The following is a 115343-nucleotide window of genomic DNA, read 5'->3' as shown; positions in this document are numbered from 1 at the left end:
ACAGGTGCGACGGGGATCAACGGGACCATCCGGAACGACGGGATCAACAGGATCAACAGGATCAACGGGAGCGACGGGATTAACAGGATCAACAGGACCAACAGGAGAAACCGGAGTGACGGGAGCAACTGGAGTGACGGGTCCAACAGGATCAACCGGAGAAACCGGACCAACAGGAGCCACCGGAGCAACGGGATCAACCGGATCAACGGGTGCAACAGGAGCAACGGGAGCGACAGGACCAACAGGACCAACGGGTGCGACCGGAGCGACGGGAGCAACCGGATCGACTGGAGCAACGGGAGAAACCGGATCGACTGGAGCAACGGGAGAAACAGGAGTGACCGGACCAACGGGAGCAACGGGAGAAACAGGAGTGACCGGACCAACGGGATCAACAGGGTCAACTGGAGTGACCGGACCAACGGGTCCAACAGGAGAAAGGGGAGCAACAGGAGAAACCGGACCAACGGGACCAACCGGAGCGACTGGAGAAACGGGATCAACGGGATCAACAGGAGTGACGGGATCAACAGGAGCAACGGGATCAACCGGAGCGACAGGATCAACAGGATCAACAGGAGCAACCGGATCAACAGGACCAACAGGACCAATAGGAGCAACTGGATCAACCGGATCAACAGGCCCAACCGGCCCAACCTCACAAGTTTTCTTTGACCAAACGGCAACACAGCTGCAATTATATCCTCCATTGAATTCGGAAGTAACAATACTCACATTTACTGTTCCTATAACAAGTGGTCAAAGAGTAAAGACTGACATATCAGCAGATGTTATTGCGAACACCACAGCGAATTATACGATTAGTGGTTCTACCAGACTAAGGAGAAATGGAACATTGCTAACAGAAGTTCCTTTCTTTAGATCGGGAACAGGCGCAGGGGCACAAAGTTTTGTAATTTCCACGACTTACGTTGATACTGCAACTAGTACGGGTAACAACGTATATACTATTAGTGTCATTATTACAGCACAGTCAAATGTAACAACAGTTTACGCAGATACTCGAGCAGCAAATGGTGTGAGGTATGTATAAACACAAAACGCATAAGGACTTAGGTCCTTATGCGTTTTCTAACTGTTAAGGTAAATATTCATCAATAAACCTTTCAAGATAATAAGAATACTGGTCAGAATCAAACTCATTGCCGCATGCATGTAAAACCCATGGCTCTTTCTGATGAGGGATGCCGACTGCATATCCTTTTTCTCTAAACTCAAAGCATTGAGAAGTATCGTATAAATGACACCCGTCAAAAATCTCTTTTCGCCATGGAACATCATACTGAGTCGCCAGCAATAAACCGTCTAATGCTTGAACTGTTTTCACAGTTTTATCAATTTCATCAAATGATAAATAGCTGTACGTACTGCGGTATTCAATGACTTTCCCGGCTTTTTTAGAAGCCTCCCACCAAATCCCGCTTTGCGGCACTTCTTCAGCTCCGATGACACCTATCATACCTAGGCCATCATTTTGCTGAAAGACATAAAGGAGATCATAAATAAAGGTTCGGTTGATGATAAATGTGTCCTGATGTAAATACACTTTATATTTTGAATCTGAGTCCTGCATGGCCTTCTGGTATCCTGAGGCCATACTGTCTGCGTTGCGTATATTGATCAATTCTACTTTCATATGCGGCGGTACAGAAAGAGATTGGATATGCCGCTGACAGAGATCATAAAGGGTGTCATCATTCACACATGTAATGAAGCTGATTGAGTGTTGATTTACATGCGGGTTCATCTTTTCTCTGCCTTTATGATATATTGATAGACTCTGGCTTCCTCCTCGAAATCTGTGTGATAAATCCCCATGCATGCTCTGACGTGAGCCAGTTTCCTGATCATTTTTTCATAATAGTGAGTCGTGAAGGGAATAGGCTCAATTAGGCTGATCTTGTAGCCTGTTTCATGAAACATCTTTTTCATTTCGTGCAGAGTGAAAAAACGGAAGTGAGTTTTATCAAGCAGCCCGGCCTGTGTATACGTCCATTTGCCGGACAGCAGACTTTCAAAAATCGAGATATGGCTGATATTTGGGATGCTTGCCAAAATGCTTCCTGTCTCTTTTACATAAGGCTTGAGGTTACGTAAAACTGCCCACGGGTCTTTTAAGTGTTCCAACACATCTCCGAATATGAGGTAATCAAATGTGTTTTTTTGAAAAGGCAGCTTCAGTGTTTCGATGTCTCCTGTTATCACTTCGTCAATGTGGCGCGCGGCTTTTTCGGCAGCGGGCGGATAGGATTCGATCCCGTAATAGGAGCAATTGATTTTTTCCTTAACAGCTGCGCCAAACAAACCTTCAGCGCACCCGACTTCAAGAATGGCTTTTGCATGCGGTTCTATTAAATTAAAAAGTCTCCAATTAATCCCTTTGTAATATTCGTTATCTTTTAGGTGATATTCTTTCATAGAATTAGCTTGTGGCTTTTTATTAATTTCCATGATCTTCACCCCCGGAGCCAGCCTGCATATTCAGGATATTTTCAAAGTATTTTTGATTTGCTAGCATTCTTGAATCGTGAGGACGGTATTGTAATGCAGATTCATTATGCTGATAGGCAAGCTGATGCTGGCCGAGTTTATCGTAGCAGACGGCTAATTGCAGGTGTGGAAGCCAGGTCGCACATGCGCGGTTTTGAAAAGCCAGACTTTCTGAGCCCCTATTTTCAATTGCCTTTTCATACCAGTAGACCGCGCTTTGAAAATCGTTTTTCTCAAAAAAAGAGTAGCCCAGCCTGCAGCATGTTTCCGCTCTGGGTGGTCCGTAGACGAGCGTGTGGAGCACCCAGCTTAGTTCTTTTTCCTTCAGTCCCAATGAATGATAGCAATCTGCTAATTTATTGCATGCTCTGATATTATCCTCGACCCATCCCTGCTTTGTTTGCAGGAACCGCAAATAGTATTCAATCGCTTTTTCTATTTTTCCGTGATCACATAATTCGTTTGCATAGTAAAATAAATCTCTTGGTGAAAAATCCTTTCCAGCAGAGACCATGTTCTCATAAATCCGGAGGTTACGGTCTGCGTCATGGCTAAGCGGCATGTGAGAAACGGCTGCTTCACTGTGGTGGAGATTGCCATATACCTCCAAGTACTCGTGGACCGCGCCGATCCACTTAAAGCCCTTTTCCCGTTTGACAAGCCGATACCTTCTTAAGCTGGATGTGACGTTATTTGCTTCGTCAAATGCCAGATGGTATTTCATTGAGACCGCGTCGATGTTCAGATCAAGCGTCCTTTTTAAATCCACTAACAGCTCTTGATCCTTCTTTGTAAATACGTCATCGGCGTCAAGCCATAAAATGTAGTCGGATGTCGCCTGCTGGAACGAAAAATTTCGGGCCGCCGCAAAATCGTCAATCCATTCAAAATCAAAAATTCGGTCTGTATAGCGGGCAACAATGTTTTTCGTCTGATCTGTTGAACCGGTATCCACAATGTTGATCTCATCCACAATCTCTTTGACAGAATCTAAGCAGCGGCTAATAACAGCTTCTTCATCCTTCACGATCATACACAGACTTATCGAAATCACATCGCGGCCTCCGTTTCATTTTGTTTTTTCTTGATGGCATGGACAAACATGCAGTCAATATGAGCATGTGTTGACAAGTGATCCACAGGCAGGCCAAACTGTCGGGCGAGAAATTTGAGTTCCTGTAAAAACAGCTGGATCTTCGGTTCAGGTACGGCGGAATGGGGAGTGATAAATTTTAGCTCATAAAGATGTTTTGGAAAAAGCGTGTTTACGTTTTGAGGTGTAATGAAGTGAGTGTGTAACGGTGTTCCGCATAATAATGAGTAAAGCGTGTCTGCATAAGCTGTGTTCGGGATGCTGCAAATCAACGAGCCAGAAGGCTTGAGGTAAACGGAAAGGGCCTCAATTGTTTGCCGGGGATGCGCCGAGCTGTTCAAAAGGTCTCCTATCAAAACTGCATCAAAAAAAGCCTTCGGATAAGGAAGTTCGCATGCTTTCGTATCAGCCGAAATGACTTGTTCATAATAGGCGCTTGCTATGCTCCGTAATATCGCATCCTCTTCAACGCCGTACAGTGTACAGGTTTGCCGATTCAGAAGCTCTGCACCAGCAGCTCCCGCCCCGCAGCCGATATGCAGGATGGAACGGGAAGCGGAGGGCACAAGCTCCTTTAGGTCTGGCTGAGGATCGATAAAAGCCGTTACATCCCGCTTCCATTTATCTATGAATGTTTGGCGGTTGACCTGATATAAATTGCTGATGCTTAAATCCGGATTGCCGGAAAATGTGGCATGCCCGTGATGATGCACAAACGAGTCAAGGGCGATTTTTAGCTGATATCCTGCTTGCAGGGCGCGCAGACATAAGTCATCGTCTTCAAATGAACCGCCTTCAAAACGTTCGTCAAAACCGCCGATTTTATCCAGGACTTCTTTTTTTGCTAGAAGGCAAAAACCGACCAGCCGTAAAGCGGCTTTTGATTCGCCTCGATGCTCGATTCCTTCTAAGCTGGTGTAATCAACCGGAATTTGCTGGGCGCCGCTGACATAATTGCTAACAGGCCCGACCATGCCGGTTTTTTCATCTTGATAAAGCAGCTTGATCATTGGCTCCAGCCACTGATTTGTTACGATAGTGTCATTGTTTAAAAAAAGAATATTGTCCCCTAAAGCATTTTCAAGACCCTGATTGCAGCCTTTCGCGAAACCTTCGTTTGCTTCGTTGAAAATTGTTTTAATCGAAGACATCTTTTTAAGATAGTCTCGTGTCCCGTCATGAGAGCCGTTATCTACAACAATGATCTCTATACTGTTATGATTCGTATGCTTCCATATGCTCTCCAAGCATTGTTTTGTCAAAGCCAATTGATTATAAGTCAGTACAATAATACTCGTTTTCACCCTAACCTCCGCCCTTCACCATATCATTCGGTTACTCTATGTATATCGAAATGTTGTGTTGGAATGATTTCTTCCTGAAAAAAGACAGAGGCGGCTTACTCATTGATTTTGAAAAATGAGAAAATTCCCTATAAAAATGGTATGATCTAGGTAGAAAGGACGGCTGGTGCTTGGTGAAAAAGCGGTTCCATTTTTCCCTGCAAACAAAAATAATGGGGCTGATTGCGGCTCTGCTGGTCTTTGTCATTGGTGTGTTGACCATTACGTTAGCCGTTCAGCATACACAGGAAGAACGGAGGCAGGCGGAGCAGCTGGCGGTTCAAACGGCGAGAACTATTTCCTATATGCCGCCGGCTAAAGAGCTCATTGAGAGAAAAGGCGGACATGCCGCTGAGACGCAAGACGTCATTGAACAAATGAAAGAACAGACTGGCGCGTATGCCATTTATATCTTGGACGAAAAAGGAGACATTCGCAGCGCCTCTGGAAAAAGCGGTCTAGAGAAGCTGGAGCGCAGCAGAGAGATTTTGTTTGGCGGCTCGCATGTTTCTGCAACAAAAGCGGATGGACGGAGAGTGATCAGAGGGAGCGCGCCGATTATGAAAGAGCAGAAGGGATACAGCCAAGTGATTGGCAGCGTGTCTGTTGATTTTCTGCAAACGGAGACAGAGCAAAGCATCAAAAAACATTTAAGAAATTTGAGCGTGATTGCCGTGCTTGTGCTGCTGCTCGGATTTGCTGGCGCCGCCGTGCTGGCCAAAAGCATCAGAAAGGATACGCTTGGGCTTGAACCGCATGAGATCGCGGCGCTATATCGTGAGAGGAACGCAATGCTTTTGGCGATTCGAGAAGGGATCATTGCCACCAATCGTGAAGGCGTCGTCACCATGATGAACGTGTCGGCGGCCGAGATGCTGAGGCTGCCCGAGCCTGTGATCCATCTTCCCATAGATGAGGTCATGCCGGGAGCCGGGCTGATGTCTGTGCTTGAACAAGGTGAAATACCGCCGAACCAAGAGGTAAGCGTCAACGATCAGGTGTTTATTATCAATACAAAAGTGATGAACCAAGGCGGGCAGGCGCATGGGATTGTTGTCAGCTTCAGGGAGAAAACAGAGCTGAAGAAGCTGATTGACACATTGACAGAGGTTCGTAAATATTCAGAGGATCTCAGAGCGCAGACTCATGAGTTTTCAAATAAGCTTTACGCGATTTTAGGGCTGCTTGAGCTTGGGGAATATGATGAAGCCATTGATTTGATTAAAGAGGAATACGCGATACAAAATGAGCAGCATGATCTTTTATTCCATAACATCCATTCGCAGCAGGTGCAGGCCATTTTGTTAGGGAAAATAAGCAAGGCATCGGAAAAGAAGGTCAAGCTGGTGATTGATGAAAACAGCTCACTCGCGCCTCTTCCTGCACATATCGGCTTGTCCCATCTTATTACGATTATCGGCAATTTAATTGATAACGCTTTCGAAGCTGTAGCGGAGCAACGCGTGAAGGAGGTTTTGTTTTTTATCACGGATATGGGCCGTGACATTGTCATCGAAGTATCAGACACAGGGACGGGTGTGCCGCCAGATAAGATGGAAGCTGTGTTTGAGAGAGGCTATTCTTCAAAGGGGATGAAGAGAGGCTACGGTCTGGCCAATGTGAAAGACTCAGTGCGTGAACTGGGCGGCTGGATCGAACTGGCGAATCAAAAAAACGGCGGGGCGGTTTTCACTGTGTTTATACCGAAGGAGAAACAAGGGGGGAATCCATTTGATTCACATCGCGATTGCGGAGGATGATTTTCGAGTTGCGCAAATCCATGAGAGATTGATTAAACAGCTTGATGGATTCAAGATTATCGGCAAAGCGGCCAACGCCAAAGAGACAATGGCGCTTTTGAAGGAACACAAGGCTGATTTGCTTCTGCTGGATATTTATATGCCGGACGAGCTTGGGACCGCATTGATTCCTGAAATACGAAGCCGATTTCCTGAAGTGGACATTATGATTATCACAGCGGCAACAGAAACCCGTCATTTGCAGGAAGCGCTAAGGGCGGGGATTGCCCACTATTTGATCAAACCCGTAACGGCTGACAAGTTCAGGCAGGTGCTGCTTCAGTATAAAGAAAAAAGGAAGCTGCTCATGTCTCAGCCGGAGGTCAGCCAATCCATGATCGACCATATTTTTGGGAACAGTGTGAAGACAGCTTTGCCGGCAGAGGATTTGCCGACTGGCATTAATTCGATTACACTGCGAAAAATTAAGGAAGCGCTTCAGGCTGCGTCAGAAGGATTGACAGCGGAGGAACTTGGGGAAAAAATGGGGGCGTCACGAACAACTGCCCGCCGTTATGCCGAGTACCTTGTGTCAAAGGAAGAAGCAAGAGCCGAGCTTGAATACGGGATTATCGGCAGGCCGGAGAGAAAATATTATTTGGCGGCGAAATAGATATGAAACAATCTATAATCCTGTTGATTTTTCTGTTGATCTTTATGCAGGGTGATATCAGGCAGGCGGCTGCGCCGCGCCTGCCGGACGGGCCGATAGAAATTGTCGTCCCCGCTGAGCCTTCCGGCGGCTGGGATGTCACAGCGCAGGCGATTCAATCGGTTTTGAGCAAGAAGCAGATTGTGAAGGGGGATGTTCAAATCGTCTATAAACCAGGCGGCGGGGGAGAGAAAGGCTGGAAATATGTCAACAATAGCAGCAAACAAACCATCAGCATGACGTCCAGCCTCATATTGAGCAATGATCTTCTCGGGCAAAGCAAATTAAAAATGGCCGATTTTACGCCGCTCGCCATTCTCTCCAAGGAATGGCAGACAGTTGCATTGCCAAAAGGATCAGCGTTAACAAACGGCAAGGATGTGCTAAATGAGATCAACATGCATCCCGGCAAGGTGAAAATCGGCTTTGCCCCGGGGTTTGGCAATGATGATCAGCTTTCGTTCGCCAGAGCGGCCGATATGTACGGCATTGACCCTTTTGACATTCAATTTTTACAGTATGACAGCAGTGAACAGCTCATTCAGGCGCTGATCAGACATGAGATAGAAGCAGCTTCCATGACCCTTTCTGAAGCGAAACCATATGAACGAAACGGCGATATTACGTTAGCCGCTGTAACATCTGATAAAAGACTTCCCGGTTTTCCAAAGGTACCGACGTGGAAGGAGCAGGGAATCCCGTTTGTTTTTTCTCATTGGAGAGGGATTTTGGGCCCGAAAAATATGTCTGAGGAAGAGATTTCTTACTGGGATCAAGCGCTCAAGAAGGTCACCTCCTCACCTGAATGGAGGCGGAAAATAAACGAACAGGACTGGGAAAGCTTTTATTTGAACAGCAGGGAAACGAAACGGTTTCTTGAACAGCAATCTGCTATTTATCAAAGCATAATGACAGGAAATTAAGATCCCGGCATCCCGGGATCTTTTTCATGCCGGAAAATGATCAAAAAGAACAAAACGGTTTTAAAAAATTAAAAATACAAAAAAACCAAATTATTTACTTGCGGTTGGTTTTCCCATACGATGGCAAAAAGGCAAGACAAAAGGGGAGTAAGGGATAAAAATGTAAGCGGATTCATTTAAGGGGGAATGGATGTGTTAGCAATCTTAGGCTTTCTCATGATGCTTGTGTTTATGGCATTGATCATGACAAAACGGCTTTCTGTTTTAACAGCATTGGTTTTAACGCCGATTGTGTTTGCGCTGATCGCCGGATTTGGATTTACTGAAGTTGGGGACATGATGATTTCGGGGATTCAGCAAGTCGCGCCGACAGCTGTCATGATTATGTTTGCGATCTTATATTTTGGAATTATGATTGATGCAGGACTGTTTGATCCGATGGTTGGCAAAATTTTAAGCATGGTCAAAGGGGACCCTTTAAAAATTGTTGTCGGGACAGCGGTTCTGACGATGCTCGTCGCATTGGACGGAGACGGTTCGACAACGTATATGATTACGACAAGCGCCATGCTTCCGCTCTATTTGCTGCTTGGTATTCGGCCAATTATCTTGGCGGGAATCGCGGGCGTCGGCATGGGAATCATGAACACGATTCCATGGGGTGGCGCGACGCCGCGGGCGGCTAGCGCGCTGGGGGTTGATCCGGCTGAGCTTACAGGGCCGATGATTCCTGTCATTGCAAGCGGGATGCTTTGCATGGTGGCGGTTGCGTATGTGCTTGGAAAAGCGGAACGAAAACGCCTTGGTGTGATTGAACTGAAACAGCCGGCAAATGCCAATGAACCGGCGGCTGCGGTTGAAGATGAGTGGAAACGGCCGAAGCTTTGGTGGTTCAATTTATTGTTGACGCTTTCTTTAATAGGATGTTTAGTATCGGGTAAAATCAGTTTAACCGTTCTGTTTGTCATTGCGTTCTGTATTGCACTGATTGTGAATTATCCCAATCTCGAGCATCAGAGACAGCGCATCGCGACGCATTCCAGCAACGTGCTGGCTATTGGTTCAATGATTTTTGCGGCCGGGGTGTTCACAGGGATTTTGACAGGCACGAAAATGGTTGATGAAATGGCGATCTCGCTCGTGTCCATGATACCGGAACAAATGGGTGGATTGATCCCGGCGATTGTGGCCTTAACAAGCGGCATTTTTACATTCTTGATGCCGAATGACGCGTATTTCTACGGGGTGCTGCCGATTTTATCAGAAACAGCAGTCGCATACGGCGTGGATAAAGTTGAAATTGCCAGAGCCTCTATTATCGGCCAGCCGATTCATATGCTGAGTCCGCTTGTGCCATCCACTCATTTGCTTGTCGGGCTTGTCGGGGTTTCTATTGACGACCACCAAAAATTCGCATTAAAATGGGCAGTTCTCGCAGTGATCGTCATGACGGCTTGCGCTCTATTGATCGGTGCGATCTCTATTTCCGTATGATAATTCAGGCGTAATGACACACACTAACGGCATACAACATTCCGGAGGTGTCATTATGAGTGATCCTTATATGCCGCTGACTTCGGTCAGAAGCGGAACGGGGTTCGAAGCGGCAAAAGGGGTGCACGGCTTGACTGTGCAAATTGCGAATGTCTATTTTATTCAGCTGCCTTCTGAACCTCACTCATTTGTTTTAATTGATGCCGGCATGCCCCAATCAGCCGGCATGATTGTCAATGAAGCCAAGCAAAGATTCGGTGAAGGTTTTCAGCTGAAGGCTGTTATCCTTACACACGGGCACTTTGACCATATTGGGGCAATCGAAGAGATCCTTGAGCATTGGGATGTACCTGTTTATGTCCATTCTCGGGAAATGCCCTATGTAACAGGTAAAGAGGATTATCCTCCGGCTCGTCCTGACAGCAAGAGCGGGCTGGTCGCCAAGCTGTCGCCGCTGTTTCCGCGGCATTCCATCGATATTTCCTCACAGGTACATGAACTGCCGGAAGACGGCTCAGTTCCATTTCTTGACGAGTGGATGTGGATCGCGACACCGGGACACACGCCGGGCCATATTTCGTTATTCCGCGATGACGGTCGCGTGCTTGTGGCAGGTGATGCTGTTATTACGGTGGAACAGGAGAAAATGGCTGACGTCTTGATTCAAAAACAGGAGCTTCACGGGCCGCCGGCTTATTTCACGCCTGACACAGAGACGGCCGCGGAGTCCATTCTAAAGCTGGCCGCTCTTGAACCGGAAGCGTTATTGACCGGGCACGGCATATCGATGACCGGCAAAAACTTTCGTCACGACTTAACTGAATTGGCAAACCGTTTATCGTCTATTTGACACCTGCACTACGCGGGTGTTTTTTATTGTTTTCCTAGAAGTTGCAGAAAAATCATTGTCTTGCCGCTTAAAAACGATACAATGAAAAGCATGAAGTGAAGTGAAGGGGAGAGTTTGTTGGAAGAAAAAGAAATACTCTGGAACGAAGCGAAAGCGTTTATTGCCGCATGCTATCAGGAATTGGGAAAGGAGGAGGAAGTGAAAGACCGTCTTGCTGACATTAAAAGTGAAATTGACCGGACCGGAAGCTATGTACATACGAAGGAAGAGCTGGAGCACGGAGCGAAAATGGCTTGGAGAAACAGCAACCGCTGCATCGGCAGGTTGTTCTGGAATTCGCTGAATGTCATCGACAGACGAGACGTCCGGACGAAGGAGGAAGTGCGTGACGCCCTCTTTCACCATATTGAAACCGCCACCAATAACGGGAAAATCAGGCCGACCATTACGATTTTTCCTCCGGAAGAGAAAGGTGAAAAGCAAGTCGAGATCTGGAATCATCAGCTGGTCCGGTATGCCGGATATGAGTCAGACGGAGAAAGAATCGGCGACCCGGCTTCCCGTTCCCTGACAGCAGCCTGCGAAGAGCTCGGCTGGCGCGGAGAGCGAACGGATTTTGACCTGCTGCCGATCATTTTTCGCATGAAAGGCGACGAGCAGCCGGTCTGGTATGAGCTGCCGCGCTCACTTGTGATCGAGGTTCCAATCACACATCCCGACATCGATGCGTTTTCTGACTTGGAGCTGAAGTGGTACGGCGTGCCTATCATTTCTGATATGAAGCTTGAGGTTGGCGGCATTCATTATAATGCCGCGCCGTTTAACGGCTGGTATATGGGCACGGAGATCGGAGCGAGAAACCTCGCAGATGAAAAGCGGTACGACAAGCTCAAAAAAGTAGCCTCCGTGATCGGCATCGCCGCTGATTACAATACGGATTTATGGAAGGATCAAGCGCTTGTTGAATTGAATAAGGCTGTGCTGCATTCGTATAAAAAGCAGGGGGTCAGCATCGTTGACCATCATACAGCCGCAAGCCAGTTTAAACGGTTTGAAGAACAGGAGGAAGAAGCGGGCAGAAAGCTGACGGGGGACTGGACGTGGCTGATTCCGCCGATTTCACCCGCCGCCACGCATATCTTCCACCGATCCTATGACAACTCAATCGTTAAGCCGAATTACTTTTATCAGGATAAGCCTTACGAGTAAACAATGGAAAATCGATGATGGCCTTCGAGTCTGCGGGATTCAGTGACAGAGATGTCGGTAACCTTTGAGAAAGGGCTTCCTTTCTTTACAGCCTCAAGAAACGATTGCAGGGCGTTTTCCGGCCCCTCTGCCAACATCTCAACACGCCCGTCATCACGGTTTTTGACCCAGCCGGCCAGTTTTCGCTTATCAGCTTCCATTTGAACAAAATAGCGAAAGCCCACACCCTGAACCCGGCCGTCTACAATGATTCGGTATTGAAGCATGTAAAAACCACCTTTTCTTTTTATGATAATCAATTATTTTACAGCCTGTAAAGGGGATGTGTTCGCATGAAACCAGAGCGCTATACAGTTCTTTCTCTTAATCTGGGAAAACCGCAGACGCTTGAATATGACGGAAAGAAGATCGAAACCGGCATCATGAAGCGGCCGGCTGATTCCGCCGTTATGCTGCACCGCGAGAATTTTGAAGGAGACGGACAGGCGGACATCGTCAACCATGGCGGACCTGATAAGGCTGTTTGCGTCTACCCGGCGGAGCATTATCCGTTTTGGGAAGAGTTCCTCTCAAGACCGCTGCCAAGCGCCGCATTTGGAGAAAATTTGACGGTCGCGGGCCTGACTGAGGAGACAGTTTGCATAGGGGATGTGTTCAAGCTTGATGAAGCTGTTGTTCAGGTCAGCCAGCCGCGCCAGCCGTGTGTAAAGCTGGCGAAAAAGTTTGGCGTAAAAGAAATGGTGCTGAAGGTTCAGCAAACAGGCTATACAGGGTATTATTTTCGCGTGCTGGAGGAGGGCAGGGTGTCACCAGGCGCCAAGCTTGAATTGCTATCCAGAGGAGAGAAAGGCATCTCCGTCCAGTTCGCCAACCGCATCAACTATCATGATGCAAAAAATCTCACCGCCATTGACCGGATTTTAAGTGAGGATGCCCTATCGAAAAGCTGGAGAGCGTCCTTTATGAAAAAAAAGGCCAGGCTGTTGTCGGTTGAATAGAAAAAAGCCGCGCATATCAACGTGCGCGGCTTTGCTATCTTTAAGATTGTTTTTTCTTTGTTTCAAGCAGGTTGGCAAGAAAATAGGTTTTATAGCTTTGAAGCTTTCTTCCCTCATGGTGCGTGATCCCCTGCTTTTTTAGTTCTGCCACATACCAGCCTTTACTGCCGTAATGCATGTTAGAAAACTCCTTTCCCTATCTGATTTCGAAACGATTGGCATTGTAACATCTATAAAAAGATGCTGAAAAGAGATGTGGGGAAAACTGAGCCTTTCGCACTAGATATGCGAATGTTCTTCTGTATGTATATGCGGAGTAAAAGCCGAATATGATTTAATGGCCGGTCAATTTGAGCATAACAACGCCAAATGTCATAATGGCGAAAACAATGCCGATATATGTGAGCATCCCGTTTTTTTTCTTTACACCGTAAACGGTTATTAAGATGCCTTCAATGAAAAAAATGATGCCGAAAATTATAAACCACATGCAGATAAAGGCTCCTTTCACAGACATAATAGTAGTGTAGCATATCTGGAAGAGCCGGGCTGTGACAATATCAAGAAAGCCGGGCGCATATATCGCCCGGCTCATGTTTTATTGTTTATCAACCAATTTGACCAGAAGCTGTGCCAAATGTGTTTTCTCATTTTCGTCCGCAATGCTCCAAAGCTCTTGCAGCAGCATTTCTTCACCGTTTTGCGGCTCTTCATGCTTTGCGAGGTAGTCTCCCAGGATGGCGGCGCTTTTCACCAGCTTGCCGTCATCCAATCCCAGCTTTTTGCCTCGATTGACTTGTTTTTTCAAGTAGTCTTTAAATTCCTCAAAGTCTTTTAAAATGTCTTCTTTTGTTGTGCCGTGCATCGCGTTCATTTCGTTTTCAATTTGGATTTTTTCTTGATCTCTGTTCATTGCAAGTCCTCCTCGTGCAGAATAATGTTGTTTTACCTGCAATTCGAGGAGGCTAAACCTGCCGGAAGTCCGGAATGTGTTTTACAGCTTCGTCAGGATAATCGGTTCGTCTTTTGTGATAACGATCGTGTGTTCAACTTGGGCAACCATGCTTTTATCCGGCGTCTTGAACGTCCAGCCGTCTCCAGCTTCAACAATCGTTTCCGCTTTCGTAGAAATAAACGGTTCAAGCGCGATCACTGTGCCGTTTTTGAAAAGCGCGTTATCAAACGGATCATAATAGTTCATGATGTGGTTCGGCGCTTCATGCAGGCTTCGGCCGATTCCGTGGCCGGTCAGTGTTTTGATAACGGTAAAGCCTTGAGAGCGTGCTTCATGATAAACGGCTCTTCCGATCTGGTTTTGGCGCTTGCCTGCTTTTGCCTGCTGAAGGCCCTTTTGAAAAGCGTCTTCCGCGCATTGGCAAAGCTTATGAAGGCGTTCTTCTCCATCACCGAGTACAAATGAGATGCCTGTGTCGGAATAGAACCCGCCAAATTCAGCAGAGATGTCGATGTTGACAAGGTCCCCTGCTTTTAAAATCTTGGAAGTGCTTGGTATGCCGTGAGCCACTTCATCATTTACGCTGATGCATGTCACACCTGGAAAATCGTATTCCTTCTCAGGAGCTGAAACGGCGCCATGCTCATCAAGCACAGCTTTTCCGATAAGGTCAAGGTCTTTTGTGCTCATGCCGGGCTCTGCTTTTCGCTTCATTTCTTCACGCGCAAGCGCGACGATTCTTCCGATTTTTTTCAGGCCTTCTAATTCTTGATCGTTTGTTACAATCATCTGTCATTCCCGCTTTCTTTTTAAATAATCTAGATTAAGCTTACCACAACTGTCTTAAAAATAGGAAACACACGGACCTGGGAAAAAAGAAATGCCTTGGGAAAATTGGTATAGATCACTAGATATCTTATATGGTATATTTGAAAAAAAAGGGTATGAGGGGGATGGGTATGCTTGCATTTTTACAAAAACTCGGGAAGTCATTTATGCTCCCGATTGCGGTTCTGCCTGCGGTTGGAATCATCCTTGCGCTTGGCAGAGAGGATGTATTTAATATCCCGTTTGTCTATCAAGCGGGGACGGCGGTTTTTGATCATCTGCCGCTTATTTTCGCGATTGGAATTGCCATCGGCATTTCGAAGGACAGCAATGGGGCCGCGGGTTTATCAGGAGCGATATCGTATCTGATGCTTGACGCGGCGACAAAGACAATTGACAAAACAAATAACATGGCGGTGTTTGGGGGAATTATTGCCGGTTTAATTGCCGGTTACACCTATAACCGCTTCAAGGATACAAAGCTGCCAGAATATCTTGGATTCTTCAGCGGAAGACGGCTTGTGCCGATTATAACTGCCATCATTACGATCATTTTAGCCGGCATATTCGGAGTCGTCTGGCCGCCGATTCAATCGTGTATAAACTCATTTGGAGAGTGGATGCTCGGGCTCGGTGGCATCGGGGCAGGCATATTTGGCCTTTTCAACAGGCTGTTAATTCCGCTTGGCCTTCACCATGTGCTGAACAATATTTTCTGGTTTCAATTCGGAGAATATAACGGAGTGACAGGGGATCTGGCGCGCTTTTTCGCGAAAGATCCGACAGCGGGCACATATATGACCGGATTCTTCCCAATCATGATGTTCGGTCTTCCGGCGGCATGTCTGGCTATGGTTGTGACTGCGAAGCCGTCAAAACGGAAAGCGACGGCTGGAATGATGATTGGGTTTGCTTTAACGGCGTTTATCACAGGGATTACGGAGCCGATTGAGTTTGCATTTATGTTTTTATCTCCGCTTTTATACGCTGTTCACGCGATCTTAACAGGGTTATCTTTATTTATCGTCAACTGGCTAGGCATCCGCTCAGGCTTCTCTTTTTCAGCCGGAGCTATCGATTATGTGCTCAGCTACGGAATCGCAGAAAAACCGCTGCTTCTGCTTTTTGTAGGTATATGCTATGCGGCAGTATACTTTATCGTGTTTTATGTACTGATTAAGGCTTTGAATTTAAAAACGCCGGGACGGGAAGATGATGATGTGGATGAAGTGCTGGATGAAAATACGGTTCAGGATGTAAATGAAAACATCATGCTGAAAGGGCTCGGCGGAAAAGAAAATCTTCAAACCATTGATCATTGCGCCACAAGGCTGCGACTGACTGTGAAGGATACCGCTTTGGTGGATGAAGCGCTTTTGAAGAAAGCAGGCGCAAAAGGGGTTGTCAAATCTGGCGGGCAATCGGTTCAAGTCATTATTGGGCCGAATGTGGAATTTGCAGCTGAGGAATTGAGAGCTGCTGTCAAATAAAAAAGCGGAGAGGGCAACCTCTCCGCTTTTTCTTATTTATCTTCGTTATCCTTTGACGTTTCGGAAGAATCTTCGTCATGTTTTGTGTAATCATAATCAGAAGGGTTTACCTTCTTAAAACCTTTCGGCTCGTAGAACCGCAGCAGGTCTCCGTTTATGATTTTATCGGACATTTCAAGTTCCTTCTTGACGAGTGAGTCTTCTGACTTGTCGACTTCGGATTCATCGAGTTCTTTGCCGGTTTTCGTATCGTAATACTTACCGGATATTTTCGTGTACTTCGGTGAAATAAAGTCTCCGTTTCGGAACGGAATCACTTCACGGTGTTCTTTCGATAAAATATCAGACCCGGACATCAGATAGTCTTTCGTATCCACTCCGAGCAGATGCAGAATGGTAGGAGCCACGTCGACGTCTCCGGCATATTTATGAACCTTCTCGCCCTTCACGCCGGCAGCGTGGATAAAGAGCGGCACCCGTTGAAGCTGGGCATTGTCGTAATCAGTGATTTCATCTTTGCCAAGCACTTTCGCCATCGCTTTATTGTGGTTTTCAGAGATGCCGTAGTGGTCTCCGTACATCACAATAACCGATTTATCATATAACCCGTCTTTTTTCAGATCATTGAAGAATTGTTCAATGGACTGATCAAGGTAATGGGCTGACTGGAAGTAGTTATCGACGACAGAGTCACCAAAGTCTCCAGCCGGGAAGTCTGTATCCCCCTCATCCATTCCGAATGGGAAGTGGTTGGACAGGGTAATGAACTTCGTATAGAACGGCTGCGGCAGGCTTTCCAGCAGCGGCATTGATTCTTTGAAGAACGGTTTGTCTTTCATGCCGTAGTTTTTCGTGTTTTCTTCGTTCATGTCATAGTAGGCAGAATCAAAGAATTTATCAATGCCTTCCGCTTTGTACATTTCGTTACGGTTCCAGAACGTCTGCGTGTTCCCGTGGAACGCGGCAGATGTGTAATTCTTAGACTTCAGAATCGCCGGAACGGATTGCAGCGTGTTTTGCGCTTTGTTTACGAAAACTGAACCTTGAGCCAGCGGGTACAGAGAGTTTTCCATCATAAATTCAGCATCAGATGTTTTACCTTGTCCCGTTTGGTGGAAAAAGTTATCAAAGTAGAACGTTTCGTTATCATGTGCCAGTTTATTTAAGAACGGTGTCACTTCTTTGCCGTCAATTTTGTAGTCGATGATAAATGACTGCAAAGATTCAAGTGAAACGTAAATGACGTTTTTTCCTTCCGCTTTGCCGAAATACACGTTATTCGGCACATCGTAATTGGCTTTCATATAGTTTTCTACGTCCGTCACGTCGCTGGAATCGGCAAGCGCGCGCTGGCTGTTGGACTTGATATTCTGTACAGCGTCATAAATTGTGAAATTGTATGTTCCCAAGTATTTCACAAGATAGTTCCGGTCGAATGATCTTGTCAGCAATTCAGGACGGTCTGATTCCGCAACTGCCAGGTTGATCAAGAACACAAGAATCGAAGACGCTAAAATAATTCGGAACGATTTTTTGCTTGACGTTTCGGCAGGCTTGTTCACTTTGATCGCCAAGATGATCAGGATGATCGTGTCGATAAAGTAAAAGGCGTCAGTCGGTCTCATCAGCGAAAATGCGCTGTCACCGAGTTGGCCGCCGTTTGTTTTAGCCTGCATAATGACCGGAATTGTAATAAAATCATTGAAAAATCTGTAGTACACAATGTTTGCGTACAGTAAAAAAGACATTAAAAAATGAATCACTATAATGGCTGTCCGCTGTAATTTTTTCTTGAACAAGAGTCCAAAGCCAAGAAAGAACAAGCTTGAGCTAAGAGGATTCACAAAAAGCAATATTTTTTGTATCGTGTTGTCTATTCCTAAGTTGAAGTTCAGGACATAACCGACATACGTTTTGATCCATAACAGGACGACCGCGATGAAGAAGAAGGCCAGTCCTCTTTCTTTTATAAATGTTTTCATTGTTACACTCCTTTTTTCCGATCCAGTTCGAGCGAAACGATAGAAAAAACGAACGTATCCAATATAACACGAATCAGCAGATTAGAAAAGTGAAAATCGTATGATGGAGAAAGTGGCGAAAAACGCCGTCGAATCAACGTTTCGCTTTGAAATGACCAAATGTAAAACAAGGTATCTTTCTAGAAATAAAGGAATAAAATGGTATAATGATCATTATATGATAAAATAAACGGAATAGATGAAAAGAGGTGGAAGGATGGATTTTTCCCATATTGTGTCTGAAGATAAAATTAAGCGCGCCATCAAAGACGGAGACTTTCAAAACCTCCCGGGAATGGGAAAGCCGCTGCCGAAAGATGACGCGGCGCATTTGCCGGAATCGTTGCGCATGGGCTACCGTATTATGAAAAATGCGGGAATGGCTGAGGACGAGGGCGCGCTCAAAAAAGAGCTTATGACCATCGACCATTTAATCGAAAAGTGCTATGACGAAAAAGAACGAGAGCAATTAATCAGAACAAAATCTGAAAAGCAATTGCTGCTTGATAAGCTTGTTGACAAAAAAGACATGTTTTCAAAGCCAGCATCCGCTTTTTATAAGAATAAAGTATATGACCGGCTTGGACGAAACAGACCTTCTTCCAGCTGATTTGTCTTGTCTGCAGGATGGCGATTGAGAGAAGCCATCCTTTTTATATTCCAAGTTCTATGTCTAAAGGTTTATGTTTTTCCATCTATGGGAAATGACCCATAAACGAAAAAAGGGTGATGGGATGGAACGACTATTAGAGTGGATAGAGCATATATCTGATTGGCTGTGGGGCCCGCCGCTAATCATCCTGCTGACGGGGACGGGGTTGTATTTCACTATTTTGCTGAAAGGTTTTCAATTTCGCTATCCTTTATACATTTTCAAACAGACAATCGGCAGTGTAGGAAAAAAGCCGAAGGGAGAGGGGACGGTCACACCGCTCCAGGCATTGACCTCGGCCCTCAGTTCAACGATCGGTGCGGCGAACATTGTCGGTGTGCCTGCCGCTATTATGTTTGGAGGGCCCGGAGCGGTTTTTTGGATGTGGCTTATTGCCTTATTTGCCATGGCGATTAAGTTTTCTGAGAGTGTTCTTGCTGTTCATTACAGGGAAAAAAATGAGCAGGGTGAATTCGTCGGGGGACCGATGTATTACATAACAAAAGGGCTGCGCATGAAATGGCTCGGCGTATTCTTCTCTGTTGCGCTGATTGTGGAGCTGATCCCGAGCATTATGGTTCAGGGAAATTCGGTTTCAGTCTCGCTTGCCGAGACGTTTTCTTTCAATAAAATATACGCAGGAATCGGAATTGCATTTTTGATTGGGTTAGTGGTGATAGGCGGGGTAAAGCGGATCGGAAAAGTAACAGAGTTTGTCGTGCCTCTTATGGCAGGGGCATACGCGGGAGCCGGTCTCCTGATTGTTCTCATGAATCTATCATCAGTGCCGGCGTTTTTCTCTCTCATCTTTTCAAACGCGTTTACCTCTTCTTCAGCAGTTGGAGGGTTCGCTGGTGCTGCTCTGGCTGAAACCGTTCGCTGGGGATTTGCCCGCGGGCTGTATTCTAATGAAGCCGGAATGGGCACAGCCCCGATTGCACACGCGGCAGCTATGACTGATCACCCTGTGCGGCAAGGGTTTTGGTCTGTGATCGGCATTGTCATTGACACCTTGATCATCTGTACGACTACCGCTTTTATCGTCCTTGCATCCGGTGTATGGACAGGGAAGAACGCCTCAAATGACCCGGCAGCACTGACAACGGCCGCATTTCAGCACTATTTCGGTTCTGGAGGAGGATACTTCGTTTCGGTTTCCCTGGTCTTCTTTGTCGTATCAACCATTATGGTTGTCATTTTTTACGGCGTAAAGCAAGCTGAATTTCTGTTCGGGCGGCTGGCAGGACATGTGATTAAATTCGTTTATTTAGCGGCTATTATCATAGGTGCCGCAGGCGGAGCAAAAGCCATTTGGGGCGTATTGGACTTAGCATTGGTTTTTATTGTTGTCCCGAATGTGATTGCGCTCTTGTTATTGAGCAGAAAGGTAAAAGCGCTGTACACCGAATTCTTTACATCTGAACAGTACTACCTGAAAGATATAAGAAAAACGAAACAAAAGCCTGTTTATCCAACAAAAGAAGCTAAAAATTCCTAGTTTTTTGCTTTTGCGCCGAACAATGCTTTGCTTTTTATGATCAAATAAATGAGTAAAGGCAGCAAAAGAGAAATCACTACATTAATGATTGGTTTGATTCTGTTAAAGTCGATTAGCTGATTTGTATTTAAAAAAAACCAAAAGCCGCATACGACTGAGAACATGCCGGTTGGTGTATACATGGCTTTCGGGTCGATTTTTGAGTGTAAAAACGAAAGGCCGTATACCACGATATATAGGGAACCTGCTATCTTCACCATAATGACCGGAATCCAAAAAGCCGCGATGATCAGGTCTGAGCGATCCAGAAAATCCGTAATGCGGATCTGCCTGATGACCATATAAGCAGGATCAAAGAAAGTAGATGTCAGGTTGGGACCAAAGACAGAAATTGAAGAAAATAACATCACGGCCAGCAATAAAGCGCCCAGCAGTATCGCGAAAATGGTGTATTTTAGCGGGACGCTCCGGTTTGAGAAGAGAAGCGGAAGGATAATCAATTCCCCCATTGTCCCAAACGCGTAATAGCCTGATTGAAGGTATGGGATTAGACCTTCAAAAACAGGTGTCAAGTTTTGAAGCTCAATTTGTGTGGCCAGCGTAAATGGAAGGAACAAGACCAGGATGCCGAATGGAAATAGGAATATCTGCGCCATTCTGGTCAATGTTTCTTTTCCCTCTCTGGCAATACAGATCGCCACAAAGATAATAACACCGCCAAGAACAGCCATTGGTGTTCTCGGGAGAAATAAAATGTTAATCAAATTGATGAAAAAACGTATATCATGAGCATTGATTAACAGGAAATACAAAGAAAACAGTAAAATGATAATCCGGCCTGCGATTGGTGAGGAATCGCTCAGCAGCTCATAGATATTTTTATCCTGATGCTTTTTCATCAGCCTATGCATGAGCCAGAGTGCCGGAATCACGATGACAACGCCGAGGATGTAGCTGTGCCAGGCATTTTGTTTTGCTGATTCGATCATGAGAATCGGAGCATGCTTTAATCCGACCGCTAACGTATAAAGAGCTCCGAAAAATAATCCTTGGTATGCAGAGGTCTTGTCCATAAAGCACATCCTTTCTGTCATGTTCAAAACGGAATATATTTAAACAGGTGCCCCAGCCGCGGAAGCAGGGGATTCACTCTCATATAAATCCATAGAAAAGCACTTCCTGCAATCAGCAGGCTGAAGGCCCATTTTGTTAGATTGTTAGCGGAACGAAAATTCTTCCACTCATATGCGTATATGGCAATGCACACAATCAATGTCTGTACGATATAGCTGATCATGCTGACGCACCTCCATTAATGGCTGATCGTTTTGTATAGGACACCGCCCTGCTCAATCGTCACAATTGGGACGACGTGAACCTCCATATCCTTATATACCTCTTCCCATTCCTTTTTCAGCAGATTCTTCGTGGTTGCCGTGCTTCTGATGGTTCTGTCTTGAAAGCCGGCCGGGTCCGCCTTTAGCTTTTGCAAACGATGAACGGTGCTGATCACGTCCTTCTTTATGGTTCTGTTTAATGCTTTTTGAATGATGTAATACTGGTCATTTTCTCTCGTCTCATAGGTTGATTGGTTTTCCATAATAATTCCTTTGGCTCTGATCTCGATTGTCATTGACAGCTTTCCGTTTTTTTCAGCGGCATGAAAGGATGCATTGGACTTTTGAAGCTGAATGGATGCTTGTCCCATTTGATTCGGCAGGTCTACTATGAATTCTGGCTGGCGGGCTTGATTCAGCAACATCAGGGCTGCTGTCATGTGTTCATCTTTGAAAATATCCATCAATCTGTCCTTTTTAAAGATCGCAAGCCCGTCAATTTTCAAATTAGATTTGCCTTTCCCTCCAGGTTTTGTTTTAGATGCAGAGATGACCGGTGCATACGGATCACTGCCTATTTCTACTAGATCAGACATGAATCTGCTTAAGAAAACGGGGCGGCTCGTTGCGATAATGGCCAGCTCACGAATCATTTCCGCCGGAAACTGTTCAAGCTGGACATCGGTATTTAAAATGTCCCGCGCTTCTCCCCGGCTGACTAAAATGAGCGCCGTTAATCTGTTCTGCGGATTTCGGGTTAAAATATCAAAGACTGGGGCAACGCCGTCTCTCGCCATATCCTCTCCAATAATGACTGTACGTCTGTGGGACGTATTGATTGTCCGTGACAAGGAGGTTTGCAGCTTGTTGTTCGCTTCTCTGATCGTAGTGCCGGAAGCTGAATCAACATACCATGTTTTTGAACCGGCAGTTCCGCCGCCGCCCCCTGTTTGTCCGCCTAATTGACCGACCAAGGGAATCTGCATGGCCACTCGATACTGATCTTTTTTCTTATCAATGGCTGAGCTGACAACAAATGCAATGTCATTGATTTCTGTCCGGTCCCAGCACCCCGCTAGAAGGATACAAATGAGAAGCGGCACAACACACTTATATATTGTTTTCTTCATCTTTTGGGTCCTCTCTTTTCGCTCCCTTCTGTCCGTTGCCGCGCGAATACGTGCCCGGCCTTCTGGTCATCGTCCACCAAGGCGCCCTGACAAAAATATCTTTTACTTCATCTCGTTTAAACGGAGAAATCCCGGATAAATAAGGAATGCCGAAAGATTGCAGCTTGCATAAATGGAGCACTAAGATAATCGTGCCAAGCATAATGCCGAAAATCCCGAAAATACTCGCCAAAAACATAAGCGGGAAACGAAGCATCCTGATGGAGATAGCTAAGTTAAACCGCGGAATTGTGAATGACGCGATCCCTGTTAACGATACGATGATCACCATGGGGGCAGACACAATTCCCGCTTCAACAGCTGCTGTCCCAATGACTAGGGCCCCGAGAATACTGACGGTCTGGCCGATGGTTTTCGGCAGGCGCACTCCCGCCTCACGGAGAGCCTCAAAAGAAATTTCCATAATCAATGCTTCTATGATGGCGGGGAAAGGAATCGGTTCACGCGCGGAGGCCACACTGAACATTAAGTTTGTCGGCATTAAGTCCTGGTGGTATGTAATAACGGCAACATAAATAGCCGGCAAATATAAAGCAACGAATAAAAACATATAGCGAAGCCAGCGGATTAAGTTAGACATCAAATAACGCTCATAGTAATCTTCACTGGCCTGCATAAGCTGCCAAAACGTAATCGGGCCTGTTAAGACAAAGGGCGTATTATCCGTGAAAATGGCAAATCGGCCTTCGAGAAGCTGGGCGGCGACGGTGTCCGGCCTTTCTGTGTATTGCAGCTGGGGGAATGGCGAGTACGTGTCGTCTTCGATAAACTCTTCAATATATCCGCTTTCTAAGACAGCATCAATCTTTATCTTTTTGATTCTTTTTTTTACTTTGTCAATGACCTTTGGATCGGCAAGCCCGTCAATATAGGCCAAGACAACATCTGTTTTGGTTTTCGTGCCGATTTTAAACGAGATCATTTTAAGCTGAAACGTTTTGACGCGAAAGCGCACAAGAGCGGTATTGACCCTGAGGCTTTCAGTGAAGCCCTCTCTTGACCCTCTGATGGTCGATTCTGTTATCGGCTCTTCAATGCTTCTTCTTTGTCCGCCTTTTATATTTAAGATCAGGCCTTTTGAGTGCCCGTCGGCAAATAAAACCGCGTTCCCCTCAATGATGGATGCAGCCACTTTGCTCATACTCGTTTCTATTGCAACACTTGAAATGGATAGAGTATTTTGCAGCGCCTCTTCATGTTCATCTATTTGATCCGTCAAATGCATTAAGAAAGGGCGGAGGGCGTGATCCTGAATATGTTCAGATTTTACAATTCCTTCGATATAAATAATAAATCCGCACAGCCCGTTTCCAAAGTCAAATTGTCTAAATACGATGTCTGAGCAGCCTTCTGTTAATAAGGTCAGATTATCGAGGTTTTCCTTCAAATTGGGAGAGATCGGTCTGTCCTGATTGTCTTCAAGCTCTTTGATGAGCTGAAGCGCTTTGTCGCGTTTATTCATAGAGGCTCACCCTGCTTTTTAATGTCATATTCAATAAGTGCTTGTGACTTTTAGGGTAACCTTGTCTGTTTCATATATTCCAGACTAGGATGAAAGCGCTATAAAAAAGTGTTGACTACCTGTATATACAGGATTACAATATGATTATAAGTTGTATATACAAGTTATAAAAACGGATACGGAGGGGTTGGCATGGGGGAACTGAACAAATCGGCACGTCAGATTGTCGAAGCAGTCGGCGGTGCTGAAAATATTGCAGCGGCAACTCATTGTGTTACACGTTTGCGTTTTGCTTTAATAGATGAAAGCAAGGTTGACCAAGAGATGCTTGATCATATTGATGTGGTAAAGGGATCATTCTCGACAAACGGACAGTTTCAGGTCGTAATCGGCCAGGGAACTGTCAACAAAGTATATGCTGAACTGGTCAAGGAAACGGGAATTGGCGAGTCAACAAAGGATGAAGTGAAGAAGGCCTCAGAAAAAAATATGAATCCTTTGCAGCGTGCTGTGAAAACGCTTGCAGATATTTTTATTCCAATATTGCCTGCGATTGTCACGGCGGGTCTTTTAATGGGGATCAATAACATTTTAACGGCGGAAGGCATTTTCTTCAGCACAAAATCGATTGTGCAGGTCTATCCGCAGTGGGCAGATCTTGCTAATATGATTAACCTGATTGCAGGCACGGCCTTTACGTTCCTGCCTGCGTTAATCGGATGGTCTGCCGTCAAACGGTTCGGCGGCAATCCGCTTCTTGGCATTGTGCTCGGGGTTATGCTCGTGCATCCTGATTTGCTGAATGCGTGGGGATATGGCGCCGCAGAACAAAGCGGAAAGATCCCGGTATGGAATTTATTCGGCCTAGAGGTGCAGAAAATTGGCTATCAGGGCCAGGTGCTCCCCATTTTGCTTGCTTCTTATATGCTGGCGAAAATTGAGATGTTTTTAACAAAACGCACACCTGAGGGCATACAGCTTCTCGTTGTCGCGCCGATTACGCTTCTCGTAACAGGATTTGCCTCTTTTATTTTGATCGGTCCGGTTACATTTGCGATCGGGAATGTGCTGACTTCAGGGCTTATCTCGGTGTTCGGTTCTTTTGCCGCACTTGGCGGTTTGTTATATGGCGGCTTCTACTCAGCGCTCGTGATTACCGGTATGCATCACACGTTTCTTGCCGTTGACCTGCAGCTCATCGGATCAAAGCTCGGCGGCACCTTTTTATGGCCGATGCTGGCGCTTTCTAATATCGCCCAAGGTTCGGCCGCGCTGGCCATGATGTTTATCGTGAAGGATGAGAAACAAAAAGGCCTCTCCCTCACGTCAGGGATTTCTGCTTATCTTGGCATTACAGAGCCTGCCATCTTCGGGGTGAATTTGCGATACAGATTCCCATTTATCATCGCAATGGTCAGCTCTGGGCTGGCCGGAATGTATATTTCTTCTCAAGGTGTGCTGGCCAGCTCCGTCGGTGTGGGCGGCGTGCCGGGGATTTTCTCAATCATGAGCCAGTACTGGGGCGCATTTGCAATCGGGATGGCCATTGTATTGATCGTACCGTTTGCCGGAACGTATGCGTATGCAAGATTTAAACATAAATAACCAATGGGGAGCGGGACGTGTTTAGCGTTCCCTTTTCCCGTTTATCATTTAAAAATCGGTGGTGGAAACAGATGAAAACAGAACTAACGCCATGGTGGAAAAAAGCTGTGGTCTATCAAATTTATCCGAAAAGCTTTAACGATACGACAGGAAACGGTGTAGGTGATCTGAACGGCATCATCGAAAAGCTCGATTACTTAAAAACACTCCAGGTGGATGTGCTTTGGCTGACGCCGGTTTATGATTCTCCGCAGCATGATAATGGATATGATATTCGTGATTATTACTCGATTTATCCTGAATACGGAACGATGGAGGATTTTGAAAGGTTACTATCCGAAGCACATAAAAGAGACTTGAAAGTCGTCATGGACCTTGTCGTCAATCATACGTCAACAGAGCACAAATGGTTCCGCGAGGCGATTTCTTCAATCGACAGCCCATACCGTGATTTTTATATATGGAAAAGCCCGCGGGAAAACGGTTCTCACCCGACGAACTGGGAATCGAAATTCGGCGGCCCGGCATGGGAGCTTGATGAAGCATCGGGCCAATACTATTTGCATCTGTTTGATGTGACGCAGGCTGATTTGAATTGGGAAAATGAAGAGGTCAGAAAGCATGTCTATGACATGATGCATTTTTGGTTTGAAAAGGGGATAGACGGCTTCAGGCTTGATGTCATCAACCTGATTTCTAAAGACCAGCGCTTTCCGGATGCGCAAGCCGGAGAAGACGGCCGTGCCTATTACACTGACGGGCCGCGGGTGCACGAATATCTGCATGAAATGAACGAAAAGGTGTTTGCACATTATGACAGCATGACGGTCGGTGAGATGTCTTCAACGACGGTAGACCATTGCATCCGATACACGAATCCTGCCAATAAGGAACTAGACATGACGTTCAGCTTCCATCATCTCAAGGTTGACTATCCAAACGGCGAAAAATGGGCCTTGGCGCCGTTTGACTTTTTAAAGCTGAAGGAGATCCTATCCGATTGGCAAACGGGGATGCACGCAGGAGGGGGATGGAACGCTCTGTTCTGGTGCAATCATGATCAGCCGCGCGTTGTATCAAGATATGGAGATGATGGCGCGTATAGAGTGAAATCGGCGAAAATGCTTGCTACGGCCATTCATATGATACAGGGCACGCCTTATATTTATCAGGGTGAGGAGCTAGGGATGACAAATCCGAAGTTTACTGACATCAGCTCCTATCGGGATGTCGAATCGCTGAACATGTATCACGCCTTGAAGGACAAAGGAATGGCTGATCAAGAGATCACAGCGATTTTACAGGCGAAATCCCGTGACAATTCCAGAACCCCCGTTCAGTGGGATGCTACGGAGAATGGCGGTTTTACAACGGGCACACCATGGATACCGGTTGCCGGCAATTATCGGGAAATCAATGCTGAAGCGGCGCTGAGGGATCAAAATTCGGTGTTTTACCATTATCAAAAATTGATTCGGATTCGCAAAATGTATGACATTGTGACAGAGGGAACGTATGAGTTAATCGCAAAGGATGATCCGAGCATTTTTGCGTATCTCAGACACGGCAGCAATGAAAAGCTGCTCGTGATCAATAATTTTTACGGGACAGAGGCAGCCTTTACACTGCCGGACTCTTTAGCGCCTGACGAATGGAAGGCAGAGGTGCTGCTGACGAACGATGATGTAAGGGAAGGGCTTCAGAACATGACGCTTCGCCCGTATGAGTCCATTGTTTATCGTTTAACGAAACCGTGTTAAACTAAGCTGGGTGGTCCATAATGAAGGTGAATAAATTCATCACAATTTATAAAGACATCGCACAGCAAATCGAAGGCGGCCGATGGAAAGCGGAGGAGATTCTTCCGTCTGAACATGAGTTGACCGCACAGTACGGTACATCAAGAGAAACGGTCCGAAAGGCGCTTCATATGCTCGCGCAAAACGGTTATATCCAGAAAATCAGGGGAAAAGGCTCCATCGTGCTCAACCGTGAAAAAATGCAGTTTCCCGTTTCGGGTCTTGTCAGCTTCAAGGAGCTCGCGCAAACGCTTGGCAAAGAAACGAAAACAACTGTACACAAATTCGGGCTGGAGCCTCCGTCAGAGCTGATCCAGAAGCAGCTCCGGGCCAATCCGGATGACGACATCTGGGAAGTCATCAGGTCTAGAAAGATTGACGGGGAACATGTGATTTTGGACAAGGATTACTTTTTCAGAAAGCATGTCCCTCACCTGACGAAAGAAATTTGTGAAAACTCCATATATGAATATATAGAAGGAGAACTCGGTCTTTCGATCAGTTACGCCCAAAAAGAAATTGTCGCCGAGCCGTGTACGGACGAGGATAGAGAGCTGCTCGATTTACGCGGCTATGACCATATGGTCGTGGTGAGAAACTACGTCTTTTTGGAGGATACCAGTTTGTTTCAATATACGGAAAGCAGACACCGTCTCGACAAATTCCGGTTTGTCGATTTTGCGCGGCGGGGAAAGTGAAAGAGGCGCCTGCCTGTGGCAGCGCGCTTTTTTGTTTGGTATCAAAATTGATACTATCCAACAAAAATGTGCGTACTTTTACTTTTTATCATAATGGCTACAATAGAGATGAGAGTAACCTAAAGGAGAGGTGTTTAACATGGCAGATCTAAAGAAACAAATTTTGGATGCATACCATTTCAGACATGCGACAAAGGAATTTGATCCGAATAAAAAAGTGTCAGACAGCGATTTTGAATTTATTTTAGAAACAGGAAGACTGTCTCCAAGCTCACTCGGTCTTGAGCCTTGGAAATTTGTCGTCGTCCAAAATCCGGAATTCCGCGAGAAGCTTCGCGAATACACATGGGGCGCGCAAAAGCAGCTGCCGACCGCAAGCCATTTCGTCCTGATTCTCGCACGTACAGCGAAGGATATGAAATATAATGCAGACTACATCAAACGTCATTTAAAAGAAGTAAAACAAATGCCTCAAGACGTGTACGAAGGCTATCTAAGCAAAACAGAAGAATTCCAGAAAAACGATTTGCATTTGCTTGAAAGTGACAGAACATTGTTTGACTGGGCATCAAAACAAACCTATATCGCGCTTGGCAACATGATGACTGCCGCTGCGCAAATTGGTGTTGATTCCTGCCCGATCGAAGGTTTCCAGTATGATCACATTCACCGCATTCTTGAAGAAGAAGGGCTTCTGGAAAACGGAAGCTTTGATATTTCTGTGATGGTGGCATTCGGCTACCGAGTGAGAGACCCTCGTCCGAAAACAAGATCTGCTGTTGAAGATGTTGTGAAGTGGGTTTAAATAAAGAAAGCTGCTCGCATAGCGAGCAGCTCTTTTTTTATGCCTGATTCGCTCTATTCTGTTTTCTTCTTTGATGTAAGTACAATGCCGTGCCGAGTGCACTGATCAGAAATCCGGCCAACAGGATCGAGTACATGGATGTGGCTGTGTCCGGAAGCAGGCCGCCAGCCGGACCGTCTGTTCCTGACCCGCCCGAACCGTTAGTCGGTTGAGTGCCAGGAGGCGTATCATTTCCGCCGTTCCCGTCAGTCGGCTGTTTTCCGCCTGGTTTGTCGGAGCCGCCGCCATGATTGCCGTCATCCCCGCCTGTCGGTTGATCTGACGGGAATGCCGGCGGTTTGTTGTTCGAACCGGAATTTAAGATCGTGTATTCGCTGAAGTGGTTTGTATATCCTGTCACCATATCATCGTCAACTGATCCGTGATCTGTCTTTGTGAAAGCTTTCTTTTTTCTGTCGACGTGATAAATGGCAGGATTATGGGCTTCTTCAATATCAAACATGCGAAGCGAAAGCTGAACGGGCTCCTTGAAGGATTTTATCTCTTTTCCTTTTTGCTTTACTGTAAAGTCATATACATCTGCCAATGACACATCCAACTCTCCCGTCGACTTGATTCCGATTGCAGTGTCTGCGGTTTTAAGGTTCGCCATCGGCATCTTCATGCTGTACCAGTAATTGAACACCGTCAATGAAGGATCTGACTCTCTTTCTTTCAAAAGTTTGACCTGATCTTTCTTCACTTTAAGATTGATAGGCTTCTCTTGTGATCCTTCATGTGTTCCATAATAGACAAACGGCGTGTTGGCATTTTTAGCGTAAATCGCAAATTTGTCTTCATCAAGTGTCCAGCTGCCGTCCTTCTGCTTTGTCGGCAGGAATACTTCTTTGATCCGTCCTTCAACTTTAGGAGAGACCTTGTTTCCTAGTTTTTTCAGCTGTTCAGTGAAAATCTCATAATCAACGTAGCCAAGGTCTTCACCATGGGAGGCTTCTGTAAAGACAGAATATCCGTCTCCGCCGGCGCCGACAAAATTATTTGTTGCCACGCGGTAGGTATCATCCGTATTTATAGCAACTTTGTCTCCGTTAGGCAATTCAATTTTCACGTCTAACACACGGTGTCCAGGTTCATTGTTTAATGTAAAGGTATATTCGATTCCGGCTACCTGAGGGAAAGCGCCGCCGCCATTTTCCACATTGCTTAGGCCTTGTTCAAGTGCTTCTTTAATTTGTTTTCCGGTTAAATCGGCCACGTAAAGCGTATTGCCGAACGGCATCACGTTGAGCACCTCGCCGAGTGTGATATCCCCTTTGTCAATGCCGGCTCTGATGCCGCCGCCATTTGTTATCGCTATTCTGGCGCCGGCTGCTTCTTTCGCTTTTGCCAGCATACCGTCCGCGATGAAGTTTCCGAGATTCGTTTCTTTCGTACGCACATGCTCACGCTGGCCGTCAAGCGCCACATCCGTATAGCCGACTTTTTCATTTTTTACGTCTTCTAATTCACTCTTGAACTGATCGAGCTCTTGTTTTGCTTCTGCGTTTTCTTCTGTATGTTCATCAATTGGCAGCACGCTCAGATTTGATTTGTCTGTTTGCACAACGCCATTTTTATCAAACGCGACATCAACGCGCCCTAAGAATTGGCCGTATTCTTTTGCCTGCGCCACGATCGTCGGTTCTTCGTTGTCCACGACCTCCATTTTGTCTACGAGGGTGTGAGTGTGTCCGCCGATGATCAAGTCAATGCCTTTTACTTTTTTGGCGAGCTCAAGGTCTCGGTTATGCCCGATATGGGTTAATGCAATAATTTTATTTACTTTTTCTTCTTCCTGAATCGCTTTGACAGTATTTTGTGCTGTTTCAAAGGCATCATTGAATACGATGCTTTTGCCCGGACTTGAGGTGGTGGCCGTATCTTCCGTTGTCAGTCCGAATACGGCGACTTTCTCCCCGTCAACGTCTAACAAAATGTAAGGGTGGATGCCGGCCTCTTTCTTTTCACCTGCCGTAAAGGTTTGCGGCTTTTTGACAAATGATTTCAGTTTGGGCTCATTTGACACATCTACGTTTGCGCTGACAATCGGAAATTCCGGCGCTTCAAAGTGATAGCGGTTCGCTGGATCAACGGTTGCGCTGTTTCCGCTTAGAAAATCAGAAAGCACTGTCGGGCCTTTGTCAAATTCATGGTTTCCGAAGGTCATGGCGTCATAGCCCATCATATTCATCATTTTCAAATCGGCCAAACCGTTCCATTTTGTGAAATACAGATCACCGGAAAACACATCTCCCGCATCAAGGAGAATGTTGTGGTTTGTTTCGCTGCGCACTTCGTTAATTTTCGTCATTCGTCTCGCTGCGTCATCGAGATGGGCGTGCGTGTCATTCGTGTGCATGACAGTCAGATCCCACAGTCCGTCTTTAGGTGGATCTGGATTTGAATCATCATCGAATTGCAGCTTATACACACCATAGCCTTCATTCGCAGACTTGCCTACATAAGCGACGTCGTCTGCTTTATCGGCAAATGGCTTGGCCAAAAGCGAGGATTCAAACGTCACATTCGCACCGGAAACAGGCGCGATTGACCAGTTGTTGTCTGCTTTTGGATTGACTGTTTTTTGTTCAATAATGTAATCCATCAGCACCTGCCTGTTTTCAACAGCAGAGCCGTGGACAATTTTATCGCTCGTCAGATGAGGGAACCCGCCGCCTCCGGACGCACGATAATTATTGGTGACCACGAGAAATTCCTGGCTTGGGCTGATCGGCTTGCCTTCATAGGAAAGGTTGATGATCCGTGATGAATCCGCATTGATCACTTTTCCGTTCTCATTGTATTTAGCCGGTTTTGTCACATCGACTTGATATGTGACGCCGTCAATCACATCAAAATTATATGAGCGGAAATTCTCGTTCAGCAAGGCCTGAACGCCGCCTTTAGACGGATCAATTTGATTGAATTGGCCTGCTGACATCTCCAGCCAGTCCTTCACTTCGCTGCCTGTCAGCTTGACGATTTGGACAGTATTATCATAAAGATACAAGTCACCGACATTTTTAATCGCAAGATCTCCGGCCGGAATGTTTGTGTAGTAATTGGCTCCGTTTCTGCCGCCTGCTTTAAACGGCGCTCCGGCGGATAAAATCGGCAGGTCCTTGTACTCGGTATCCTTCATTTCTTTTTCGGCGTACCATTTTTGCGCGTCAGTCACGATTTGAATGGAAGGATCATCTTTGACCTGGGCAAAGAAGCTGTTAATATCGGCTTCGGTTTTGCCGACTGGCTTTCGAACATACTCCAGTGTGTTTTGGTGTGTTTGCTGAATGGTGTTTGTAACGGTTTCGTTTCTGGATGTGACGGTGCCGGCAATAGATTCAATACTGCCTTTGGAATCTGCAACTTTCCATGAGCCGTCCGCCTTTTCAAGTTTGAGGTCAATCACGCCTAAGTATTTGCCCCAGCTGCTTGGCATGACGACAGGAATGCCGTTAATCGTTCCTTTTTCCACATCGAATTGAGCAGCACCTGCATACTCCGCGGAAGGAAAGAGCCCGTGCTGATGGCCCGAGATAATCGCGTCAATGCCTTTCGTTTTAGTGGCAAGGTCAAACACGGCGTTTTCTGCGCCTGATGATTGCGCCTGCTTTTCAATGCCGGTGTGGGCGAGGGCAATAATGACATCTGCGCCTTCCGCCTTCATTTTCGGGATTGTTTCATTGGCGGATTCTACGATATCCTGCACCTGAACCTGCCCCTCAAGATTCTTTTTGTCCCAAGTCATGATTTGCGGGGGGACAAAGCCTATGTAGCCGACTTTTACTTTCTGTTTATTGCCGTTTCCGTCAGTGACCGTTTTCTCTTTTATCACATACGGCGTATAACGGTTTTCGCCGCTAGATGTTTTGACGTTGGCATTGACAATCGGGAAATCGGCTCCTTTGATTGTGCCGTCGAGAAAGTCAAGTCCGTAGTTGAATTCGTGATTGCCAAGCGTCCCGGCGTCGTATTTCAGCGCATTCATGACGCTGATAATCGGATGGGTTTTCGCGCCGGAGATAATGTCGTCTTTTTGATATTTCACCGCGTATTCACCCAGCGGATTTCCTTGAATCAAGTCGCCGTTATCGACAAGCAGGGTGTTAGGGTTTTGCTCGCGGTGCTTTTGGATCATCTGCGCCGTTCTTGCCAGCCCGAAATCCGTCGTTTCTTTGTCGCTGTAGTAATCATAATCCATCATATTGGCATGAATATCAGTCGTGGCCAAAATACTCAGATGCACCTGAGGAGCCGCGCTTTCTTCTGCATGAATGGGTGGTGTTGGGAGGATTAGGCTAAGTATCATAATTGGGGGCAAAAGAATACGGAGAATGTTTCCGACGTGTGTTCGTCTTTTCTGTATTCTCACCAGTTCTCCACCTTTCAACGAAATTTGTGTTACAGCTCCTATTGTAAGAATATTTTGTAACTATTTGTAGGTGTTTCTTTATGATTATTGTAAAAGGGAGAAAAATGAGTACTATGTAGCAGCTTCAAACGACAAATGCTGGGTATTTATGCTTATCGTTTGTCCATATTCGCAAAATGTTTATTTTAGTGTGGCTGGGGTAGAGTGTTTTATGTAGACATCTAAAGCGGGAGGTTATGAACCATGGGGAAAAAAATTGCAGTTGTTTTGACAGATTACTTTGAGGATAGCGAGTACACTGAGCCTGCGAAAGCTTTTAAAGAAGCGGGACATGAACTGACTGTCATCGAAACTGAAAAAGGAAAAACAGTAAAAGGCAAGCAGGGGAAAGCGGAAGTGACAGTTGACGCTTCCATTGACGACGTAAACCCTTCAGACTTTGATGCGCTTTTGATTCCTGGAGGATTTTCGCCAGACCAGCTTCGCGCTGACGATCGTTTCGTCCAATTTACAAAAGCGTTTATGACTGACAAAAAATCGGTATTCGCCATTTGCCACGGCCCGCAGCTTTTAATCAATGCGAAAGCGCTCGACGGCCGAAAAGCAACAGGCTATACGTCCATTCGTGTTGACATGGAAAACGCCGGTGCCGACGTTGTGGACAAGGAAGTGGTTGTTTGCCAGGATCAACTGGTTACAAGCCGAACACCGGACGACATTCCGGCATTTAACCGCGAATCTTTGGCACTGCTTGAGAAATAAGAAAAACGGACGCCCGCGGGCGTCCGTTTTTTTGTTGCTTAGGCTTGACCGCCTGTCAGCTTCTTGTACCTGTAATACAAGAAAGCCGCTGCAGCCGTTCCGATGACCGCAATGCCGAAGTCGAACATGAAAATATGGGCGATGCCTCCCGCTTTTGCGATAAGGCCTGTTGCAATCGGAAGCAGAATCGATGCAAGGCTTGAAGCGGTCGCTACAATTCCGGTAACGGTTCCTTTTCGCTTCCAGAACAGCTCTGTCATTAACGTAATGGTCATTTGAAACACACCTGCAGTAGAAAAGCCTAAGAAAAAGGCCGTGATGTCCAGCACGACTCGGGTATGAACCGTCAGCATAACTGCGAGCGTACATAAAGTAATAATAGGATATAAGAGCGTTATGAAGACAGGTTTGACCCATCTGTTCAGCAAAACGGCTAATAATAAAACAGATGCCAGAGACCCTATACTATAATAGCTCAGCAATTGTACGGATGCTGATTCAGCTAACCCGGCTGCCTTTTGCGCGTAGCTCGGGAGCCAGATTTGAGAAACCGTAAATAAAGCCGTGGATGTAAAACCGATGATAATCAGTGCGGTGCCTTCTTTTTGAAAAACAGGTTCAGACAAGAAAACGGAAGATTCCTGTTGGCCGCTATCAGTTGGTTTCTTATGTTTTTTAGGAAACGAAAGCGTTGATAAATAAATAATATTCAGGAGGTAGACCGCTGCCGGCAGATAAAAAGCAAATCCGTAAAACATGCTGTGGTCTGCTAAAAATGTGATCAAAAGCGGCAAAAGGGCTGCCCCGACAGACATAAAGGCTTTGACCAAGACATTCGCCGAACCGGAAGCAGCCGGGAAGAGTTCGGTCAGGGCGGGATATGTTCCTGCGTCCATCGCTGAATTTGCAACTCCCGCTAATAAGGCGAACACAAACGCCAGCTCATAGCTCGGTGATAAAGGAATACCGACTAAAAAGACGGCCATAATTCCCGCAGAAGCGACAACAAGCGGCTTTCTGCCGATTCTATCAGATAAAACTCCGGAAATGCCGTATGTCAGCAGTTTGCCGAACCCGATAGCGGCAATGACATAACTGATGCCGGTCGGATCGGTATTCCATTGTTTTGTTAAAGAGGGCATATTGGATGCGAGAATGATATTGACCATCCCCAGAAAGAAGTAGTTGATATACATTCCGGATGCTGTTTTGATAGATGTCGTTTGCATGCTTGTACTCCTTCAGATCTTATTCGAACACTTTACTGTTTTGGTTTGAGGCAATGATAAAAAAGACTCGCCGAGTTTCCGGCCAGTCTCCATTATTTGCGAAGCGAGGCTAGTTCCTGAGCAATTGCCTGCATTTCACTTGGGCTGAATGATTCTTTTTTCATCACCATGCGGTGAAGGTACGTGAGGTCTTCGATCTTCTCATCACTGAAATCCTCCGCTTTGATCACGCCGACGTTCAGCATGTTCAGCTTTTGGGAAATCTCTTCAATCATTTGAGTTAATGTCTCTGTATTTGGGCTGGACAAATGATTCCATCCTTTCTTTACGCAATATAGGTATGTTTTATTCTAACAGAATTCCTTCAGAAAAAAACCCTATTCTAAAAGCAGGCTGTTTATTCCAAAAAAGTGAAGACATCAGTTGAAAAGGAAATGAACATCCTACTAAGATATTCATGAAGGTTTCTTTTTAGAGAAATAGGGGCAAAGAATAGGGAGGTTGCACAACATGATAAGTGTGTTATTTGTTTGTTTAGGAAACATTTGCCGGTCTCCGATGGCGGAAGCGATTTTTCGGGACTTGGCAGCCAAAAAAGGATTAGCGGGGAAAATCAAGACGGACTCAGCCGGTATTGGCGGCTGGCACATCGGCAACCCCCCGCATGAGGGAACGCAGGAGATATTGCGAAGAGAAGGAATCAGCTTTGATGGCATGCTGGCGCGTCAAGTCAGCGAACAGGATCTGGCCGATTTTGATTACATCATTGCAATGGATGCAGAAAATATCGGAAGTCTCAGAAGCATGGCGGGATTTAAAAACACCTCGCATATCAAAAGGCTTTTGGACTATGTTGAAGATTCAGATCTGGCCGACATTCCTGATCCTTACTACACGGGGAATTTTGAAGAGGTTTGCCAATTAATCAAATCGGGCTGTGAGCATCTGCTTGCGTCGATTCAACAAGAAAAACAATTGTGAGTGAAAGGAGAATTTGCATGAACAACGAACGTTTAATGCTGAAAGGGATATTTCTCGGAGCTGCGGCAGGCGCGGCGTTATCACTGCTCCATAAGCCGACAAGACAGGCGTGCGGCATGAGATGGCTGACATGCAAGCATAAACTTTCACTGTATAAAAGCAATCCGGAGCTGTTAAAAAACACTGTCATCACAAAAGTGGATGAGGCCAAAAAGCTCGCCCAAACGCTTTCAAAGGAAGTCGACTTTGTGAATCAGCAGGTGAAAGAGCTGAAGAAAACAACACCGCAAGTGATGGAACTTGTGCAAGAAACGAAAGAGCATTTTTCAAAAAAATGATCAAACATGCGAGGTGAGGCGACATGAGTTTTTTAAAAGAGCTTTTCAGCAGGTACACCCTTCACGAAGGACAAAGCAAATCAGCGGAGCTGGCGTATTTTTTTCTATTGTCACTGTTTCCGTTTTTGATTTTTATGCTGACGCTCACCGCGTATCTTCCGCTTTCTACCGATGATGTTTTAGGAGTCATAGAACAATATGCTCCCGCCAGTGCGATGTCTCTCGTTGAATCCATTACCCATCAAACCTTAAATAATCGAAATGGCGGTTTGCTGTCCTTCGGGATTATCGCCGCATTATGGTCAGCGTCTAATGGAATGAACGCGATCGTCCGGTCGTTAAACCACGCGTATGATGTGGAAGAAAACCGCTCTTTTATCATTGTTCGTCTAACCTCGATTTTTTTGACGATTGCCATGGTATTTACGATTTTAGTGGCTTTGCTTCTGCCGGTATTTGGCCGGGAGATTGGAAGGCTCGCTTCTGACTTTGTCGGGGCGTCGGATCTGTTTTTATCCGTCTGGGCCGCCATTCGCTGGGGTGTAAGCCCTCTTGTGCTTTTGATTGTTTTTTCCGCGCTGTATGTGATTGCACCGAACAAAAAGCTGTCTCTCCGGTTTGTCATGCCGGGTGCGGTCTTTGCGACCCTCGGCTGGATCATTGTCAGCACATTGTTTTCGTTTTACGTCAGCACGTTTGCGAACTATAGCGCCACTTACGGGAGCATCGGGGGAATCATCGTTCTGATGATTTGGTTTTACTTGAGCGGTATTTTAATTATCCTAGGCGGAGAAATCAACGCTCTTTTACATAAACGTAAAAAGCTTCCTGATGAAAATCCCTACCATTAGCGCATCCTATAAACGAACTTCGGTTCAAAAAGAAGTCGGGGGGATATCGTGATGACCAAGCATACGAAAAAAGGCGGAAGCCATAACAAACAAAATTCAAAAAGCAAATCGAGCCATAGAACAAGCGGAAGCGCCAACGGACAAAACGGCTACCATTAGCATCAAAGCCTCCTGACATCATGTCGGGAGGCTTTTTGATTAAGAAGATGAAGAATAGGTTTCAGCCGGTGACCAGCTTTTCGGTTTGCCCAGCACAAGGGCCAGCCACACAGCGCTAAGCGTGAGAGTAATGAAGTAGAACAAGTTTGCGCTTTCAAATGTCTGCATATACCAGCCGCCGGCAACCGGGCCGAGGATGCTGCCGAGACTGAATGTAATGCCGCAAAGCAGGTTTCCCGCCGGCAGGAGATGAGGCGGAAGAAGATCTGTCATATAGCTGATGCCAAGTGTAAAGGTTGATCCAACTGCCATTCCTGCAATAAAAAAGCAGCCGCCGATCACGTAAGGCGAAGGAAATACACCGGCGATGAAAAAGCAAAGAGCCCCAGTCAGTAAAATCACCAGCAGCACATTCCGTCTGCCGTATTTATCGCTGAGGATGCCGAGAGGAAACTGAAAGATAATGCTTCCAATCGCAAATGCGGGAAGGATGATCGCTACTGCGTCTACTGATATCCCCAAACGGAGCGCGTAAACGGGAAAGCTTCCGTTCAGCGCCGTCTCCAGAAACCCGTAGCCAAATGTAGGCATAAAGGCAACCCATCCAAACAGCATGGCCTGATAAAACCGCCTGAAACTATTGTCAGATTTGGTTTCATGAGGACTGGTTTGCGGGTATGCATTTTGTAGAAAGAAAACAAAAAGCCACGCAAACAGACTGATGCAGCCGGACACGATAAAAGGAAGCGACGGGCTCAGCTTGACAAGCGGCACCATGAACGGACCCGCGGCAAATCCAAGGCCAAAGGAAAGCCCGTAAATAGACAGTTTTTTTCCGCGATTTTGTTTTGATGACATGGAGGTTACCCACGTTTGCGTAGAAAAGTGAAGCATATGGTCGCCGATTCCAATAAACAGGCGAAGCAGGAACCAGACCCAAACTGACTGAAGCCAAATAAATCCGAATAAGCTTAAAATGACAATGCTTCCGCCCATGACGATCAGCGGCTTGAATCCGAGTTTTCTGAGCGGCGCTTCCATAAACGGCGAAGCCAAAAGCACGCCGATATACAGTCCGGTCGCATGCAGGCCGTTGACAGCAGCGGATTCTCCATTTGTTTCAAAAATGATTGAAATGACAGGCAGCAGCATGCCTTGTGAAAACCCGGAAATGGAAACGAGCAAGACAAGGATAAAGAAATGAAATCGTGACATCGTGTCAGTTCTCCTTATGTGGAATCTATGTTGATCGTACAATGTTTTCCAAAAGCAGGCAACCTGAAAAAAGCCTATATCACGCTATACATTTGCCCTCGTGTAATCATGAAGGTTTTTGTGAAGAATAAAAATAAAACAAGTCATAAAAAAGGAGCTATTTCACCATGAATCGTATCTTTTTTATTTTAGTGGCGGCCGGTGTTCCGCTTTCTGTGATTGGCAGTTTGATGCATTGGCCTTCCGCGGTTCTATTTGCCGTTTATTGCGTGACGATTATCGCGCTTGCAAGCTATATGGGGAGGGCGACAGAATCACTGTCCATCATTGCAGGACCGCGAATAGGCGGTTTGTTGAACGCCACCTTCGGAAATGCGGTTGAACTGATTATTTCCCTTTTTGCATTAAAGGAAGGCCTGACAGGAATCGTGCTTGCCTCATTAACCGGTTCAGTGCTGGGAAACCTGCTGCTGGTCGCGGGCCTATCGTTTTTTGTCGGCGGTTTAAAATATAAGCGCCAAGAGTTTAATATTCATGATGCGCGCCATAATTCGGGGCTTTTGATTTTTGCCGTCATTGTCGCCTTCGTGATTCCCGAAGTATTTTCTATTGGAATGGGAGACGCGAGCAAGCTCAATTTAAGCATCGGCATCAGCATTATCATGATTCTGTTATATGTCGCGGCGCTGTATTTTAAACTCGTCACGCACCGCGGAGTTTATCAGCCAAACAATGCCGCCCAGCATGAAGAGGAGGAACAGCCGGAATGGTCAGGGAAGGTTGCGACGATTGTGTTGTTTGCGGCAACGATTGTCGTGGCATACATATCCGAAAACCTTGTCCACACATTCCACTCGGTGGCTGAGCAGTTCGGCTGGAGCGAGCTGTTTATCGGGGTCATCATCGTGGCGATTGTAGGAAATGCGGCAGAGCACGCGTCAGCGATTATTATGGCCTTCAAAAATAAAATGGACGTAGCGGTTGAAATCGCAGTCGGCTCTACGCTGCAGATCGCTATGTTTGTCGCACCGGTTCTCGTCATCTGTTCTATCTTTTTCCCGACAAGCATGCCGCTTGTCTTTACATTGCCGGAGCTCGTCGCGATGGTATCAGCGGTTCTCTTGATGATCGCTATTTCGAACGACGGGGATTCCAACTGGTTTGAAGGGGCGACACTGCTTGCCGCATATGTCATTATGGCGATCGGCTTTTTCCTTCTTTAACCTGAAAAAATGTTGGATAACAACAAAGCGGGATGAAAAGACTAAGGGAAAATGCCATAGAAAGAGTGATATGATGAAAAAGCTATTTCATTCCACACTTATCGTGTTGTTATTCTTTAGTTTTTTCGGCGTTCAGCCCATCCACGCGAAAAAGCAATTTAAGGTTCCTAATTCTGTCGCAAGCATTTCAAAGGAAAACACGTATCCGAATGCTTCACAGGATCAGCCAATGCTTCAGCCGAGCAAGCTGGCAAAGGAATTGCTCGATCATTCTGAGGTGAAGATTGAAAATCCGCATCTCATCAAAATGCTGAATGAATCCAACATATCCGGCACACCGCTTGCAGTAGGGTACCGGGCGACAATATTTCTCGGGAAATGGGCGCTCGGCTATGAATCAAATGAAACAGTCGCAAACTGGGAATATAAAAAAATCAATACAAACCGTGCAGATAACCGCGGCGGGAAGGAAACGGCTGAAATGCATTATGCCCAGGAACAGCAGTACAAAGTGAAGGGCGGCCTGACAGCTAAAGTTCCGAATGCTGAAGATGTCAAAAGCATGATGATGCAAAAAGCGATGAAGAAAACGAACCTTCCGCTAGCATTTGAGACGGTCATCGGGGCTGGCACAAAACGGGATCAGATTTATAAAGTCGCTCCTAAAAAAATCGGTTATCTACATGCATATGCACCGGCTGTGAATGAAAAAGGAAAAGTGACTTATGGAGAAGTGTACTTAGTGCTGAAAGGAAATAAACGAAAACTCGTCGTGAAAAATGTCACGTCACAGGGAATCGGCGCATGGATTCCGGTTCAAGATCATGTCACGTTTGGCTTTCAGCTTTCCTCACTGCTCAGATAAATAAAAAACTGATTCCGACTCGGAATCAGTTTTTTTGTTTATTGGGTTCTCTCAATTCGGACCGCTTCCTCAAGCATTTGCACATTGTTTTGGTACAGCTGGCGAACGAGTATTCGTCTTGCTGCAAGGCTGGCGCTGAAATAATCATCATCCTTCACCATGCCTTTCACCGTAAATTCGACGCCGCGATTGATTTTATTCAAAGCGGTGATGCCGTGGACTTGAAACGGTTCTGCCGGATTGCCGAATTCATCTCGCTTCAATGAATCACGAAGCTCTTCATTCAGCATGTCACATGCCTCTTCCAACACGCTGTACACGCGGTCTGGATCTTCTTTAAAGCTGATGAGAAAGGATTCGATAATCCGCATAAAATGGATATTATAGTTCTCTATCTGCCTGACCTCGCCGTTGCTGATGGTGAGCAGTTTGCCGCTCCATTCCCGGATTTGCAGCGAGCGAAGGCCGATCTCCTCCACTGTCCCGTTAAACAAGTTGTTGACGGTGACATAATCGCCTTTGTGCAGCTGGCGTTCATATATTAAGAAGACGCCGGCCAGCACATCTTTGATCAGAGATTGGGCGCCAAAACCGATCACGATACCTGCAACGCCCGCTCCGGCTAATATCTTGCCGAAATCATGCACAAATAAAGAAATAACGTAAAAAATAAAACCAATCGTCGCCGTATATTGGGTGACAGAACGGACAAGGCTTTCAATCGTTTTTTCCTTTTTTTCTTCAATAAAGTCCGTCCGTTTAAAAAACAGCTGTACCAGCCGGTTGATGATAAAGACACCAATCCAAAGGATAACGGCAACGAGGAGAATATCGACGATTTTATTCTGGAAAATCTCTGTAAGTGTTTCTTCCATCCGCATCTAACTCCTGGCTTGACGTTTTGTGAAATCTGTATCCTGATAATAAGTGTTTTTGACAAGAACATTCGGTCCGAGGCACCGGACATTCGGGCAGTGGCAACTCAGTTCTTTCGCAAGCTTGGTCTCTCTCCATTTTTCATAGGCGGAAGGGAGGCTGTCCGTCTGAATATTGCCAAGCGGCGGAGTATCGCCGAAATCGGTCACGATAATGTTTCCGTCGAAAATGTTTACATTCAGGCGAGAACGGCCGTCAGGGTCATTTCGCACGGTAACGTTTTTCGCCGCGCGAAGCCGGCGAAGCAGCTTTTGGTCGTCTTTGTCCGGACTGCAGGCATAAAACGGCAGCGTTCCGAACAGCATCCACGTATTTTCATCACGAATATCCAGCAAGCGGTGAATGGCCTGTCTCATCTCTTTCAGGCTGAGGGATTCAAGAGCGCTTGCGAAATCGCTTGGATACATTGGGTGGACCTCATGACGCTGACATTTCATATCTTCTGTGATTTGGCGGTGAATATGCTCAATATGCGGAAGAGTTCGTTTGTTCAGCATCGTTTCCGCAGATACCATTACTCCGGCATCCACGAGCGTGCGGCTGTTTTCGATCATTTTTTCAAAATAGCGCGCGCGCTGTTCGAAGGTCGGTTTTCTGTCCATCATGGCGAAGCCGATTTCAGCAAAATCTTCAACTGTACCCCAGTTATGAGAAATATGTAGCACATCGAGATACGGAATGATCCATTCGTACCGCTCGATGTCGAGGGTCAGGTTTGAATTAATTTGCGTCCGCACACCCCGTTCATGGGCGTATTTCAATAAAGGAACGACATATTCCTTTACTGATTTCAACGAAAGCATCGGCTCTCCGCCTGTAATGCTGATGGAGCGCAGGCGAGGGATTTCCTCCAGCCGTTTTAACAGAAGATCTATTGGCAGAGCATTCGGGTCTTTAGGCTGCAATGTATAGCCTACAGCACAATGCTCGCATCTCATATTGCAAAGTGTCGTCGTTGTGAATTCAACGTTTGTCAGCTGCATGTCTCCGTATTGGTCAACATCCATATAGGCTTCCCAAGGATCAAACTCAGGCGTAATCGGACGCAGCTTCGTGTTTTGTGTCATGACTATCTAACTCCTTTATAAATGGGCATACTAACGCTGCCAACAGTTAATTTTAGACCTGATTTGCCAAGATCGCAAGTAGCGCGGCGATTGAAAAACCGCAAAAAATGAGCTACCATAATAAAAAATGAATGGAGGAACAGCATGGGGAACGCCGTAAACAATAAAGATCAGCAGATTGATTATTTAAAGAACAGACTTGACATGTTTATGAACGTCATCGATTCATTAGACCCTGAAGCAACCGACGTTGAAGATATAGATAGGCTCATCAGCATGCTTGATGACCTGGAAGCCAAATACGAACGTTTTAAAAAAGATTGGGAATAAAACCGCGCGCCGCGCGGTTTTTTCTATTGGCATAAAGCAACAGTATAAAACAAAGCCCCTATCTGTAAAATAAGAAAAAATGCAGAAGGAGCGCTGGCCATGAAGTGGATGTGTTCAATATGCTGCGCCGCCGTATTGCTTGCCGGAGGTGCAGCACAGGCGGAAGCGGTGCCGAATGAGCCGATTAATTGGGGCTTTAAACGAAGTGTCAATCATCAGCCGCCAGATGCCGGGAAGCAGCTGAACCGCTTAATTGAAAAATATGATGCGTTTTATTTAGGGAATACAAAGGAAAAAACGATTTACTTAACGTTTGATAACGGGTATGAAAATGGCTATACGCCAAAAGTGCTTGATGTCTTAAAAAAACATCGCGTAACAGGAACGTTTTTTGTCACCGGGCATTTCGTAAAGGACCAGCCTCAGCTGATTAAACGAATGTCAGATGAGGGCCATATTATCGGCAACCATTCCTTTCACCATCCGGATTTAACGACAAAAACAGCTGATCAGATTCAGGATGAGCTTGATTCAGTCAACGAAGAGGTTTATAAAATTACGGGAAAGCAGGACAACCTGTACTTGCGCCCGCCGCGCGGCGTGTTTAGTGAGTACGTACTGAAAGAAACGAAACGCCTCGGCTATCAAACCGTTTTCTGGTCGGTCGCTTTTGTTGATTGGAAAATCAATAACCAGAAGGGAAAGAAATATGCCTACGATCATATGATCAAGCAGGCGCACCCAGGAGCTATATACCTGCTTCACACTGTATCAAGGGACAATGCTGAAGCACTGGATGATGCGATCACAGACCTGAAAAAACAAGGCTACACTTTTAAAAGCATTGATGATCTGATGTTTGAGAAAGAAATGAAGATGCCGTCCTTGTAATGAAAAAAGCCTCTCCTGAAACGGAGAGGCTTTTCTTTATTTTAAACATTTAATCAATGCGGCCCAATCCAGATCTCCGAAACCTTGTTCAATCCCGCTTTCAAAATGGCTCTTGGCCAGCTCGGCAAGAGGAAGATTTGCAGAAACCTGTTTTGCGGCGGCGAGTGCCAGGTTGGTATCCTTCAGCCCTAATGACATTTTGAAACCGGCCGGCTCAAATTTCTGCTCGGCCATGATGGTTCCGTAATTTTGGTAGACAGGGGAGCCGAAAAGCGCGCTGGCAATTTCTAAAAATTGTTTTTGTTCTAAGCCGTACTTCTCCATCATTAAGAAAGATTCAGATAACGCCTCCAGCATAGACACGAGTAAGAAATTGATGCTGATTTTCGCTGCATTTGCTGTCTTGCTTTCTTCGCCGACGTCAAATACCTGCTGGCTGAGGCTGTCGAGCAGAGGCTTGGCGGTTTGCTTCGCTTCCGCCGGTCCTGCTGTTATGATGCGAAGCGCGGCTTTGGCTGCGGCATCCGGTCTGCCAAGGACGGGAGCGGCGAGAAAGGATTGTCCTTTCTCTGCATGAGCCGCTGCGAGCTTCTCTGAGAATTCAACACTGATCGTGCTCATCGAGATGTGAATGCCATCCTTTGCTAATCCTTCAAGCAGCCCGTCTTCTCCAAATGTCACGGCGCTGACAGAATCATCATCTGCAAGCATTGTCATGACAATATCAGCGGACTTCGCCGCCAGCCGCGGCGTATCAGCTGCCTGTGCGCCTGCTGTGACAAGTTCCTCCGTTTTTTGTTTCGTCCGGTTATATACAGTCAATTCGTAGCCTGCTTGAAGAACATTTTGGGCAATGGGCTGTCCCATATTGCCGAGTCCGATGACAGCAATTTTCAATCTGATCACTCCCTGAATATTTTTTCCATTATAAACAATATAAACAGAATATGCATAGCAATCGGCTTACAACAAAAAAGAACAGCTTCCCGCTGTCCTCATTTAAAAATATTGAACCATCCTTTATGTACAAACCAAATCAGCATCCCGATTACAAGCGCGGCCATCAGGCCAAGTACAGCAAAATATCCGTATTTCCAATGCAGCTCCGGCATGAAGTCGAAATTCATACCGTATACACCGGCAATAAAGGTGAGCGGGATGAAAATGGTCGACACGATCGTCAGTGTCATCATAATCGCATTCATCCGGTTTGAGTTTAGCGTCACGTAGCTGTCACGCAAGTCGGACGTCATGTCCCGGTTGGATTCCACAATTTCAGACAACTTTAACAAATGATCGTAAATGTCACTGAAATAGGCTTTCGTTTCCCGCTGCTCTTTCACATGGTCAAGGCTTAAAATCCGATAGAGCAAATCACGCATCGGGATAATTGTCCGTCTTAAATGCAATAGGTCTGTTCTGAGTTCAAACACCTCGTTCATCAGCGTTCCATACGTTTTGTGGGGGCGGCTTTCTTCAATTTCATTCAGCCGGTCCTCAATTTTATACACGAGGGGAAAATATTCATCGACAAGCTGATCCATGATCATATAAGAAATATGCCCAGGCCCTTTTTTCAATATGTCCGGTGAAGCATACAAACGCTCCCGGACTTTGGCGATACCGGGCGTTTCGTGTAAATGAAAGGTAACGATAAATTGTTCGCCCTGAAAAATATCGACTTCCTCCGTCTCTAGTGTTTCCTTATTCAGCGCATGAATCACGTAAAAACGATAGCCGTCATAATGGTCAAGCTTCGGCCGCTGCATGTGCTGGAAGCAATCCTCAATGGCAAGCGGATGAAAATGAAAAAAATCTCTCAATAACGCCGTTTCCGTATCTTCCGGGCCGTAAAAATCAACCCAGTACCATGCAATATCAGGCTGTTCCACTCGTTCAATCGGTATATTTTTCAGCAGCTGATGCTCTGTTGTGATTGCGGTAATGTTGATCATAAACAACCCTCCACCTGCCATTATATCATGCGGTCTTTATGAGAAAAGTATACGCTACTCTCTGCCTGTTTCCAGCGGCATGTTATACTGAACAAAAACGGAAAAAGGGTGGATCACATGTGGAAGGAAAAAGTATCTGTCACGCCGCCGTATCATTTTGACCGCGTATTGGACAGGCTGTCTTTAGACCCCCTCAATGCTGTCGATCGAGAGGCGAGAGAAGTCCGCGTGCCGATCAGAAATCATGCGGGAGACGTATGTATTGTAAAAGTACAGGCGTTAGGCTATGCTGACGAGCCTGAGTTTCACGTTAGCGGGGAAACGGATCAGGATGAGATGATGAAGGAAATCAAGCGGATTTTTCAATGGGAACATCATTTGCAGCACGTTCTGGATCATTTTTCAAAAACGAGTCTGTCCGCCATTTTTGAAGAGCATGCCGGGACACCGCTTGTTCTGGACTACAGTGTGTACAACTGCATGATGAAATGCATCATCCACCAGCAGCTCAATCTGTCCTTCGCTTACACGCTAACAGAACGGTTTGTTCATGCATTTGGCGAGCAGAAGGATGGCGTGTGGTGCTATCCAAAGCCGGAAACGATTGCAAAACTCGATTATCAGGATCTGCGTGATCTGCAATTCAGCATGAGAAAAGCGGAATACACCATTGATACATCAAGGATGATCGCAGAAGGCACACTCAGCTTGTCAGAACTGACGCATATGGCGGATGAAGACATTATGAAAAAACTGATCAAAATCAGGGGCATCGGCCCGTGGACCGTGCAAAACGTCCTCATGTTCGGACTTGGCCGTCCCAATTTATTCCCGCTTGCCGATATCGGCCTCCAGAATGCCATCAAACGCCATTTTCAGCTGGACGATAAGCCGGCAAAGGATGTCATGCTGGCGATGAGCAAGGAGTGGGAGCCTTATTTAAGCTATGCGTCTTTATATTTGTGGAGGAGTATTGAATAGAAAAACGGCTGCCTTTTCGGCAGCCGCTGAGATTAATCTAGCTTCACTGTCATACTTTGGCCTGATGAGCCGTTTTTAACAGGTGAAAACGTAATTTTTAATTGGTGAAGATCTTCCGCTTTTCCGCTGTATACAGCTCCTATCACACCTTCGTTTTCTGTGTGCGGTGAGAAAACATGATCATTGTCTTTTAGAATATTATTATCGGCAATATTCAGCTTTTGTCCGTCGTCTGTTTCTACAGATTCGATACCTTGCCAATCAATTTGTGCGTCCGGTATTCTCGGCTTTATATGTGATTTGAATATATCGAAGCAGCTCAGACATTTTTTGATGTGTCATTCTTTTTTCAGATGGAAAGGGCTGATATTTGTACGCGATAGTAATTTGACTTGATCGACAGTACTCATTAAGGGCTTCAGAGCTGCTTGTTTCTGGACCTCAGCAATTTTTTCTAGCGTGACCATTTCTCCATTGTCCTCGGTAGATGTTTCTCCGGGCTTAGAGAGGATTTTTTTCCGCTGTCTTGGCTTGAATCGTCTGGTTAATTGTCGGTATCCAGCGGCTGATCGCTTTCCTGAATTAGCTGGTTGTCCAAATCAATAAATCGAATGGTCGGTTCGCTGCCGTCATAATAAGACGAATGCTTATACAAATCGCGAAGAAACTGATCAAAGAAAATTGCAGAGAGACCGTTTTCCATCGATTTCCCGTCTGAGTTGTTAAAAGTGATGACAACTGTATTGTTTTTTATTTCCACTTTTTTAACCACTTTTTCTCCATTGGAATTGGTTTCAGTCATTTTTTCAAACGCGCCGTTCAGATCCTTTTTGGAAATGTGGATTTTTTTCCAATCTTCTTTGGTGATGCTGTTAAAGTCCTTTTTTAGCAAATCTAGATTTTTGCTTTCATCTTCTGATGCTTTTTCTGTTTTTGCAGAGCTTGCGCTGCTGCTGTTTCCGCATCCTGCCGCACTGAGTAATAATCCCAATGCGCAGACGGCGGTTAGAAATTTCTTCATTTTATCCCTCTTTTATGTAATAGTCATAAACTGTATCGGTTGACTTGCTAGATTATTGAGCATAAATGGAAATGTTTTTGAAAAATATGAAGGAATACTGGGAAGCGTGTTATACTAGTTAGATGTGAAAAAACATTTCACTTTCTGCCATCCGCAGAAAGCTTCATATAGAAACGGAGAGAAAAACGTGAACCAACAAAAGAAACAGGCGCCCGTCGAACTGAAGGTCGGACAAACCTTTCCGCTGACGATTAAGCGTCTCGGCATTAACGGAGAAGGTGTCGGCTATTTTAAGAAAAAAGTCGTTTTCGTGCCCGGCGCGCTTCCTGGTGAAGAGGTTGTGGTGCAGGCCACAAAGGTCCAGCCTAAGTTTTCGGAGGGCCGCATTAAGAAAATCCGCAAAGCGTCTGAGCACCGGGTGGCACCGCCTTGCCCAGTGTACGAACAATGCGGCGGCTGTCAGCTCCAGCACCTTGCATACAGTCAGCAGCTTCGGGAAAAACGCGACATCGTCATTCAGTCTCTTGAACGCCATACGAAGTTTAAAGTAGAGAACATGGAAATCAAAGAAACGATTGGCATGGACAATCCGTGGAATTACCGCAACAAAAGCCAATTCCAGATCGGGCGCTCGCAAAGCGGCAGCATCATCGCCGGCTTATACGGCCTTGATTCTCATGACATCGTTCCGATTAAAGATTGTATCGTTCAGCATCCGGCAACCAACAAAACAACAGGCATCGTCCGCCGCATTTTAGAGGACTTCAATGTGTCTGTTTATAATGAAAGAAAACGAAAAGGCGACGTTCGCACGATCGTGACGAGAGTCGGCTTTGAAACAGGCGAAGTACAGGTCGTGCTTGTAACCGCAAAAGAAACGCTTCCGCACAAGGAAGAAATCGTCAAAGCGATTCAAAAGCGATTGCCAGAGGTCAAATCCATTATTCAGAATGTAAACGGGGAGAAAACCTCAGTGATTTTCGGTGAGAAAACGAAACCGCTCGCAGGAAAAATAGTGATTCAAGAGGTGCTCGGCGATGTATCCTTTGAATTGAGCGCCCGCGCTTTCTTCCAGCTCAATCCCGAACAGACCGTCAAGCTGTATGACGAAGTGAAAAAAGCGGCGCAGCTGACCGGAAAAGAAAAAGTCGTAGATGCGTATTGCGGCGTCGGCACTATCGGCATGTGGGTGGCGGACGGAGCGAAGGAAGTCCGCGGCATGGATGTCATCAAGGAATCAATTGACGATGCCAAGAAAAATGCCAAAAAACACGGCATGGCAAATGCCACATACGTAACAGGAACAGCCGAGCACTGGCTCCCGAAATGGACGAAAGAAGGCTTCCGCCCGGACGTCGTCATCGTAGACCCGCCAAGAACCGGCTGTGACAGCACGTTCCTGGACACGATCAAAAAAGTCAAACCGAAACGCTTCGTCTACGTTTCCTGTAATCCATCCACGCTTGCGAAGGATTTGCAGGCGCTGTCGAAGGACTATCGCGTGGACTATATTCAGCCTGTCGATATGTTCCCGCAGACGGCTCATGTGGAAGCAGTGGCGAGGCTTGTATTAAAATCGTCTCATTAAGTCCTAATCAGATCTGGATTTCGGTAGTATGAACAATTCCGATTTCCGGGTCTTTTTCATGTGCAGCCCTAGTTCTGACTGTCTTTCTCAATTCACTAGTGACTTACTTAGCGATCTCTATCTTCTTTATCTTTTTTTTGATAAGAAAGTAGATAAACTTAAATGAATTACGTTCATATCAACGCCCATAAAAGTCTTGTGTATTATCTTCATCATAATTTGATTCTTCAGCGTGAGAGCTTATAGGCTGACTGGATACAATTACAAATATGAAAACCATCGAAATTCTTCATTTTTTATACTCTATTTCCTTTATGCATTTTATTAAATAATAAGATTGTATATAATTTGTCCCCCTTCTAAAAAATAAAATATAAGCAAAACATTAAATATATATTTTTCTAATTAGCAGTAATTATCCCGAAAAAATTAGCTTAAGTATGATTGAATTACATGAGTAGAATAATGTAAAACAAAAGATGTATTTTCATAATTTGTAAAATCATATATTGACTTGCAGTTAGTATGTGTGAAATATTGTTTATAGAAATGTAAGGAAAGGTATGGCGTTAAATGGATAAAGTATACAAAAAACGACCGTTATATAAAAGAAGTTGGTTTCAAACGTTGTTGGCATTTTTAGTTTTGCAGCTTTATTTTAATGTTGTAGAATTAACGGGATGGGGTCCTAATTATAGAGAAATGAATGGGTTCCCAGCAAACATAGTTGAACTGGATTTCTTTCAAACATATCTTTCATTCTATGATAATCCATGGTTTAATATTATTACTGTTTTCTTGGGAGTTTTCACTATTATACAAATAATCACAGGGATAACAAAGGATATTCGAAATTAAAGCAATAACTTCTGATGCCTTATTAATGATGAAAGAAATGAACACTTTCTTATTAATCTTATGAGTGAAGACTGCGACACTTAGTCAGCAGTCTATTTTATTGGTTCTGGATCAGGATTACCGTCCTCACCCTCAAGCGGTAAGTTAAAGCTTTTTCATTCTCTCGAGTACTCAGATATACCACCCCCAACTCAATTTACTTAATCAGGTTATCTCTTGAAATTAGTTTTTCCACAAATGATATTGAGATACGGATATGGTGTAGCGTTAAATATCTTATCTTCAATAACAGGACAATTATTTTGCTTTTGTAATAGGGAGAACTCATATGATATTCTATTTAGGTTGGAATACTTTTTATCCAAAAAGTTCAAAAGTAAGGCCACTAAGAAAGATGAAGGTCAGCGGTAATATTAATAAACCACAATATAGATATAAAAAATAGGTGTAGATAATCATCACACTTTTTTCTCTCTCGAACCGATTATAAGGTTCAGAAGTTGATGAACTATATGGGGATAAGTATAGCGATACTCCATTACGTTAACCCAATTAAGGTGTTCTATCTTATCTATTCTAGTTTCAGTTTGTTTCACTTTTTATCGATTAAAAGTGAAATGTTCAACATTTCCTATAGTTTGATAAGAAATGCTTTCGCATGCTATAAGTGTAAAAAGAAGCATGGTCAGTTTTTAATTTTGGGATAAAGGTTTGACTGTATCCCATCATGAAAGGATTTGAATGTATGATGACAGATAATTTCTGGCGTGAATTACCACGGCCATTTTTTGTATTGGCACCAATGGAAGATGTGACAGATGTTGTTTTCCGGCATGTAGTAAGTGAAGCAGGCAGACCGGATGTGTTTTTTACAGAGTTTACAAACTCAGAGAGCTATTGCCACCCGGATGGGAAGGATAGCGTACGCGGCCGTTTGACTTTTACAGAGGATGAACAGCCAATGGTAGCACATATATGGGGAGATAAGCCTGAAAACTTTCGTAAAATGAGTATTGGCATGGCAGAGTTAGGATTTAAAGGCCTAGATATCAATATGGGCTGTCCTGTGCCTAATGTGACACAGAACGGTAAGGGAAGCGGTCTTATCCGCCGGCCGGAAGTTGCAGCAGAGTTAATACAAGCAGCAAAAGCAGGGGGATTGCCTGTAAGCGTAAAGACAAGACTTGGTTTCACGGATGTAGACGAATGGCGCGAGTGGCTGACACACATTTTGAAACAGGATATTGCCAATCTTTCTATTCATTTGCGTACAAGAGCAGAAATGAGCAAAGTGGATGCGCATTGGGAGCTCATCCCAGAGATTAAGAAACTTCGTGACGAGGTGGCACCAGATACTCTTCTTACTATTAATGGAGATATTCCTGACCGTCAAACTGGCTTGAAACTTGCTGAACAATACGGCGTCGATGGCATTATGATAGGACGCGGTATTTTTACAAATCCTTTCGCTTTTGAAAAGGAGCCGAAAGAGCATAGCAGCAAGGAATTGCTTGATCTCTTAAGGCTGCATCTGGATCTCCATGATAAGTATTCAGCATTAGAAGCACGTCCGTACAAACCTCTTCCTCGCTTTTTCAAGATTTACCTTCGCGGGTTCCGAGGAGCAAGTGAATTAAGAAACCAATGTATGAACACAAAGTCAACAGATGAAGTGCGTGCATTGCTCGACGAATTTGAGAGAAAGTATCTTGATGGGATAGAGTAACAGCAGTGCTTGATTCAAAAAAGGCTAACAAAATAAAGGGATTTTCACACCATTCTTGACTAAAATAAACCTGGATGTTCGGTAAAATAAACAATTCCGATTTCCGGGTCTTTTTTGTACGCAGCTTTTACTCAGCCTGTCTTTTCTCGCATGTATTGTTTAGTCATGCAGGAATAAGAAAATAATGGTACATTTAGTGGAGATATCTCATAAAGGGGGAGAGAAAACATGAAACGGCTATGCATCATCCCCTGTGGCAAGAAAAAAATCTGGGATGTCCAGTCTGATGCCGGACCGGTAAGAGCGGCGGACGCTTATCTCAGCCCGTTTCATCAGGCGTGCGAGCGGTATGCGAAAGCATTTTTCGATGAGTGGGTGATTTTGTCGGCGAAGCACGGCTTTCTTCGCCCTGATGATATCGTATCGAAAAATTACGATGTCACTTTTGGCACCGGTCATCCGGAAATCATGACAGCGGAGGAGCTGGGCCGCCAATTTTACGAAAAGGGCTTTTCTGATATTGAAGAGCTAGTCATGCTTGGCGGGAAAAAATATCGAAACATTCTCAACGCCGTCATCGGAGAGCATCAGCATATCAGCTGGCCGCTGACATCATACAAAGGCATTGGCTATATGCTTCAAGCATTGAACCGGGCTGTTGAAGAAAAGCATGAACTGATTGATTTTCTTTCAAAAGCGGCTAATCAATCAAACGATGCAGAGGAACTAGGAAGTTAACATCATTTCCAAGGAAATAAATACGTCGATCATTGTCAAAGGCCGGGTGATGCCCGGTCTATTTTTGTATGCTGTAAAACGAGACAAATGGATCAGTTTGAGACAAAACGAGACACCCGTCTCAAACTGTCTCCAGTGTAAAAATGAAAAGGCTGATTTGACGGGCTTCAAATACTGGCACACTTCTTGCTTTTATAATCGTGAACCCTAAATAGAAGGAGGCGCACAAAATGGAATTGTTAAAACGTGAAGGCTTGTCATTAACTGAGGAAAAAGCGCTGTGGATGTACCAAAAGATGCTGGAGATCAGGGGCTTTGAAGACAAAGTGCATGACCTGTTCGCCCAGGGAGTGCTTCCCGGATTCGTTCATTTATATGCCGGTGAGGAAGCCGTGGCTGTTGGGGTGTGCGCTCATTTACATGATGGCGACAGCATTACAAGCACACACAGGGGACATGGACATTGTATCGCCAAAGGCTGTGATCTGGATGGCATGATGGCGGAAATTTTCGGGAAAGCGACCGGATTGTGCAAAGGCAAGGGCGGTTCTATGCACATTGCGGATCTTAATAAAGGCATGTTAGGGGCAAATGGAATCGTCGGAGGCGGATTTACGCTCGCGTGCGGATCAGCGCTCACGGCTAAATATAAACAGACTAAAAATGTAAGCGTTTGCTTTTTTGGAGACGGGGCAAATAACCAAGGCACCTTCCACGAAGGGCTGAATCTAGCGGCTGTATGGAACCTTCCTGTCGTGTTTGTTGCTGAAAACAACGGCTATGGGGAAGCTACCCCATTTGAGTACGCATCAGCCTGTGATTCAATCGCCGATCGGGCGGCTGCTTATAACATGCCGGGGGTGACAGTTGACGGGAAAGATATTTTAGCAGTTTATCAGGCAGCCGAGGAAGCGATAGAAAGAGCAAGAAACGGCGGAGGCCCGTCTTTGATTGAATGTATGACCTACAGAAACTACGGCCATTTCGAAGGGGATGCCCAGACCTATAAAACGAAGGATGAAAGAGTTGAGCACCTTGAAGAAAAAGATGCCATTCAAGGCTTTAAAAACTACCTTTTAAAAGAAACAGATGCTAATAAACTGTCAGACATTGAACAGCGTGTCAGCGAATCGATTGAAAAAGCCGTCTCGTTCAGCGAAGACAGCCCATATCCAAAAGATTCGGAGCTGCTGACAGATGTGTACGTGTCATATGAAAAAGGAGGAATGTAAGAGATGGCAAGAGTCATAAGCATGTCAGACGCGATCAATGAAGCAATGAAGCTTGCGATGAGAAGAGACGAAAATGTGCTTTTAATCGGTGAGGATGTTGCCGGGGGAGCGGCTGTCGATCATTTGCAGGATGATGAAGCATGGGGCGGTGTATTAGGGGTTACAAAAGGGCTCGTACAGGAATTCGGGCGCACAAGAGTGCTGGACACACCGATTTCTGAAGCGGGCTACATGGGTGCGGCTATGGCTGCGGCATCAACCGGGCTGAGACCGATTGCGGAATTAATGTTTAATGACTTTATCGGCACGTGCTTTGACCAGGTGATCAACCAAGGGGCGAAATTCCGCTATATGTTCGGCGGTAAAGCGCAAGTGCCGATTACCGTCCGCACCACATACGGAGCGGGATTTCGGGCCGCTGCCCAGCATTCACAAGCGCTGTATGGCCTTTTCACGAGCATCCCGGGACTGAAGACGGTTGTTCCATCCAGTCCGTATGATGCCAAAGGTCTGCTGCTTGCAGCAATAGAAGACAATGATCCGGTGTTCTTCTTTGAAGACAAGACGTCCTACAACATGAAGGGCGAGGTGCCGGAAGATTATTATACAATTCCGCTCGGAAAGGCCGACATCAAACGCGAAGGCAATGATGTCACGCTCTTTGCAGTCGGCAAGCAGGTCAATACCGCGCTTGAAGCAGCTGCACAGCTTTCAGAGAGAGGCATCGAAGCTGAGGTGCTTGATCCCCGCAGTCTGTCTCCTCTTGATGAGGATGCGATTTTCACATCGTTGGAAAAAACAAACCGGCTGATCATCATTGATGAAGCCAATCCGCGATGCAGCATTGCCACGGATATTGCAGCGATTGTCGCAGACAAAGGCTTTGATTTGCTTGATGCGCCGATTAAACGGATTACAGCACCGCATACACCAGTGCCGTTTTCACCGGTGCTTGAAGATCAATATTTGCCGACACCAGATAAAATTGTCAGCGTCACGCTTGAATTGCTTGGCGAGCCGGCAATGAACTAAAGGGGGGACACAAATGGCAGTAAAAGTAGTGATGCCAAAATTAGGAATGGCGATGAAACAAGGGGAAGTATCCATATGGAATAAAAAAGTAGGCGACCCGGTTGAAAAGGGAGAAAGCATTGCCAGCATTCAATCGGAGAAAATTGAAATGGAGATCGAGGCGCCTGAAAAAGGAACCCTGATCGACATCAAAGTGAAAGAGGGAGAAGAGGTTCCGCCCGGCACTGCAATCTGCTACATCGGGGATGCCAATGAGTCGGTGCAGGAAGAGGCAAGCAGGCCTGCTGCTGAAGACAGCGTGCCGCAAGCCGTCCAGCCCGTCAAACAAGAAAACAAACCCGCAGCCTCCAAAAAAGATCGATTGAAAATATCTCCAGTTGCGAGAAAAATAGCGGAAAAAGCGGGGTTAGACCTGAAACAGCTGAAAGGCACCGGACCAGGCGGAAGAATCGTGAAGGATGACGTGACAAAGGCGCTGGCTGAACAGAAAAAAGCTCAGGCAAAACCTGTTTCTGATCAGAAAGCGCAGGAAACCCCGGTGACAGGCATGAGAAAAGTCATCGCTGCCCGAATGCAGGAAAGCTTGGCAAACAGCGCGCAGCTGACGATTACGATGAAGGCTGATATCACTAAGCTTGCCACTCTTCAAAAACAGCTTTCACCAGCTGCGGAAGAACGGTACGGCACAAAACTGACAATCACTCATTTTGTTTCAAGAGCCGCCGTTCTCGCACTGCAAGCTCACCCAGTGCTGAACAGCTCTTATCAAAATGAGCGCATCATCACACATCCTCATGTGCACCTTGGTATGGCTGTAGCCTTGGAAAATGGCTTAGTGGTGCCTGTCATCCGTCATGCTGAAAAGCAATCGCTGATTGAACTGGCTCAATCCATCTCAGAAAATGCCAAAAAAGCACGCGAGGGACGTGCGGGAAGCGAAGAACTGCAAGGCTCAACCTTCTCCATTACAAACCTTGGCGCTTTTGGAGTTGAGCATTTCACACCGATATTAAATCCGCCTGAAGCAGGCATTCTCGGTATCGGAGCAAGCTATGACACACCGGTGTACCAAGGGGAGGAGATCGTCAGAAGCACGCTCCTGCCGCTCAGCCTGACATTTGATCACAGAGCGTGTGACGGCGCTCCAGCAGCTGCATTCCTGAAGGCGATTAAAACATATTTGGAAGAACCCGCGGCATTAATTTTATAGGAAAAGCAGGTGAAAACGACATGACACTAGCCATTATCGGCGGCGGACCTGCAGGCTATGCGGCTGCGGTCTCCGCGGCACAGCAGGGCAGAAACGTGCTGCTCATTGACAAAGGCAAGCTTGGGGGGACCTGCCTGAATGAAGGCTGCATCCCCACGAAGTCTTTGCTAGAAAGCGCAAATGTTCTTGATAAAATCAAGCATGCCGGCAGCTTTGGAATCGAACTCCCCGCAGGTGCAATATCAGTCGATTGGAGTAAAATGCAAAACCGCAAACAGCAGGTTGTCAGACAGCTTGTTCAAGGCGTTCAGTACCTAATGAAGAAAAATCAAATACAGGTTGTAAAGGGAACAGCCTCCTTTCTTTCTGAAAGAAAGCTTTTGATCGAAGGACAAAACGGAAAAGAAATCAGAGAGGCAGACCAAGTATTGATTGCCTCAGGATCAGAGCCAATCGAGCTGCCGTTCGCTCCTTTTGACGGCGAATGGATCATCGACAGCAAAGACGCGCTTTCTCTTTCCGAGATTCCGTCTTCACTTGTCATTGTCGGCGGCGGTGTCATCGGGTGTGAGTATGCAGGGCTGTTTGCCAGATTGGGATCGAAGGTGACCATCATTGAAACAGCGGGACAGCTGGTCCCTGCTGAAGATGAAGATATCGCCCGTCTCTTTCAAGAAAAGCTTGAGGAAGACGGTGTTGAAGTGCATATTTCATCCAAGTTAGAGCGGGTGGATCAAACAGCGAAAACGGCTATATGGAAAAGCGGCCAGCGTGAGTTTAAAACGAAGGCCGATTATATACTGGTGGCGATCGGCAGAAAACCCCGTCTTGACGGATTACAGCTGGAGCAGGCGGGAGTTGATTTTTCTCCAACAGGCATTCCTGTGAATGGACACATGCAGACGAACGTGCCTCATATTTACGCGTGCGGAGATGCAATAGGAGGCATCCAGCTGGCGCATGCCGCATTCCATGAGGGCATCATCGCTGCTTCTCATGCTTCTGGAAGGGATGTCAAAATCAATGAGAAACATGTGCCGCGCTGCATCTACACGTCCCCGGAAATCGCGTGTATCGGAATGACAGAACGACAGGCAAGAAGCGTATACGGGGATGTGAAGATTGGCGAATTTCCTTTTTCTGCAAACGGAAAGGCGCTCATTAAACAGCAAGCGGAAGGAAAGGTCAAAATCATAGCTGAACCGGAATTCGGCGAAATTGTAGGTGTTTCGATGATTGGTCCGGATGTAACCGAGCTCATCGGCCAGGCGGCAGCGATCATGAATGGTGAGATGACGGCAGATATGGCGGAGCATTTTATCGCCGCCCATCCCACTTTATCGGAAACATTGCACGAGGCGCTGCTAAGCACGATCGGGCTTGCAGTACATGCATAATAAGAGGAAAAGCAGGCGCATGGATATAAGGCGCCTGCTTTTTTATTGTTGAAAGCGCTTTATTTTTCCCCTACAATAGATGAAAACGGCGTGTAAGGGAGGAGCGATCAAGGAAATGAATTCGGTCCCAAACGATTTGCAAACCTGGAAACGTTTTGTGAAAGACGGTGTGCTTGACGAAGCGCGAATAAGAAAACGGATCGCCGAGTCATGGCATCGCTGCAAAAAAGCTGAGGTCAATCCTTATTTAGAAAAAGGCCCGAGGGTTTTACAGCAAACGGAGCTGGATCAGCAGTCAAAAAAGCATTCATTCTTCCTGACGACCGCAAAGCCTTACCTCGAAAAACTGCTGCCTGCCATAAAAGAAATGGAAATGATGGCGCTGTTAATTGATTCAGATGGTGTTGTACTGGCATTGGACGGCCATCCCCGCGCGCTCTATGAAGCCAAACGCATCAATTTCGTCGAAGGGGCATGCTGGACAGAAACGGCTGTCGGAACAAATGCGATTGGCACGGCGCTCCACATCAGCGAGCCGGTTGCAATACAAGGATCAGAGCATTACTCTATCGCTTCCCATCTTTGGAACTGTTCAGCCGCTCCGATTCACCATGAGGATGGCAGCCTTGCGGGTGTAATTGACATATCATGCCCGGCGGCAGGCGCGCATCCTCATATGCTTGGTATTGCCACGGCGATTGCCTATGCCGCTGAACGGGAACTCGCAGCTAAAAGCCGTGAGAAAGAGCTGGAGCTGATCAGCCGTTTTGGGGAGAGAGCTGCATCCAGTGTGCCGATGGTGCTCTGTAATACCAAGCAGCACATCATCAGTGCGAGCATGCCGATTCGAACCTCAATGCCGGATTGGCAGGGCCGGCATCTGTACGAGTTGAAGGAGCGGGGCTATTCAATCGAAAAAGCTGTCACCATAGGAGATGGCGGCACTTGTTTTTATCTTTCGGAACAAAAGAAAAAGAAGGCGTTTCGATTCAATGGAGTGATCGGGCAAAGCGGCCGATCGCAAGCGATGCTGATGCACCTTGAACGAGCAGCTGCGACGGATGCAACGGTCTGTTTGTCGGGTGAAACGGGTACGGGGAAGGAGGTCGCGGCTCGCGCGCTTCATGAGAACAGTGAGAGACGGCACGGTCCGTTTGTTGCTGTCAATTGCGGAGCGATTCCGTCTGATTTGATTGAAAGCGAACTGTTCGGCTATGCGGAAGGCGCTTTTACGGGAGCGAAGCGAAATGGCTATAAAGGCGCCTTTCAAAAAGCGAATCAAGGCACCTTATTTTTAGATGAGATCGGAGAAATCTCCCACTCGATGCAGGTTGCGCTTTTACGCGTGCTTCAGGAACGCAAGATTACGCCAATCGGCGGGGCAAAAGAAATTCCGGTTGATATCAGAGTCATTGCCGCCACACATTGTGATTTACGCGAGCTTGCCGAAAGCGGAAAAATCAGAGAGGACTTGTTTTACCGCCTTCATGTCTATCCAATTGAACTTCCTCCATTGCGCGATCGCCCCGAGGATATTCCGGACCTCTTCGAGTACTACAAACAGAAGAATCATTGGCCAGGCGAACTTCCTTCTGATTTTTGTGAGGTGCTGAAGCATTGGAAGTGGCCGGGAAATATCCGTGAGCTATTTAATGTGTTTGAACGTCTTTCCATCAGATTTCCGGACGGCCGGCTTGGGGATGAGCCGCTTTCCGCTTTACTGGAAGCCGCTGGACTGCCGGTCAGCACTGCAGAAAAACAGCCCGCTGCTGCCGGCGTGTTCAAACTTCGTGAGCAAATCCAAAAGGATATGATGATCAAAGCGCTTGAATCTGCAAAAGGAAACGTCTCTCAAGCCGCCAAAATCAGCGGGATCCCGCGAAGCACTTTCTACAAACGCCTGAAAAAATTCAATTTGTCCGCTGAATCATAAAGCATACTTCCTTCAGGAAATGGAAACATTATGTATTGAAGGAGGGTGTTACGATGAATATACAAAGGGCGAAAGAAATTGTAGAATCTCCCGATATGAAAAAAGTAACGTACAACGGTGTTCCTATTTACATTCAGCACGTGAATGAAGAAAACGGAACAGCAAGAATTTATCCGCTTGACGAACCGCAAGATGAGCATGAAGTGCAGCTGACAAGCTTAAAAGAGGATTAAACAAAAATGGCCCGCTTCATAAGCAGGCCATTTTGTTATCCGCGCGGCGCAAATAAGATGACGCAGACACCGATGAGACAAATGCATGCGCCGATCCAATCATACAGATCAGGTGTTTTCCGGTCAACAAGCCATCCCCACAGGACCGCAAGCACGATGAATACCCCGCCATAAGCGGCGTATACACGGCCGAAGGAAGGGAAGGACTGGAATGTCGGAAGAATGCCGTAGACAATCAAGATCAATGCTCCGGCGATCCCATAGCCGACTGGCTTTGCCTCTCTCAGCCATAGCCAAATCAGATATCCGCCGCCTATTTCGGCAAGCCCCGCCGTGAGAAATAAAAGAATGGTAATCGGCATCACGTGCACTCCTCAAGTTGCTTTTCTCTTTCATTATAAAGGAGGAGAGCTGTTAAAGCTTTGGATGATTTTCAAATTCCTTTAAATACGCACTGCGCTGAATCTCCGTAAATTGGCTGATCCAGTTGCTTTTCGCCTCTTCATTCAGATGAGGGAGGATATAGCGTTCCACCGCTTCAAAAAACAATGGATTCGCGATAATGTTCCAAGTAGGGATGCGAACGACTTTTCCGTCTGTTTTCTCGATGATAATATCTTCAAAAAAGATCCCTTTCAAGCTGTAATGATGCCGTCCCATATAAATCCGTTTTACCTCAGAAAACATCACGCTGCGCTTTCTAGAGAAAATCTCGCCATCAGGCCCTGTTTTTACGCTGAAAATGACATTTCCCCGGCTTGTGAACGCTGGAAAAGCCATAAAAAATGTGATCAATCCATAAACGATCGCCATTAATCCGCCGCCCAAATAAAGCAGGGCATACTTAGATTCAAATGTAAGAGCTTCAGACACCAGCCATACTCCTACAATAAAAGCGCCTCCTGTAGCGAGGAACAGCCATATTCTAAAAAACAGTCTGCTTTTGACCTTAATTACTTCATTGTTTTTCAATTGCTATTCTCCTTTATCGCTCTTTAGCAAAAAAGTATTCCTTTTATCACATCTTTATTTGCTGTTACGATAGAAAATTCATTTTGAGTAATGCCTGTTACCAGCCAAGTATGACGGCTGCCAGGCAGGACGAAAGCCATATCAGCCACTCCCGGCGAGTTGTCTTTGTCATAAACCAGCCGCATCAGCGTATCCATTTTTCCTTTTCGCAAAGCCAGATCATTTACAAAACGGGTCACGTCCTCTTGGTGATCATGCTTATCTAGAAATTCCTTCAGATATGCGGGAGTGTCTGAAGCGCCCTCCAGAAGCCATTCGAATTCAGTTGACGTCAGGGTGATCATTGATTCTTTATGATCTTCTGCATCTATTACATTTAAAAACTCGTATGTTTTAGAGAGTACTCCATTAGTTGAATCCATTTTTTTGATTCTATGTACCTGTTCATCAAACAGCAATTCATGAGAGTAAGTGCCAAACTTCGAAACATGGCAGGATATATTCTGTTCTTTGGCTTGTTCATCAAATTTGGATAGCTTCACTGTATAGTCCGCATCGTTTAACACATGGATAAACGGACAGTATTCGTCCTTTAACCGATATTGATGATTCCGATATTCCGCCGCCTCCTTGGCTAAGAGTGAGCGGCACGCAGCTTCAAATAAGGAGCCGAGCTGTTCATCTTCTATTTCGGGAAAATAAGCTTGTTTTAAGGCCATTCCCTGTTCAAAAAACCCTTCGCTGTAAAAACAAAACAAGAGTTCTTCTATGCTAATTGTAAACTGCTTCATTGTTTATTCTCCTATCCAAATGAAAATTTCCCTTTAAGGAAATGGGTTGCGCCGTGTATAAGCGAATCCGCTGTTTTCTTTGCTTTTTCTATTCCTTTTTTCGCGCTGTCTATCCCTTTATGTATCGATTTATTCGCCGCATCTATGCCATCATTCACTGATTTGACGACTTTGCCGGCTGATTCCAGCCCTTTTTTGGCTGTATCAACGACAGCATGGATCGGCTCTTTCAGCTTTATTGCTGCTTTTTCAGCATAGACTGATGTGAATTTTGCGATTTTTTCCCCAACAAATCCGCCTACCGCCGAACCGATTGTGCCTCCGACTACGGTGCCGACAGGACCTAACACACTTCCTACGGCACCGCCTACAACAGCACCAGCTGTCGCACCGCCCGCAATAAAAATAGTGTTATTCACAGCATTCCCGACGGCCTTGGCGTTTTCACGCTTGAGAACTTCCGGTTTGTCCTGGTATTTCGCGTAATTTTCAGCTATTTTCAAGCCCGCTCCGAACGTTTCGGTCGCACCGGTAATCAGTGTGGCGGTAATGGCATTTCCTTTCGCGAATTTCAATCCTGTTTTTCCGACATCCTTCAAAGTTGAGCGTACGCCGGCCTCATTAAGAAATCCTTTTGTGTAGCTTCTGACGCTGTTTGAAAAATCGACCGTGTCCTGAGGGAAGTATTTTGTAAACTTTTTATGTACCAAATCTGAAAATGGCCGGTTTGTCTTTTTTAACAAATATTTAGGGTTCAAAAGCACTCTTGCCGCTTTTTGATAACGGGAGCTGTCAACGGCCCTGGAAATATCCAATAGAAGTTTTGAGTGCTGGGCGGTATGCAAGCCGCTTGGCTGTTTCACAAATTTCGTAAGCCCTAATCCGTAATATTTTCCCTGTGTCAGCATAAGGGCGGTTAAGCTTGTCATCGTACCGTATTTGTCGTAGGCATTGTAGAGCTTTCGCAAAATATCATCTTGCTCCACAAATTTATCGCCCGTTTTTCTGATGAAAATCTCATTGTCACTCAGCTTGGTGACGAGCGCTTTTCCTGAGCTCCACGCATCGCCCACTCCGGAAAAACAGCTGCTGTAGCGGGGATCGCATTGCAAAATCATCTGCCCCAGCTCCACATGCAGATCCTTATATTTGTTTTCCATATCAGTCAATTCAGTGACTACATCATTTGCAAACTGTTCGAGCTTATCCGGATCAACTGCAATATTTCCTGACACACCGTTCACCTCCCGAGTTTAAGTCTTTCCTCTCTTGCTTTACGTTCCAGTTCTTCCATTCTGGCAATTTCAGCTTTTCGTTCTTCCATTCTGGCAATTTCAGCTTTTCGTTCTTCTATTTTGACAGCGGCTGCCTTCAGCTCCTGGCTTGTTTCAAGCAGCTCCTGTTCAAATTGGTCGTAGGCGGCTTTCGTTTCCTCGAAATCCTGGTCAAACGAATCTCTTGCTTTTCCCTGCCAAGCATCTCCCATTGCAGATAACCGGGATTCAAGCAGCATTTTGGAGCTTCTGACCTCTTCTGCGGCCGCACTGTACTTGTTTGCCAGCTCAATGACTTTATATGAGTCCAACTTTTGTCCCCTGCCTTTTCTAAATTCACGCACAATTGGATGTTTTATATAAATGATTATAAATAATTCGGCATGTATCCGAATCGTACAAAAGAACCTTTTCATAAGAACTGGAAGGGCGTATATTCACTTAAAATTCACAGTTGATGAGACTTTAAGATTACAAAAAAGGAAAAAAAACCAAATCTTACGGACGGAAGGTAAATGAGAAATTTCCCGCTCTATGGGAAAAAACACTAAAATTGATCAAATGACCTAAGTGCGCCAAACGTGTTACGGGACGGGCTCTCTCATGGTATAAATGAAATTGTAAACGTTATCAAGGAGGTCGTCATATGAAGAAAAAATCATTCTCAATTGTAATAGCGGGCGGAGGAAGCACCTTCACTCCAGGGATCGTACTCATGCTCTTGGACCATTTGGAGGAGTTTCCGATCAGAAAGCTGAAGCTGTATGATAATGATAAAGAGAGACAGGATCGCATTGCAGGCGCCTGTGACGTTTTTATCAGAGAAAAAGCGCCGGATATTGAATTTGCAGCGACGACTGACCCGGAAGAAGCTTTTACAGATGTCGATTTTGTTATGGCGCACATCCGGGTGGGGAAATACGCGATGCGCGCGCTGGATGAACAAATTCCGTTGAAGTACGGAGTTGTCGGCCAGGAGACATGCGGGCCGGGCGGGATCGCGTACGGGATGCGTTCGATCGGCGGTGTGCTTGAAATATTAGATTACATGGAAAAATACTCGCCTGATGCGTGGATGCTCAATTATTCCAACCCTGCGGCCATTGTAGCTGAAGCTACGAGACGCCTTAGACCGAATTCTAAAATTCTCAATATCTGTGATATGCCGGTTGGAATCGAAGACCGGATGGCGCAAATTCTTGGCTTGTCCTCAAGAAAAGAAATGAAGGTCCGCTATTACGGATTAAATCATTTCGGCTGGTGGACATCGATTCAGGATCAAGAGGGCAACGATTTAATGCCGAAGCTGAAGGAGCATGTATCTCAATACGGTTATATTCCGAAAACAGAAGCTGAAGCTGTGGAGGCAAGCTGGAATGACACGTTCGCCAAAGCGCGTGACGTGCAGGCTGCAGATCCTGACACACTGCCGAATACGTATTTGCAATATTATTTGTTCCCAGATGATATGGTGAAAAAATCAAATCCGAATCATACGCGGGCGAATGAAGTCATGGAAGGGCGCGAAGCTTTTATTTTCAGCCAATGTGACATGATCACACGTGAACAGTCCTCGGAAAACAGCGAAATTAAAATCGATGACCACGCATCGTATATCGTTGATCTTGCCCGGGCGATTGCCTACAACACAGGTGAAAGAATGCTGTTGATTGTTGAAAATAACGGTGCAATTGCGAACTTTGACCCGACTGCGATGGTTGAGGTGCCATGCATCGTCGGCTCAAATGGACCTGAACCGATTACCGTTGGCACCATTCCGCAATTCCAGAAAGGGCTCATGGAGCAGCAGGTATCCGTTGAGAAGCTGACTGTTGAAGCGTGGGCGGAGAAATCGTTCCAAAAGCTGTGGCAGGCGCTGATCCTGTCAAAAACAGTGCCGAACGCGCGTGTGGCAAGACTCATTCTTGAGGATTTAGTGGAGGCCAACAAAGACTTCTGGCCTGAGCTTGATCAAAGCCCAATCCGCATATCATAAATGAAATTCCCCCATTTTCGAATCTGTAATTGTATATAATAGAAAGAAAATGGGGGGATCTGATATGCAGCTCGAAGAACTGATCAATCAGCACTACAGCAAATTGAATGACAACGATTTTCATATTTTAAAATATATATTGAATCATAAGCACACATGCTATCACCTTGGAATCGACGCGCTGGCCAAAGCTTGCAGTGTATCGCGTTCCTCAATTTTGCGACTTGCCCAAAAGCTCGGTTTCAGCGGCTACAGTGAATTTCGCGTCTTTTTAAAGTGGGAAGATCAGCCGGAAGAAGGCGAGAGTATGAGTTTTGAAAAGCTGCTTGATGATATTGAAGCAAATTTGAAGTTCTTACGGACAAAGGACATGACGGACATGTGCCAGCTGATTGATGAAGCGGACCGCATTTTCGTCTATGGTTCTGGAAATGCGCAAAAGATATGCGCCCGCGACCTGCAAAGAATGTTTATTCCGCGCCATCGCTATCTTATTTTGATTGAAGACACGAATGAATTTAATCTGATGCGCGGGGATTTTAAAGTGAACGATATGTTTATCATCATTTCTCTTTCCGGAGAAACACCGGAGCTGATTCCTCAGGCAAGAATGCTTTCTGCAAAGGGCATTCCCTTTATTTCCATTACGAATTTAAAAAACAATGTCCTCGCCCAGCTGACTCCGCATAATCTTTATGCGACAAGCAAACCTGTGACATTAAGCGATAAAACGGAAATTGTCGCTTTTGCACCGTTTTTTCTCGTTGGCGAAGCATTGTTCCGCGCATATGTTGATTACAAAGAGGCAGAAAAAAATGACAATGAGTAGCAGGGGGTTTTGGTATGATGCAAAAAATTCAGCGCTTTGGAAGCGCGATGTTTGTGCCTGTTTTATTATTCGCGTTCGCCGGCATTATCGTCGGTATCAGCACGCTCTTTAAAAATAAAACCCTCATGGGATCGCTCGCCGATCCTGACGGTTTTTGGTATCAGTGCTGGTATATCATTGAGCAGGGCGGCTGGACTGTCTTTAACCAAATGCCGCTCTTATTCGCCATCGGCATCCCGGTTGCTTTGGCGAAGAAAGCTCAGGCACGCGCTTGTTTGGAAGCGCTTACTGTTTACCTAACCTTCAATTATTTTGTCAGCTCGATATTGACGGTATGGGGAGGAGCATTTGGCGTCGACATGAATCAAGAGGTCGGCGGAACGAGCGGATTAACGATGATTGCGGGCATAAAAACGCTCGATACCAACATTATCGGAGCCATCTTTATTTCTTCGATTGTCGTCTTTTTGCATAACCGCTATTTTGATAAAAAACTGCCCGATTTTCTCGGCATCTTTCAGGGTTCAACGTATATCGTGATGATTTCCTTCTTTATTATGATCCCGATTGCCCTGGCAGTGTCTTATATATGGCCGATGGTTCAATCTGGAATTGGCTCGCTTCAAAGCTTCCTGGTTGCTTCCGGGGCGGTGGGCGTTTGGATATACACGTTTTTGGAACGGATTTTAATACCGACCGGCCTTCATCACTTTATTTACACGCCGTTTATTTACGGCCCGGCTGTAGCGGAAGGCGGGATCGTCACGTATTGGGCGCAGCATCTCGGCGAATATTCGCAAAGCGCCAAACCGCTGAAGGAGCTTTTCCCGCAAGGCGGATTCGCGCTTCACGGAAACTCGAAAATCTTCGGTATTCCGGGTATCGCTCTTGCTTTTTATGTGACAGCCAAAAAGGAAAAGAAAAAACTCGTTGCAGGGCTGCTGATTCCTGTCACACTGACAGCGATTGTCGCCGGGATTACAGAGCCGATTGAATTTACTTTCTTATTCATTGCACCATTCTTATTTGCGGTACACGCCGTGCTTGCCGCCACAATGTCGACAGTTATGTATATGGCCGGCGTCGTCGGAAACATGGGGGGCGGACTGATCGAAGCGGTGACCTTGAACTGGATTCCGCTCTTTGGCAGCCACGGTATGACATATGTGTACCAAATTTTGATCGGGCTCTCGTTTACAGCTATTTATTTTTTCGTCTTCAGATTTTTAATCCTCAAATTCAATATTGCTACACCAGGACGGGAAAAGGATGAACAGCAGGAAACAAAGCTGTATTCGAAAAAGGAATACAGAGAACGAAAAAACAAGGATGAAACGGCGGCCTCCGCTGCAGAAACGGCGGATGACACTGCTTTTCTGTATATTGAAGCGCTGGGCGGAAAAGACAACGTCACTGAAGTCACAAACTGCGCAACCCGTCTCAGAGTCAGTGTTAAGGACGAAACAAAGGTTGAACCCGACAGCGTATTCCGCGCGCTTGGCGCACATGGCATCGTCAGGAATGGGAAGGCGTTTCAGGTGATTATCGGATTGAGCGTGCCGCAGATGCGGGAGCGTGTGGAAAAAATATTGAATCAATAAAGACAGCCCTCCTTTTCGGGAGGGTTTTCGTTTGCCGTCAAAAAGACCGCCATAGTAAAGTAAAGAAAGAGACAATCGAGTAAAAAGGGGTTTGGAGGCTTTTACATGCAAAAGGCTTTGTCGTTTTTAAAACCATATTCATTGCTTGCGGGAATTGCGCTGATTCTTATGCTGACGGAGCTTGCGGTTGAACTGATGCAGCCTTTATTGATTGCGAAAATCATCGACGATGGGATATTGAAGCAAGATCTGCGTCATGTATGGACATGGGGCGCGGTCATGATCGGACTGACCGTGTTATCCTTTGCGGCGGGGATGTTGAATTCCTTTTATGCCGCCCATGTCAGTCAAAGCTTTTCCTATGATACGAGAAAAGGGCTTTTTCAAAAAATCCAGTCCTTCTCCTATTCCACATTTGGACAGTTTTCATCCTCTTCTTATATTACAAGGCTGACAAACGACGTCACACAGGTTCAAAATATGATTTTTATGAGTTTGCGGTTTATGCTGCGGGCTCCTTTAATGATTGCAGGCGGCATTGTGCTGTCGCTTGCCGTTAATGCGAAGCTCGGCTTTTTTCTGCTTGTGGCCATTCCGATCCTGATCTTGTTTTTGCTATGGGTATTAAAGAAAGGCGGGGCGCTGTTCCGCTCAGTGCAAAAACGGCTGGATCAAGTGAACACCATCATGCAGGAAAACTTAACCGCAATCAAGCTGATCAAAGCGCTGCTTCGCGGCAGCCACGAGGTCAAAAAATTTATAAAAGCCAACACAAGACTGATGGAAAAAACGGTTTCTGCCTTTCAGCTTGTGGAATTCACGATGCCTGTATTGATGCTTTTGATGAATCTCTGCATCCTGTTGATTTTGTGGGCGGGGGCCTACAGTATCACGAGCGGAAGCACTCAGGTCGGCGATGTTGTTGCGATTATCAACTATGCCACACGAATTACGGGCGCGCTTTCGATGTTTCCGTTTTTGATTATGATTTTCACCCGGGCGAAGGCTTCAGGAGATAGAATCGGCGAGGTGCTTGAAACAGAAGGCGACGAGCGGGAGGAGGGCATCATATCTGATCGTTTGGCGGGACGGATTGAGTTTCAGCATGTATCCTTCCGCTATCCTGAAATGGACAGGGAAGCGCTCAGAAATGTCTCATTTTCCGCAAAACCAAGAGAAACAATCGCGATTCTCGGTGCGACGGGCTCGGGCAAGTCCACGCTTTTTCAGCTCATTCCGAGGCTTTATCAGCCGGATGCAGGCCGCATTTACATAGATGAAAAGCCGGTTCAAGATTTTCCGGCTGAAGGGCTGCGCAGGCAAATTGGATATGTACCGCAGGAGGTTCTCTTGTTTTCAGGCACAATCAAAGAAAATATCGCTTGGGGCAAAGATAATGCTTCACTAGATGAAATAATGGATGCGGCCAAACACGCGCAAATTCATGAAACGATTTTGAAGCTCCCAAATGGATATGACACAGTTTTGGGGCAAAGAGGCGTCAACCTGTCCGGCGGTCAGAAACAGCGGATTTCCATTGCTAGGGCGCTGATCCGAAAGCCGGCCATCCTTCTTTTGGATGACAGCACAAGCGCGCTTGACCTGCAAACAGAGGCGAAGCTGCTTGAGGCAATCAGCACATACGAGTGCACAACATTGATCATTACGCAAAAAATGACCACAGCAATGAAAGCTGATCAGGTTTTGCTGCTTGAGGACGGCGAACTGATTGAAAAAGGCACTCACAGTGAGCTGCTTTCTGAATCTCAGTTATACAAGCGCATTTACGAGTCACAATTCGGAAGGGAGGGGAGCGAGTTATGCTAAAAGACATCCGCAAGCCTTTCCAATATCCCAAACTGCCAATTGACAAAAAAGAAAGCGCGAAAAAGCGGGCGAAAGCAAAGGATACAAAGGGTACACTGAGACGAATCTGGTCTTACTTGGCTGAACGAAAAGGACTTCTCGTACTTGTCATGCTGATGGTTGTCATCAGCGCGATATTCGGGCTCCTTGGCCCCTTTGTGATCGGAAAGGCCATTGACCATTTTATCGTTGGGAAAACGGTCAATGGCTTGATTCCTGTTTTGCTTCTTCTGCTCGCTATCTATATCATTCAGTCCCTGTCGCTCTGGTTTCAAAACTACTGGATGATTACGATCTCGCAGGGCACGGTTTTCAGAATGAGAAGCGAATTGTTCACCCATCTGCATGAGCTGCCGATTCCGTTTTTTGATAAACAGCGGCACGGCGAGCTGATGAGCCGGGTGACGAATGACATCGAAAATGTCAGTTCTACCTTAAATACGTCAGTCATTCAAATTTTGTCAAGCGTGATCACCTTTGTCGGGACCGTTGCGGTGATGCTGTACATGAGCCCGCTCCTTACATTGATTACGCTGACCATTATTCCGGTGATGGCAGCGAGCCTGAAATGGATCACCAACCGAACGGGAAAGCTGTTTAAAGAACAGCAGAAAAATCTTGGTGATCTGAATGGGTATATTGAGGAATCTGTTTCCGGCGCAAAGGTCATTAAAGCCTATTCGCGTGAGAAGCAGATTACTGCTGAATTTCTCGAAAAAAACGCTGCCCTCAAGACGTCGGGTTTTTGGGCGCAGACGATTTCAGGGTTTATCCCGAAAGTCATGAATTCTTTGAATAACTTAAGCTTTACAATGATTGCGGCAATTGGCGGTCTGTTCGCGCTGAAAGGCTGGATCTCGATCGGCTCAATCGTCGTCTTTGCCGAGTATTCAAGACAATTTACACGTCCTTTAAACGATCTGGCCAACCAGTTTAATACGATGCTGTCCGCAATTGCCGGTGCTGAACGGGTATTTGACGTGCTTGATGAAAAAGAAGAGCGCGAGGATGAAAAGAACGCCGTGCATCAGCCTATCCAAACAGGAAGCATTGAATTCCGGGATGTGTCCTTCGGTTACGATAAAGGGCGACATACACTGAAGCATTTACAGTTTACCGTGCCTGCCGGGCAGTCCATCGCGTTTGTCGGGCCGACGGGGGCGGGAAAAACGACCGTCACCAACCTACTCGCCCGTTTTTACGAGCCTGACGAAGGAAGAATTTTAATCGACGGTACAGATATTAAAACCCTTACTAGAGCAAGCCTGAGAAAAAACATGGGATTTGTTCTTCAGGATTCGTTTTTGTTTCAAGGAACGATCAGAGAAAATATTCGATACGGCAGGCTTGATGCTTCTGATCAGGAAGTAGAAGCAGCTGCAAAAACAGCAAATGCCCATAGTTTTATTGAAAGGCTGCCAAAAGGGTACGACACCGTGCTGACGCAAAACGGCTCGGGCATCAGTCAAGGACAGAAACAGTTGATTTCTATAGCGCGGGCGGTGCTTGCCGATCCGGTTCTTCTCATTTTGGATGAAGCAACAAGCAACATTGATACCGTAACGGAAGTCAACATTCAAGAAGCGCTTGCCCGTTTAATGGAAGGAAGAACAAGCGTCATCATTGCCCACAGGCTGAACACCATTCAAAGAGCGGATCAGATTGTGGTGCTGAAAGACGGCGAAATGATTGAAAAGGGCAGCCATGATGATCTGATCCGGCAAAAAGGATTTTACAGCAACTTATATGAAAGCCAATTTGAGAAATAGACCTTTGTCCTGCACAGAGGTCTTTTTTGTTACAGTTTTATAGTACTTTTATGTCATTTTCGTAAAATGTAACAAAATTACTTGACGTAAACAAGTTATGTATATATACTAGCTTACATTAAGTAAGTGATAATATTTATCAAGGAGGATCAAATGAATAAATCATTTGAAATTGGCACATTACTTTTAAGGGTCATTACAGGTATTATCTTTTTTGTTCACGGTTTATCAAAGTTTCAGGGAATGGAGGGCACCATCCAATTTTTCGGCAGCATAGGCCTTCCAAGCTTTATGGCGTATGTCATCGCAGCGATTGAACTCATTGGCGGAGTGCTTGTCTTCTTCGGATTGGCTACACGTATTGTCGGTGTACTGTTCACGCTTACACTGATCGGCGCCATCATCACAGTTAAGCTGAAAGCGCCATTCATGGGCAATGCAGAATTTGATTACCTTCTGCTTTTGACATCCACCCACCTGGCGCTTACGGGAAGCCGATTCCTGGCGCTGGACCCATTAGTGTTTAAAGGAAAAAAGAACACAAACGTATCAGCATAAGAAAAGAGGCATACAGCATGACCAGCATTCATGCGGATACACACATTGGCTATGCCAAACTCACAATCCGCAGTTTGGAGCGTTCCCTTCAGTTCTACTGTAACGTCATCGGTTTTCAAGTCTTAAAAAAGACGGATCACCGAGCTGAATTAACGGCTGACGGGAAACGCATCCTGCTTATTCTTGAAGAAAATCCAAGCGCCGTCGTCTTGCCTGAACGGTCTGTAACAGGCCTTTATCACTTTGCGATTCTTCTTCCGGACAGGAAGGAACTTGGGATCGCGCTCGCCCGCCTGATTGAACACGGTATTGCGATCGGGCATGGGGATCATGCTGTGAGTGAAGCGCTCTATCTGTCTGATCCTGATGGCAACGGGATTGAAATGTATGCTGACCGCCCCCGCAGCACGTGGCAGCGTGACCGGGAAGGGAACTACGTCATGACGACAACCGCTGTTGACATTGGGGGCCTATTGGAAGAGGCAGGAGATGAACGGAAAACAGCGCTTCCCAACGATACAATCATCGGACACATTCATCTGCATGTCAGTGATTTGAACGAAGCAAAAGCGTTTTATACAGATGTACTGGGCTTTGACATTGTCGGAAACTATGCGGGCATGTCCGCTCTTTTTGTTTCAGCCGGAGGCTACCACCATCATATCGGCTTAAACATTTGGGCGGGAAGAAACGCGCCGCCCAAACCGACAAATGCCAGCGGACTAGACTATTACACGGTTGTTCTGCCTCATCAAGAGGAACTGGATCAAGTGGCTGACCGAGTCAAACGCGCCGGATATTCGATCGAAGAAATGGAAAACTGCTTCCGCGTGAAAGATCCTGTTTCCGGGGCCCATATTCTATTTGTGATTTGACTGCAATCCCCTTGCCGAAAAAACGGCAGGGGGATTTTTTATTTTCCAGAAACTCCTGTCAAAAATGCCCTGAGGCAGGTATGATAAGAAGGGAATTGGGTACCGGGAGTGATGAGCGTGAAGGCTCTTTTTTTTACGAGAATGTTCACCTTGATGGTGAGTTGTTTAATGTATTTGTCCATTGTCAAAGAGGATAACTGGTTTGGATATGTATTTATCGCAGCAGGTGCTGCCATGTATGCAGCCAATCATGTTTTGCTGACAAAAGAGACAAATGCCATCTGGTTCTGCCTGATTGATATTGCAATCGGCTTTTCGTTCGGATTTATCTTTCCAGGCACAGGTTTGTTCATTATTATGCTTTGTCCGGTTGCGGTCGCCTTTTTTCTGCGGGGGTTTCCTAAAAGAACAGCATGGTCTGTCTTATGTCTTTGTTCTATTTTGTTTTTGATCGTCCTCATCCGTACATATGCGATGTTCGGCAATGAATTTGTCATTGATCATTTGACCAGCATGACATTCGTTGTCTTCTGCGGTGTTGTGGGTAAATTAATCCGCAAGCTGTTGGATGCGCAGGAAACGGCAAAACAGCAGTACCGGGAACTGACAGAATCCCACTTGGCGCTGTCTGCTGCCCACGAGGAGCTGCATTTATATGCGAAGCAGGTTGAAGAGCTGACCGCCATTTATGAGCGGAACAGAATGGCAAGGGAAATTCATGATACAGTCGGACACAAAATGACGGCGCTCCTCGTTCAGCTTCAGCTTTTGCGTGAATGGCAAAAAAGAGACAGCCAAAAAGCGGATGAGACAGTCGGTGTCTGTGAAACGCTCGCTCGTGAAGCGCTTGATGATGTCCGCTTATCAGTACGCACCCTGCAAACGGAAAACGATCCTTCGCTAATCGAATCGCTGAAACAGCTGACAGAAGACTTTTACAAAAATGCAGGAGTCACAACCGAATTTGCGGTTAGCGGTGATCCTGCAATCATCCCGCTGTCTCTTCATCCGACCCTGATCAGAACGGTGCAGGAAGCACTGACCAATGCCAAACGGCACGGCGGCGCCACAGCCTGTTCGATAAAGCTTGCCTGCACAACGGACAGCGTAAGTCTTGTCATTAAGGATGACGGCAAAGGAAATCCAGAAGCGGCACTTGGCTTTGGTCTCTTGAATATGAAAAAGCGGGCAGCGGAGCATGGCGGAATGATCTGCTTTGAGAGCGAACGGGATCAAGGGTTTACTGTAATCGCCGAATTTTCACTGGCTAATAAAAAATGGAGCTTCGGGCCCGCGCAGCAAAAGGAGAATTTATCATGATTAAGATCATCATTACCGACGATCAGGATATCGTCAGAGAAGGGCTGGCATCCCTGCTTCAGCTCCGAGAAGAGCTCGATGTGATCGCAACGGCGCGAAACGGACAGGAAGCCTTCGAAAAGGCGAAAGAGCTGGAGCCGGATATCGTGTTAATGGACATCCGCATGCCAATCTCCAATGGTGTCGAAGGAACAAAATTGATTACAAGCTCTTTGCCTGGCGTAAAGGTTTTGATGCTGACAACCTTCAAGGACTCAGAGCTGATTGCTGAAGCGCTTGAAGAAGGAGCGAGCGGATACCTGCTGAAGGACATGTCGGCAGATACGATTGTAAAAGCGGTCATGACTGTTCATTCTGGCGGAATGGTGCTTCCTCCGGAACTGACTGCTCAAATGCTGAATGAATGGAAGCGTGAAAAACAGCTGAAAGGAATAAGCGAGATAGAAAAACCTAAGGAGCTGCTCGACTTGACCGAGCGCGAGATCGAGGTTCTGGCTCAGCTGGGGTACGGGCTGAATAACAAAGAAATTGCCGAAAAGCTTTACATTACAGAAGGCACAGTCAAAAATCATGTTTCAAATATCATCAGCAAGCTGGCTGTCAGGGACAGAACCCAAGCCGCCATTTACTCGGTCAGATATGGTGTATCTGTCTTTTGACATATGACGTTTTGCATATGCATTTCTCTAAAAAGGCCTTTTACAGGCCTTTTTTTCATGCCTTACATTCTATCCGGCGCTACATGCCGCACGCCTTTCTTTTTTCTACAATGGCAATGGGAGTAAAAAAGGAGTGAAACAACGTGCTGCAAGCAGAAAACATCAAAAAGGCATATGGAAAAAAAACAATTGTGAAAGGCATTTCATTTTCCCTCCAAAAGGGGGAGTCATTCGGACTGCTCGGGCCAAACGGTGCGGGAAAATCCACAACCATCTCGATGATTTCCGGCCTTGTGCCGCATGACAGCGGAAACATCACAGTCGGCGGCTGTGTCATCGGAAAAGAAACAGCCAAAGCGAAACAAAAAATCGGTGTTGTCCCGCAGGAAATTGCTTTATATCCGACGCTCACGGCTCATGAGAATCTTATGTTTTGGGGGAAAATGTACGGACTTACGCACGGTGAGGCTAAAAAAAGATCGGCAGAGGTCCTCGAATACGTCGGCCTGACTGAGCGTGCCAAAGATAAAATTGAAACATTCTCCGGAGGGATGAAGCGAAGAATCAACATCGGTGCGGCTTTAATGCATAAGCCCGAGCTGCTGATTATGGATGAACCGACTGTCGGTATTGACCCTCAGTCAAGAAATCATATTTTAGAAACGGTGAAACAGCTCAACGAATCGGGCATGACGGTGATCTATACGAGTCATTACATGGAAGAGGTTGAGTTTTTATGCGATCGGATCGGAATTATTGATCAGGGCGAAATGATTGCGATCGGTACAAAAAATGATTTGTGCAGCCGTCTTGGAGGCGATACCATCATTCAGCTCACAGTCAGCGGGATCGATGAAGCGTTTCTTTTTGCAATCCGTTCTTTGGCCCATGTGAATGATGTGACAGTACATGATTCAGAGCTCAAAATTGACATTGCTGCGGCCCATCATGAGAAAGTCGTCACAAGCCTGCTTGCTGAAGCCGCTGCCCATCATATAAACCTGCTGTCTCTTCAGGTGCAGGAACCAAATCTGGAGCGCCTGTTTCTGAATTTGACCGGCCGCACGTTGCGGGATTAAGGGGGAACGGCTATGAAAAAAAGCATATGGATCGCATGGAAAGATGTCAAAATCAGAATCACGGACAGAAAAGGGTTTATGATGCTTATCCTAATGCCGCTGATCCTAACCTGTATTTTAGGAGCGGCGCTCAGATCAGTTGTTGACGGAGGCAGCGGTATTGATGAGATCAAAGTCGGCTACGTTCAACCAGATCAGTCAGATGCAGCGAACATGTTTACAAAAGATGTGCTCAAAAAAATGAAATCGATAAAGGCCACACAAGCAAACAGCGAAGATAAGATGAAGAAACTGCTTGATGAAAAGAAAATCGATGTAGGTATTGTCATTCCGAAACATTGGGAATCCGGCAAAACCTCAGCTGTAGTTTATGCCGCTCCTGATCAAACATTAAAAAGTTCCATCATCGAAACAGCTGCCAGCTCTTTTATAGACCAATATAAAGCGGTAAAAGAAGCCGCATCAGCTTCAATGGATTACGTCAGCAAAACGGCAGCTGTACAGCAAGGAAAACTTGACCCTGCACAGTTTGCAGAAAAGCTGACAAAGACGCTTGAAAGAGAAACGGGCGACAAGCTTACTATTGCGGAAAAATCTGTCGGCAGCAAGGCAGTTACCAGTTTTCAATACTATTCGGCTGCAATGTTTTGCATGTTTATGCTGTTTCATATGACAGTCGGGGCGAAATCATTTTTACAGGAAAAGGATACTGAGACGCTTGCCAGAATGCTGATGACGCCCGCGCAAAAATCTGTCATTCTCTTCGGAAAGTGGCTTGGGACATATCTGTTTGCCATCATACAATTTTTCATATTTCTGATCGTCACAATCAATGTTTTTGGTGTGGACTGGGGCGGCAATCTGCTGTGTGTGAGTGTTCTCGGGCTTTCTTACGCCGCTGCTGTATCCGGCATTTCAATGCTGCTTGCGTCCTTCCTCAGCGATATGAAATCTGCGGATGCGATCGGCGGCTTCGGTATTCAATTGCTTGCAGTTCTCGGCGGGTCCATGCTGCCGCTGTACCAATTTCCGGACGTCTTGCAGACTGTATCTAAAGCTGTGCCAAATCGCTGGGCGCTTGACGGCTTTCTTTCTTTAATGGAAGGGGGAGGCTGGGCTGACCTTCAAAAGCCTGTGCTTCTTTTTGCGGGGATTGGGCTTTGCTCACTTGTAATTGGTATCAGACGGCTTCATACAAGATAAGGAGGTACACCAGGGTGAAAAAAATCATAGCCATTTGCGGCATTGAGCTTTCTCTCATTTTTAAGAAGCCGCAGAACTATTTAATCATGTTTGCTGCCCCGCTTTTGCTTACCTTTGTATTTGGGAGTATGCTCAGCGGAAATGATGATAAAGTGCGGCTTGCAATCGTTGATCAGGACGACACGATTCTCTCACAGCATTATACTCGGCAGCTGAAGGCGCACGATAATATGTATACATTCGAAAGCATGTCTGAAAACAAAGCGTCAGAAAAGCTGAAACAAAAGAAAATTGTCGGGATCATCGTCATTTCCCGCTCGTTCCAGACACAGCTGGAAAAAGGCAAACATCCTGAGCTGATTTTCCGTCACGGCCCCGAGCTGTCGGAAGCGCCGATGGTCAAACAATATGCAGAAAGCACATTGGCAACGCTCAATATTCAGGTTACCGCGGCGAAAACGGCAGCTCAGACAGCGGGAGAGAGCTGGAAGGCGGCGTATAAAACAGTTTTCGCCAAAAAACATGAAGATTCAGCTCCGGCTGTAAAACGACAGACGCTCAGCGATAAAAAAGAGGGTGCGGAAGCGAGTGACACAGCCTCCAGAGCAGCAGGCTTTTCCATCCTATTTGTCATGCTGACCATGATGGGAGCGGCTGGAACCATTTTAGAAGCAAGAAAAAACGGCGTCTGGTCCAGATTGCTTACAGCCTCAGTCAGCCGAGTGGAAATCGGTGCTGGATATGTGCTGTCCTTCTTTGTCATTGGCTGGATTCAATTTGGCATATTGCTTCTCGCAACCCATTGGCTGTTTGGCATCAACTGGGGGAATCCGGCTGCGGTTATGGTGTTGGTCTCGCTTTTTCTGCTGACCGTTGTCGGCATTGGATTGATGATTGCGGCCAATGTCAGAACGCCAGAACAGCAGCTCGCGTTTGGCAACTTGTTCGTCATTGCAACGTGTATGGTGAGCGGAATGTATTGGCCGATCGACATTGAACCGAAATTCATGCAATCCATCGCTGAATTTCTTCCTCAAAAGTGGGCAATGAGCGGGCTGACTGAGATTATCGCTAACGGTGCCCGCGTCACAGATATTCTCGGGATCTGCGGCATTTTGCTTGCATTTGCGGCAATCACTTTCGCAGCGGGGCTGAAAGCGCTCCGAGCTTAAAAAAATCATCTGTCCGAGGGACAGATGATTTTTGCAATTATTTTGTTTCTTTTTCTGGCAGTTGCAGTCTCCGTTCTAAATGCAGTTTCACGGATGGCCAGTCCCTGTCGATAATGCTGTAAAATACTGAATTGCGGAATGTTCTGTCTTTTCTGATCATTTGATTTCGCAATATGCCTTCTTTCACTGCTCCCAACCGCTCTATTGCTTTTTGCGATCTAATATTCCGCTCATCCGTTTTGAATTGCACCCGAATCGTGTTCAACCGTTCAAAGCAATACTGTAACAGCAAATATTTGCATTCGGTGTTGACCGAGGTGCCCCACACTGAAGGGTGAAACCACGTCCAGCCAATCTCAAGGCTCCTTGAAGCGGATGACATATACAAAAATCGCGTCGTGCCGACGATTTTCCCACTTTCACGATGAATAATCACAAAGGGAAATTCTGTTCCGTATTCTTTCGTTTGCAGGGCTTCCTCGACAAAAGCTTCCATATCATGCAGCGTTGTAATGGTTTTCGGTAAATAGGCCCAAATGTTTTCATCTTTTGCAGCCTCATATAAACCTTGAATATGGCTCTTATCCATCGGTACCACTCGGATCAGTTCCCCTGTTAATTCACGCAATGTCACATTCATTGTCCGTCCCCCGCATTAAGTATTGGAGCGGCCTGAGGCCGCTCCCGGTTAATCCTTATCGATCATAGCTAAAATCGATTCCAGCCAAGAAACGTAATTTTTCTCCCGCTCCAGCGCTTTCGTCAGCACGAGGTAGTGGCCGAAGTCCGGTGAAGAAAACGACATCGGCTCTGCTGAAGCCATAAGCTTTTCATAGCTTTCCTGCAGGTCAGACAGCTTGGCCTTGCGTTTTAGAAGCTGGTCTGTAAACAATTCTGAAGCCTCCTGCCGCGATAGAGAAGAAATAAAGTATGCCTTCAGCATAAATTCATCCTTCACCGTCTCCGGTATCGGCTGATGGCGGATCAGCCAGTCATGCAGTTCCTGCTTTCCGCTGTCTGTCAGGGTGTACATCTTTTTCTCCAGCTTTGTGCCCTGAATCGTTGTCCGGAACGTGATAAATCCTTCATCCGTCAGCTTTTTGAGCTCAGGATAAATCTGGCTATGCTTGGCGCTCCAAAATTGTCCAAGCTCCTCTTTAAAATAACTCGTAATGTCGTATCCACTCAATTCGCCTTTTCGCAAAAGCCCTAATATGGCGTATTTTAATACTCTCATGCTATCCTCCGTGTCTATGGCTGTTTCGCAAAACAGATGAGCCGGTGCTCAACTGTGATTCTAACTGCCTATTCCCCTTATTATAGAAAAGGGAGGAAGGGAACACAACCGGGCCACTTGGGAAATGAAAATAAAAGGTATGTCAGACGTATCCGATTCATCTCCATCGATGATATAAAAGAGATTTACATTTAATTTTAGAAAAATATAAACGATATTGTTTTTTTATGTATAATGGGGAATCCTCTCATAATATGAGCCGCAATATCTATATCTCCATAAAACAACCTGCTGTCTCCGTTACAGCGGGTTTTTTCGTCTGAGAAAGCCATAGGGTTCTTATGACCTTAGTCTATCATGCATACGTCATTATATGACATCAGGCACTTTTTCAAATAGAACAGACATGTTAAGGTACAACCATCGATTTCTGTCAAATTGAAATAAAAGGAGCGCTGTCATGCAAATTAAAGAAATTTTTATGATCCGCTGCATTTCGTGCTTAAGTGTCGTCCTGCTCCATATCATTTCAATGGTCCTGATGCTTCAGGCAGAAGCTCTTGCAGATATTTCTCACATTGTTGATTCTTTCCGTACCCTCCTGATGTTCAGCACGCCCGCTTTTATTTTCATCTCTGAATTTTTACTGGCGCGTTCTTATCCTGACGGGGTGCCGGGCGGTTTTTTAAAGAAGCGGGGAAAAGTGATTTTTGTTCCTTTTTTATTTATCGCGGCCATTGATGCCCTGCTGATGACCAGTGCGATGGGGGGAGAGATAACCTTTCTCGCGTTTGTGCAAAAGTATCTGGCGAATGTATTCCTAGGAAACTTTATCGGGTACTTCATTCTCGTCATCTTTCAGTTTTACATTCTGCATATGATGTTTCATGAGTATTTGAAAAAAGCATCTCCGAAATGGGTGTTGTCTATCTCATTTGTGGTGACAGCCGCTTATTTAAGCTATTTCTCCGCAGTCAGCCCGGCTCCTGCTTCTGAAGAGGGCGGGTCATTTCCGTTTTTCTGGGTTCCGTTCGCAGGCTGGCTTTTCTACTTTTGTCTAGCCTACTATTGCGGAAAAGAGTACAAGCGTTTCTTAGCGCTGCTGAACCAATACCGCTGGGTCGTATACGGTTGCGCAATTGCTTCTGGTGCGCTGGTTGTCACTGTTTCTTATGTCGGCGAAATCGGCATGATCAGCTCGAAGCGGCCTGATATCATGCTGTATTCAACAAGCATGATTTTCCTGTGCTTTCACTTGTTTTCTAAAATGAAGCATGTGCCGAAAATCATGATGTTTATCAGTAACTATTCCTTTTCGATTTATCTGCTTCATGCCTATTTTATGATGATAGGCTACGTGTTGCTTTTGAATATGCCCGAAATTCCCGCCGTACCGGCTGTTTTCCTGCTGTTTGCCGTGTGTACAGCCGGGCCGATTCTGACCTCGTGGGCGCTGAATAAGTTCAAATACGGGTATTTATTTGTGGGGAAGGTTTATCAGCCAAAACAGAAGAAGGTAATAGTCGAAGTGCGTGATCACGCAGGGTAAAAAATAAGCGGCAGGGGGCTCCTGCCGCTTGTTGTATATTTTTTTACTGTAAGACTGTTCTAAATCATACAGCATACACAATCTTTTTCTTGTAAAATAAAGGAGAAGAGTGAAAAGAAGGGGGAACATGCATGACAACAGACAACCTAAGCTACCCAATAGGAGAATACAAGCCGAGGGAATCCATATCGAAGGAGCAAAAAGATGAATGGATACAAGCCCTTGAAAAAGTGCCTGCCCAACTGAAGCAAGCCGTAGAAGGCATGACGGACAGCCAGCTTGACACACCGTACCGGGACGGTGGATGGACCGTTCGGCAAGTTGTTCATCATCTGGCTGACAGTCATATGAACAGCTATATTCGTTTTAAATTAAGCTTGACGGAAGAGACGCCGGCTATCCGTCCGTATGATGAAAAAGCATGGTCGGAGTTAAAAGACTCGAAAACGGCAGATCCGAGCGGTTCACTCGCCCTTTTGCAGGAGCTTCACGGAAGATGGACGGCTCTGCTCCGCACTCTGACGGATCAGCAATTTCAGCGCGGGTTTTATCACCCTGATACAAAGGAGGTTATTACTCTGGAGAACGCGCTCGGCCTGTATGTCTGGCACTCACATCACCATATCGCTCATATTACAGAGCTTTCCAAACGGATGGGGTGGTCTTAACGCTTTTGCCGGCGGAAAGCTGGAATACTGATAGCAGCAATCACTAGCAGTGAGATCACAGCAGCCGCTGCATATAAATGGTCATAGCCGCTGGCGACACTCGCATGAATGGCATCGCTTATCGCGGCTTTGACTTCAGGAACGGGAATGCGTTCAACTTGTTCTTGTAAAGTAGAAACATCAGAACTGTCGATCTCCGGAATCATCTGCCTCGCCTTTTCTGAATGCCCGCTGTCCGATAAGCGGCTCTTGATTTCATCACCGATTTGGTCAAACCCGGCCGTGATAAAACCTGCGTAAAGAGTAGGCGCCAAGGTCAGTCCAATTTGCCTTACTAATGAAAGCGTGCCAAGTGCTGTGCCTTTATTTGTTTTAGCCGCTTCTGATACAAGGACGTTCAGCGGAGCGCCTAACAGAAAGCCAAAGCCGATCCCAGCCACCACACTTGCGATCACAAACTCCCATTTTTCCGTCACCCAGAGCGGAAATAAAGCAAACCCCGCACATGAAATGATTCCCGAAAGAATAACGGTTTTTACAGGACCTTTTTTGTCGGTAAGCGCTCCGCCAAGCCAAGCGCCGATTCCGGAAGCCAACGCTAGAGGTGTCATCCAATAGCCTGCTTTTGCGGCAGGGACTCCTAAATACTGCTCGACATATGCCGGGATAAAAATGACTGCCGCCAAGAGTCCCCCGGATAACAAACCGATGATAAGCGTGCGCTGAAACATGTTGTTTCGCAGCAGAGAATACGCCAAAATCGGATCGCCCCCGCGCATTTCAACTCTCTTTTCATACGTGATAAGCGCTGCAAAACAAAGAATGCCAAAAATAATACATCCATAAACCCCCGGATGTCCCAAGCTGTTTAAGAGATTTGCCCCGTCAAGGTTCGTCATGCCGTACATCACGGCTAAAATCGACAGGGACAGAAGAAAGATGCCAGCCGTATCGAGGCGTTTAGCCTCAGGCGCTTTTGTTTCCGCAATAAAACATGCGCCGAAAACAATCAATAGCACGGCAATCGGCAAATTAATCAAAAACAGCCAATGCCAAGACCCGGTCCAATCAAGCAGAAAGCTCCCGATATTGGGCCCGAGCACAGCGGCCATGCCGTTCATTGCGCCAAGCAGCCCAAGCGCCTTTCCTTGTTTTTCCTTTGGAAGCGTAGCGAGAATGTGCGAGCTGCCGATGATGAAAATCCCGCCGCCGCCAAGCGCCTGAATCAGCCGCGATATCAGAAAGAGCGGGAAGCTTTGGCTCAAAGCAACAAGCAAAGAACCAAGTCCGAACAGGCAAACCTCAATGAGAAAGAGTTTTTTTCTGCCGTAGCGGTCGGAAAGCTTTCCGACGATTGGCACACTGACGCTAAGACCAAGCGTATAAAGGGTGATGCCCCATGATCCCCAGGAAGGAGAAACGGCAAACGACTCGTTTATCGTTGTTAAAGCAGCCGAAATAATTCCGTTATCTAAAGCAGCCATAAACACGCCAATCGTAAACAGGCTGATTGCCCACTTTTGGCTTTTCTGCTTTGTTAATGCTTCAGACATATTCATCAACTCCTCTTTAGTTCACTCTAAATATATTATTAATTTTAAATGAACTAAATGTCAAATAAAAAAAGCCTGTTTCCGCAGTTTGCGGATGACAGACTTGCAGATCTATTCTTTTTTCGCTTTCTCTAATGCTCTTGAAAGGATAGACAACCCTTCGGAAACAGCCTGCTTTTCTTCAGGGGACAGCAGCTCCAATGAACGCTTCAATTTCAGGTGGCCTTTTTCATACAAACCCCGAAAAATATTTTTCGCATTCTCTGTCAACTGAACAACCACTGAGCGGCGGTCCTCTTCAGAATGTGAGCGTTTGACAAATCCTGATTTTTCAAGCCGGTCAAGCAGCCCTGTTGTATTAGACAGGGAAGCCCCCATTTTTTCAGCGATGTCACTCACTTTCAGTGTTCCATGGTTGTTTAATAGCATCAGCACTTTCATTTGCGGCATGCTCATATCCAGCTTCATCCATTCGGACACATCACCGAGCCCGGCAGAAGTTAAGACTTTCATATAGAGCACCCATATTTCCCGCTCCTCCGATGAAAGAATGTTTTCGTTTAGTACCGTTGTATCGTGTAAATTATATTCCATTTCATCACTTCCTCATCATTCATTCCTCTTATCATATTACTCGATTTCTACTCCTGAAAGAAAGTGAGCAGAAACTGCATGCGGGACTTTGTCCGAGAAATAACGGTAGTGTATAATGAGTTGGAGATTATTGGGGGAGAGATTCGAACTAGAATATGATTGGAGAGACCATTGCTGATTAAAAAGAATGCTTTATCAATATTAAAAATCGTTTTTCCTATTGCTGTTTTGCTATTTGTTATTTATCAATCGAAAAAAGAACTGACAAATCTGTCTTTCAAACGTACGCTCATGGTCATCAACGGGCTGGAACGAACAGACTTATTCATACTTGTGTTTGTCGGCTTGCTGGCTGTAGCGGCCATGTCTCTGTATGATTACGTCCTGAAATACTCACTGCGCCTATCGATCACAAACGGAAAAGTATTCAGGGTTTCCTGGATCGCCAATTCATTTAATAATGTGCTGGGATTCGGCGGTTTAGCCGGAGTCGGGTTAAGAATGATGTTTTATAAGGAGCATACGAAAGACCATAAGGCTCTCGTGAAAGGAATCGCCTGGCTCACATCATCTATGCTGCTCGGATTATCTGTTTTCAGCATTTTCGTCGTTGCACGAGTGCTGCCAGTGGATGAAGTCATTCATGAAAAGCCTTGGCTGTGGGCGGTCGTTATCGGTTTTGCGCTGATATTGCCGCTATCCTTGGCAGTGTCCAAAATAAAAGACCGCAAAGCTGGGGACGAAGAAAATGCGGATAAAGTGAAAAATCCGATTTTCGCATATATTGGAGCTTCCGTTGTTGAATGGCTCATGGCCGGGATCGTCATCTATTTTGCTTTGTTCGCTATGGGCGTTCATGCTGATATCAGGTATGTGTTCGGAGTGTTCGTCATTGCGGCGATCGGCGGGATGATCAGCCTCGTGCCGGGCGGCTTTGGTTCGTTTGACCTTTTGTTTTTGCTGGGGATGGAGCAGCTTGGCTATCATCAGGAGGCCATCGTTACTTCTATTGTGTTGTACAGGCTCGCCTATTCATTTATCCCATTCATTTTGGGACTATTCTTTGCCGCAGGCGACCTGACGGAAAATACAATGAAACGGCTCGAAACGAACCCGCGCATCGCACCGGCAATTGAGACGACAAACGTTCTGCTTGTTGTTCAGCGTGCGGTATTAGTGAGAATTCTGCAAGGCTCGCTTTCGCTTATTGTGTTCGTAGCAGGCCTGATTATCCTGGCCTCAGTTTCCTTGCCGATTGACAGGCTGACGGTTATACCGCACATTCCGCGCCCGGCTCTTTTGCTGTTTAACGGTCTGTCTTTAAGCTCAGCGCTCATTCTGCTGATATTGCCGATCGAGCTTTATAAACGGACAAAACGCTCCTATACGATGGCCATTACAGCGCTTGTCGGCGGGTTTGTGTTCAGCTTTTTAAAAGGACTTAACATCAGTGCGATATTCATACTGCCGATGATTATCGTATTGCTTGTGCTATTGAAAAAACAATTTGTCCGCGAACAGGCATCTTATACACTGGGACAATTGATTTTCGCTGTAGCGCTGTTTACTGTGGCACTCTTTAACTACAATCTGATTGCGGGCTTTATTTGGGACCGGATGAAGAAGGTGCTGCGTCATGAATATTTCGTACACAGCACCTCGCATATTACACATGCAACCATCATGGCGATCATCATTGTGCCGCTGTTCTTCTTTATATTTACAGTGGTCTATCATAAGAGAACGCGACCGATCGGAGAGAAAGCTGACCCTGAGCGTCTTGCTGCGTTTCTCAATGAAAAAGGCGGCAACGCGCTAAGCCATCTCGGCTTTCTTGGAGATAAGCGGTTTTATTTTTCAAGTGACGGGAATGCGTTGCTTCTGTTTGGGAAAATCGCCAGAAGGCTGGTCGTGCTCGGCGACCCGTCTGGCCAAAGAGAATCATTCCCGCTCGTGCTGGAAGAGTTTCTGAACGAAGCGCATCAGAAGGGATTCAGTGTTTTGTTCTATCAAATTGAACGAGAGGACATGGCGCTGTATCACGATTTTGGCTACAACTTCTTTAAATTGGGCGAGGAAGCATATGTAGATTTACATACATTTACCTTGACTGGGAAGAAAAAAGCCGGCCTTCGGGCAATCAATAACCGCTTTGAGCGGGAGGAGTATACTTTCCATGTGGATCATCCCCCATTTTCTGATGCGTTTCTGGAGGAGCTGAAACAAATCTCAGACGAATGGCTAGGTTCGAAAAAAGAGAAGGGATTCTCGCTCGGATTTTTTGATCCTGCCTATTTACAGAAAGCGCCGATCGCCTATATGAAAAATGCAGAAGGAGAGATCGTTGCATTCGCAAATGTCATGCCGATGTACCAGGAAGGAGAGATATCGGTTGATCTGATGCGCTATCGCGGCGACGCTCCAAATGGCATTATGGACGCATTGTTCATCCGCATGTTTTTATGGGCAAAGGAAGAGGGCTGCACGTCATTTAATATGGGGATGGCACCCTTGTCCAATGTCGGCACTGCCTTTACATCCTTCTGGTCAGAAAGGTTTGCTGCTGTCATTTTTAACAATGTCAGATACATGTACAGCTTCAGCGGCCTAAGGGCCTTTAAAGAAAAGTACAAACCGGAGTGGCGCGGGAAATACCTGGCGTATCGGAAAAACAGATCTCTTTCTGTCACCATGTTCCTCGTTACACGTCTGATTGGCAAAAGCAAAAGAGACTCCGTCTAACAAGACGGAGTCTCAGCGTGTCGGCAAACCCTCGCATTCGTTGTCAGGACTCCGCTTCGGTGCTCCAATGTGAAGTGGATCAACGGCTAAATTCTCAGGCGTCCTGCCTAAAACGCCGTCGTCATCACATCCTGTGAATGCCCGCTCCTATGCTTGTCCTTCCTAGACTTCAAGGGTTTTCAATCACGCTGAAAAGATGACAAAATCCTAAAATGAAAACCATTTTAGGATTTTGTCAACAATCTGAGACTCCGTCTAACAAGACGGAGTCTTTTTTTATTTCGTTTTTAAGAAATAGGTTTCAATATCATCAAGCAGGTAGTTTGCGGCTTTAATTCCGCCTGCGGTTGTCCATACGACGTCATCGACTTCATGTGCGTTACCTGACTTCACGGCCTTTAGGTTTTTCCATAATGAACTGCTTGTCCACTGATTGGCCCATTTTTCATTTTCCTTTGCATTATCGGCTTTATATGTGAAATAAAACAGCACATCGGCATCCATATCAGGAATGGACTCTTTACTGTCTGTTGAGAACGTAAATTGGTCCTTTTGTTTTTTGAACAATTCTACTTGTTTTTCAGGGCGTTTGAAGCCAAGTTGGTCTAAAATAATTCCTGAGAATGAATCAGTATAATAGATTCTTGATTCACCGGATAAAAAGCGTACGACAGAAACTGTTTTGTTGATCTGGTCGCCAAGCTTTTCTTTTAAATCGGCAGCGCGTTTATCAAAATCGGCAATGGCTTTCTTGCCTTTATCCGCCTTGTTCACCGCGTTGGCATATAAAGTCAGGTTATCCTTCCAATTCCCGGCCAAGGATTCAGCAAAAACAGTCGGTGCAATCGCATTTAGCTGATCATAAATTTTTTCCTGGCGCACTTTGTTTCCAATAATCAAATCAGGCTTTAATTCTGCGATGGCTTCCACATTCGGTTCTGTTTCAAGGCCGACGTTTTGAACACCTTTCATGTCATCCTTCAGATAGTCATACCACGGGTCGCCCTTCCATGACTTCACGGCGCCAACCGGCTTGATGCCAAGCGCTAAGAGCGCCTCTGTGCCTTCGTTTGTTAAAACAACAATCCGTTTTGGATTTGCGGGAATGTTGTCTGATGTTCCCATTGCATGTTTAACCGTTCTGGTTTTGCTGTTTGACTCCTCGCTGTTGCTTGAACTTTCTGAACTATTACAGGCAGAAAGTACGACAAGGGTCATTAAAAATACGAATAGCATGCTGATATGCTTTTTCATCTTTTTCCTCCCGATATTGAAATTCATTATCATTTAGATCATAATAAGCAGTGGTGAGAGTGTCAATCCCTAATTGAGGATTATTCTCAAAAACAAACAATACATAGTAAATCTGGGAGAATGAGATCATGATCTGCAAAAAGGCATCTTCAAAATGGATTACGTTATTATGTCTGATTTTCATTTTACTGGCAGCTGTCTGCGCAAGTGTTGTGTACGGTTATACAGGTACGTCATGGGGACAGGTCTATCAAGCGTTTCATTCCTTCAACGGTACAAATGAGCATGTCATCATCAAGGACGTCAGGCTTCCGCGTGCTTTGGTTGCCACAGTCGTCGGCGCCTCGCTTGCAGCCGCGGGAGCACTCATGCAGGCGCTCACAAAAAATCCGCTTGCGTCACCGGGAATTTTCGGAATAAACGCCGGTGCCGGCTTTTTTATTGTGGCCGGATCGTTTTTTCTGCATATTCAATCACCTCAGGCACTAGTATGGAGCTCGTTTCTCGGGGCAGCATTTACCGCTGCGATCGTCTACGCAGCAGGCTCGCTTGGGAGAGAAGGGCTGACACCAATCAAATTGACGCTGGCGGGCGCTGCCATGGCAGCCATGTTTTCTTCTCTGACGCAAGGCTTGCTGTCAGTCAACGAACTTGAGCTTGCCCAGGTGCTATTTTGGCTGACTGGCTCTGTGCAGGGCAGGAGTCTGGATCTGCTGATGACGATGTTTCCATATGCAGCGGCAGCGCTGGTAATCTGCTTTTTTCTTGGCCAAAAAATAAATCTCCTTGTGATGGGAGAAGATGTGGCAAAAGGACTCGGCCAAAAAACGGGCCTGCTGAAATTCGTGATGGCGCTTTGTGTTGTCTTGCTAGCAGGATCTGCTGTCGCCATTGCCGGGCCGATTTCCTTTATCGGCATCATTATTCCGCATTTTTCTAGGTTCGTCGTCGGTAATGATTATCGCTGGGTTCTGCCGTTTTCCGCTGTTTTGGGTGCCATTTTGCTTGTTTCTGCGGACATCGGTGCGCGATATATCATTATGCCTCAGGAAGTTCCTGTCGGGGTCATGACCGCCATCATCGGAATGCCTGTGTTTGTGTACATCGCAAGAAGGGGGGCAAAGCTATGAAACTTCGTTTTGGCGTTACTGCGGCTGAAAAGAAAGCGTGGATCGTCTTTTTAGTTTTACTGGGATTAACAGCTGCTGTCCTCATCATAAGCGCCGGTCTTGGACAAAGGTTTATTCCTCCCTGGGATGTAGCAAAAACATTCTTTGGCGCAGGTTCCAAGCTGGATGAACTGATGATCATGTCGTTCCGCATGCCAAGAATTTTGACGGCTTTATGCGCCGGCGTTTGTTTGGCAGCGGCAGGCGCGATATTGCAGGGACTCGTCAGAAACCCTCTCGCATCTCCGGATATTATCGGAATAACGGGAGGAGCGGCGGTAGCTGTCGTGCTTTTAATGATGTTCTTCTCAGACCGCAGCAGTTCACTGACGATCAGCCTGTCATGGCTTCCAGCGGCCGCATTTATCGGCGCCTCAGCTGTCGGTCTCATCGTCTATTTACTTGCATATAAAAATGGCGCCTCCACATTTCGGCTGGTGCTTATCGGAATCGGATTTTCTATGTCGGCGCAGGCGATGACGACTCTGCTGATGATCAAAGGTCCGATTTACCGGGCATCACAAGCCAATGTATATATCACTGGGTCAGTTTATGGGTCAAACTGGGAGCATGTAAAAATAGCTCTTATCTTATCTGTCATTCTCCTATTCATTTGTTGGATCGCGCTGAAAAATATGAATATACAGGTGCTGGGTGAAGATATTGCGGCGGGTGCGGGAAGCGCTGTGCAGCGAAATCGTTTTTTCTTGCTCCTTTTGAGTACGGCTCTTACGGGTTGTGCAGTTTCAGTTGCCGGCACAATCGGTTTTGTCGGGCTGATGGCGCCCCATATTGCAAGACGGCTTGTCGGCTCATCTTATGGGGCGCTGCTTCCGGCGTCGGCACTTATTGGGGCTCTGCTCGTCTTAACAGCTGATATTGTCGGCAGAACCTTATTTGCTCCGGTGGAAGTGCCAGCCGGCGTCTTTACAGCGGCTATCGGCGCCCCTTATTTTATTTATTTGCTCTATAAAACAAGAAACTCTTGATCGTTACGCCCATTTTCTTGAAGAAGAAAATGGTTTTTTTTATTAATAACTGAAGATTCGTAATTATTTTTGCTATACTGACAGAGACATTGATAAAGAAAGGGCGGCAGATGAATGAAAGAAGCAGAGGTATTAAAATATGAAGCATTTACAAGCAGTCCCGGAAAAGGAAACCCCGCAGGCGTCGTATTGCAGGGAGACGATTTTACTGAAAACGAGATGCAGATCATAGCCGAGCGTGCCGGGTATTCAGAAACCTCCTTTATCCGAAAAAGCGAGTCGGCCGATCTTGAACTCCGTTACTTTACCCCTGGACACGAAATGAATTTGTGCGGTCATGCTACAGTTGCTTCTCTCTACGCATTATGTGAGAAAGGAATGCTGGAGAGCGGTAAAACGTACAGCATCCAAACGAAAGCCGGAATCCTGCCTGTGAACATTTCTGAAAAAGATGGCCGCATTCACATTACGCTTGAACAGGCCTCCCCGCAATTCAAACCATTTACAGGCGATCGGGAAAAACTTGCGCACGCACTGGGAATCACCGAAGAAGATTTTCATGAAGATCTTCCGATTGTATTTGGCAGCACTGGCATATGGACAGCCATCGTACCGCTTAAATCATTAGAGGCTTCTAAAAAGATGGTGCCAGATAACAAACAATTTCCGGAAGTGTTAGTTGATCTGCCAAAAGCTTCAGTCCATCCGTTTACCTTTGAAACCGTTCATCCTGACAGCGACCTGCACGGACGCCACTTTTCATCCCCGTATTCGGGAACGATTGAAGACCCAGTGACCGGCACTGCGTCAGGCGTGATGGGGGCTTATATGAAACATTATGGCAATGCCGAGCAGCATAAATTTATCATTGAACAAGGGCAGGAAATCGGAAAGGACGGAAAAGTCGAAATCGAAATGAACGAAGCGGACGGCCATGTGAAAGTGAAGATGACAGGAACGGCCGTTTACTCAGAAACGCGTGTTTTTAACATCTAATACGGATGATGGTTTACAACAAGATGCACTTTCCGTTATCATTATGAAATGATAATCATTTTCAATTGGATAGGAAGGTGAAACGGTATGCCTCAAACCGAACAAATACATCAGCACACAGAACTGCGAGACATCATACGCAGCAGAAGATCGATTCGAAAGTTTAAACAAGGGCCAGTACCTGCAGAAGTCATTCTTGACATGCTTGAAACGGCAAAATATGCGCCAAATCACAGAGTAACAGAGCCATGGAGATTTATTTACGTTTCCAGTGAGACAGGTAAAGCGAACCTCATCAATACATTTGCAGCGTTCTCTAAGAAATCCAAGCCGGATATGACAGAGGAAAAGCTTCAAAATTTCAAAAACACACTTGGGCGCGTTCCGGGTTTTCTGCTCGTCGTATTTCAGGAAGATGAAAACGAAAGAGCGCGAGACGATGATTTTGCGGCAACAAGCTCATTGATTCAAAACCTTCAGCTTCTTGCTTGGGAAAAAGGAATCGGCATGGTTTGGAAAAGCGGAAAAATCCTATACGACAAAGAAGTCCATCAGGCCTTTGGTTTACAGGATAATGAACGATTCGCCGCCATCATACAAACCGGTTATCCTGACGAGTCGCCGGAAGTGAAAAAACGCACACCGATCCGCGACCGGTTCACTGAAATGTAAAAAACCCCTTGTCTCAAACGGAGACAAGGGTTTTTTATTAACGAGATTTCTTTTTCGCTCTGTTGTCGGCTGCTTTCGCACGCTCTTGCGCTTCGCGGTCATTTGCATCAGCAAGCTCGCTTGAATATTCTTCGTAAACGCCGTCAGTTTCCCTTTTTAATGCATCGGGAACTTGTGGAAGCTTTTGTTTGTTTTTATCACGGTTTTTGTGGATATGATTTCTGCCCATATCAAATTCCCCCTAAAAAGTGATATCAAACAAAGATAGTATTTGGTTTTAAGGGGCTATGTATTCCTACTTCCGCTTAGCAGCTTTTTCCGCTTTTTTAAATTCGCCTGAATAAAGAACTTCCTGCATTTTCTTCAGGTTGGCGCCTTGCTGGTGCTTCTCCCTCTTTTTTTCCATAAAAAGGACCTCCTTCAACCATGTTATTCTTAAGGTTGACGCTTCCTGCTGTTTTTATACAGTCTTTCGGTCCGTTATCAGCTGTAAGAGTGCGAAGGCAAGATCCGAATATGTAAAACGAAATCCAGAGGTGATCGCTTTTTTAGGAAGAGCGCGCTGACCTTTCACAATCAAAAGGCTCATCTCACCCAACGCTTTTGATAAAAAGAATTCCGGGACGGGGAGCCAGTGCGGGCGGTGCTTCACCTGTGCAATCGTTTTGCCGAATTGTTTCATTTCCACAGGATTGGGCGCGGTGACATTCATTGGGCCAGAGATGCCGGCGTTTTCCACCGCATATCGGATCATCTGGGCTGCGTCTTCGACATGAATCCATGACAGCCACTGTCTGCCTGTTCCGATCGTTCCGCCGGCCAGAAACTTATAGGGGAGAACCATAAGCGGTAGAGCGCCTTTTTCTCCAAGCATCACGCCAAATCTCGCATAAACCGTCCTGATGCCCATCGCCTCAATATTCTGTCCTTCCTTTTCCCACAGGTGCGCAGTATGGCTGAGAAAATCCTCATCTGACGTTGCAGAATCCTCTGTAAAGGTTTTCTCAAGGCTTGTGCCGTAAATACCCACAGCACTGGCTTGGATCAATGTCTTCGGCTTCTCCTTCTGTTTACGAATAAGCCGCTGCACTTCACGCGTCGCATTGATACGGCTGGAGAGAATGTCCTGCTTCGTTTTTTCTGTCCAGCGGCCAAAAATCGATTTTCCCGCAAGGTTTATCCAGACATCAATATGAGGAAGTTCCTGCTCCGGGGCGGCTCCTTCCGTCAGCCATTGGACATATGTCATATTTTTTTGTTCAGTTTCCCGTGCGTTTCTTGATAAAATATAAACATGGTGTCCCTGGCGGGTAAGAACGCCTGTCAGATGCCGACCGAGAAAACCGGTTCCGCCCGTCATTGCGATATTCATCAACATCTCTCCTCATCGTTCTAATAAATATACTTTACCTCATTTTAATAAAAGGAAACACGTTTCAGGCCTGAGAAGGGAGATTAAGATGCCGTTTATTACAAAAATATCAGCGCAAAAAAAGAATACGGAACGCTTCAATATTTTTCTGGATGATAAATACGCCTTCAGCGTGGACGCGGATGTGCTTGTGAAATATGAGCTCAAGAAGGGAAAAGAACTTGATGATCTTGACATCATTGAGATTCAATACGGCGATGAAGTGAAGAAAGGCTTCAACCGCGCGCTTGAATTTTTATCCTATCGAATGCGGTCAACGAAAGAGGTCGAGGACCACTTGAAGAAAAAAGAAACCTCGCCACCCGTCATTGCGGAGGTCATCCATAAGCTCAACGATTACAAGTACTTAAACGACCAGGAATTTGCCGCAGCCTATGTCAGCACCCACAAAAAAACAAACGGAAAAGGACCTGATGTTTTGTTCAGAGAGCTGAGAGCGAAGGGAATTGATGACGATACAATTAAGGAGGCGCTAAGTTCTTTTTCCTTTGAAGATCAGACAAGAGAAGCGGTCAAGCATGTTGAAAAGCTTCTCAAAAAAGATAAAAAGCTTTCGACAAAAGAACTCAAACAGCGCGCCCAGATGCAGCTTCAGCGCAAAGGCTTCTCATTTGATGTCATCAATGCGGCGCTAGAGCAGATTGAATATGAAAATGATGAAGACACAGAGAAAGAAGCGCTGCGCATTCAAGCAGAAAAAGCGCTTAGAAAATACCGCTATGACGGCTCCTATGAAAGCGCCATGAAGGTCAAACAATTTTTATTCCGCAAAGGATTCTCACTCGATTTAATCGAACAATTTCTGCACGAAGAGGAGTAGCTGAAAAAATGGAGAAACGATACAGTCAAATGACACCGCACGAACTCAATACTGAAATCGCATTACTTTCTGAAAAAGCAAGAAAAGCCGAACAGCATGGAATTATAAACGAACTGGCAGTGCTCGAACGGAAAATTACGATGGCAAAAGCATATTTGCTGAACCCGGAAGATTACTCACCGGGAGAAACGTACCGTGTTGAAGACACTGAGGACGAGTTTACCATCAGTTATTTAAATGGCGTTTTCGCATGGGGATACAGAACCTCTTCTCCTCAGCAAGAGGAAGCGCTGCCAATCTCAGTTTTGAAAGAAAAAGAATAAAGCGTAACAGGGAGGCTGATCATCAGCCTCTTTTTTTTGTGCAGCACATTTACACGAGGTCTTAAAGAAAAAATCATTGAATTCACTTTAAAAATCTTTTAGTATGGAACTCGTTGTTTTTTAATATCAAAGGAGGCGATGACGTTGAGTATCAAAAGCCCATCTGTAAAATTTATTATATTTGTTCTTATGATTTGTACATTTTCAATCGGCTATACAGAATACGCGGTGATGGGTATTTTGACGTCGATTGCCAATGACTTTCATATACAGGTTTCATCTGCAGGGCTTCTTGTCACGGCTTACGCGGCAAGCGTCTGTTTGACAGGACCGCTCGTCACCATCATTTCTGTCAAGCTCCCGAGAAAGCCTGTGCTTCTTGGGCTGATGGCGATTTTTATCCTTTCAAACCTGATGAGCGCACTGGCACCGAATTTTGCGGTACTGGCCGTCTCAAGAATTTTATCTGCGTCCATTCACGGCGCATTCTTCGCGATTGCCATGGTCTTCGCCAGTGAAATGGTTCCGCCTGAAAAGCGCGCTGCAGCCGCTGCTTCAATGAACGGCGGACTGACAGTAGCTCTAATGCTTGGTGTTCCATTCGGTTCTTATCTCGGAGATGTCCTGAATTGGAGAGCGGTGTTTTCCATCATTACGGCACTTGGAGTCATCGGATTTTTAGGCCTTATGGCTGCCGTGCCAAACAGAAAACCAAAAGTGATCCCCATGCTTATGAATGAGTGGGGGGTTTTTAAGCACAAACAAGTGCTGTTTTCCTTCGCGATTACCATTTTAGGCTATTCCGGTGTCTTTATCGCCTACACCTTTATCGAACCGATCTTGAGACATTCAGCCGGATTCAGCACGGTTGGCATTACAGGCGCTCTCTTTGCGTATGGTTTGGGAGGCGTTGCAGGGAATTTCTTTGCGGGAAAAGTGCCACTGCCTCTGTTGACTCGGACGATGATCGGCGTAATGATCGGTTTAATTGGTGTTCTGGCTGTATTTCCGTACATCGCCATTTACCCGGCTGCAGCCATTGTGGCCACGTTCCTATTCGGGGCATGCGCATTCGGCACGCCGCCTCTGCTGCAAACAAAGGTCATTTCATCATCTGAGGGCGGCACAACCATTGCCGCAGCTGTCAGCGTATCAGCATTTAACCTTGCCAATGCCCTTGGTGCATGGATCGGCGGAATGATTTTAAGCGGAACTGGCTCTTATTCCTGGCTGTTTGCAGGCGGCGCGCTTATGACCGCATGCGGACTTGTGCTTTCTACCTTCGCACACTTATCAGAAAAGAAGAGCGTCTACGAATATCAAGTCAATAAAGGGTAAAAACAGCTGCAGTGTATGCAGCTGTTCTTCTTTACCGTTTGCCAGAGGCTCTCATTCTTTCTTGAGGATGCTGATTGATCGATCCATCAGCACGCTTTGAAGCATAGTCGTCCTTTGCTCTCGGTTCACCCTGAAATTTGTTTTCGTTTTCGTAAGGAAATCCTTTTTCTTTATTCCGGACCATGTCATATCCCCCTAGGTTCGAGATCAAAAAGTTGCGTCTTTCCAGATGAAGACGTAAGGTTAGTATATGGAGAACACCACGTAATAAAGCGTTATTTTTTTCCTGAAGAAAGGAGACTGCACATATGAATATGTACATTGAGAAACTGACGAATCTGCTTCTGGAAAAGAACGATATGATCAGCTATATACAGGCGAAGACATGGGTGGAATTGCTATGGAGCGATTTCGAAGCAACCTATGCAAAAGCCGGACACGCCTATCAGGGTGAAAAAATGACTGAAAAAATCGTCACACAATGGATCGAAAACTACGGAGGCCAGCTCCACCTTTTTCAAAGCTCCCGTAACGACGTGAATGATTACTTACATCAAAGCAGAGGCCTTTTGCATTAAAAACCTGCCGTTAGCGACCGGCAGGTTTTTTCATTTTTTTTTACATAAAACATGTTTCGCCAGCCTGTCAATCAGGGAATACCACTTATATCTTGTCAAATGCGAGGAGGAGCTTTAAATGAAAAAGAAACAAGTAATGCTCGCTTTAACAGCTGCCATAGGAATGGGCTTGACAGCACTTCACTCCGCTCCCGCAGCAAAAGCTGCGCCCCTTCACGACATATCTGTCAGCATGCCATCATCCGATACTTACATCATAAAAGCAGGAAAACTGAATGTCCGGACTGCGCCAAATCATGAAGGTGATATTCTCGGCACTGTATCATCAGAACAAAAGGTAACAGTCGATGGGTTCGTAAATGCCGATTGGGCTCAAATTCATTTCAAAGGGAAGAAAGCATATATTTCAACTCACTTTTTAATGAAAACCGCAAGCCAAGCGAAAACAACGAAACAGACAGCCTTCTATACACCGACACCCGAAAACGGAAAAGCTAAGCAGCTCTCATCTGGAACAGAGGTGACAATACTCGGGTGGGGATTCAGTGAAAACGGAGGATTTGACTTCACTTGGGCGTTCGTGGATTATGGCGGTGTTATAGGCTATATTCACACAAAGGATTTACAAATGCGATAAAAGGCAGGCCGAGGCTTGTCTTTTTGTCTATGCGTGAAACATTTCTTCTTTCTGCACGTAACAATGAGAAAGGAGATGATAATATGGCTGGTTTAGTCAGCGGAGGGCTTATGATCATTGCGGGCATACTGATCAAACAGTTTCCTCCCAAATCCATCAACAGTGTGTACGGATACAGAACAAGACGCTCAATGTCAGATCAAAGATTATGGAATGAAGCGAACCGTTACAGTGCATCATTAATGATCCTGTCAGGCTTGGTGATTGCGGGAATGGGATTTTTGCTGGGATCAAGCTTGATCATTCTTCAGCTAATCCTGCTGATTGCCGCTTGTGTCATCATATTTATGCTAACGGAAAAAAGACTGAAAACCATGATGCACAGTCAAGGAGGAGATAGAAGTGGACGGAGTTAAATGCCAGTTTGTCAATACAAACGGAATCACGCTCCATGTGGCAAGCGCAGGACCGGAAGACGGCCCGTTACTTGTCCTGCTTCATGGATTTCCTGAGTTTTGGTACGGCTGGAAAAATCAAATCAAACCGCTTGCTGATGCGGGTTACCGGGTCATTGCTCCTGATCAGCGGGGCTACAATCTCAGTGACAAACCGGAAGGAATTGATTCGTACCGGATTGATACATTAAGAGATGATATCATCGGACTTATTACGCAATTCACTGATGAAAAAGCAATTGTCATCGGGCATGACTGGGGAGGGGCTGTCGCATGGCATTTGGCTTCCACACGCCCGGAATATCTTGAAAAACTGATCGCGATCAACATCCCGCACCCGCACGTCATGAAAACCGTAACGCCGCTTTATCCGCCGCAGTGGCTGAAAAGCTCGTATATCGCATTCTTTCAACTGCCAGACATACCGGAGGCATCACTAAGGGAAAATGATTATGAAACATTAGACAAAGCGATTGGATTATCGGCCCGTCCGGAGATTTTTTCGTCCGATGATGTCAGCAGGTACAAAGAAGCGTGGAAACAGCCGGGTGCACTGACAGCTATGCTGAACTGGTACAGAGCCCTCAGAAAAGGAAGCCTTGCAGAGAAACCGCCTTACGAAACAGCACCTTACCGGATGATCTGGGGAATGGAAGACCGCTTTTTGAGCAGAAAGCTTGCGAAAGAGACGGAAAAGCAATGCCCGAATGGACATCTCATCTTTGTAGATGAAGCATCCCATTGGATTAACCACGAAAAACCAGCCATCGTCAATCAGCTGATTTTGGAATATCTTAAGAACCAATAAGAAAAATTTTCTCTCCATCCGTCTGTCATAATGGCAGACTTTTTCTGTGCGATTTTTTCATAGTCTGTTTTAAACATGACAAAATAACATTAAAAATCATGAATGTCACCATAAAATTGTAACAAAAAATAGGTTTAAACGACTTTAAAAAAAGGAATAGCCTTACTGAAGATTTGTGTAAAACTCCCCTAAGGCAATACTTAAAAAGAATAATAAAAAGAAGGTGCCTTAATGAAGCAAGGATTAATCTCGATTATTATCCCGTCTTACAATGAAGGGTATAATGTCAAACTCATTCATGAATCTTTAAAAAAGGAATTTAAAAACATTCATTATGACTATGAAATATTCTTCATAAATGACGGAAGCGTTGATGACACACTTCAGCAGATCAAAGACTTGGCAGTGACGTGCAGCCGGGTGAAATATATATCTTTTTCTAGGAATTTTGGAAAAGAAGCCGCGATTTTGGCGGGCTTTGAGCATGTTCAGGGCGAGGCGGTAATTGTAATGGATGCCGATCTGCAGCATCCGACATATTTGCTGAAGGAATTTATCAAAGGCTACGAAGAAGGGTATGACCAGGTGATTGCCCAAAGGAACAGAAAAGGGGACGGGTTTGTCCGCTCACTCTTATCATCAATGTATTACAAGTTCATTAATAAAGCGGTGGAAGTCGATTTGCGTGATGGTGTGGGTGACTTCAGATTGTTAAGCCGCCAAGCTGTAAATGCTCTTTTGAAGCTGAGCGAAGGAAACCGCTTCTCAAAAGGCCTTTTTTGCTGGATCGGCTTTGATCAGAAAATTGTGTTTTATGAAAATGTCGAACGGAAAAACGGCACATCCAAATGGTCGTTCAGCAGTCTGTTTAATTACGGCATGGACGGCGTCGTTTCATTTAATCATAAGCCGCTGAGATTATGTTTTTACACCGGCATTTTCATCTTGCTGCTTTCCATCATTTATATCATTGCCACATTCGTTAAAATTCTGACTAACGGTATTTCTGTGCCTGGGTATTTTACAATTATCTCAGCTGTGTTATTTCTTGGCGGAGTACAGCTGTTAAGCCTCGGGATTATAGGCGAATATATCGGCCGAATTTATTATGAAACAAAAAAACGCCCGCATTATTTGATCAAAGAAGCGAATATCCCAAACAAAGACCTGCCTGAAACGAACGAATTAAAAAGCGTGCGGCGTCTGACAAAAATGCACTGAAATCACCAAGCGTCATTGGCAGTGCTTTTTTTGCGTGTCTATCATCTTAAAAGCAAGACTGGAGAATGTATATGAAAAGAAAACATGTCATGATCTATGCGGCCAGTCTGCTGGTGTCCGTTCTGGCACACGCTTTTTTTGTGAAAGAATGGGCGGAAGGCAGATATATGACAGGTCCGGGTGACGGGCTTGCGCAAATGATCGTATTTAAAAAATTATTATTTGACCAATATACACACGGGAATTTTTTCTACAATTATTCATTCGGACTTGGCGGCGGCACATTCAGTCAGCTCGGCTATTATTTTTCTGCTTCTTTTCTATTTCTAGCTGTGTCCGCCGTTGTCTGGCTGCTTCAAGCCCTCCAGTTTATCGGAGAAGCGGGTACGCTTTTTTGGGCAGAGTCAGCTGTTTTTATCAGTATTTTCAAATTGAGCTTGATCATCTTTACGTCCGCTTCTGTTTTTCACTATCTTCTCAAGCATAGAGCGGCATCGTTTACGGGAGCCGTGTTATACGGCGTCTCGATTATTTATTTCCGTCACGAAGCGTATTGGGAATTTTTTACTGATACAATGGTTTGGCTTCCGCTGCTTGTGCTTGGCGCAGAAAAAATCATTAGAGAGCGGCGTCCGGCGTGGTTTATTGTTGCGTGTTCGCTGACGTTCATCAACAATTTTTACTTTGCATACATAAACCTTATATTCATCGGAATCTACGTGCTGTTCAGATGGCTGATCAGACTGGAACAGGATGAAGTGAAAAGATGGGTTCAATGCAGATTGTTTCTGGTTTCGGGCCTTATTTCTTTTGGCATCAGTGCGGCGGTGTTTGTGCCGGTGGTATACGGTTATTTAAACAACCTGCGCCCTCCATACAGCCAGAAAATAGAGTGGCTCAATTTCGATGATAATATCTTATTTTCGAGCCGGATCATCATTGTGCCGGCCGCTTTTCTGCTGTTTTTGTTTATGATGTCTTTTTACAAAAACCGTGTGTTTCGCCTGTTTGCCGGATTGAGCCTGCTGTTTATTCTTTTTCATTTCAGTCCGTATGCGGCAAGCGTCTTTAACGGCTTTTCCGCCCCGCAAAACCGGTTTGAATATGTTTTGGCCTTTACCATTGCGGGAGCAGCGGCGGCTGGTTTGTCACAGCTGTCTGAACTGAAACGGAAAGAACTGCTCCCGGCCATAGCTATCGTCCTGCTTCTTTACTTGTATCATATCCAAAGGTATAAGCTCGATATATGGAAGCCTGCGAATGAAAGCATTCTATTGCTCTTACTCATGACAATCGCAGCCTTGTTTGCTGCAGCTTTTGCGAAAAAACAGGCAAAAGTGGCTGTGTACGGTATCATCATTCTTTCTTCGCTGTTTGTCGCCAACTCCTATCAAAAATACGCACTCTCAGAAGGCGGCGATCTGGATAGTGTGACAAGAGAATATCTTACAAGTGAGGAATACAGAGGGCAAGAATCATCTGAGCTCATCAGACGTTTACAAAAGGAAGACAATGACCCGCTCATGAGAATCGACTGGATGAACGGTGTCCGCAATAATACGCCAATCATTTACGGATTTAATGGCTTCAGCGCCTATTCCAGCATTTTAAATAAAGATCTGCTGGCCTTCTATTGGAATGATTTAAGCATCGATATGGGCAGGGAAAGCGTCAGCCGTTATGCGTCATTGGGAGACAGGACGAATTTATACAGCCTGCTTTATGGCAAATATTATATGACGGAAAAAACAAACGCAGCCAGCGTCCCGTACGGCTTCAAAAAGCATTTAGAAACAGAGCATTATGCGGTTTATGAGAATGAGTACATGCTTCCATTCGTCAAAACAGCGGATGCCATATACAGTGAAAGTGAGCTGGACCAATTGCCCGCTCTTGCGAAAGAACAGGCGATGCTGAAAGGAATCATATTAAAAGATCCATCTGGAAAAACCGAGCAGACACCAAAACCGGCCAATTTGATCACCAAGTCGGACATTACCGCAAAACAAGCTCATTATCAAAACGGACTGCTCACCGTAACTGGAGAAAACGGAGGAGAGCTGCTCATCACTCCGAAACAGCCATCATCCGCTCCGGGAGACTACTATGTCAGCTTTTATTTGAAAAGCAAAGCAAAAGACAAAGGATTTACATTAAAGGTAAATGATTATGTCACAACAAGGAAATCGAACAAATCGATCTATAAAACCGGTGTAAATGATATTACGGTCAGAGTGCCTAAATCAGGCCATATCTCAATCCATCTTCCGAAAGGAACCTATGAGCTGAGAAATATAGCGCTCTATGAAGAGAATTATGAAACGCTGAAAAACGCTGTATTGCAACATAAAACAGAGAAAGCAGAGAAACTGAATTGGAACAAAAATCAACTGACCTTTACATATCATCTGTCAAAAGACCAGTACATCATGCTCCCGATCCCATATGAAAAAGGCTGGGAGCTGAAGATCAACGGACACACACAGAAGATCGAAAAAGCGGATTATGCTTTTATAGGCTTCAAGGCGCAAAAGGGAGACAATCACATTGAGCTGACTTACTATCCGCCATACTTCAACATATCGGCGATCATATCTCTCGTCAGTCTGCTGCTTGCTGTTTTATATATAAGACGTAAAAAGCCCGGCTCTATATAGAGCCGAGCTTTAATTTTTTCTGAAGTTTTTCTTCGCTGAATATCCATCCCGTATAGGACGAACGAATCGTAAGATCATGGCCGATATGAACAATTGCCACAAAAGGATAATGGCCTTTACTCCGATAACGCAGGTCGATAAATCTCACCTCATAATGATCTTTAAACGTATCCACTTCCCACCGGTAAACCGGAGAAAAGGACAGAAACGCCGCGATGTTATCATCCTGCTTTGCCGCATGCATTACATCGGTTTCAGGAACAGGCACTCGATTAAATGTATCCAGAATCACGACGTGTCCTTCCATGCTTCTTCCTACATAGAAAGCATGTGCTGTTGTCACTGCGATTCGCCATTGCCTGAATTTCATCGTTGGAGAAATAATAATGCTTTCAATCTCATCATGAATCATCTCATGAAGCTTTCGTTTAATTCTCAGCTGCATGATCAGGCGCACCAAATAATAGCCTGCCAATATGATATATAAGCTGAGAAACGTGATGCCGGGACTGCCGCCTACATACCAAATCGCAATAGCTGCCAGATGGCTGATAAAAATAAACGGATCAAACGTATTAATCAGCCCAAGCGCAACCCATTTTTTCGAAAACGGACGAATGGCTTGTGTCCCATAGGCGTTGAATATATCGACGAAGACATGCAAAACAACGGCCAGCAGCGTCCACAGCCACAGGTGCAGAAAATTGGCCTGAGGATAAAATAAATACAGAATCGCCGGGATGATGACAGACCAAAACAAAACGGCGGGAATTGAATGGGTAAATCCTCTGTGATTCCTTATATAAACAGCATTGTTTTTAAGCTTTAACACAGTATCAATATCCGGAGCCTGAGAGCCCGCAAGCGTTGCGATCATAACAGCGTGAGCCATTGCCGGATCTGATGCGACAACAGGATCAAGCGTCGCAATACCGCCCAGTGCGATGCCCATAACGACATGTGTGCCCGTATCCATAGGTGACCTCCTTGCAGGATGACCTGCACATTCACTTTGTAAGAAATTCCCCATTTTCATATACCCAATTTTTAAACTGATTCAATCGTTCTCATATGTTTCCGCTTTTTCTTTACTACTATTTAATGTAACATATTATCGTACTGTGCCCTTAGTGTACAACAAAAAACAGTCTAAAGAAAAGCGGGGCGCGAAAGACTGGGGAGAAACACATATGAACGTACTTGAAGACAAATTAAAACAAAAAGACATACAGCAATTTCGCGATGATTTAATCACATGGTTTGAAAGAGAGCAGCGCGTTCTGCCGTGGAGAGAGGACCAAGATCCGTATAAAGTGTGGGTGTCTGAAGTCATGCTGCAGCAAACGAGAGTAGAGACTGTGATTCCTTACTTTCTGCGATTTGTGGAACAATTCCCGACAGTGGAAGCGCTCGCTGATGCGGATGAAGAAAAGGTGCTGAAAGCATGGGAAGGACTCGGCTATTATTCGCGAGTCAGAAACCTGCAAAGCGCAGTAAAAGAAGTAAAACAGGAATACGGCGGCATTGTCCCTTCAAACGAGAAAGAATTTGGCGGGTTAAAAGGCGTCGGCCCTTATACAAAGGGAGCGGTGCTCAGTATAGCCTACAATAAACCCATTCCCGCGGTTGACGGAAATGTGATGCGTGTCATGTCCAGAATTCTTTCTATTTGGGATGATATTGCCAAACCAAAAACAAGAACGATCTTTGAAGACGCTATACGAGCTTTTATTTCCAAAGAAAAACCTTCTGAATTTAATCAGGGCTTGATGGAGCTTGGAGCCTTGATCTGTACGCCAAAATCACCTTCATGCCTGCTATGCCCGGTTCAGCAGCATTGCTCAGCATTTGAAGAAGGCACTGAACGGGAGCTTCCGGTCAAAAGCAAAAAGAAAAAGCCCGGGATCAAAACAATGGCCGCGATCGTACTGACCGACGAAGACGGACAAGTGTATATCCACAAACGGCCGTCTAAAGGTTTGCTCGCCAACTTATGGGAATTCCCTAATCTTGAAACCCAAAAAGGGATCAAAACTGAGCGTGAACAGCTCATAGCATTTCTAGAAAACGAATATGGGATACAAGCTGATATCAGTGATCTGCAAGGTGTAGTCGAGCACGTTTTCACCCACCTGGTATGGAATATTTCTGTGTTTTTCGGTAAAGTAAAACAAGTGTCGGATACCGCCGAGCTGAAAAAAGTAACGAAAGAAGAGCTCGAACAATTTGCGTTCCCGGTGTCACATCAAAAAATCTGGAAAATGGCAGGGGAAGCAGCCTCATACTCGGCTGCTCCGTAAACCATTCTTAATCGTAAGAAACGCGCGTGCCGTGGCTGTAGTCCGCTTCATTGCGCTTCATTCCGCCGCGCGCTTCAATTTCTTGCGTTAATTCCCGGTATTTTGATTGGCCTTCTTCGTTCAAGTAAGGCATAATTTGCTGAAAGGCATGATGAAAATAAGCGAGTTCACTGTTCTTCCAATCTTTTTTGGAAACCATGCTCAATTCGCTCATATCACGTCCGACATACATAACAGAAGTCCCCCTTTAAAGTTCTTGCCATTATTGTTTGTGGAAATAAAAGAACTATACGCTACAAGGAGATGAGGAAAAATGGAACAAAATAAATGTGCACTCGTAACAGGAAGCAGCCGCGGTGTCGGAAAAGCGGCCGCGATCAGACTTGCTGAGAACGGCTATAACATCGTCATTAACTATGCCCGCAGCAAAAAAGCAGCACTAGAAACAGCGGAAGAAATCGAAAAGCTTGGTGTTAAAGTGCTTGTCGTAAAAGCAAACGTAGGACAGCCTGCAAAAATCAAAGAAATGTTTCAGCAAATTGATGAAACGTTCGGCAGACTTGATGTTTTTGTCAATAATGCCGCTTCAGGCGTTCTGAGACCTGTCATGGAACTAGAAGAAACGCACTGGGACTGGACGATGAACATTAATGCGAAAGCATTGCTTTTCTGCGCTCAGGAAGCTGCCAAGCTAATGGAGAAGAACGGAGGCGGGCACATTGTCAGCATCAGTTCATTAGGCTCAATCCGCTACCTTGAAAACTACACCACGGTTGGTGTATCAAAAGCAGCGTTAGAGGCTTTAACACGTTATCTTGCGGTTGAGCTTTCACCAAAACAAATTATCGTCAATGCTGTTTCAGGCGGAGCGATCGACACAGATGCGCTGAAACACTTCCCGAATAGAGAAGATTTGCTTGAGGATGCGCGCCAAAACACACCGGCGGGCCGCATGGTCGAAATTAAAGACATGGTTGATACCGTTGAGTTTCTAGTGTCTTCCAAGGCTGACATGATCCGCGGACAGACTATTATCGTTGACGGCGGACGCTCACTGCTCGTTTAAAAATTTTTAAAAAAGAGGAATAGCTATACGATCACCTGCACATTCTAATGACCGTGGAGGTGATAACAATGGCTAACTCAAATAATTTCAGCAAAACAAACGCTCAACAAGTTAGAAAACAAAACCAACAATCAGCTGCTGGTCAAGGTCAATTCGGCACTGAATTTGCTAGCGAAACAAACGCTCAGCAAGTTAGAAAACAAAACCAGCAATCAGCTGGCCAACAAGGTCAATTCGGCACTGAATTCGCTAGTGAAACTGACACACAGCAGGTAAGACAACAAAACCAATCTGCTGAACAAAACAAACAACAAAACAGCTAATCACTGAAACAGAAAAAAGCACTTCATCTTCGGGTGGAAGTGCTTTTTTCTGTTTAAAAAACGACAAAACTTGTGGAAGGTCTACAGAATGAGTCAAAGGGTTTGCTTTATGGAGATCGAAATGATTAAAGGAGGAAACGTTTATACTTTCACCAGGCTGAAGGAGGAACCGATGACGGAATTTGAAAAGCTGGTAAGTGAACAGATGAAAACGATGGATAAGCTTCTCGATCTCCAATCAGAGCTCGACCGCTGCAAACAAATTGAAGCGGAACTCAGGCATTTGGAAAGGGATGCAAGGCTGCGGGGGATTCAGGCTGAAATTGCGGTAAAACGGAAACACCTTGCCGATATACAAGATATGTTTCAAAAGCAGACAGAGCAGGTCATTCGTTCTTATCGCAGCTCAGAAAAGCCGTCTTCCTTTGTGTAGTGCAGGAATGTGCCATTCCCCGGCCGGAATGGCTCTTTTATTTTCATTTTTCAAATTGTAACGTTATAATAGGTAAAAGACGTTGTCGGTAAGCAAATTTGGACATACTAACTGTAGGGCTTTATAGAAAGTAGGGGAGAAATATGGGCTATCCCAAGGAAGGAGAAACCATTCAAATTCACAGCTATAAGCACAACGGGCTGATTCATAGAATTTGGAATGAGACAACAATCTTAAAAAGTACAGAAATGTGTGTCATCGGGGCCAATGACCGGACGATGGTAACCGAATCAGACGGCCGGACATGGATAACCAGAGAGCCCGCAATCTGTTATTTTCACGCAAGACAATGGTTTAATGTCATCGGGATGCTGAGGGAAGACGGGGTTCATTATTATTGCAACATCAGTTCTCCGTTTGCCTATGATGGCGAAGCAATTAAATATATCGATTATGACTTAGATGTTAAGGTTTTCCCTGACATGACCTACAATATTCTCGATGAAGACGAATATGATGATCACCGGAAAGCCATGAATTATCCAAAAGAAATCGACAGTATATTAAGAGACTACTTAAACACGCTGCTCCATTGGATTCACCAGCGTCAGGGACCGTTTGCGCCCGAGTTTGTTGATATGTGGTATGAACGGTATTTGCGCTATACAAAATAATGGTTACGTAAAAACCTGTTGCGGGGTACAACAGGTTTTTCACATGGGCTCACACACATCATGATCAAGAGAGAGGGGGAATCAACGTGGGGGTTATGAAACGCTACATGCAATTCGTCAAACCTTATAAGAAGCAAATTTTCGTTACAGTGTTAATCGGGATCGTAAAATTCTCCATTCCGCTTGCTCTCCCATTGCTTCTGAAGTACGTAGTTGACGACATTATTCAAGGAGGCGGCACGGCTAGTGACAAAACAACGTCATTGTTCACGATTATGGCGATCATGTTCGCCTTATTTTTAATTTTGCGCCCGCCTGTTGAATATTATCGGCAATATTTTGCCCAGTGGACGGCCAGCAAGGTGCTTTATGACATAAGAGCCAAGCTGTTTGACCATATACAGAAACTCAGCCTTCGTTTTTATGCGAATACAAGAACAGGGGAAGTCATTTCCCGAGTGATCAATGATGTGGAACAAACAAAGGATTTTGTCATCACAGGCCTGATGAATATATGGCTAGATATGCTGACGATTTTGATCGTGATCTCTATCATGCTGACGCTGGACATAAAATTAACACTGATCTCTATCGTTTTATTCCCATTATACGGCATATCAGTGAAGTATTTTTACGGCCGTTTACGAAAGCTGACAAGGGAGCGCTCACAGGCGCTAGCTCAAGTACAGGGGCATTTGCACGAGCGCATTCAAGGCATGCCGGTCATCAGGAGCTTTGCAATAGAAGACCATGAACAGGCTCAATTTAATGAGAAAAATGGTCATTTCTTAGATAAGGCCATCAGCCACACGAATTGGAATGCCAAAACCTTTGCGGTCGTTAATACCATTACAGATTTGGCGCCGCTCATCGTCATTGCGTGCGCCGGCTATTTTGTCATTAATGGACCGCTGACAGTCGGAACAATGGTCGCGTTTGTCGGATATATTGACAGAATGTACAACCCAGTTAGAAGACTGATCAATTCCTCTACAACCTTGACACAGTCAATCGCATCAATGGACAGGGTGTTTGAATTTATCGACGAGCCCTATGAACTCACTGATAAACCAAATGCGATAAAGGCCGATCAGATTCGCGGAGGAGTGGAGTTTCAAAACGTTTCGTTTCAATATGAAAAGGAAAAAGAAAACATTCTCCATGATGTCTCTTTAAAAGTAAATAGAGGGGAAACTGTAGCTCTCGTCGGCATGAGCGGAGGAGGAAAATCAACGCTCGTCAGCCTGATCCCGAGGTTTTATGATGTTTCAAGCGGCAGACTGCTGATTGATGGGACGGATATTCGCGATTATGAAGCAAGAAGCCTTCGCAACCAGGTTGGCATGGTGCTGCAGGATACCTTTTTATTCAGTGAAACGATTCGGGAGAATATCGCAATCGGCAAACCTGATGCCACTCTTGAAGAAATTATTGAAGCCGCCAAAGCTGCAAATGCCCATGAATTTATCATGGGTTTTCCAGAAGGATATGAGACCCGGGTGGGGGAACGAGGCGTTAAGCTTTCAGGCGGACAAAAGCAGCGGATCTCAATTGCGCGCGTATTTCTAAAAAATCCGCCGCTCCTTATTTTAGATGAAGCGACATCCGCTCTTGATCTGGAAAGTGAGCATTATATTCAAGAAGCGATGGACAAACTGGCGAAGGACAGAACAACTTTTGTTGTCGCCCACCGTTTATCGACGATCACACATGCGGATAAGATTGTCGTCATGGAAAACGGCACAATCATTGAAACCGGAACCCATGATGAACTCATGGACTATGACAGCCAGTACAAGCACTTATTTACCATTCAAAATTTGAACTAAAACATCAATCTTATATCCTTTTAACGAAGGATATAAGATTTTTTTTTATAAAAAAACCCGGCTGTTTAACCGGGTTACTCTTCTGTTTCTATTTCGCAGTCTTTCGGATGATACGTTTGAAAACTTGTGATGAGTGTTTCTAAATGTTCGAGCTGCTCGCGGTACTCTACGGCGCTTGCCATAATATTGAGCATGTTGTAATCAATAAGCTCCTCATCCGTATTTTGCTGATTTTTTAAAAAGGACTTTGTTAAAAGCTGCTTATATCGAATGCCTTCTTCATCCGCGTCATCATGCGGCTTGATTTTGCCGACAAACCTCATTAAAATCAGTTCATGCCAGTAAAGCAGGTAATCAAGCTCTTCAGTCAGTGTTTCCTGAAACTCTTCCGGCATATGATAGATCTCGTTTTCCAGACGATGCAGCTTCTTCAATGTATCAAGCGCCCGGTTTGCAGTAATAATGGCCTGTCTGAACAGGACAAGCTTTCTTGATTTCACATAAGTCGTTTTCTTAAAGTAACTTCTTTCTTCTTTATATAGAAGATATGTCTGATCAAGCTTGATCATTTTTTCTTTCAGTTTTTCAATATCCTCTTTCAAAATCGAATGCTCTGTCGACTGCCGCATGGACAATCTGATCCACTTCATAATTTCTTCGGTGTTTTCGACGGTATTATGAATCAGCTTTGTTTCGTACTTAGGAGGCAAAAACACAAGGTTGACGATAAAGGAAGAAAGCACCCCTAAGATGACTGTGCTTGTTCTGATCAGCGCGAACATTAAAAAGTCGTCACCGGCAGATTCTAATATCGCAATGACTGTTACAAGAGCAATTGAAATTGTATGTTCAATTTTAAGTTTCAGCATGATTGTAATGACAATAACTGCTGTTAACCCGATCATAATCGGGCTGGGTCCGAAAATTAGGCCGAACACTGTGGCAATCACAGCTCCGATGATATTTGCCTGAACCTGGTCAATAATAATGAGAAAAGAGCGGTAAATCGACGGCTGAATCGCAAATATCGCTGCAATTCCAGCGAAAATCGGCGCGGGAAGCCCGATCCACGAAGCCAAATAAAGGGCAAGTGTAATCGCAATCCCGGTTTTGAAAATGCGGGCACCAAGTTTCATTGGTTTGTGCGTGCATTCCTTTCTATAGTAAATTGTGTGACATAGCAAATGGGCTAATCCTTAAAATTCCCGGTTAGTTTATTTGCTAAACAATTAAGTAATATACAGGGATCGATACAAATATTCAAGCTATTTTTCTAGAAAAAGACCAAAATCTTACACGTTATTTGAATCCATAAAAAAACAGGAGCTCAATGCTCCTGTCCAAGGTGTCAATTTCTAGTTTTTAAGATGTTTAAAAGCATCCTCGACCGCCTCAAGCGTGTCTTTAATATCCTGCTCTGTATGTGCTGTCGTGATAAACCAGGCTTCATACTTAGAAGGTGCTAAATTAACTCCGCGTTCCAGCATCAGTTTGAAAAACGCAGCGAATGTTTCTCCGTCACTACGTTCAGCCTGCTCATAATTTTCGACTTTCTCATCAGAGAAATAAACCGTGAGTGCGCCTTTTAAGCGATTGACAGTAATTGTGATGCCGTGTGTTTCTGCGTGCTGTAAAATGCCTTCCTCCAGCATTGCGCCAAGGTGATCAAGCTTTTCATACACGCCTTCCTCTTTGAGCACTTCCAGACAAGCAATGCCTGATAGGATGGAAGCGGGGTTCCCTGCCATTGTTCCTGCCTGATAAGCAGGCCCTAGCGGAGCTACCTGCTCCATGATTTCTTTTTTGCCGCCATAGGCGCCAATCGGAAGTCCGCCGCCGATAATTTTTCCGAGCGCTGTTAAATCCGGTTTCACCTGTAAGAGATCCTGCGCGCCGCCATACATAAAGCGGAAAGCCGTAATGACTTCATCGTAAATAACGAGAGCGCCTGCATTGTGCGTCAATTCATTTACTTTTTCTAAGAAACCTTCTTTTGGCTCAACGATACCGAAGTTGCCGACAATCGGTTCAACGAGAACTGCCGCGATTTCACTGCCCCATTTATCAAGAGCCTCTTTATAGCTGTCGATATCATTAAATGGAACAGTGATCACTTCGTTTGCAATGCTTTTTGGTACACCGGCTGAGTCCGGAGTGCCGAGAGTGGACGGGCCGGAGCCTGCAGCGACAAGCACAAGGTCCGAATGCCCGTGATAGCAGCCTGCAAATTTAATGATTTTTGTCCGGCCTGTATATGCGCGGGCCACGCGAATGGTCGTCATAACGGCTTCTGTTCCCGAATTGACGAATCTTACTTTGTCCATAGCGGGAATAGCTTCTTTGAGCATCTTTGCAAATGTAACTTCATGTTTCGTCGGTGTTCCATACAATACACCGTTCTCTGCCGCTTTTTTAATCGCTTCTGTAATATGCGGGTGGGCATGTCCTGTAATAATCGGACCATACGCCGCTAAATAATCGATGTATTTGTTGCCGTCCACATCCCAAAAATAAGCGCCGCTTGCTTTCTCCATTGCAACGGGAGAACCGCCGCCGACTGCTTTATATGATCTAGACGGGCTGTTTACACCGCCGACAATGTGCTCTAATGCCTCATTGTGAAGTTCAATTGATTTTGTATGCAAGAATAAAAACCTCCTATATCTCCATGCGTCCTTTCTATTGTAGCATGCTTCCGAACAAGAACAATGGCTTTGGGCTTCAGATGCAGCTGAGATGGTTGTAATCTGGACAAGAATTGGATACGCTTAATAAAAAAACATCCGGAGGTAACGTAATGACTATAGAAATCGGACAAAAAGCGCCTGAGCTTGAGTTAAAAGGCGATCATGGGGAAACAGTAAAATTATCGGATTATAAAGGAAAGTATATTGTGCTTTATTTTTATCCAAAGGACATGACACCGGGGTGTACAACGGAAGCCTGTGATTTTCGGGACAATCACGAAAGCTTCAGTGAACTGGATGCCGTCATTATCGGTGTCAGCCCGGACAGCCAGGAAAAACACGGAAAATTTAAAGAGAAGCATGATCTTCCATTTCTGCTTCTTGTTGATGATGAGCATAAGCTGGCGGAAGCGTTTGATGTGTGGAAGCTGAAGAAAAACTTCGGAAAAGAATATATGGGAATCGAGCGCTCCACTTTTTTAATTGATAAAGAAGGCCGTCTCGTTAAAGAATGGAGAAAGGTAAAAGTGAAAGACCATGTAGCCGAAGCGCTTCAAACCCTCAAGGATATGTCGGAAAAGTAAATTCGTCTTTCAGCCTCAAATGATATGCTTACTTTTACCCTGATATCAATTGACAAATTATCGTAGAAAGAGTTACACTAATTATAAACATTACAATGTAAGAATTTTTTTTAGAAGAGAGGTGCATGACGGATGGCTGCACATGAACTAAAAGAAGCCTTAGAAACGTTGAAGGAAACCGGAGTTCGCATTACTCCTCAACGTCATGCGATTCTGGAATATCTCGTTAACTCTATGGCTCATCCAACAGCGGACGATATATATAAAGCTCTGGAAGGGAAATTTCCTAACATGAGCGTAGCGACGGTATATAACAATTTGCGTGTGTTCCGAGAATCAGGTTTGGTAAAAGAGCTCACATACGGTGATGCTTCCAGCAGATTCGATTTTGTCACATCCGATCACTATCACGCGATTTGTGAAAACTGCGGGAAAATTGTGGACTTCCATTACCCGGGCCTTGACGAAGTTGAGCAGCTTGCTGCCCACGTCACGGGCTTCAAGGTAAGCCACCACCGTTTAGAAATTTACGGCGTCTGCCAAGAGTGTTCGAAAAAAGAAAATCATTAAAAATAAGCTGACCGCACGAAACGGTCAGCTTATTTTATTTCGACATTTTCTTTTTATTATAAGACTCATCAAATTCTTTTCCTTCTAATCCCTTATCTAAAGTCAGCGGCTCTCGGCAATGCATGCACATATCGACTCTTCCTAAAACCTTTGTCTCTTTATCACAGCCTGGACAAATGACGCGAACCGCTTTAGTCGAAAGCATTCCAATCCAAAAGTAAACAACCGTGCTGAGACCGATCGATAAAAGCCCAAGTATCATAAACAAACTAGAAAGCAAAACTGACTCTTTGAAAAAGATCCCGATGTACATAATGATAAACCCAACGAAAACCAAACTTAACGCGAATGTTCTGATTTTATTAATTTTGCTGGAGTATTTCGCCATGTCCATCCCCCTCTGATTTAACTATAGCACAAACCCGATGGGATTTTCTTCATGTTTTCGGTTGAACTGGAATTTACTTATGGAGACTTGCTGTGAAATTGTTTATAATAGTTCAATGTGTTTAGAAAAAAGGAATTTCGTTTTAACCATAGAATTGAATCAAATAGAGAATAAAAAAATTTGAACAATTGCATTGGAGGAATAGTGATGGAAAATCTTCTCCGCCCAATTTACCAAGAAAGAGCAAGTCACCCCAATACATTAGCTGTCATTATGATTGAGAGAAGAAACAAAACATCTTCCTTAACAGATAACTTTGACGCAGCTTTGCTGGTGATTGTAAAGGATGCTGATGAGCCAGTTTTTATAAAGCACTATGAATTCGATCATCAAACAGCTTCTTTGCATGTGGTAACAGATTCTCAGATTCAAGAATGGATTTTGCTTGGAACAAATAGAAGAATCATAGATTGGATTGTAAATGGCAGAATCTTGTTTGACCGTAATGAATACGTTGCTGAACTGATTGACAGGCTGAATACATTTCCGTTTGCCGAACGTAAACTGAAGATCGGACTTGAATACGGCAAATTAATCAGAAGGTATGTTGAAGGAAAAGCTTTTTTTGAAGCCAATCAATTTTTAGATGCCTACAACGCAGTTGTTCATGCGTTGCATCATTTAGCACGTATTGAAGTAATCGACAGAGGATTTCATCCCGAAACCACGGTGTGGAGCCAAGTGCGCCAGATGGAGCCCCAAGTGTACAAATTATATTCCGAGCTGATTGAAAGTCACGAGAGCTTGGAAAAAAGACTAGAATTATTATTCTTAGCAAATGATTTTCTTATCCATTCTAAAGCAGAGATCGGTTCGGCGCATCTTTTCGAAGTCATGAAAGAAAAAGACATTTGGCAATTCGGTGAGCTTCTTCAACATCATGACCTAAAGCACTTTACACAGGATCTTGGCGTTATGCTTGATTACTTGACAGAAAAGGGACTTATCAACGTCAGCCAAATAGAAACGAAAGGACAGGCTGTCTATCACCGAGGATATTCTTTTAAAAAAGGTGTTGACTCTGTTTCTTGACCGTGTTATATTATTAAACGTCGCTGATGCGCTTCTGAGAAAATAAGCTCACAGCGGCGGGGAAATAAATCAAAAAAACATTTGACAATAGAAAGTCAAAATGTTATATTGATAAAGTCGCTTCACCAAGAAGTGAAAATGATCTTTGAAAACTAAACAAGACAAAACGTACCTGTTAATTCATTTTTATAAATCGCACAGCGATGTGCGTAGTCAGTCAAACTAGGGCCTGCATGACGCAGGTCACACAGGTGTCGCCGCAGGATGCGGTGAACTTAACCTGTGATCCATTTATCGGAGAGTTTGATCCTGGCTCAGGACGAACGCTGGCGGCGTGCCTAATACATGCAAGTCGAGCGGACAGATGGGAGCTTGCTCCCTGATGTTAGCGGCGGACGGGTGAGTAACACGTGGGTAACCTGCCTGTAAGACTGGGATAACTCCGGGAAACCGGGGCTAATACCGGATGCTTGTTTGAACCGCATGGTTCAAACATAAAAGGTGGCTTCGGCTACCACTTACAGATGGACCCGCGGCGCATTAGCTAGTTGGTGAGGTAACGGCTCACCAAGGCGACGATGCGTAGCCGACCTGAGAGGGTGATCGGCCACACTGGGACTGAGACACGGCCCAGACTCCTACGGGAGGCAGCAGTAGGGAATCTTCCGCAATGGACGAAAGTCTGACGGAGCAACGCCGCGTGAGTGATGAAGGTTTTCGGATCGTAAAGCTCTGTTGTTAGGGAAGAACAAGTACCGTTCGAATAGGGCGGTACCTTGACGGTACCTAACCAGAAAGCCACGGCTAACTACGTGCCAGCAGCCGCGGTAATACGTAGGTGGCAAGCGTTGTCCGGAATTATTGGGCGTAAAGGGCTCGCAGGCGGTTTCTTAAGTCTGATGTGAAAGCCCCCGGCTCAACCGGGGAGGGTCATTGGAAACTGGGGAACTTGAGTGCAGAAGAGGAGAGTGGAATTCCACGTGTAGCGGTGAAATGCGTAGAGATGTGGAGGAACACCAGTGGCGAAGGCGACTCTCTGGTCTGTAACTGACGCTGAGGAGCGAAAGCGTGGGGAGCGAACAGGATTAGATACCCTGGTAGTCCACGCCGTAAACGATGAGTGCTAAGTGTTAGGGGGTTTCCGCCCCTTAGTGCTGCAGCTAACGCATTAAGCACTCCGCCTGGGGAGTACGGTCGCAAGACTGAAACTCAAAGGAATTGACGGGGGCCCGCACAAGCGGTGGAGCATGTGGTTTAATTCGAAGCAACGCGAAGAACCTTACCAGGTCTTGACATCCTCTGACAATCCTAGAGATAGGACGTCCCCTTCGGGGGCAGAGTGACAGGTGGTGCATGGTTGTCGT

115 protein-coding genes and 1 rRNA gene (2 of these 116 cut by a window edge) are annotated in these 115343 nt (G+C 45.5%); 74 read left to right on the top strand and 42 right to left on the bottom strand.

What is annotated here, in order from left to right; translation table 11 throughout:
- A protein-coding gene (locus QA442_RS22255) for an NTTRR-F1 domain (protein WP_423856559.1) crosses the window boundary here: on the top strand, nucleotides 1-1057 show its final stretch. Its footprint begins 2699 nt before the window's first position; only the last 1057 of its 3756 coding nucleotides appear in the window; the start codon falls outside the window, past its left edge; it ends in the stop codon at nucleotides 1055-1057.
- Nucleotides 1058-1102: 45 nt separating this feature from the next.
- Here the strand turns inward: QA442_RS22255 and QA442_RS18360 are convergent, their stop codons facing one another.
- Genes QA442_RS18360 through QA442_RS18345 form a run of 4 tightly spaced genes read right to left on the bottom strand, consistent with a single transcriptional unit; the run spans nucleotide 1103 to nucleotide 4911 of the window.
- Nucleotides 1103-1771: a glycosyltransferase family protein gene (locus tag QA442_RS18360; protein WP_095432334.1), complete on the bottom strand. Its 669-nt coding sequence runs from the start codon at nucleotides 1769-1771 to the stop codon at nucleotides 1103-1105.
- On the bottom strand, nucleotides 1768-2475 hold the full coding sequence (locus QA442_RS18355) for a class I SAM-dependent methyltransferase (protein ID WP_095432333.1): 708 nt from the start codon (nucleotides 2473-2475) through the stop codon (nucleotides 1768-1770). The genes QA442_RS18360 and QA442_RS18355 overlap by 4 nt, the downstream gene beginning before the upstream one ends.
- Nucleotides 2465-3568, bottom strand: coding sequence for a tetratricopeptide repeat-containing glycosyltransferase family 2 protein (locus QA442_RS18350; protein WP_071581247.1), 1104 nt, complete (start codon nucleotides 3566-3568; stop codon nucleotides 2465-2467). The genes QA442_RS18355 and QA442_RS18350 overlap by 11 nt, the downstream gene beginning before the upstream one ends.
- Nucleotides 3565-4911, bottom strand: coding sequence for a glycosyltransferase (locus tag QA442_RS18345; RefSeq protein WP_095432332.1), 1347 nt, complete (start codon nucleotides 4909-4911; stop codon nucleotides 3565-3567). The genes QA442_RS18350 and QA442_RS18345 overlap by 4 nt, the downstream gene beginning before the upstream one ends.
- Before the next feature lie 170 nt (nucleotides 4912-5081).
- Here QA442_RS18345 and yflR point away from each other — a divergent pair, with 170 nt between their 5' ends.
- From yflR to nosA, 7 genes are all read left to right on the top strand, one after another.
- Nucleotides 5082-6710, top strand: coding sequence for a two-component sensor histidine kinase CitS (gene yflR, locus QA442_RS18340; protein ID WP_071581249.1), 1629 nt, complete (start codon nucleotides 5082-5084; stop codon nucleotides 6708-6710).
- Nucleotides 6682-7362, top strand: a complete 681-nt coding sequence (gene citT / locus QA442_RS18335; protein WP_095432331.1) for a two-component response regulator CitT — start codon at nucleotides 6682-6684, stop codon at nucleotides 7360-7362. Before yflR ends, citT begins: the two co-directional genes overlap by 29 nt.
- A gap of 2 nt (nucleotides 7363-7364) precedes the next feature.
- The gene (locus QA442_RS18330; protein WP_095432330.1) at nucleotides 7365-8324 is read left to right on the top strand and encodes a tripartite tricarboxylate transporter substrate binding protein; all 960 of its coding nucleotides are present in this window, start codon (nucleotides 7365-7367) and stop codon (nucleotides 8322-8324) included.
- Nucleotides 8325-8350: 26 nt separating this feature from the next.
- Nucleotides 8351-8482 (top strand): hypothetical protein, encoded by a 132-nt coding sequence (locus QA442_RS18325; protein ID WP_052438176.1) that lies wholly within the window; start codon nucleotides 8351-8353, stop codon nucleotides 8480-8482.
- Nucleotides 8483-8516: 34 nt separating this feature from the next.
- Nucleotides 8517-9818 carry an Mg(2+)/citrate complex secondary transporter CitM gene (gene citM, locus QA442_RS18320; protein ID WP_071581252.1) on the top strand — a complete coding sequence of 434 codons (1302 nt, stop codon included), beginning with the start codon at nucleotides 8517-8519 and terminating at the stop codon, nucleotides 9816-9818.
- A 55-nt stretch (nucleotides 9819-9873) separates the two neighbouring features.
- The gene (locus QA442_RS18315; protein WP_095432329.1) at nucleotides 9874-10668 is read left to right on the top strand and encodes an MBL fold metallo-hydrolase; all 795 of its coding nucleotides are present in this window, start codon (nucleotides 9874-9876) and stop codon (nucleotides 10666-10668) included.
- 117 nt (nucleotides 10669-10785) lie between these two features.
- Nucleotides 10786-11877 (top strand): nitric oxide synthase, encoded by a 1092-nt coding sequence (gene nosA, locus QA442_RS18310; RefSeq protein WP_071581254.1) that lies wholly within the window; start codon nucleotides 10786-10788, stop codon nucleotides 11875-11877.
- On the opposite strand, the gene QA442_RS18305 is transcribed toward nosA, so the two are convergent.
- Nucleotides 11868-12143, bottom strand: coding sequence for an acylphosphatase (locus tag QA442_RS18305; protein ID WP_040083751.1), 276 nt, complete (start codon nucleotides 12141-12143; stop codon nucleotides 11868-11870). The genes nosA and QA442_RS18305 overlap by 10 nt on opposite strands.
- Before the next feature lie 66 nt (nucleotides 12144-12209).
- Between QA442_RS18305 and QA442_RS18300 the strand changes: the two genes are divergently transcribed.
- Nucleotides 12210-12875, top strand: a complete 666-nt coding sequence (locus QA442_RS18300; protein ID WP_071581255.1) for an MOSC domain-containing protein — start codon at nucleotides 12210-12212, stop codon at nucleotides 12873-12875.
- Nucleotides 12876-12915: 40 nt separating this feature from the next.
- Here QA442_RS18300 and QA442_RS18295 read toward each other — a convergent pair whose 3' ends face one another.
- The 4 genes from QA442_RS18295 to map all read right to left on the bottom strand — a co-directional run bounded on the left by QA442_RS18295 (nucleotide 12916) and on the right by map (nucleotide 14619).
- Entirely contained in the window at nucleotides 12916-13053 is a 138-nt protein-coding gene (locus QA442_RS18295; protein ID WP_003239885.1) for a YflJ family protein, read from the bottom strand.
- Nucleotides 13054-13209: 156 nt separating this feature from the next.
- Nucleotides 13210-13365 (bottom strand): hypothetical protein, encoded by a 156-nt coding sequence (locus QA442_RS18290; RefSeq protein WP_014663188.1) that lies wholly within the window; start codon nucleotides 13363-13365, stop codon nucleotides 13210-13212.
- A gap of 108 nt (nucleotides 13366-13473) precedes the next feature.
- Nucleotides 13474-13788 carry a DUF3243 domain-containing protein gene (locus tag QA442_RS18285; protein ID WP_014663189.1) on the bottom strand — a complete coding sequence of 105 codons (315 nt, stop codon included), beginning with the start codon at nucleotides 13786-13788 and terminating at the stop codon, nucleotides 13474-13476.
- Between the two features lie 81 nt (nucleotides 13789-13869).
- Nucleotides 13870-14619, bottom strand: coding sequence for a type I methionyl aminopeptidase (map, locus tag QA442_RS18280; RefSeq protein ID WP_064813858.1), 750 nt, complete (start codon nucleotides 14617-14619; stop codon nucleotides 13870-13872).
- A gap of 170 nt (nucleotides 14620-14789) precedes the next feature.
- On the opposite strand from map, the gene nagE reads away from it, so the two are divergent.
- A complete protein-coding gene (gene nagE / locus QA442_RS18275; protein ID WP_071581256.1) occupies nucleotides 14790-16148 on the top strand; it encodes an N-acetylglucosamine-specific PTS transporter subunit IIBC in 1359 nt (452 codons plus the stop codon).
- A 32-nt stretch (nucleotides 16149-16180) separates the two neighbouring features.
- Here the strand turns inward: nagE and ltaS are convergent, their stop codons facing one another.
- Nucleotides 16181-18130, bottom strand: a complete 1950-nt coding sequence (gene ltaS, locus QA442_RS18270) for a lipoteichoic acid synthase (RefSeq protein ID WP_014663191.1) — start codon at nucleotides 18128-18130, stop codon at nucleotides 16181-16183.
- A gap of 100 nt (nucleotides 18131-18230) precedes the next feature.
- On the opposite strand from ltaS, the gene QA442_RS18265 reads away from it, so the two are divergent.
- The 3 genes from QA442_RS18265 to QA442_RS18255 all read left to right on the top strand — a co-directional run bounded on the left by QA442_RS18265 (nucleotide 18231) and on the right by QA442_RS18255 (nucleotide 20319).
- Complete coding sequence (locus QA442_RS18265; protein ID WP_080478180.1) at nucleotides 18231-18359, top strand: hypothetical protein; 129 nt, start codon at nucleotides 18231-18233, stop codon at nucleotides 18357-18359.
- Between the two features lie 27 nt (nucleotides 18360-18386).
- A complete protein-coding gene (locus QA442_RS18260; protein ID WP_069149167.1) occupies nucleotides 18387-18779 on the top strand; it encodes a DnaJ family domain-containing protein in 393 nt (130 codons plus the stop codon).
- A gap of 124 nt (nucleotides 18780-18903) precedes the next feature.
- Nucleotides 18904-20319, top strand: a complete 1416-nt coding sequence (locus QA442_RS18255) for an alanine/glycine:cation symporter family protein (protein WP_069149168.1) — start codon at nucleotides 18904-18906, stop codon at nucleotides 20317-20319.
- Here QA442_RS18255 and QA442_RS18250 read toward each other — a convergent pair.
- The 4 genes from QA442_RS18250 to QA442_RS18235 are packed head-to-tail and all read right to left on the bottom strand — an operon-like array spanning nucleotide 20316 to nucleotide 24308.
- Nucleotides 20316-21392, bottom strand: coding sequence for an endospore germination permease (locus QA442_RS18250; RefSeq protein ID WP_095432328.1), 1077 nt, complete (start codon nucleotides 21390-21392; stop codon nucleotides 20316-20318). The two genes, QA442_RS18255 and QA442_RS18250, sit on opposite strands and share 4 nt — an antisense overlap.
- 23 nt (nucleotides 21393-21415) lie before the next feature.
- Nucleotides 21416-21616: a hypothetical protein gene (locus tag QA442_RS18245; RefSeq protein ID WP_003233686.1), complete on the bottom strand. Its 201-nt coding sequence runs from the start codon at nucleotides 21614-21616 to the stop codon at nucleotides 21416-21418.
- Between the two features lie 15 nt (nucleotides 21617-21631).
- Complete coding sequence (locus QA442_RS18240) at nucleotides 21632-22786, bottom strand: Ger(x)C family spore germination protein (protein WP_095432327.1); 1155 nt, start codon at nucleotides 22784-22786, stop codon at nucleotides 21632-21634.
- Nucleotides 22767-24308, bottom strand: coding sequence for a spore germination protein (locus QA442_RS18235; RefSeq protein WP_095432326.1), 1542 nt, complete (start codon nucleotides 24306-24308; stop codon nucleotides 22767-22769). Before QA442_RS18235 ends, QA442_RS18240 begins: the two co-directional genes overlap by 20 nt.
- A gap of 192 nt (nucleotides 24309-24500) precedes the next feature.
- Here QA442_RS18235 and treP point away from each other — a divergent pair, with 192 nt between their 5' ends.
- The 4 genes from treP (at nucleotide 24501) to QA442_RS18215 (ending at nucleotide 29215) form a co-directional block, all read left to right on the top strand.
- The gene (treP, locus tag QA442_RS18230; protein ID WP_095432325.1) at nucleotides 24501-25913 is read left to right on the top strand and encodes a PTS system trehalose-specific EIIBC component; all 1413 of its coding nucleotides are present in this window, start codon (nucleotides 24501-24503) and stop codon (nucleotides 25911-25913) included.
- Nucleotides 25914-25984: 71 nt separating this feature from the next.
- Nucleotides 25985-27673 carry an alpha,alpha-phosphotrehalase gene (treC, locus tag QA442_RS18225; RefSeq protein WP_095432324.1) on the top strand — a complete coding sequence of 563 codons (1689 nt, stop codon included), beginning with the start codon at nucleotides 25985-25987 and terminating at the stop codon, nucleotides 27671-27673.
- Nucleotides 27674-27693: 20 nt separating this feature from the next.
- Nucleotides 27694-28410, top strand: a complete 717-nt coding sequence (gene treR, locus QA442_RS18220) for a trehalose operon repressor (RefSeq protein ID WP_095432323.1) — start codon at nucleotides 27694-27696, stop codon at nucleotides 28408-28410.
- Nucleotides 28411-28549: 139 nt separating this feature from the next.
- A complete protein-coding gene (locus QA442_RS18215; protein WP_014663198.1) occupies nucleotides 28550-29215 on the top strand; it encodes an NAD(P)H-dependent oxidoreductase in 666 nt (221 codons plus the stop codon).
- A 37-nt stretch (nucleotides 29216-29252) separates the two neighbouring features.
- Here the strand turns inward: QA442_RS18215 and QA442_RS18210 are convergent, their stop codons facing one another.
- Nucleotides 29253-33626: a multifunctional 2',3'-cyclic-nucleotide 2'-phosphodiesterase/3'-nucleotidase/5'-nucleotidase gene (locus tag QA442_RS18210; RefSeq protein WP_279473339.1), complete on the bottom strand. Its 4374-nt coding sequence runs from the start codon at nucleotides 33624-33626 to the stop codon at nucleotides 29253-29255.
- 243 nt (nucleotides 33627-33869) lie between these two features.
- Here QA442_RS18210 and yfkM point away from each other — a divergent pair, with 243 nt between their 5' ends.
- Nucleotides 33870-34388, top strand: a complete 519-nt coding sequence (gene yfkM, locus QA442_RS18205; protein ID WP_095432321.1) for a general stress protein 18 — start codon at nucleotides 33870-33872, stop codon at nucleotides 34386-34388.
- Nucleotides 34389-34426: 38 nt separating this feature from the next.
- On the opposite strand, the gene QA442_RS18200 is transcribed toward yfkM, so the two are convergent.
- A complete protein-coding gene (locus QA442_RS18200; RefSeq protein ID WP_095432320.1) occupies nucleotides 34427-35617 on the bottom strand; it encodes an MFS transporter in 1191 nt (396 codons plus the stop codon).
- Between the two features lie 92 nt (nucleotides 35618-35709).
- On the bottom strand, nucleotides 35710-35925 hold the full coding sequence (locus tag QA442_RS18195) for a DUF1128 domain-containing protein (protein WP_003243712.1): 216 nt from the start codon (nucleotides 35923-35925) through the stop codon (nucleotides 35710-35712).
- Between the two features lie 202 nt (nucleotides 35926-36127).
- On the opposite strand from QA442_RS18195, the gene yfkJ reads away from it, so the two are divergent.
- From yfkJ to QA442_RS18180, 3 genes are read left to right on the top strand one after another with little or no spacing between them, the layout of a single operon-like run.
- Nucleotides 36128-36598 (top strand): protein-tyrosine-phosphatase, encoded by a 471-nt coding sequence (gene yfkJ / locus QA442_RS18190; protein WP_071581260.1) that lies wholly within the window; start codon nucleotides 36128-36130, stop codon nucleotides 36596-36598.
- Nucleotides 36599-36615: 17 nt separating this feature from the next.
- Complete coding sequence (locus QA442_RS18185; RefSeq protein WP_003233665.1) at nucleotides 36616-36936, top strand: hypothetical protein; 321 nt, start codon at nucleotides 36616-36618, stop codon at nucleotides 36934-36936.
- Nucleotides 36937-36959: 23 nt separating this feature from the next.
- Nucleotides 36960-37787: a YihY family inner membrane protein gene (locus QA442_RS18180; protein WP_014663205.1), complete on the top strand. Its 828-nt coding sequence runs from the start codon at nucleotides 36960-36962 to the stop codon at nucleotides 37785-37787.
- Nucleotides 37788-37985: 198 nt separating this feature from the next.
- Here the strand turns inward: QA442_RS18180 and QA442_RS18175 are convergent, their stop codons facing one another.
- Nucleotides 37986-39161, bottom strand: coding sequence for an MFS transporter (locus QA442_RS18175; protein ID WP_095432319.1), 1176 nt, complete (start codon nucleotides 39159-39161; stop codon nucleotides 37986-37988).
- A gap of 167 nt (nucleotides 39162-39328) precedes the next feature.
- On the opposite strand from QA442_RS18175, the gene cax reads away from it, so the two are divergent.
- Together cax and QA442_RS18165 are read left to right on the top strand one after the other, a co-directional pair.
- Nucleotides 39329-40384 carry a calcium/proton exchanger gene (cax, locus tag QA442_RS18170; protein WP_014663208.1) on the top strand — a complete coding sequence of 352 codons (1056 nt, stop codon included), beginning with the start codon at nucleotides 39329-39331 and terminating at the stop codon, nucleotides 40382-40384.
- 70 nt (nucleotides 40385-40454) lie between these two features.
- A complete protein-coding gene (locus tag QA442_RS18165; RefSeq protein ID WP_095432318.1) occupies nucleotides 40455-41249 on the top strand; it encodes a YfkD famly protein in 795 nt (264 codons plus the stop codon).
- Between the two features lie 38 nt (nucleotides 41250-41287).
- On the opposite strand, the gene mscC is transcribed toward QA442_RS18165, so the two are convergent.
- Both mscC and yfkAB read right to left on the bottom strand, forming a co-directional pair.
- Nucleotides 41288-42130 carry a mechanosensitive ion channel protein MscC gene (gene mscC, locus QA442_RS18160; protein ID WP_082033036.1) on the bottom strand — a complete coding sequence of 281 codons (843 nt, stop codon included), beginning with the start codon at nucleotides 42128-42130 and terminating at the stop codon, nucleotides 41288-41290.
- Nucleotides 42131-43252, bottom strand: a complete 1122-nt coding sequence (gene yfkAB / locus QA442_RS18155; RefSeq protein WP_095432317.1) for a radical SAM/CxCxxxxC motif protein YfkAB — start codon at nucleotides 43250-43252, stop codon at nucleotides 42131-42133. It abuts the gene before it with no gap.
- A gap of 144 nt (nucleotides 43253-43396) precedes the next feature.
- On the opposite strand from yfkAB, the gene QA442_RS18150 reads away from it, so the two are divergent.
- Together QA442_RS18150 and pdaA are read left to right on the top strand one after the other, a co-directional pair.
- Nucleotides 43397-43582, top strand: coding sequence for an SE1561 family protein (locus QA442_RS18150; protein WP_003223132.1), 186 nt, complete (start codon nucleotides 43397-43399; stop codon nucleotides 43580-43582).
- A 99-nt stretch (nucleotides 43583-43681) separates the two neighbouring features.
- A complete protein-coding gene (gene pdaA, locus QA442_RS18145) occupies nucleotides 43682-44473 on the top strand; it encodes a delta-lactam-biosynthetic de-N-acetylase (RefSeq protein WP_069149179.1) in 792 nt (263 codons plus the stop codon).
- A gap of 36 nt (nucleotides 44474-44509) precedes the next feature.
- Here the strand turns inward: pdaA and QA442_RS18140 are convergent, their stop codons facing one another.
- Nucleotides 44510-45370 (bottom strand): NAD(P)-dependent oxidoreductase, encoded by an 861-nt coding sequence (locus QA442_RS18140; RefSeq protein ID WP_095432316.1) that lies wholly within the window; start codon nucleotides 45368-45370, stop codon nucleotides 44510-44512.
- Between the two features lie 98 nt (nucleotides 45371-45468).
- A complete protein-coding gene (gene corA / locus QA442_RS18135) occupies nucleotides 45469-46428 on the bottom strand; it encodes a magnesium/cobalt transporter CorA (RefSeq protein WP_095432315.1) in 960 nt (319 codons plus the stop codon).
- Between the two features lie 117 nt (nucleotides 46429-46545).
- Between corA and QA442_RS18130 the strand changes: the two genes are divergently transcribed.
- Complete coding sequence (locus tag QA442_RS18130) at nucleotides 46546-47409, top strand: DNA-3-methyladenine glycosylase family protein (RefSeq protein WP_095432314.1); 864 nt, start codon at nucleotides 46546-46548, stop codon at nucleotides 47407-47409.
- 544 nt (nucleotides 47410-47953) lie between these two features.
- Here QA442_RS18130 and QA442_RS18125 read toward each other — a convergent pair.
- Entirely contained in the window at nucleotides 47954-48430 is a 477-nt protein-coding gene (locus tag QA442_RS18125) for a hypothetical protein (protein ID WP_250622153.1), read from the bottom strand.
- Between the two features lie 187 nt (nucleotides 48431-48617).
- Between QA442_RS18125 and rlmD the strand changes: the two genes are divergently transcribed.
- The 10 genes from rlmD to QA442_RS18075 all read left to right on the top strand — a co-directional run bounded on the left by rlmD (nucleotide 48618) and on the right by QA442_RS18075 (nucleotide 60377).
- The gene (rlmD, locus tag QA442_RS18120; protein ID WP_095432313.1) at nucleotides 48618-50018 is read left to right on the top strand and encodes a 23S rRNA (uracil(1939)-C(5))-methyltransferase RlmD; all 1401 of its coding nucleotides are present in this window, start codon (nucleotides 48618-48620) and stop codon (nucleotides 50016-50018) included.
- A 573-nt stretch (nucleotides 50019-50591) separates the two neighbouring features.
- Nucleotides 50592-50876 (top strand): YfzA family protein, encoded by a 285-nt coding sequence (locus QA442_RS18115; protein ID WP_095432312.1) that lies wholly within the window; start codon nucleotides 50592-50594, stop codon nucleotides 50874-50876.
- Nucleotides 50877-51624: 748 nt separating this feature from the next.
- Nucleotides 51625-52602 (top strand): tRNA dihydrouridine synthase, encoded by a 978-nt coding sequence (locus QA442_RS18110; RefSeq protein ID WP_095432336.1) that lies wholly within the window; start codon nucleotides 51625-51627, stop codon nucleotides 52600-52602.
- A gap of 228 nt (nucleotides 52603-52830) precedes the next feature.
- Entirely contained in the window at nucleotides 52831-53340 is a 510-nt protein-coding gene (locus QA442_RS18105; protein WP_095432311.1) for a DUF6884 domain-containing protein, read from the top strand.
- Between the two features lie 230 nt (nucleotides 53341-53570).
- The gene (gene acoA / locus QA442_RS18100; protein WP_014663222.1) at nucleotides 53571-54572 is read left to right on the top strand and encodes an acetoin:2,6-dichlorophenolindophenol oxidoreductase subunit alpha; all 1002 of its coding nucleotides are present in this window, start codon (nucleotides 53571-53573) and stop codon (nucleotides 54570-54572) included.
- Nucleotides 54573-54575: 3 nt separating this feature from the next.
- Entirely contained in the window at nucleotides 54576-55604 is a 1029-nt protein-coding gene (acoB, locus tag QA442_RS18095; protein ID WP_014663223.1) for an acetoin:2,6-dichlorophenolindophenol oxidoreductase subunit beta, read from the top strand.
- 13 nt (nucleotides 55605-55617) lie between these two features.
- On the top strand, nucleotides 55618-56814 hold the full coding sequence (acoC, locus tag QA442_RS18090; RefSeq protein ID WP_095432310.1) for an acetoin dehydrogenase complex dihydrolipoyllysine-residue acetyltransferase: 1197 nt from the start codon (nucleotides 55618-55620) through the stop codon (nucleotides 56812-56814).
- A gap of 20 nt (nucleotides 56815-56834) precedes the next feature.
- Complete coding sequence (gene acoL / locus QA442_RS18085) at nucleotides 56835-58211, top strand: acetoin dehydrogenase complex dihydrolipoyl dehydrogenase (RefSeq protein WP_095432309.1); 1377 nt, start codon at nucleotides 56835-56837, stop codon at nucleotides 58209-58211.
- A gap of 115 nt (nucleotides 58212-58326) precedes the next feature.
- Nucleotides 58327-60144 carry an acetoin dehydrogenase operon transcriptional activator AcoR gene (gene acoR, locus QA442_RS18080; protein WP_071581274.1) on the top strand — a complete coding sequence of 606 codons (1818 nt, stop codon included), beginning with the start codon at nucleotides 58327-58329 and terminating at the stop codon, nucleotides 60142-60144.
- Between the two features lie 53 nt (nucleotides 60145-60197).
- Nucleotides 60198-60377, top strand: coding sequence for a small acid-soluble spore protein H (locus tag QA442_RS18075; RefSeq protein ID WP_014663227.1), 180 nt, complete (start codon nucleotides 60198-60200; stop codon nucleotides 60375-60377).
- Between the two features lie 35 nt (nucleotides 60378-60412).
- On the opposite strand, the gene QA442_RS18070 is transcribed toward QA442_RS18075, so the two are convergent.
- From QA442_RS18070 to QA442_RS18050, 5 genes are all read right to left on the bottom strand, one after another.
- A complete protein-coding gene (locus QA442_RS18070; protein WP_083252904.1) occupies nucleotides 60413-60742 on the bottom strand; it encodes a YnfA family protein in 330 nt (109 codons plus the stop codon).
- A 49-nt stretch (nucleotides 60743-60791) separates the two neighbouring features.
- The gene (locus QA442_RS18065) at nucleotides 60792-61295 is read right to left on the bottom strand and encodes a YfjD family protein (RefSeq protein ID WP_237711716.1); all 504 of its coding nucleotides are present in this window, start codon (nucleotides 61293-61295) and stop codon (nucleotides 60792-60794) included.
- A gap of 77 nt (nucleotides 61296-61372) precedes the next feature.
- A complete protein-coding gene (locus tag QA442_RS18060) occupies nucleotides 61373-62140 on the bottom strand; it encodes a hypothetical protein (protein WP_095432308.1) in 768 nt (255 codons plus the stop codon).
- A gap of 11 nt (nucleotides 62141-62151) precedes the next feature.
- Entirely contained in the window at nucleotides 62152-63375 is a 1224-nt protein-coding gene (locus tag QA442_RS18055; protein ID WP_095432307.1) for a hypothetical protein, read from the bottom strand.
- A 5-nt stretch (nucleotides 63376-63380) separates the two neighbouring features.
- Nucleotides 63381-63725 (bottom strand): WXG100 family type VII secretion target, encoded by a 345-nt coding sequence (locus QA442_RS18050; RefSeq protein ID WP_095432306.1) that lies wholly within the window; start codon nucleotides 63723-63725, stop codon nucleotides 63381-63383.
- A 335-nt stretch (nucleotides 63726-64060) separates the two neighbouring features.
- On the opposite strand from QA442_RS18050, the gene glvA reads away from it, so the two are divergent.
- The 12 genes from glvA (at nucleotide 64061) to lnrN (ending at nucleotide 78341) form a co-directional block, all read left to right on the top strand.
- Nucleotides 64061-65410: a maltose-6'-phosphate glucosidase gene (glvA, locus tag QA442_RS18045; RefSeq protein ID WP_071581276.1), complete on the top strand. Its 1350-nt coding sequence runs from the start codon at nucleotides 64061-64063 to the stop codon at nucleotides 65408-65410.
- Between the two features lie 64 nt (nucleotides 65411-65474).
- Nucleotides 65475-66239 (top strand): MurR/RpiR family transcriptional regulator GlvR, encoded by a 765-nt coding sequence (glvR, locus tag QA442_RS18040; protein ID WP_071581277.1) that lies wholly within the window; start codon nucleotides 65475-65477, stop codon nucleotides 66237-66239.
- A 14-nt stretch (nucleotides 66240-66253) separates the two neighbouring features.
- Nucleotides 66254-67840, top strand: a complete 1587-nt coding sequence (malP, locus tag QA442_RS18035) for a PTS maltose transporter subunit IIBC (RefSeq protein WP_095432305.1) — start codon at nucleotides 66254-66256, stop codon at nucleotides 67838-67840.
- 105 nt (nucleotides 67841-67945) lie between these two features.
- On the top strand, nucleotides 67946-69667 hold the full coding sequence (locus QA442_RS18030; RefSeq protein ID WP_095432304.1) for an ABC transporter ATP-binding protein: 1722 nt from the start codon (nucleotides 67946-67948) through the stop codon (nucleotides 69665-69667).
- Nucleotides 69661-71475 (top strand): ABC transporter ATP-binding protein, encoded by a 1815-nt coding sequence (locus QA442_RS18025; RefSeq protein WP_071581280.1) that lies wholly within the window; start codon nucleotides 69661-69663, stop codon nucleotides 71473-71475. The genes QA442_RS18030 and QA442_RS18025 overlap by 7 nt, the downstream gene beginning before the upstream one ends.
- A gap of 153 nt (nucleotides 71476-71628) precedes the next feature.
- Nucleotides 71629-72033 (top strand): DoxX family oxidoreductase CatD, encoded by a 405-nt coding sequence (gene catD, locus QA442_RS18020; protein ID WP_095432303.1) that lies wholly within the window; start codon nucleotides 71629-71631, stop codon nucleotides 72031-72033.
- A 17-nt stretch (nucleotides 72034-72050) separates the two neighbouring features.
- Nucleotides 72051-72908: a catechol 2,3-dioxygenase gene (gene catE / locus QA442_RS18015; RefSeq protein ID WP_095432302.1), complete on the top strand. Its 858-nt coding sequence runs from the start codon at nucleotides 72051-72053 to the stop codon at nucleotides 72906-72908.
- 117 nt (nucleotides 72909-73025) lie between these two features.
- Nucleotides 73026-74228: a two-component system sensor histidine kinase LnrJ gene (gene lnrJ, locus QA442_RS18010; RefSeq protein WP_095432301.1), complete on the top strand. Its 1203-nt coding sequence runs from the start codon at nucleotides 73026-73028 to the stop codon at nucleotides 74226-74228.
- The gene (gene lnrK / locus QA442_RS18005) at nucleotides 74225-74887 is read left to right on the top strand and encodes a two-component system response regulator LnrK (RefSeq protein WP_095432300.1); all 663 of its coding nucleotides are present in this window, start codon (nucleotides 74225-74227) and stop codon (nucleotides 74885-74887) included. Before lnrJ ends, lnrK begins: the two co-directional genes overlap by 4 nt.
- A 143-nt stretch (nucleotides 74888-75030) precedes the next feature.
- Nucleotides 75031-75966, top strand: coding sequence for a linearmycin resistance ATP-binding protein LnrL (gene lnrL / locus QA442_RS18000; protein ID WP_071581283.1), 936 nt, complete (start codon nucleotides 75031-75033; stop codon nucleotides 75964-75966).
- 12 nt (nucleotides 75967-75978) lie between these two features.
- The gene (gene lnrM / locus QA442_RS17995) at nucleotides 75979-77169 is read left to right on the top strand and encodes a linearmycin resistance permease LnrM (RefSeq protein ID WP_071581284.1); all 1191 of its coding nucleotides are present in this window, start codon (nucleotides 75979-75981) and stop codon (nucleotides 77167-77169) included.
- A 14-nt stretch (nucleotides 77170-77183) separates the two neighbouring features.
- Nucleotides 77184-78341 (top strand): linearmycin resistance permease LnrN, encoded by a 1158-nt coding sequence (gene lnrN, locus QA442_RS17990; protein ID WP_095432299.1) that lies wholly within the window; start codon nucleotides 77184-77186, stop codon nucleotides 78339-78341.
- Between the two features lie 37 nt (nucleotides 78342-78378).
- Here the strand turns inward: lnrN and QA442_RS17985 are convergent, their stop codons facing one another.
- Together QA442_RS17985 and padR are read right to left on the bottom strand one after the other, a co-directional pair.
- Complete coding sequence (locus QA442_RS17985; protein ID WP_095432298.1) at nucleotides 78379-78981, bottom strand: GNAT family N-acetyltransferase; 603 nt, start codon at nucleotides 78979-78981, stop codon at nucleotides 78379-78381.
- 48 nt (nucleotides 78982-79029) lie between these two features.
- The gene (gene padR, locus QA442_RS17980) at nucleotides 79030-79578 is read right to left on the bottom strand and encodes a transcriptional regulator PadR (RefSeq protein ID WP_069149200.1); all 549 of its coding nucleotides are present in this window, start codon (nucleotides 79576-79578) and stop codon (nucleotides 79030-79032) included.
- Between the two features lie 460 nt (nucleotides 79579-80038).
- Between padR and QA442_RS17975 the strand changes: the two genes are divergently transcribed.
- Nucleotides 80039-81127, top strand: a complete 1089-nt coding sequence (locus QA442_RS17975; RefSeq protein WP_095432297.1) for an acyltransferase family protein — start codon at nucleotides 80039-80041, stop codon at nucleotides 81125-81127.
- A gap of 131 nt (nucleotides 81128-81258) precedes the next feature.
- Nucleotides 81259-81795, top strand: coding sequence for a bacillithiol transferase BstA (bstA, locus tag QA442_RS17970; protein ID WP_014663253.1), 537 nt, complete (start codon nucleotides 81259-81261; stop codon nucleotides 81793-81795).
- Here bstA and QA442_RS17965 read toward each other — a convergent pair.
- Nucleotides 81792-83348 carry an MFS transporter gene (locus QA442_RS17965; protein WP_095432296.1) on the bottom strand — a complete coding sequence of 519 codons (1557 nt, stop codon included), beginning with the start codon at nucleotides 83346-83348 and terminating at the stop codon, nucleotides 81792-81794. The genes bstA and QA442_RS17965 overlap by 4 nt on opposite strands.
- 111 nt (nucleotides 83349-83459) lie before the next feature.
- Nucleotides 83460-83942, bottom strand: coding sequence for a MarR family transcriptional regulator (locus QA442_RS17960; protein ID WP_014663255.1), 483 nt, complete (start codon nucleotides 83940-83942; stop codon nucleotides 83460-83462).
- Nucleotides 83943-84113: 171 nt separating this feature from the next.
- Here QA442_RS17960 and mprF point away from each other — a divergent pair, with 171 nt between their 5' ends.
- Complete coding sequence (gene mprF / locus QA442_RS17955; RefSeq protein ID WP_014663256.1) at nucleotides 84114-86684, top strand: bifunctional lysylphosphatidylglycerol flippase/synthetase MprF; 2571 nt, start codon at nucleotides 84114-84116, stop codon at nucleotides 86682-86684.
- 276 nt (nucleotides 86685-86960) lie between these two features.
- Here the strand turns inward: mprF and QA442_RS17950 are convergent, their stop codons facing one another.
- Complete coding sequence (locus QA442_RS17950; protein WP_095432295.1) at nucleotides 86961-87938, bottom strand: ABC transporter substrate-binding protein; 978 nt, start codon at nucleotides 87936-87938, stop codon at nucleotides 86961-86963.
- 128 nt (nucleotides 87939-88066) lie between these two features.
- On the opposite strand from QA442_RS17950, the gene QA442_RS17945 reads away from it, so the two are divergent.
- The 4 genes from QA442_RS17945 to QA442_RS17930 all read left to right on the top strand — a co-directional run bounded on the left by QA442_RS17945 (nucleotide 88067) and on the right by QA442_RS17930 (nucleotide 91764).
- The gene (locus QA442_RS17945) at nucleotides 88067-89068 is read left to right on the top strand and encodes a FecCD family ABC transporter permease (protein WP_040083683.1); all 1002 of its coding nucleotides are present in this window, start codon (nucleotides 88067-88069) and stop codon (nucleotides 89066-89068) included.
- Nucleotides 89065-90096 (top strand): FecCD family ABC transporter permease, encoded by a 1032-nt coding sequence (locus tag QA442_RS17940; protein WP_095432293.1) that lies wholly within the window; start codon nucleotides 89065-89067, stop codon nucleotides 90094-90096. Before QA442_RS17945 ends, QA442_RS17940 begins: the two co-directional genes overlap by 4 nt.
- A 114-nt stretch (nucleotides 90097-90210) precedes the next feature.
- Nucleotides 90211-91092, top strand: a complete 882-nt coding sequence (locus QA442_RS17935) for a PhzF family phenazine biosynthesis isomerase (protein ID WP_071581294.1) — start codon at nucleotides 90211-90213, stop codon at nucleotides 91090-91092.
- 87 nt (nucleotides 91093-91179) lie between these two features.
- Nucleotides 91180-91764 carry a nitroreductase family protein gene (locus QA442_RS17930; RefSeq protein WP_071581295.1) on the top strand — a complete coding sequence of 195 codons (585 nt, stop codon included), beginning with the start codon at nucleotides 91180-91182 and terminating at the stop codon, nucleotides 91762-91764.
- Nucleotides 91765-91801: 37 nt separating this feature from the next.
- Here QA442_RS17930 and QA442_RS17925 read toward each other — a convergent pair whose 3' ends face one another.
- From QA442_RS17925 to QA442_RS17915, 3 genes are all read right to left on the bottom strand, one after another.
- Complete coding sequence (locus QA442_RS17925) at nucleotides 91802-91993, bottom strand: YfhD family protein (RefSeq protein WP_014663262.1); 192 nt, start codon at nucleotides 91991-91993, stop codon at nucleotides 91802-91804.
- Nucleotides 91994-92059: 66 nt separating this feature from the next.
- Entirely contained in the window at nucleotides 92060-92170 is a 111-nt protein-coding gene (locus QA442_RS17920) for a YfhE family protein (protein ID WP_003223230.1), read from the bottom strand.
- 54 nt (nucleotides 92171-92224) lie between these two features.
- On the bottom strand, nucleotides 92225-93136 hold the full coding sequence (locus QA442_RS17915; RefSeq protein WP_071581296.1) for a TIGR01777 family oxidoreductase: 912 nt from the start codon (nucleotides 93134-93136) through the stop codon (nucleotides 92225-92227).
- A gap of 88 nt (nucleotides 93137-93224) precedes the next feature.
- Between QA442_RS17915 and recX the strand changes: the two genes are divergently transcribed.
- The 3 genes from recX to QA442_RS17900 all read left to right on the top strand — a co-directional run bounded on the left by recX (nucleotide 93225) and on the right by QA442_RS17900 (nucleotide 95677).
- The gene (gene recX / locus QA442_RS17910) at nucleotides 93225-94016 is read left to right on the top strand and encodes a recombination regulator RecX (RefSeq protein WP_069149210.1); all 792 of its coding nucleotides are present in this window, start codon (nucleotides 93225-93227) and stop codon (nucleotides 94014-94016) included.
- 8 nt (nucleotides 94017-94024) lie between these two features.
- Complete coding sequence (locus QA442_RS17905; RefSeq protein WP_014476208.1) at nucleotides 94025-94339, top strand: YfhH family protein; 315 nt, start codon at nucleotides 94025-94027, stop codon at nucleotides 94337-94339.
- Between the two features lie 144 nt (nucleotides 94340-94483).
- The gene (locus tag QA442_RS17900; protein WP_080488038.1) at nucleotides 94484-95677 is read left to right on the top strand and encodes an MFS transporter; all 1194 of its coding nucleotides are present in this window, start codon (nucleotides 94484-94486) and stop codon (nucleotides 95675-95677) included.
- A 31-nt stretch (nucleotides 95678-95708) separates the two neighbouring features.
- On the opposite strand, the gene QA442_RS17895 is transcribed toward QA442_RS17900, so the two are convergent.
- Nucleotides 95709-95861 carry a small, acid-soluble spore protein K gene (locus tag QA442_RS17895; protein ID WP_003223241.1) on the bottom strand — a complete coding sequence of 51 codons (153 nt, stop codon included), beginning with the start codon at nucleotides 95859-95861 and terminating at the stop codon, nucleotides 95709-95711.
- A gap of 124 nt (nucleotides 95862-95985) precedes the next feature.
- Between QA442_RS17895 and QA442_RS17890 the strand changes: the two genes are divergently transcribed.
- The 6 genes from QA442_RS17890 to QA442_RS17865 all read left to right on the top strand — a co-directional run bounded on the left by QA442_RS17890 (nucleotide 95986) and on the right by QA442_RS17865 (nucleotide 102033).
- A complete protein-coding gene (locus QA442_RS17890) occupies nucleotides 95986-96255 on the top strand; it encodes a YfhJ family protein (protein WP_014663267.1) in 270 nt (89 codons plus the stop codon).
- 118 nt (nucleotides 96256-96373) lie between these two features.
- Nucleotides 96374-96892, top strand: a complete 519-nt coding sequence (locus QA442_RS17885; RefSeq protein ID WP_095432292.1) for an SH3 domain-containing protein — start codon at nucleotides 96374-96376, stop codon at nucleotides 96890-96892.
- A gap of 83 nt (nucleotides 96893-96975) precedes the next feature.
- On the top strand, nucleotides 96976-97308 hold the full coding sequence (locus QA442_RS17880) for an SdpI family protein (RefSeq protein ID WP_040083673.1): 333 nt from the start codon (nucleotides 96976-96978) through the stop codon (nucleotides 97306-97308).
- The gene (ephM, locus tag QA442_RS17875; RefSeq protein WP_014663271.1) at nucleotides 97295-98155 is read left to right on the top strand and encodes an epoxide hydrolase EphM; all 861 of its coding nucleotides are present in this window, start codon (nucleotides 97295-97297) and stop codon (nucleotides 98153-98155) included. The genes QA442_RS17880 and ephM overlap by 14 nt, the downstream gene beginning before the upstream one ends.
- 231 nt (nucleotides 98156-98386) lie before the next feature.
- Nucleotides 98387-99376, top strand: coding sequence for a glycosyltransferase family 2 protein (locus QA442_RS17870; RefSeq protein WP_014663272.1), 990 nt, complete (start codon nucleotides 98387-98389; stop codon nucleotides 99374-99376).
- Nucleotides 99377-99447: 71 nt separating this feature from the next.
- Nucleotides 99448-102033, top strand: coding sequence for a YfhO family protein (locus tag QA442_RS17865; RefSeq protein WP_095432291.1), 2586 nt, complete (start codon nucleotides 99448-99450; stop codon nucleotides 102031-102033).
- Here QA442_RS17865 and QA442_RS17860 read toward each other — a convergent pair.
- Complete coding sequence (locus QA442_RS17860) at nucleotides 102026-103009, bottom strand: metal-dependent hydrolase (protein WP_095432290.1); 984 nt, start codon at nucleotides 103007-103009, stop codon at nucleotides 102026-102028. The genes QA442_RS17865 and QA442_RS17860 overlap by 8 nt on opposite strands.
- Nucleotides 103010-103223: 214 nt before the next feature.
- Here QA442_RS17860 and mutY point away from each other — a divergent pair, with 214 nt between their 5' ends.
- Nucleotides 103224-104333, top strand: coding sequence for an A/G-specific adenine glycosylase (mutY, locus tag QA442_RS17855; protein WP_071581302.1), 1110 nt, complete (start codon nucleotides 103224-103226; stop codon nucleotides 104331-104333).
- 7 nt (nucleotides 104334-104340) lie between these two features.
- Here mutY and QA442_RS17850 read toward each other — a convergent pair whose 3' ends face one another.
- A complete protein-coding gene (locus tag QA442_RS17850; RefSeq protein WP_014663276.1) occupies nucleotides 104341-104565 on the bottom strand; it encodes a hypothetical protein in 225 nt (74 codons plus the stop codon).
- Nucleotides 104566-104646: 81 nt separating this feature from the next.
- Between QA442_RS17850 and fabL the strand changes: the two genes are divergently transcribed.
- From fabL to QA442_RS17825, 5 genes are all read left to right on the top strand, one after another.
- Nucleotides 104647-105399, top strand: a complete 753-nt coding sequence (gene fabL, locus QA442_RS17845) for an enoyl-[acyl-carrier-protein] reductase FabL (protein ID WP_003223262.1) — start codon at nucleotides 104647-104649, stop codon at nucleotides 105397-105399.
- Nucleotides 105400-105467: 68 nt separating this feature from the next.
- Nucleotides 105468-105722, top strand: coding sequence for a gamma type acid-soluble spore protein SspE (sspE, locus tag QA442_RS17840; RefSeq protein ID WP_014663277.1), 255 nt, complete (start codon nucleotides 105468-105470; stop codon nucleotides 105720-105722).
- A 172-nt stretch (nucleotides 105723-105894) separates the two neighbouring features.
- The gene (locus QA442_RS17835; protein WP_003242708.1) at nucleotides 105895-106155 is read left to right on the top strand and encodes a YgaB family protein; all 261 of its coding nucleotides are present in this window, start codon (nucleotides 105895-105897) and stop codon (nucleotides 106153-106155) included.
- A 143-nt stretch (nucleotides 106156-106298) separates the two neighbouring features.
- On the top strand, nucleotides 106299-106829 hold the full coding sequence (gene ntdP, locus QA442_RS17830; RefSeq protein ID WP_003223272.1) for a nucleoside tri-diphosphate phosphatase: 531 nt from the start codon (nucleotides 106299-106301) through the stop codon (nucleotides 106827-106829).
- 86 nt (nucleotides 106830-106915) lie between these two features.
- On the top strand, nucleotides 106916-108658 hold the full coding sequence (locus QA442_RS17825) for an ABC transporter ATP-binding protein (RefSeq protein WP_103749987.1): 1743 nt from the start codon (nucleotides 106916-106918) through the stop codon (nucleotides 108656-108658).
- Nucleotides 108659-108732: 74 nt separating this feature from the next.
- On the opposite strand, the gene QA442_RS17820 is transcribed toward QA442_RS17825, so the two are convergent.
- On the bottom strand, nucleotides 108733-109794 hold the full coding sequence (locus QA442_RS17820) for an aromatic acid exporter family protein (protein ID WP_014663280.1): 1062 nt from the start codon (nucleotides 109792-109794) through the stop codon (nucleotides 108733-108735).
- A gap of 219 nt (nucleotides 109795-110013) precedes the next feature.
- Nucleotides 110014-111303 (bottom strand): glutamate-1-semialdehyde 2,1-aminomutase, encoded by a 1290-nt coding sequence (locus QA442_RS17815; RefSeq protein WP_071581304.1) that lies wholly within the window; start codon nucleotides 111301-111303, stop codon nucleotides 110014-110016.
- Nucleotides 111304-111455: 152 nt separating this feature from the next.
- Here QA442_RS17815 and bcp point away from each other — a divergent pair, with 152 nt between their 5' ends.
- Nucleotides 111456-111929: a thioredoxin-dependent thiol peroxidase gene (gene bcp / locus QA442_RS17810; protein ID WP_071581305.1), complete on the top strand. Its 474-nt coding sequence runs from the start codon at nucleotides 111456-111458 to the stop codon at nucleotides 111927-111929.
- A 132-nt stretch (nucleotides 111930-112061) separates the two neighbouring features.
- Complete coding sequence (perR, locus tag QA442_RS17805; protein ID WP_003223285.1) at nucleotides 112062-112499, top strand: peroxide-responsive transcriptional repressor PerR; 438 nt, start codon at nucleotides 112062-112064, stop codon at nucleotides 112497-112499.
- Nucleotides 112500-112533: 34 nt separating this feature from the next.
- On the opposite strand, the gene QA442_RS17800 is transcribed toward perR, so the two are convergent.
- Nucleotides 112534-112887, bottom strand: coding sequence for a YgzB family protein (locus QA442_RS17800; RefSeq protein WP_014479226.1), 354 nt, complete (start codon nucleotides 112885-112887; stop codon nucleotides 112534-112536).
- 207 nt (nucleotides 112888-113094) lie between these two features.
- Here QA442_RS17800 and QA442_RS17795 point away from each other — a divergent pair, with 207 nt between their 5' ends.
- Nucleotides 113095-113979 carry a nucleotidyltransferase-like protein gene (locus QA442_RS17795; protein ID WP_014663283.1) on the top strand — a complete coding sequence of 295 codons (885 nt, stop codon included), beginning with the start codon at nucleotides 113095-113097 and terminating at the stop codon, nucleotides 113977-113979.
- Between the two features lie 291 nt (nucleotides 113980-114270).
- A 16S ribosomal RNA gene (locus QA442_RS17790) occupies nucleotides 114271-115343 on the top strand; it runs 476 nt beyond the window's last position.

The sequence above is a fragment of the Bacillus stercoris genome, from assembly GCF_029772985.1.
GTDB classification, from domain to species: Bacteria; Bacillota; Bacilli; order Bacillales; family Bacillaceae; genus Bacillus; species Bacillus stercoris.
The sequence above is the reverse complement of the archived record's forward strand: the minus strand, read 5'-3'. Positions and strand labels throughout refer to the sequence as shown.

What these genes read in the sequence shown, in the direction of transcription:
- QA442_RS18360 (WP_095432334.1), bottom strand. Translation starts at nt 1,771, where the DNA reads ATGAACCCGCATGTAAATCAACACTCAATCAGCTTCATTACATGTGTG.
- QA442_RS18355 (WP_095432333.1), bottom strand. Translation starts at nt 2,475, where the DNA reads ATGGAAATTAATAAAAAGCCACAAGCTAATTCTATGAAAGAATATCAC.
- QA442_RS18330 (WP_095432330.1), top strand. Translation starts at nt 7,365, where the DNA reads ATGAAACAATCTATAATCCTGTTGATTTTTCTGTTGATCTTTATGCAG.
- QA442_RS18325 (WP_052438176.1), top strand. Translation starts at nt 8,351, where the DNA reads ATGCCGGAAAATGATCAAAAAGAACAAAACGGTTTTAAAAAATTAAAA.
- QA442_RS18315 (WP_095432329.1), top strand. Translation starts at nt 9,874, where the DNA reads ATGAGTGATCCTTATATGCCGCTGACTTCGGTCAGAAGCGGAACGGGG.
- QA442_RS18305 (WP_040083751.1), bottom strand. Translation starts at nt 12,143, where the DNA reads ATGCTTCAATACCGAATCATTGTAGACGGCCGGGTTCAGGGTGTGGGC.
- QA442_RS18300 (WP_071581255.1), top strand. Translation starts at nt 12,210, where the DNA reads ATGAAACCAGAGCGCTATACAGTTCTTTCTCTTAATCTGGGAAAACCG.
- QA442_RS18295 (WP_003239885.1), bottom strand. Translation starts at nt 13,053, where the DNA reads ATGCATTACGGCAGTAAAGGCTGGTATGTGGCAGAACTAAAAAAGCAG.
- QA442_RS18290 (WP_014663188.1), bottom strand. Translation starts at nt 13,365, where the DNA reads ATGTGGTTTATAATTTTCGGCATCATTTTTTTCATTGAAGGCATCTTA.
- QA442_RS18285 (WP_014663189.1), bottom strand. Translation starts at nt 13,788, where the DNA reads ATGAACAGAGATCAAGAAAAAATCCAAATTGAAAACGAAATGAACGCG.
- map (WP_064813858.1), bottom strand. Translation starts at nt 14,619, where the DNA reads ATGATTGTAACAAACGATCAAGAATTAGAAGGCCTGAAAAAAATCGGA.
- nagE (WP_071581256.1), top strand. Translation starts at nt 14,790, where the DNA reads ATGCTTGCATTTTTACAAAAACTCGGGAAGTCATTTATGCTCCCGATT.
- ltaS (WP_014663191.1), bottom strand. Translation starts at nt 18,130, where the DNA reads ATGAAAACATTTATAAAAGAAAGAGGACTGGCCTTCTTCTTCATCGCG.
- QA442_RS18265 (WP_080478180.1), top strand. Translation starts at nt 18,231, where the DNA reads ATGATGGAGAAAGTGGCGAAAAACGCCGTCGAATCAACGTTTCGCTTT.
- QA442_RS18260 (WP_069149167.1), top strand. Translation starts at nt 18,387, where the DNA reads ATGGATTTTTCCCATATTGTGTCTGAAGATAAAATTAAGCGCGCCATC.
- QA442_RS18255 (WP_069149168.1), top strand. Translation starts at nt 18,904, where the DNA reads ATGGAACGACTATTAGAGTGGATAGAGCATATATCTGATTGGCTGTGG.
- QA442_RS18250 (WP_095432328.1), bottom strand. Translation starts at nt 21,392, where the DNA reads ATGGACAAGACCTCTGCATACCAAGGATTATTTTTCGGAGCTCTTTAT.
- QA442_RS18245 (WP_003233686.1), bottom strand. Translation starts at nt 21,616, where the DNA reads ATGATCAGCTATATCGTACAGACATTGATTGTGTGCATTGCCATATAC.
- QA442_RS18240 (WP_095432327.1), bottom strand. Translation starts at nt 22,786, where the DNA reads ATGAAGAAAACAATATATAAGTGTGTTGTGCCGCTTCTCATTTGTATC.
- QA442_RS18235 (WP_095432326.1), bottom strand. Translation starts at nt 24,308, where the DNA reads ATGAATAAACGCGACAAAGCGCTTCAGCTCATCAAAGAGCTTGAAGAC.
- treP (WP_095432325.1), top strand. Translation starts at nt 24,501, where the DNA reads ATGGGGGAACTGAACAAATCGGCACGTCAGATTGTCGAAGCAGTCGGC.
- treC (WP_095432324.1), top strand. Translation starts at nt 25,985, where the DNA reads ATGAAAACAGAACTAACGCCATGGTGGAAAAAAGCTGTGGTCTATCAA.
- treR (WP_095432323.1), top strand. Translation starts at nt 27,694, where the DNA reads ATGAAGGTGAATAAATTCATCACAATTTATAAAGACATCGCACAGCAA.
- QA442_RS18215 (WP_014663198.1), top strand. Translation starts at nt 28,550, where the DNA reads ATGGCAGATCTAAAGAAACAAATTTTGGATGCATACCATTTCAGACAT.
- yfkM (WP_095432321.1), top strand. Translation starts at nt 33,870, where the DNA reads ATGGGGAAAAAAATTGCAGTTGTTTTGACAGATTACTTTGAGGATAGC.
- QA442_RS18200 (WP_095432320.1), bottom strand. Translation starts at nt 35,617, where the DNA reads ATGCAAACGACATCTATCAAAACAGCATCCGGAATGTATATCAACTAC.
- yfkJ (WP_071581260.1), top strand. Translation starts at nt 36,128, where the DNA reads ATGATAAGTGTGTTATTTGTTTGTTTAGGAAACATTTGCCGGTCTCCG.
- QA442_RS18185 (WP_003233665.1), top strand. Translation starts at nt 36,616, where the DNA reads ATGAACAACGAACGTTTAATGCTGAAAGGGATATTTCTCGGAGCTGCG.
- QA442_RS18180 (WP_014663205.1), top strand. Translation starts at nt 36,960, where the DNA reads ATGAGTTTTTTAAAAGAGCTTTTCAGCAGGTACACCCTTCACGAAGGA.
- QA442_RS18175 (WP_095432319.1), bottom strand. Translation starts at nt 39,161, where the DNA reads ATGTCACGATTTCATTTCTTTATCCTTGTCTTGCTCGTTTCCATTTCC.
- cax (WP_014663208.1), top strand. Translation starts at nt 39,329, where the DNA reads ATGAATCGTATCTTTTTTATTTTAGTGGCGGCCGGTGTTCCGCTTTCT.
- QA442_RS18165 (WP_095432318.1), top strand. Translation starts at nt 40,455, where the DNA reads ATGATGAAAAAGCTATTTCATTCCACACTTATCGTGTTGTTATTCTTT.
- mscC (WP_082033036.1), bottom strand. Translation starts at nt 42,130, where the DNA reads ATGCGGATGGAAGAAACACTTACAGAGATTTTCCAGAATAAAATCGTC.
- yfkAB (WP_095432317.1), bottom strand. Translation starts at nt 43,252, where the DNA reads ATGACACAAAACACGAAGCTGCGTCCGATTACGCCTGAGTTTGATCCT.
- QA442_RS18150 (WP_003223132.1), top strand. Translation starts at nt 43,397, where the DNA reads ATGGGGAACGCCGTAAACAATAAAGATCAGCAGATTGATTATTTAAAG.
- pdaA (WP_069149179.1), top strand. Translation starts at nt 43,682, where the DNA reads ATGAAGTGGATGTGTTCAATATGCTGCGCCGCCGTATTGCTTGCCGGA.
- corA (WP_095432315.1), bottom strand. Translation starts at nt 46,428, where the DNA reads ATGATCAACATTACCGCAATCACAACAGAGCATCAGCTGCTGAAAAAT.
- QA442_RS18130 (WP_095432314.1), top strand. Translation starts at nt 46,546, where the DNA reads ATGTGGAAGGAAAAAGTATCTGTCACGCCGCCGTATCATTTTGACCGC.
- QA442_RS18125 (WP_250622153.1), bottom strand. Translation starts at nt 48,430, where the DNA reads ATGAAGAAATTTCTAACCGCCGTCTGCGCATTGGGATTATTACTCAGT.
- QA442_RS18115 (WP_095432312.1), top strand. Translation starts at nt 50,592, where the DNA reads ATGGATAAAGTATACAAAAAACGACCGTTATATAAAAGAAGTTGGTTT.
- QA442_RS18110 (WP_095432336.1), top strand. Translation starts at nt 51,625, where the DNA reads ATGACAGATAATTTCTGGCGTGAATTACCACGGCCATTTTTTGTATTG.
- QA442_RS18105 (WP_095432311.1), top strand. Translation starts at nt 52,831, where the DNA reads ATGAAACGGCTATGCATCATCCCCTGTGGCAAGAAAAAAATCTGGGAT.
- acoA (WP_014663222.1), top strand. Translation starts at nt 53,571, where the DNA reads ATGGAATTGTTAAAACGTGAAGGCTTGTCATTAACTGAGGAAAAAGCG.
- acoB (WP_014663223.1), top strand. Translation starts at nt 54,576, where the DNA reads ATGGCAAGAGTCATAAGCATGTCAGACGCGATCAATGAAGCAATGAAG.
- acoC (WP_095432310.1), top strand. Translation starts at nt 55,618, where the DNA reads ATGGCAGTAAAAGTAGTGATGCCAAAATTAGGAATGGCGATGAAACAA.
- acoL (WP_095432309.1), top strand. Translation starts at nt 56,835, where the DNA reads ATGACACTAGCCATTATCGGCGGCGGACCTGCAGGCTATGCGGCTGCG.
- acoR (WP_071581274.1), top strand. Translation starts at nt 58,327, where the DNA reads ATGAATTCGGTCCCAAACGATTTGCAAACCTGGAAACGTTTTGTGAAA.
- QA442_RS18075 (WP_014663227.1), top strand. Translation starts at nt 60,198, where the DNA reads ATGAATATACAAAGGGCGAAAGAAATTGTAGAATCTCCCGATATGAAA.
- QA442_RS18060 (WP_095432308.1), bottom strand. Translation starts at nt 62,140, where the DNA reads ATGAAGCAGTTTACAATTAGCATAGAAGAACTCTTGTTTTGTTTTTAC.
- glvA (WP_071581276.1), top strand. Translation starts at nt 64,061, where the DNA reads ATGAAGAAAAAATCATTCTCAATTGTAATAGCGGGCGGAGGAAGCACC.
- glvR (WP_071581277.1), top strand. Translation starts at nt 65,475, where the DNA reads ATGCAGCTCGAAGAACTGATCAATCAGCACTACAGCAAATTGAATGAC.
- malP (WP_095432305.1), top strand. Translation starts at nt 66,254, where the DNA reads ATGATGCAAAAAATTCAGCGCTTTGGAAGCGCGATGTTTGTGCCTGTT.
- QA442_RS18030 (WP_095432304.1), top strand. Translation starts at nt 67,946, where the DNA reads ATGCAAAAGGCTTTGTCGTTTTTAAAACCATATTCATTGCTTGCGGGA.
- QA442_RS18025 (WP_071581280.1), top strand. Translation starts at nt 69,661, where the DNA reads ATGCTAAAAGACATCCGCAAGCCTTTCCAATATCCCAAACTGCCAATT.
- catD (WP_095432303.1), top strand. Translation starts at nt 71,629, where the DNA reads ATGAATAAATCATTTGAAATTGGCACATTACTTTTAAGGGTCATTACA.
- catE (WP_095432302.1), top strand. Translation starts at nt 72,051, where the DNA reads ATGACCAGCATTCATGCGGATACACACATTGGCTATGCCAAACTCACA.
- lnrK (WP_095432300.1), top strand. Translation starts at nt 74,225, where the DNA reads ATGATTAAGATCATCATTACCGACGATCAGGATATCGTCAGAGAAGGG.
- lnrM (WP_071581284.1), top strand. Translation starts at nt 75,979, where the DNA reads ATGAAAAAAAGCATATGGATCGCATGGAAAGATGTCAAAATCAGAATC.
- QA442_RS17985 (WP_095432298.1), bottom strand. Translation starts at nt 78,981, where the DNA reads ATGAATGTGACATTGCGTGAATTAACAGGGGAACTGATCCGAGTGGTA.
- padR (WP_069149200.1), bottom strand. Translation starts at nt 79,578, where the DNA reads ATGAGAGTATTAAAATACGCCATATTAGGGCTTTTGCGAAAAGGCGAA.
- QA442_RS17975 (WP_095432297.1), top strand. Translation starts at nt 80,039, where the DNA reads ATGCAAATTAAAGAAATTTTTATGATCCGCTGCATTTCGTGCTTAAGT.
- bstA (WP_014663253.1), top strand. Translation starts at nt 81,259, where the DNA reads ATGACAACAGACAACCTAAGCTACCCAATAGGAGAATACAAGCCGAGG.
- QA442_RS17965 (WP_095432296.1), bottom strand. Translation starts at nt 83,348, where the DNA reads ATGTCTGAAGCATTAACAAAGCAGAAAAGCCAAAAGTGGGCAATCAGC.
- QA442_RS17960 (WP_014663255.1), bottom strand. Translation starts at nt 83,942, where the DNA reads ATGGAATATAATTTACACGATACAACGGTACTAAACGAAAACATTCTT.
- QA442_RS17950 (WP_095432295.1), bottom strand. Translation starts at nt 87,938, where the DNA reads ATGAAAAAGCATATCAGCATGCTATTCGTATTTTTAATGACCCTTGTC.
- QA442_RS17945 (WP_040083683.1), top strand. Translation starts at nt 88,067, where the DNA reads ATGATCTGCAAAAAGGCATCTTCAAAATGGATTACGTTATTATGTCTG.
- QA442_RS17940 (WP_095432293.1), top strand. Translation starts at nt 89,065, where the DNA reads ATGAAACTTCGTTTTGGCGTTACTGCGGCTGAAAAGAAAGCGTGGATC.
- QA442_RS17935 (WP_071581294.1), top strand. Translation starts at nt 90,211, where the DNA reads ATGAAAGAAGCAGAGGTATTAAAATATGAAGCATTTACAAGCAGTCCC.
- QA442_RS17930 (WP_071581295.1), top strand. Translation starts at nt 91,180, where the DNA reads ATGCCTCAAACCGAACAAATACATCAGCACACAGAACTGCGAGACATC.
- QA442_RS17925 (WP_014663262.1), bottom strand. Translation starts at nt 91,993, where the DNA reads ATGGGCAGAAATCATATCCACAAAAACCGTGATAAAAACAAACAAAAG.
- QA442_RS17920 (WP_003223230.1), bottom strand. Translation starts at nt 92,170, where the DNA reads ATGGAAAAAAAGAGGGAGAAGCACCAGCAAGGCGCCAACCTGAAGAAA.
- QA442_RS17915 (WP_071581296.1), bottom strand. Translation starts at nt 93,136, where the DNA reads ATGAATATCGCAATGACGGGCGGAACCGGTTTTCTCGGTCGGCATCTG.
- recX (WP_069149210.1), top strand. Translation starts at nt 93,225, where the DNA reads ATGCCGTTTATTACAAAAATATCAGCGCAAAAAAAGAATACGGAACGC.
- QA442_RS17905 (WP_014476208.1), top strand. Translation starts at nt 94,025, where the DNA reads ATGGAGAAACGATACAGTCAAATGACACCGCACGAACTCAATACTGAA.
- QA442_RS17895 (WP_003223241.1), bottom strand. Translation starts at nt 95,861, where the DNA reads ATGGTCCGGAATAAAGAAAAAGGATTTCCTTACGAAAACGAAAACAAA.
- QA442_RS17890 (WP_014663267.1), top strand. Translation starts at nt 95,986, where the DNA reads ATGAATATGTACATTGAGAAACTGACGAATCTGCTTCTGGAAAAGAAC.
- QA442_RS17885 (WP_095432292.1), top strand. Translation starts at nt 96,374, where the DNA reads ATGAAAAAGAAACAAGTAATGCTCGCTTTAACAGCTGCCATAGGAATG.
- QA442_RS17880 (WP_040083673.1), top strand. Translation starts at nt 96,976, where the DNA reads ATGGCTGGTTTAGTCAGCGGAGGGCTTATGATCATTGCGGGCATACTG.
- QA442_RS17870 (WP_014663272.1), top strand. Translation starts at nt 98,387, where the DNA reads ATGAAGCAAGGATTAATCTCGATTATTATCCCGTCTTACAATGAAGGG.
- QA442_RS17865 (WP_095432291.1), top strand. Translation starts at nt 99,448, where the DNA reads ATGAAAAGAAAACATGTCATGATCTATGCGGCCAGTCTGCTGGTGTCC.
- QA442_RS17860 (WP_095432290.1), bottom strand. Translation starts at nt 103,009, where the DNA reads ATGGATACGGGCACACATGTCGTTATGGGCATCGCACTGGGCGGTATT.
- mutY (WP_071581302.1), top strand. Translation starts at nt 103,224, where the DNA reads ATGAACGTACTTGAAGACAAATTAAAACAAAAAGACATACAGCAATTT.
- QA442_RS17850 (WP_014663276.1), bottom strand. Translation starts at nt 104,565, where the DNA reads ATGTATGTCGGACGTGATATGAGCGAATTGAGCATGGTTTCCAAAAAA.
- fabL (WP_003223262.1), top strand. Translation starts at nt 104,647, where the DNA reads ATGGAACAAAATAAATGTGCACTCGTAACAGGAAGCAGCCGCGGTGTC.
- sspE (WP_014663277.1), top strand. Translation starts at nt 105,468, where the DNA reads ATGGCTAACTCAAATAATTTCAGCAAAACAAACGCTCAACAAGTTAGA.
- QA442_RS17835 (WP_003242708.1), top strand. Translation starts at nt 105,895, where the DNA reads ATGACGGAATTTGAAAAGCTGGTAAGTGAACAGATGAAAACGATGGAT.
- ntdP (WP_003223272.1), top strand. Translation starts at nt 106,299, where the DNA reads ATGGGCTATCCCAAGGAAGGAGAAACCATTCAAATTCACAGCTATAAG.
- QA442_RS17820 (WP_014663280.1), bottom strand. Translation starts at nt 109,794, where the DNA reads ATGAAACTTGGTGCCCGCATTTTCAAAACCGGGATTGCGATTACACTT.
- bcp (WP_071581305.1), top strand. Translation starts at nt 111,456, where the DNA reads ATGACTATAGAAATCGGACAAAAAGCGCCTGAGCTTGAGTTAAAAGGC.
- perR (WP_003223285.1), top strand. Translation starts at nt 112,062, where the DNA reads ATGGCTGCACATGAACTAAAAGAAGCCTTAGAAACGTTGAAGGAAACC.
- QA442_RS17800 (WP_014479226.1), bottom strand. Translation starts at nt 112,887, where the DNA reads ATGGCGAAATACTCCAGCAAAATTAATAAAATCAGAACATTCGCGTTA.
- QA442_RS17795 (WP_014663283.1), top strand. Translation starts at nt 113,095, where the DNA reads ATGGAAAATCTTCTCCGCCCAATTTACCAAGAAAGAGCAAGTCACCCC.